The sequence below is a fragment of the Rhodovulum strictum genome (assembly GCF_009649175.1).
Lineage (GTDB): Bacteria > Pseudomonadota > Alphaproteobacteria > Rhodobacterales > Rhodobacteraceae > Rhodovulum > Rhodovulum strictum.
This window is the reverse complement of record NZ_WJPO01000002.1, coordinates 164,856-263,491: the sequence shown is the minus strand read 5'-3', so window position 1 is coordinate 263,491 and position 98,636 is coordinate 164,856. Positions and strand designations below refer to the sequence as shown.

Below are 98,636 nucleotides of genomic sequence, written 5' to 3'. Positions count from 1 at the left end.
AAGACCTTCCTTTCCGCCATCGCCCTCGCCGCAACCGTCCTGTTCTGGCTTTGACGATCAATGAGTCTGGAGCCTAGGCCCGGCGCATCCTCAGTTCAACTGGAATTGCAGCGGGTAATGGCCATCCTCGAACTCGCCGAACAGATCGGAGAGGTCGGGATGGTCCACCGGCTCGCCGGTGTCGTCGGGCACAAGGTTCTGTTCCGAGACATAGGCGACGTAATAGCTGTGATCGTTCTCGGCCAGCAGATGGTAGAACGGCTGGTCCTTGGCGGGGCGGCTGTCCTCGGGGATGGCGTCGTACCATTCCTGGGTGTTCGAGAACATCGCATCGACATCGAACACGACTCCTCGGAAGGGGTGCTTGCGATGCCGCACCACCTGGCCGAGACTGTATTTCGCGCGTGTCGTTCGCATACTCATGCAACCCTCATAAGGTCACAATACTGCCGCAGCCGGGCCAGAGTCCATGCGACAGCGCGCGGCGCGCGGAAACAGATTGTGAAGCCCGGCCCCACAGTGCCGCGCCGCCTCGCGCTTTTCTGATCCGGGCGCGACGCTTGGGCGTTTTCCCCCGCTGCGAATTGGCATATGGTGGCGCCAACAACAAAGATAACGAGGCCGGGGCAGATGAGCAGGGTCCTTCTCGTGGTGGTCATTCTTGCGCTTGCAGGCTGCGGGGGGAACTATTCCGCCCCGCGCGAGCTTGACAATGCCTGCGGGATTGCGCGCGAGCGTCCGAACTATGTCCGCGCGATGGAGCGGACCGAACGACGCTGGGGCGTTCCCGTCCATGTGCAGATGGCGGTGATGCACCAGGAAAGCAAGTTCGTGGGCGATGCCCGCACACCGCATCAATTCGTGTTGGGGATCATCCCGATGGGCCGGCAAAGCTCGGCCTATGGCTATGCCCAGGCGATCGATTCCACTTGGGAAGACTACACCCGCGCCACCGGAAAGCGCGGCGCGCGGCGCGACAACATCAATGACGCGACCGATTTCATGGGCTGGTACATGACGCGAACGCGCGACATGCTGGGCATCCCGCTTCATGACGCGCGCAACCAGTACCTTGCCTATCACGAGGGGCGGGCGGGTTTTGCGCGGCAAAGCTACATGGCCAAACCCTGGCTCATCAAGGTGTCGGACCGGGTGGCGGATCGCTCGGAGCTTTATCGCGGCCAGCTGGCGCGCTGCCGCCGCTAGGGGGCGGTCAGTCGAGCCGTCGCGCCTCGTCCACCAGCATGATCGGGATGCCGCCCCGGATCGGAAAGGCAAGCCCGGCCGCCCGCGACACCAGTTCCTGCCGCTCGGCGTCATAGGCCAGCGGCGCATGGGTCACGGGGCAGACCAGCGCCTCCAGCATCTTGCGGTCGGGGTGAAAGGTCTCGGTCATTGCATCGTCTCCTCGTCGGTGCCGCTGCGCAGCGCGAATTCGATCAGCGTGACCAGCGTTTCGCGCCGCGTGCTCAGCGAAGGCGCTTCAAGCAGCGCCTGCTTGTCCTCGGGCGCAAAGGGGCAGAGCATGGAAAGCGAGTTGATCAGCAACTCGTCCTCGGCCTCCTTCATGCTGTCCCAGTCGGTCGCAAGGCCCCGGCTGGCGAAGTAGCGGCGCAACAGGTCCATCAGCGTCTTGCGGTCGAACCGGTTGTCATTCTCGCCGGGTCCAAGATCGCGGGCAAAACCGTCCCAGGACACGTCCGCGCGCAGATAGGGGGTGAACCCCGCCTGCTCGCGCGTGATCCGGTAGCGCGAGATGCCCGACAGCGTTATCATGTAGCGTCCGTCCTCGGTTTCCGAGAAGGCGGTCACGCGGCCTGCGCAGCCGATGGCATGCAGCTTGCGCTCGGCCCCGCCGGGCACCTCGCGCGGCTGGATCATGCCGATCAGCCGGTGCGGCGTCTTGAGCGTGTCGTCGAGCATCGCCAGATAGCGCGGCTCGAAGATGTGCAGGGGCAGCCGCGCCCGGGGCAGCAGAAGCGCCCCGGGAAGCGGGAAGACGGGGATGGTGTCGGGAAGATCGGCCGCTGAAAACATACCGGGCAAGCTAGGCCGCGACACCGGTCAGGCAAATATCATCGACGAGAGTTTCCGCCGCCCCTTCAGCACGATGGGATCCTGCGGTTTCAGCGCGTCGAAGATGGTGAAAAGCTGGGTCTTGGCCGCGCCCTCGTTCCACTCGCGGTCGCGGCGGAACAGTTCCAGCAATTCGTCAACCGCGTCCTCGACCTGACCGGCGGCATGCAGCGCCTTGGCCAGATCGAACCGCGCCTGGTGGTCGTCGGGGTCATGCTCGACCGCGGCGCGCAACTCGGCCACGGGCCCCGCCTCGGCCGCCTGCCGGGCCAGCGCCAGTTGCGCGCGCGCCGCCTCTATCTCGGGGGCCTTTGCGATCTCGGCCGGGACCGCAGCCAGCAGGCTCTCGGCCTGGTCGATCTCCTTCAGCGCCAGATGCGCCCGGACCAGCCCGCCATAGGCGCCCGCATGCGTCGGTTCCTCGCCCAGAATGGCGGCAAAGGTCTGCGCGGCATCGACCACCGCGCCCTCGGCCAGCATCTGTTCGGCCGCCTCGATCGCCTCGGAAAGCCCGCCATCGCCCGCCACGGCGGCAACCCGCTGGACAAAGGCCCGGATCTCGGATTGCGGCAGCGCGCCCTGGAACCCGTCCAGCGGCTGGCCCTGGAAAAAGGCATAGACCGTCGGGATCGACTGGATACGCAACTGCGCGGCGATCTGCTGGTTCTCGTCGACATTCATCTTGACCATGCGCACCTTGCCGCCCGCCGCGGTCACGGCCGCCTCCAGCATCGGGCCCAGCGTCTTGCACGGCCCGCACCAGGGCGCCCAGAAATCGACGATCACGGGCACCTCGCGGGACGCCTCGATCACGTCCTGCATGAAGGTCGCTTCCGAGATTTCCTTGATCAGGTCGCCCTGCGGCGCGACACCGCGCGCATTGCCGCCAAATTCCAGCATGGTCATCGTCTCCGCATGTCGTCGGTTTTGCGCCTTATATGAGCTTCCCGGGGCAAAACCCAAGGGCGAACTCCTACAGATCGAAGCTTGCCAGCACCGGCGCGTGGTCCGAGGGCTGCTCCCAGCCGCGCACGGCCCGCAGGATGCGGCTGCCATGCGCAGCGCCCGCGATGTCGGACGAGGCCCAGATGTGATCCAGCCGCCGCCCCTTGTCGGCGGCATCCCAGTCGCGGGCGCGGTAGGACCACCAGGAATACAGCTTTCCTGCGGGAATATCGGCACGGGTGACATCGACCCAGCCGCCCGCCTCCTGCGCCTGGCCCAGATGGTCGACCTCGACCGGGGTGTGGCTGACCACGTTCAGAAGCTGCTTGTGGCTCCACACGTCATCCTCGCGCGGCGCGATGTTCAGATCGCCCACCAGGATCGCGCGGTCCGGCCGATTGTCGCTAAACCAGTCGCGCATCTCCGAGACGAAATCGAGCTTCTGGCCGAATTTCTCGTTCACCATGCGATCAGGCACATCGCCGCCCGCGGGAACATAGACATTGTGGATCGTGACCCCGTTTTCCAGCCGCGCGGCAACGTGGCGGGCATGGCCGAGCGCCGCGAAATCCATGTCGCCCGCGTCTTCCAGCGGCAGCTTCGACAGGATCGCGACGCCGTTATAGCCTTTTTGCCCGCGCGCGACGACATGGCCGTAGCCCAGCGCCCGAAAGGTCGCCAGCGGCATCTTCTCGACCGGGCTCTTGCATTCCTGAAGGCACAGGATGTCCGGCGCCTCCTCGGTCAGAAGCCGTTTCACCAGCCCCTCGCGCAGGCGGATCGAGTTGATGTTCCAGGTGGCCAGTGTGAAGGGCATGCGCGCGTTTCTCTGTTGCGGGTCAATCCGGCGCCACCCTAGGCCGCCGCCCGAACGGCCTCAAGCCCCGGCCCGGCAGACCGCGGCGCTAGTCCTCGGTCGGGATACGGCCGCGCAGGGCCTTGACCTCGCCGCGCTCCTTCTTGGCCTGCACGCGGCGCCGTTTCGAGCCCAGCGTGGGCCGCGTCGGCACCCGGCGTTTCGGCGGTTCCAGCGCCGTGCGGATCAGATCGGCCAGCCGTTCGCGGGCAATCTCGCGGTTGCGGGCCTGGCTGCGGGTATCCTCGACCCGGATCAGCACCGCGCCCTCCAGCGTCCAGCGCCGCCCGGCCAGCCGTTTCAGCCGCGCCTTGACCGGTTCCGACAGGTTCGGCGAGCGCGCGGCCTCGAAGCGCAGGTCGACCGCGGTCGAGACCTTGTTGACGTTCTGCCCGCCCGGCCCGGACGACCGGGAAAAGACCTCGGTCAGTTCCCAGTCCTCGATGATGATCGTATCGGTGATGCGCAGCATGGGAACCGGCGGGACAAAAGGGAAAGGGCCGCCCGATGAAGGCGGCCCCGAGAGCTACGGAGATGGGCCGGTTAGAGCAATAGGCCCAATCGGGGATGTTCGGCCTTCGGGGCTGCCCTCAGGCCACGGCCCCCCCGACTGTTCCAACACCTCTCTCCAATATCACTCTAGACACTGGACCACCTCCTTTCTGCTGTTGCCGTTGGGGTCAGCCTGCCACAGATTTGGTGTATGTCCAGTTAATTCACGCAACCTGTGCCGTGAGCCGCCCAACAATAAGGCGAAACGGGACCAGCGCGATCAAGGCGAGGGCAAGTTTGACAGCCCAATCCGCCACCGCAAGCGACACCCAGAGCGGAACGACCGGCCCAAGCCCCAGCAACGGCAGCGCCTCGTTCGCCCAAGACACGTCGTTTGCGGGCTCGATCACGCTCAGCCAGGCCGAGAAGGCGATGGTAAAGAACAGCGCCGTATCGACGGTCGAGCCGATCAGCGTCGAGGCCAGCGGCGCCCGCCACCAGCGCCCCTCGCGCAGCCGGTCGAACACCGCCACGTCCAGAAGCTGCGCGGTCAGGAAGGCCAGCCCCGAGCCCAGCGCGATTCGCAGCGTCACCAGCGGGCCGAACTCGCCCATGATCTGCGTGCCCACGAAAGAACAGGCCACCCCCACCACGAACCCCGCGAACACCACGCGCCGCGCCGCCGCGGTCCCGTAGACGCGGTTCATCACGTCGGTCACCAGAAAGGCCAGCGGATAGGTAAAGGCACCCCAGGTCAGCCATTGGCCGAACAGGAACTGCACAAGGATGTTCGAGGCCACCACGATGGCGGCCATGGCAAGGATGCCGGGAAGCAGGCGGGTCATGGGCATGTGTTCCGTTTTGGCAAGGTCGCGGAGACTTGGCCCGCCGATCTGCGGCGGACGCGGTTTCCTAGCCCTCTGCGGCCGAACTGACAACCCGATATTCGACAAGCTCGTTGCGTTGCAGGGCAAGGCCGTTGTCGTCGGCCACCATCGTCAGCCGGATCGCGCCCGCGTCATCCTGCCAGACTGATATCCCCTCCAGATTGCCGTGCCGCCCGACCGGGGTTTCCAGCAGCACCGTTTCATCGCGTGGCCCGTCCGGTCCGATCTCGAAGCGGCGCACCCGGCTGCGGAACCCGATGGGCGCCATGAAATCGCGTTCGAGCAGATAGAACCGGCCGTCCGGCCCGAAATCGGCACCGACCGGCCTGAACCGGCCCCGCGCGGGCAGGCTGAAGGCCCGGGACCACCGGGTAGAGGCATAATGATCGGCCGGGGTGCCATCGCTGCGAATCTGCGGCGGGGGCAGGGGGAACCGATAGACCGGCACGCCCGCCGCATCGACAAGCGCCTCGGGCAGGGCATAAAGCGCCCCGTCGGGACCAAGCGCCAGCGCCTCGATCCCGCTATTCGGGCGCAGACGGTCGATATCGGGCAGGTCGGGCATCCAGGTCGCAGGTTCATGGATGTCGCGCCAGGACCGGACCCTGTGAAACACCTCGAACGAGACAAAGACCCGCCCATCGGGCGCGACTGCCAGCCCCTCGGCATCGCGCTCATGGCTGCGCATCCGGTGTCCCTGCATGTTCAGCATGAAGACCCTCGGTCCGTCCGGCTGAAACGCGACCGGGCGGCCATCCTCGCGTTCGATGCGGCCGGTCAGGAACCAGCCCCTGTCCGAGATCGCGACGAAGCGCTCTCCGTCCGGCGAAAGGTCGATCCCCGACAGGCCGACGAAATCGGGGGCTTTCGGGATGCCCAGGGTGGCGACATGCACCGCCTCGTCCGCCAGTGCGGGCAGGGCAAGGATCAGGCCCGCAATAAACGCGATCAGTCGGCGGCCAGGACGTTTCGGCACTGGGCGGGCAGGTCGGCCAGGGTGAATTCGCGCGGATGCCGCTCTTTCGGCGCGGGGGGCGGTTTCGTGCCGGGACGCGCCTTGGGCGGGTCGAGATACTCTGTCACCCACCATGTCAGCGTCTCGTCGCAGCCGTTCCCGCCCTTGGACAGGTCCGCTACCGTAGGCCGCTGCGTTTCGCAATGCCGATCGCCCGCGGGGCATTTCAGGCGGACGTGGAAATGCGTGTCATGCCCGTAAAGCGGCCGGATCTTCTGAAGCCAGGGGGTATCGGCCCGGGTCGCGGACTTGCACAACTCGATCTTGACAGGGGGTGTCACGAAGATGCGGTCCACCGCCGGATCCATCGCCGCCGCCCGCAGGATCGCCGCATGGGCACGGGTGTAATTGCCGCTGACCCGACGCTGGTCCTGACTGCGCACCGAGATCGAGGATATCTTCTCGCGCTCGGCCCGGCTCAGGTTCAGTCGCTGGGGCGGCAGCATCCAGATGTCGATATCCAGCCCGATCTGATGCGAGGAATGGCCCGAGATCATCGGCCCCCCGCGCGGCTGGCTGATATCGCCGATATAGAGCCCCGGCCAGCCGTAGCGCGTGACCTCGGCGCTGAACCGGCGGACAAAGGCGATGGCGTCGGGATGGCCCCAGTTGCGGTTGCGCGACAGCCGCATCGCCTGCCATGTGGGCCCGGTCTCGGGCAGTTCGACCAGCCCTGCCGCACAGCCCCGCGCATAGCTGCCGATTGCGGCAGGCTGCTGGGCCGAAGGCGCACGCTTGGCACCGAACAGCGCGCTTGCATTGGTCTCGGCCGCGGCCGGGGCGGCCAGCGCCAGACCCAGCCCCAGGATCAGCCCGGTCAAGATGCGCGCCATCTCTCCTCCCGTTCGCCATCTGCCCGCACGAAGACTAGCAGACCAAGGCCGATCAGGAAAAGCACAACCAGGGGTGTAATGCCCGCCTGCTGGCTGCCGGTCAGATCCGTCGTGATCCCGATGGCCAGCGGCGCTACAAAAGCCGTCGCCTTGCCCGCCAGCGCATAAAGGCCGAAGGCTTCGGTCATCCGCGCGGGGTTGGCCTGTCGCACCATCATCGTGCGGCTGGCCGTCTGCAACGCCCCGCCCGCCGCGCCGATGGTCGCGCCCAGCACATAGAACGCGATATCGGGCAGGTTCGAGCCGGGCGGCACCGCCATGCCGAACACGCTGTCGCGCGAGATGAAGATCACCCCGACAGCGACCAGCGTCAGCAGGATGACGTTGAACGCGATCACGGGCTTCGGCCCGAAACGGTTGTCGGCCAGCCCCCCCACCCACGAGAACACCGCGCTGGCGATCACGGCCAGAATGCCGAAGATGCCGACATCCACGACCGACCAGCCCAGCACACCCGCCGCATAGATGCCGCCGAACACATACATCCCGTTCAGCGCATCGCGATAGAACATCGACGAGCCCAGATAGGCCAGAAGGCTGGGGGTGCGGGGCAGGCGCATCAGCGTTGCGCGCAACTCGGGCAGGCAGGTGGCAAGCGCGCCGCGGGTGGTGGCCACGGGCGGTATGCGCGGCACCCGCACCCACAGGAAGAAGGGCAGCATGAACAGCACATACCACAGTGCCACGAACGGCCCGACAAAGCGCGTCCCCTCGCGCGTGTCGGGGTCAAGCCCCAGCACGGGGGCCAGACCGATCAGCGTCCGGCCTTCGGCATTCTCGGCGAAAAGCGCCAGCATCGCCACCAGCGCGATCACCCCGCCGACATAGCCAAACGCCATGCCGGTGCCCGAGATGCGGCCAAGCTGACTGCGCGGCCCCAGATCGGGCAGCAGCGCGTTGGTGAAGATCGTCGCGAACTCCATCCCGACCAGGCCAAGGCCGAACAGGAACAGGATCAGCGGCAGGCTGAACGTCTCCGGATGGGCCAGCCAAAGCCCCCCCGCGCCCAGGACATAACAGGCCGAGAATAGCACGATCCATGCCATCCGGTGCCCGCTCTTGTCGGCGACCGCGCCCAGGATCGGGGCCAGAACCGCGATCACGATGCCCGCCGCGCCGACGCCATAGCCCCATGCGGCCTGTGCCGCGCTGCCGTCGCCCAGCAATTCCTTGACATAGGGTGCAAAGATGAAAGTAAGCAGCAGCGTCGCATAGGGCTGCGACGCCCAGTCGAAGAACCACCAGCCCCAGATCCGCCGCCTGCCTGCCCCCGTCCTGCGGTTTTACCCATAAGACAGGGGAATTGACGCGGGTGCAACTCTGCTGCGGGTTGCCTCAGCCAGCCATCGGCGGCCAGGGACGGTGCGCCTCGGCGGCGATCCACTCGGCCACCCAACCCGGCAGCGGCGGCGAGGCGGTCGTCCGCCGCATCGCCTCCATCACGCGCACGGGCGCCACGATGCCGTTCGCATCCGTCACGGCCGAGCGGTAAAGCGCGTGATTGCAACACTCCTCGCCGCGCCACATGCCCTGTTCGATATAGATGAACCGCGCATCCCAACCGACGCAGCGGCTGCGGATCTGGAAGCGGTCGAACATCCGGACACGCCGCCGGTAGCGCACCGTCACCCCCGCCATGGTCAGCCCCCAGCCCTGTTCGCGCAGCGCCCCGATCAGCCCGACCCGCTTCGCCAGCGGCAGCCGCCCCAAATCCAGCAGCGTCAGCGTGCGCCCGTTGTTCAACTCCATCCACAGGTCCAGATCCCAGGGCCAGCACATGTGATGCGAGACATGGGTTCCGGTCAGCGGCAGCGGCGCGGCGTTGCGGTGGACGTGGAATTCCTTGGCAAGACGCAGGAAAGGATACATCGGCAGGCTCCGGTCGGGCGGGAGTTGCCTCGCGCGACGGGCGCCGGGCGTCAAGGGAAAACGCGGCGTCATGGCGGTTGCACCGCGCCCCGGCCCGGATTACCTGTCGGAAAACCTGATCCGGAAGGCTGATGACATGATGATGGCGATCTTTGCGTTGTTGAAACTGATCCTGGACGTCGTGTTCTTCATCATGATCGTCCACATCATCCTGAGCTGGCTGATCTCGTTTCAGGTGCTCAACACCCGCCAGCCGCTGGTGATGCAGATCTGGGACGGGCTGTCGCGCCTGCTAGAGCCGGTCTATGGCCCGATCCGGCGCATCCTGCCCAATACCGGCGCGCTCGACCTGTCGCCGCTGGTGGTCTTCGTGATCGTGATCGCGCTGCGCGACATCCTGCTGCCCACGCTCGCCTCGGCCTTCTATTAAGGCCGCGCTACGCCCTTTGGCTTGTCCCGGCTGCCCCGCTATGGGATGGTCGGGCAAAACCGAGCGGTAATCCGGACATCCCAAGGGGACAATGGCCTCAGCCCACGACCTTCTGTCGTCCGTCTTCGGATTCGACGCCTTCCGGCCGGGCCAGCAAGAGATCGTGGCCGCCGTCGCGGCGGGGCGGAACACGCTGGCGATCATGCCCACGGGGGGCGGCAAGTCGCTGTGCTTCCAGTTGCCCGCGCTGATGCGCGCGGGCGTGACGGTGGTCATCTCGCCGCTGATCGCATTGATGCGCGACCAGGTGCGCGGGCTGGCCGAGGCGGGCGTGGCCGCGGGCGCGCTGACCTCCGGCAATACCGAAGACGAAACGCGCGAGGTATTTGCCGCGCTGGATGCGGGGGCGCTGAAGCTTCTTTACATGGCGCCCGAGCGGCTGGCCTCGGCCGGGACGCTGACCCTGTTGCGGCGGATCGGCGTGGGCCTGATCGCGGTGGACGAGGCGCATTGCGTCAGCCAGTGGGGCCATGATTTCCGCCCCGATTATCTGCGCATCGGCGAATTGCGCCGGGCGCTGAACGTGCCGCTGGCGGCCTTTACCGCGACGGCGGATGCCGAAACCCGCGACGAGATCGTGGCGCGGCTGTTCGACGGGGTTGCACCGCAAACCTTCCTGCGCGGGTTCGACCGGCCGAACATCCACCTTGCCTTTGCCCCCAAGGACCAGCCGCGCCGCCAGATCCTGGCCTTCGCCGCCGCGCGCAAGGGCCAGTCGGGCATCGTCTATTGCGCGACCCGCGCCAAGACCGAGAGCCTGGCCGCCGCGCTGGCCGAGGCGGGGCATGCCGCCTGCGCCTATCATGGCGGGATGGAGGCCGGGCCGCGCCGGGATGTCGAGGCGCGGTTCCAGACCGAGGACGGGTTGATCGTGGTCGCCACGGTGGCCTTTGGCATGGGCATCGACAAGCCCGATATCCGCTGGGTCGCCCATGCCGACCTGCCGAAATCCATCGAGTCCTATTATCAGGAAATCGGCCGGGCGGGCCGCGACGGCGCCCCGGCCGAGACGCTGACGCTCTATGGCGCCGACGACATCCGCCTGCGTCGTGCCCAGATCGACGAAAGCCCCGCGCCGCCCGAACGCCGCGCCGCCGATCATGCCCGGCTGAACGCGCTTCTGGGTCTGGCCGAGGCGCCGTGCTGCCGCCGCCAGACGCTGCTGCGCTATTTCGGCGAGACCGCGCCCGACCCCTGCGGCCATTGCGATCTGTGCGACAGCCCGCCCGAGCGGTTCGACGCCACCGAAGCGGTGCGCAAGGCGCTGTCGGCGATGCTGCGCACCGGCGAAAGCTTTGGCACCCAGCACCTGATCGACATCCTGACCGGCACCGCGACCGACAAGATCCGCGCCCGCGGCCATGACCGGCTGCCCACGTTCGGCGTGGGGCGCGAGTTCGACCGGCGCGGCTGGCAGGCCGTCTTTCGCCAGATGATGGGGCGCGATCTGGTCCGCCCCGATCCCGAACGCCACGGCGCGCTGCGCATGATGGACGCTGCCCGCCCGATCCTGAAGGGCGAGGCCGCAATCGAGTTGCGCCGCGACACCATCGCCGCCGAGAAATCGCGCCCCGTGGTCAAGGCGCTGGTCTCCGACGAGGATGCGCCGCTGCTGTCGGCCCTCAAGGCGAAGCGCCGCGCGCTGGCCGAGGCCGCGGGCGTGCCCGCCTATATCATCTTCACCGACCGCACCCTGATCGAGATGGCCGAAACGCGACCCGAAACGCTGGACCAGATGGCGCGGATCGGCGGCGTGGGGGCAACCAAGCTCGACCGCTACGGCGCGGCATTCCTTGAGGTGATCGCCGGGGCGGCCGAACGGCCCCATCCGGCACGGCTGCGGCTGGCGGGGCGCGAAGCGGGCGAAATCTTCGACCGGCTGATGGAGGTTCAGCGCGATCTGAGCCGCGGCGAGGACGGCACCGGGAAATTCCTGTCCTGCCCCCACACCACGCTGCGCCACATCGCCGAGCGCCGCCCCGCCAGCATCGAGGACATGGCCCGCCTGCCCGGCATGGGCCCGGCCAAGGCCGACCGCTTCGGCCCCGCCTTCCTTCAGGTGCTGGCCGGGGAGTAGGGCTGGACGGCCCGGGGCGGTCTGCTATCTGTGCCGCCGGTTTCGGAAAAGGCTTCTCATGATCGTCGTCATTTCGCCCGCGAAACGGCTGGACCCTGCCCCGGTCGGGGGCATCAAACCCACGGCGCCCGCCTTTCAGGAGGACGCGGTGCATCTGGCCGGTGTTGCATCTGCGCTGAGCCCGGCCGATCTGACGAAACTGATGCATATCAGCGACAAGCTCGCGCGCCTGAATGCCGAGCGGTTCCGCGATTTCGCCGCCGCGCCCGCGCCCGAAGCGGTCAAGCCCGCGGTCCTGCTGTTCGCGGGTGACACCTATGCCGGGTTCGAGGCCGCCTCGCTGGACGCGGACGATCTGCGCTTTGCCCAGGACCGGCTGCGTATCCTGTCGGGGCTTTACGGGCTGCTGCGCCCGCTTGATGCGATCCAGCCGCACCGGCTGGAAATGGGGTCCAGGCTGAAAACCGGGAAGGGCGACACCCTTTATGCCTATTGGGGCGACAGGCTGGCATGCGCGCTGAACGCGGCGGCCGAGGCGGCGGGCACCGATATCCTGGTGAACTGCGCCAGCCAGGAATATTTCGGCGCGGTCGATCCAGCGGCGCTGCGCCTGCGGGTCATCACGCCGGTCTTTCTCGAGGACCGGCCGGGCGGGCCCAGGATCGTCAGCTTCTACGCCAAGAAGGCCCGCGGCGCGATGGCCCGCTTCATCGTCGAGCGGCGGCTGACCGATCCCGATGCGCTGCTGGACTTCGACGCGGGCGGCTATGCCCATGTCCCCGAGATGTCCGAGCCGGATCGCCCCGTCTTTCTGCGCGGCGCGGCCGAGGACTGAGCCGGTCGCCGCTCAGATCGCGCGCAGCCGCGGCAGGGTCTCGGCCGTGTCACCCGCAACGGAAGCGGCGGGATCGAGCGGCGCGCAATCGGCGGGGTGATGCGCCTCGATGGCGGCCAGGATGTCGCTCTTGCGCAGGGGCTTGGTCAGGCAGGCATCCAGCCCCGCAGCCAGGATATCCTCGGCATCGCCTTGCAGCGCATGCGCGGTCAGCGCGACGATGGGCACCGGCAGCGCAGCGGTTTCGCGTTCGATCCGCCGGATCGCGCCGGTGGCCTCCTTGCCGTCGCATTCGGGCATCGAGATATCCATGAAGATCAGGTCGGGCCGCACCTCGCGAAAGGCGGCGACTGCCTCATTGCCGTTGTCGGCAAAGCGCATGTCGACATTCAGCCCCTCGACCATCTTGCCCAGCACCAGACGGTTCGTGCGGTTGTCCTCGGCGGCCAGAACGCGCATGGGCCGACGCGGCGATGCGGGCCCGGGACCGGCCGCGGCCACAGAACCGGCCTGCACCGAGGGCGCAAGGGTCGAAATCGCCTCGTAGAGCGCGCGGCGCAGCACGGGTTTCTGCAACACAAGGTCGATGCCCGATTCCGAGTTGCGCCCGGTCTTGCCCAGGCAGGCGGGGTTCGAGGTCAGCATCAGGATCGGACCGGAATAGCCAGACCGTCGCAGTTCGCGGGCAAAGGTGAACCCGTCCATGCCGGGCATCCGGTGGTCGGTAATGACCAGATCGGTACTGTCGGCGACGCCCAGCGCGGTCTCGGCGGTCACATGACAGGTGACTTCAAGGCCCAGCTGGGACAGCTGGCGTTCCAGGATCGTGCGGTTCACCTCCTGATCGTCCACGACCAGCACATGCCGCACCGAGGCGGTTTCCGGGGCAGGCAGCGGCTCGCGTTCCTCGGCAACCGGCAGGGTCAGGCTGAAACCGAAACAGGCGCCCTCGCCCTTTTCGGATTCCAGCCAGATCTCGCCGCCCATCATCCCGATCAGCCGCCTTGTGATCGCCAGGCCCAGCCCGGTCCCCTCGAACTTGCGGTTCTGCTGGTCCTCGACCTGGTTGAACTCGCCGAAGATGTGGTCCTGCATGTCGCGGGAAATGCCGATGCCGGTATCCTCGACGGTGACGTTGATCTGCTGAAGCGCCCCTTCCTCGGCCTCGAAGCCGACGACACGGACCAGCACATGACCGCGCTCGGTGAACTTGATCGCATTGCCGACGAGATTGGTGAAGATCTGCCGGATGCGGCCGCGATCGCCGACGAAGCGGGTGGGCAGGAACAGGTCGTAGTCGATCAGGACATCCAGGTTCTTGTCCCGCGCGGGGGCCTGCAACAGCATCACGATCTCGTAGATCGTGCGCTCCAGATCAAACGGCTCGGGGTGAAGTTGCAGCTTGTCGGCCTCGATCTTGGAATAGTCGAGCACGTCGTTCAGCAGGCTCAGCAGCGCCTCGCCCGATTCCCGGATCGTGTGGGCGTAAAGCCGCTGTTCCTCGGAAAGCTCGGTCTCGCACAACAGTTCGGCCATGCCGACCACGCCGTTCATCGGTGTGCGCAACTCGTGGCTCATGTTGGCGAGGAAGGCGGACTTGGCGCGGTTGGCTGCCTCGGCGGCAACGCGGGCGCGGTCCAGCGCCATCTGCTGGCGCTTCTGTTCGGTGATGTCGACACGCAGCCCGACAAGCCCGCCATCAGGGGTGCGTTCCTCTAGGATGCGCAGCCAGCGGCCATCGGGCAAACGCTGCTCGATCATGCCCTCGGGGCGCTGGTGGCGGTTCATCCGCTCGGTCAGCCAGTCCTCTTCACGGCCCAGCGCCTCGGGATACTGGCCATTGCCCAGGCCGTAGCGCAGAATCTCCTCGAAACTGTTGCCCGGCTTCATGATCGGGGCGCTGTCGGCGTAGAAATCGCGGTAGCGGTCGTTGCACATCACCAGCCGGTCGTCATGGTCATACAGCACGAAACCGTCGGGGATCGCCTCGACCGCGGCCCACATGCGCATCATGTCGGTGATGTTCATCGAAAGGCAGACCATGTCGCCCGAGGGCGTGCGCCGATCCACGAGCTTGATGTAATCGCCGCTCCACAGCCGGACCACGCGGGTCGGCACCGGGTTCTGGTGCCAGCGCGTCAGGAATTCCTCGATCCAGTCCGAAGCCGCGCGCGCGCCGATATCGACGATCCCTTCCTCGACGCTCAGGCGCACGATCTCGTCATAGCGGATGCCGGGAACGACCGCCTCCAGCCCGTCGAACACCGACAGATAGGCCCGGTTGGCGATCACCAGCCGGTTCTGCGCGTCGAACAGTGCAAAGCCGTCCTTGACGGTTTCCAGCGAATCCCACAGCCGCTGCTTGGCCACATCGGCCTCGAGCGAGACCTCGGCAAGCTCGGACAGCACCTGGGTATTCTGCCCGCGCAGATCCTCGGCGGTCTGGCGGGTCTCGATGATCTCGTCGGACAGGGTCAGGGCATGCTGCGACAGCCGGCGGTTCGCCTCGAACAGCTCGCGGCTTTTCTGGTCGAGCAGGCGTTCGGCGGCAAGGCGCTTGCGCCGCTCGGTCGCCAGTCTCTCGGTCATGTCCATGCGCGGGGTCTCCACGGGGTTTCCGCAGTCTGGTCGGATCAGGGTGAACAGCCGATTAACGCAAACGGAGGAATCGTTGCCATTCGCCGCCGGGCCGTGCCAGCATCCCGTCGCGAGGCGACGTGCAGAAGGAGACCGCGATGCGCCGGTTTGCCGCCCTTTTCTGTCTGATCTTCCTTGCCCTTCCCGCGCTGGCCCAGCCCATGCCCGGCCCGGTTCCCGACACGCGGCTGGCGATATCGCGCGATGTGGATTTCCCCGGCGGCGATCTGCGCAACCTGTTCGATTCGGATTTCGAGGCCTGCGCGCGCGCCTGCCTGACCGATCCCGCCTGCACCGCGCTGACCTTCAACACCCGCTCGAATGCCTGTTTCCCCAAGGCCGCCGCCACTGCCAGCCTGCCCTATCAGGGCGCCCTGTCGGCCCGCGTTCTGCGCACCGATCCGACGATTCTGGGCGGCGTGGCCGCGCGGGTGGCCGAACTGGATTTCCTGCGGCCCGAGGATCTGTCAGCCGCGCGAACCGCGGCCGAGGCCCTGTCGCGGCGCCATCATGTGAATGAACGACCGCTGGAAGACTGGCTTCAGGCCGCCGCCGAGGCCCGCGCCGCAGGCCAGATCGCCGAGACGCTGGGCCATACCGGCGCGGCGCTGGTGCTGGCCGATACCGGCGCGCTCTGGATCGAATATGCCAGCCTCACGCTGGCCCAGCCCACCCAGAACGCCGAGGCGCGGCGCAATGCGCAGAACCGTGCGCTGTCGGCCGCGATCAACGCCCATCTGCGCAGCCCCGCGCCTGCGACCCGCGCGCAGGCGCTGGTCGTGATGGCCGAGGCGCTGGAGGCCGTGGGCCGCGGGCGCGAAACGGTTCCGGCCCTGCGGCTGGCCCAGACGCTGGCCCCGCGCGACGACATCGCCGAACGGCTGGACGCAGCGATTGCGAAACACGGCTTCCGCGTGGTCGAGACCGACGTGGAAAGCGACGCCCCCAGCCCGCGCATCTGTACCCGCTTTTCCGAACCGCTTGCCCGTGGCGCGGATTTCGCGCCCTTCGTCCAGCTTCCCCAGCCCGGTCTTGCCGTCACGGCCGAGGATGACCGGCTCTGCGTCGCGGGCCTGCGTCATGGCGAAAGCTACCGACTGATGCTGCGCCCGGGCCTGCCCGCCCAAAGCGGCGAGGTTCTGGCCCACCCGGTGGAACTGACCCAGTATGTCCGCGACCGCAGCCCCGCCGTGCGCTTTCCCGGCCGGGCCTATGTACTGCCCCGCACGGGCGAGGCCGCGCTGCCGGTGGTCACCGTGAACACCGACCGGCTGGACTTGCGGCTGCACCGGATGTCCGACCGAAACCTGCTGCGCGCGATCCAGGACGGCTATTTCGGCCGCCCGCTTTCGCCCTGGCAGGAGGATGCGTTCTCGGCCGACATGGCCGAACAGGTCTGGACCGGCACCGGCGAGGTCGGGATGGAGCTGAACCGCGACGTCACCACGCGCCTGCCGCTGGACGAGGCGATCGCCGGGTTGCCTGCGGGGGTCTATGCGCTGCATGCGGCGATACCGGGGGCCGATCCCTATGATCGTCCGGCCGCGACGCAATGGTTCGTGCTGTCCGATCTGGGGCTGGCCACGATGGCGGGGACGGACGGGCTGCATGTCTTCGTCCGCTCGCTGGCCAGCGCCGAGGCCAAGGCGGGGGTCACGGTATCGCTGATGTCGCGGGCGAACCGGGTTCTGGGAACGGCGGTGACCGATGCGGCGGGCCATGCGACCTTTGCGGCGGGGCTGATGCGCGGACAGGCCGGGGCGGCCCCCGCGCTGGTGACGGCCGAGGAGGGAGAGGCCGATCTGGCCTTCCTGTCGCTGACCGAGCCCGAATTCGATCTGTCCGACCGCGGCGTAGAGGGGCGCCCGCCCGCGCCGCCCGTCGACATCTTCGTGACGACCGAGCGCGGCGCCTATCGCGCGGGCGAGATAGTGCGCGCCACCGCACTGGCCCGCGACGGGCGGGCCGAGGCGGTCGAGGGGCTGCCGCTGACCGCGATCCTGACCCGGCCCGACGGGGTGGAACACACCCGCGCGCTGTCGCCGGGCGGCGTGGCGGGCGGGCATGTCTTTGCCCTTGGTATCGCCGCAACCGCCCCGCGCGGCACCTGGACACTGGCCATCCATGCCGAACCCGATGCCCCGCCGCTGGCCACGCAAAAGCTGCTGGTCGAGGATTTCCTGCCCGAGCGGATCGACTTCGACCTGTCGCTGGCAGAGGGGCCGCTGCGCCTGTCGGACCGGCCGGTTCTGGGCATCGCGGCGCGCTATCTTTTCGGCGCGGCCGGGGCCGATCTGGCCATCGAGGGCGAGGTTCGGCTGGCGGCGGTGGACAGCCTGCCCGCCCATCCCGGTTTCCGCTTCGGCCGCCATGACAGCCGCATCGCGCCAGAGCTTGCGGTGATCGAGGGCGCACCCCGCACCGATGCCGAGGGCCGCGCCGCACTGCCGCTGGCCTTCCCCGGGATCGAGGCCGAGGGCAAGCCGCTGGAGACCGAGATCGTGGTGCGGCTGGCCGAGGGCTCGGCCCGCCCGGTCGAACGCCGGCTGACCCGCACGCTGGCGCCCGATGCGCCGCTGATCGGCATCAGGCCGCTTTTCGACGGCGTCGTGGGCGAGGGGACAGAGGCCGGGTTCGAATTGCTCGGACTAGGCCCGGACGGGACACCGCAGGAGATGCGCATCGACTGGGCGCTGAACCGGGTCGAGACGCGCTATCAATGGTACCAGATGCATGGCGACTGGGCGTGGGAGCCGGTGACCACCCGCAACCGCGTCACCAGCGGCGCGGCGGTGCTTGCGGGCGGGCGGCTGTCGCTGGACCTGCCGGTTCAGTGGGGCCACTACGAACTGGTCGTCACGCGCACGGACGGCCCCTTTGCCGAGGCATCGGCCGAATTCTTTGCGGGCTGGTATGCCCCCGCCGATACCAGCCGCACCCCCGACATGCTTGAGGTCGCGCTGGACAAGCCCGCCTATGCGCCGGGCGAGACCGCAACGCTCAGGATCGTGCCGCGGGCGCCGGGCAAGGGGCTGGTCACGGTCATGTCGAACCGGCTGATCGACATGGTGCCGGTCGATCTGGTCGCGGGCGAGAATACCGTTGCCCTGACCGTAACCGAGGAATGGGGCGCGGGCGCCTATGTCGCCGCGACGCTGATCCGGCCGATGGACGCCCCGGCGGGCCAGAACCCGGCCCGCGCGCTGGGGTTGGCCCATGCCACGGTCGATCCCGGCCCGCGCCGCCTGCGCGCAGATTTCGAGATGCCGGCCGAGGCCCGACCGCGCGCCCCGCTTGAGGTCGCGCTGAAGGTCGAGGGCCTCCAGCCGGGCGACACCGCCCATGCCACGATTGCCGCTGTCGATCTGGGCATCCTGAACCTGACGGGCTTTGCCAGCCCCGATCCCGATGGCCATTATTTCGGCCAGCGGCGGCTGGGGATGGGCCTGCGCGATGTCTATGGCCGCCTGATCGACGGGATGAGCGGCGAGATGGGCCGCGTCCGTTCGGGTGGCGATGCCGGGGCCGGGCTGCGGATGCAGGCACCGCCCCCGACCGAAGACCTTGTCGCGCTGTTCGCGGGGCCGGTTCAGGTGGGGCCGGACGGGTATGCCCGCGCCCGGTTCGACCTGCCCGCCTTCAACGGCACCCTGCGGCTGATGGCGGTCGCGTGGTCCAGGACCGGGCTGGGGCAGGCCGAGGCCGATATCCTTGTGCGCGATCCGGTCGTGGTGACCGCCAGCCTGCCGCGCTTTCTCGCCCCCGGCGACCGCAGCCGGTTGCTGCTGGAAATCGTGCATGCCACCGGTCCGGCGGGGCGGATGGGGCTGTCGGTGACGGGCTCGGGCGTGGCGCTTGATGCGGCGGCGATCCCGCCGGAGCTTGATCTGGCCGAGGGGGGCAAGGCCACGCTGTCGATCCCCGTGATGGCCGGCGACCCCGGACTTGCCGGGATCGACGTGACGCTGACCACCCCCGATGGCCAGGCACTGAGCCGGCGACTGGCGCTGCCGGTCGAGGTAACCGACCCCGAGGTGCTGCGAAGCTCGCGCTTCACGCTGGCCGATGGCGACCGTTTCACCGCCGATCAGGCGATATTCACCGGCTTCCAGCCCGGCACGGGGCGCGCGACGCTGGCCATCGGCCCCATCGCACGGCTGGATGCGCCGGGGCTTCTGGCCGCGCTTGACCGCTATCCCTATGGCTGCACGGAACAACTGGCCTCGGCCGCGCTGCCGCTTGTCTATCTGGATGAGATCGCGGTGGCGATGGGGCTGGGGGCACGCGACGACCTGCGCGCCCGCGTGGATCAGGCCATCGCGGCAGTGCTGGCCAATCAGGCGCCGAATGGCAGTTTCGGGCTCTGGCGGCCCGAGGCGGGGGATTTCTGGCTTGATGCCTATGTCACCGATTTCCTGAGCCGCGCCCGCGTGCAGGGCTTTGCGGTTCCCGCCCATGCCTTCCGCGCGGCGCTGGACAATCTGCGCAACCGGATCGCCTATGCCCCCGATTTCGACGAGGGCGGCGAGGATATCGCCTATGCGCTGATGGTGCTGGCGCGCGAGGGGGCCGCGGCGATGGCGGACCTGCGCTACTATGCCGATGTCAAGGGCCGCGCCTTTGCGACCCCGCTGGCGGCCGGGCAACTGGGCGCGGCGCTGGCGGCTTACGGCGATCCGGTGCGGGCCGAGGCGATGTTCACCCATGCCGCGGGCCGGATGGGCGCGCGGATGGGCGCCGACGAACCACCCCTCTGGCGCACCGATTACGGCACCGACCTGCGCGATGCCGCCGGACTTCTGGCACTGGCGGCCGAGGCTGGCAGCGCGGCGGTCAATCGCACGGTTCTGGCCGATTACGTCGCCGCGCCAGGCCGGACACGCTCGACCCAGGAGGCGGTCTGGACGCTTCTGGCCGCGCATGCGCTGATCGACCGGCCGGGGGCGGCGGGCTTTACCCTGAACGGTGCGCCGCTTGACGGGCCGCTGGTGCGGCTCTTGCGCGACAGCGATGCCCCGGCGGTGATCGGCAACGGCAGCGGCGCGGACGAGGTCCTGACGCTGACCACCTTCGGCGTGCCCGACACGCCCGAGCCCGCAGGCGGCAACGGTTTTGCCATCACGCGCCGACACTACACGCTGGATGGCACGCCCGCGACGCTGGACGCCGTCCCCGCGGGAACGCGGCTCGTCACGGTGATCGAGGTCACGCCCTTCACCCCGACCGAGGCGCGCCTGATGGTGGCCGACCCGCTGCCCGCAGGCTTCGAGATCGACAACCCGAACCTGATCCGCGCGGGCGATATCCGGGCGCTCGACTGGCTGGACGTGACCGAAGACGCCGCCCATACCGAGGCGCGGCAGGACCGGTTCCTGGCCGCGGTCGATCTGCGATCGGATGCGCCGATCCGGCTGGCCTATATCCTGCGCGCCACCGCGCCGGGCAGCTATCGTCACCCCGCCGCCAGCGTCGAGGACATGTATCGCCCCGACCGCCGCGCCTGGACCGATACGGGCCGCGCCTCGGTCAGCGAATGAGGCGGCTGCCGCTGGTCCTTGTCGCGGCGCTGTTCATCGGCGCGGCGGCGCGGGATGCAACGGATCGCTGGATCGCGGCAACCGATCTGCCGGTGCTGGTGGCCGAAAGCTCGGCCGAGGTGCTGGACCGCAACGGGGTGCTTCTGCGCGCCTATACGGCTGCGGATGGGCGCTGGCGGCTAGCGACCAGCCTTGATGCCGTGGATCCCGGCTATCTGGCGATGCTGATCGCGCGCGAGGATCGCCGCTTCTACCGCCATCCGGGCATCGACCCGCTGGCGCTGGCGCGCGCGGCGGGGCAGGCGCTGCGCCATGGCCGCGTCGTCTCGGGCGGCTCGACGCTGACGATGCAGGTCGCACGGCTGCTGGAGGACAGCGGCACCGGGCATTGGGGCGGCAAGCTGCGCCAGATGCGGGTGGCGCTGGCGCTGGAACGACGGCTGGACAAGGACGAGATCCTGACGCTGTACCTGAACCGCGCGCCGTTCGGGGGCAATCTCGAAGGGCTGCGCGCGGGCAGCCTGGCCTGGTTCGGCAAGCCGCCGCGGCGGCTGAGCCCCGCCGAGGCCGCCCTGCTGGTCGCCCTGCCCCAGGCGCCCGAGGACCGCCGCCCCGACCGCAATCCTGCCGCCGCGCGCGCCGGGCGCGACCGGGTGCTGGCGCGGATGGCACAGGCGGGCCTGCTGGGGGCCGGGGATCTGGCCGCCACCACCCGCGCCCCGGTGCCCGAGACCCGCCACCCCTTCCCCGCGCTGGCCCCGCATCTTGCCGACCGCGCCCGCGCCGCCGATCCGGGCGCGGCGCTGCACCACCTGACGCTGGAGGCCGGGTTGCAGGCGCGGCTGGAGCCGCTGTTGCGCCGCACGGTCGCCCCGCTTGGCCCCGGCCTGTCGGCGGCGCTGATCGTCGCCGACCACCGCACGGGCGAGATCCTCGCCCATCTCGGCAGCCCCGATTTCACCGACAGCGCGCGGGCGGGCTATGTCGACATGACCATCGCGCCCCGCTCGCCCGGTTCGACCCTGAAGCCGCTGGTCTATGGCCTTGCCTTCGCCGAGGGGCTGGCCCATCCCGAAACGCTGATCGAGGATCGCCCGGCCACTTTCGGCAGCTACCGGCCGTCCAATTTCGACGGCACCTTCCGCGGCACGATCACGGCGCGCGCGGCGCTGCAATCCTCGCGCAACATTCCCGTCGTGGCGCTGGCCGAGGCGCTGGGGCCTGCGCGGCTGGTCGCCGGGCTGGAACGCGCCGGAATCACGCCTGCGATTCCCGGCGGGGTGCCGGGTCTTGCCGTCGCGCTGGGGGGGCTGGGCGTGACACTCGAAGACCTTGCCCGTCTCTATGCGGGGATCGCGAATGGCGGGCGCGCGGTCGGGCTGCACTGGCAGACCGCAGACGCACAAACCACCCCCGGCCCCGCCATCCTGCCGTCCGAAGCCGCCTGGCAGGTGGCCGACATCCTGCGCGGCACGCCTGCGCCGCCTGCCGCGGCCCAGGGGCGGATCGCCTTCAAGACCGGCACCTCCTATGGCCACCGCGATGCCTGGGCGGTGGGCTTCGACGGCGCGCATGTGATCGCGGTCTGGATCGGCCGCCCGGACGGGACGCCTGTGCCGGGCGCCTTTGGTGCCGACAGTGCCGCGCCGCTGCTGTTCGAGGCTTTCGCGCGGCTGAAACCCGCCCCCCACCCGCTGCCGCCCCCGCCGCCCGGCACGCTGATCGCGGCCAATGCCGACCTGCCCCAGCCGCTGCGCCGCTTTGCCCCTGCGCAAGCCACCGGGCCGCGGCTGGCCTTTCCGCCGGATGGCGCCACGCTGGCGCCGGGGCTCGGCCTGCTGCCGGTGCGGCTGGACGGCGGCACGCCGCCCTTCACCCTGCTTCTGGACGGTGCCCCGGTCGTCACCGGATTACGGCTAAGGGAAACGCATCTGCCCGCTCCCGGCCCGGGCTTTGCAACCCTGTCGGTGATCGATGCCACCGGTCAGGGCGCACGCGCCAGCATCCAGTTCGCGCCCTGATCTTCTTCTTGGAAAAAATACCCATGTCGGTCGGCCCGCAAACCGCAATACGGTCGGGGTGACTCGTCATTCTCCGCTCAGGGCCGCTCCAGCGCCAGGGCAATCCCCTGTCCGCCGCCGATGCACATGGTGACAAGCGCCCGCCGGCCGCCGATGCGGGCAAGCTCGTGGATCGCCTTGACCGTGATGATCGCCCCCGTCGCGCCCACCGGATGGCCCAGCGCGATGGCGCCGCCATTTGGGTTGACCCGGGCCGGATCGAGCCCGAGCGCGCGGGTGACCGCGATGGCCTGCGCCGCAAAGGCCTCGTTGCTTTCGACCACGTCGAAATCCCCGGCGCGCAACCCCGTCCTGGCCAGCAGCGCCTCGACCGCCGGAACCGGCCCGATACCCATCACCTCGGGCGCGACCCCGGCATGGGCATAGCCGACCAGACGGGCAATCGGCTCCAGCCCCGCCGCCCGGGCGGCGTCTTCACGCGCCAGGACCAGTGCGGCCGCGCCGTCATTGATGCCGCTTGCATTGCCCGCGGTCACCGTGCCGTCGCGCTGAAACGCGGGGCGCAGCGCCGCCAGCGCCCCGGGCGTCGTCTGCTTGGGATGCTCGTCCACGGCAAAGCCGCGGGTCTCGCGCCGGATTGTGACCTCGACAGGCACGATCTCGGCCGTGAACCGCCCCTCGGCGATGGCGCAGGCGGCGCGGGTCTGGCTTTCCAGCGCAAAGGCGTCCTGATCGGCGCGCGACACGCCATGCGCGGCGGCCACGTTCTCGGCCGTCACGCCCATATGGCCGGTGCCGAACGGGCAATTCAGCGCGCCCAGCATCATGTCCACCGCGCCCGCATCGCCCATCTTCTGACCCCAGCGCGCGGCGGGCAGAAGATAGGGCGCACGGCTCATGCTTTCGGCGCCGCCAGCCAGCCCGAAATCGGCCTCGCCCAGCATCAGCGCCTGCGCGACCGAGACGATGGCCTGCGCCCCCGAGCCGCACAGCCGGTTGACGTTCATCGCCGGGGTCGTGTCGGGGATACCGGCCTCCAGCGCCGCGACGCGCGACAGATACATGTCCCGCGGCTCGGTATTGATGACATGGCCAAAGGCGACATGGCCGATGCGCGCGCCCTCGATCCCCGCCCGGTCCAGCGCGGCGCGGGCGACATGGGCGCCCAGCGCGGTCGGCGGCACGGCGGCAAGGCTGCCGCCAAAGGCGCCGATGGCGGTGCGCGCGCCGCTCAGGATGACGATGCCGGTCATGTGTTCTTCCTCCCCACTGATCCGGCATCCTTGATAGCGCAGCCCGCCGCGCGACGCGCAGCGTGACGTAGCGTCGGGGCGTCCTTGACCCTTTGGCACATGCGGCAGGCCGCCGCTCTGGCGGACACAATCCGGCCGCCAGACCGGGATTCGACGACGATCCCGATACCGGGATGCTTCCCGGCCCGCCTGCTCTGCGCTGCCTATAAAAAAAGCGGTTGCAGAGGGCCGCAGGGTGGCAGAGGTTAACGGCCGGGTGGCGGGCCGGATCGACGACCCCTGTGGGAGAGTGCCATGGGCAACAACCCCCGCCCTTGGCCCTGCCAGCACGGCGACCTGCCGCGCGCGCGCAGGCCAGGCCGGGCAACAGCGGACCGGCGCGGCGGGAGGCGGCGCAATGGCCTATGACTACAAACGCTTTGCCTATGTCCCCCCGCCGGGCCTGAGCATGTCCGAACCGCGGCACAAGGCGATCATCGTCGGGGCGGGGCCGGTCGGGCTGGCGATGGCGCTGGAACTGGCGAACCGGGGGGTGGCCTCGGTCCTGCTGGATGACAGTGACGTGGTCTCGACCGGTTCGCGCGCGATGTGCTGGTCCAAGCGCAGCCTCGAACTGTTCGACCGGCTGGGCATCGCCGACAAGGTTCTGCAAATGGGCATGAGCTGGAGCGTCGGCCGCGTCTGCCATGGCGATGACGAGATCTTCAGCTTCGATCTTGCGGCCGAGCCCGGCCACCGGATGCCGCCTTTCGTGAACCTCCAGCAATATCATGTCGAACAATTGCTGGCCGAACGCGCGCTGGCCGAGCCGCAGATCGACCTGCGGTTCCGCAACCGGGTTACCGGGCTCGATCAGGACGATGCGGGCGCGCATGTCACGGTCAGGACGCCGGACGGAACCTATGGGCTGAGCGCCGATTACCTGATCGCCTGCGACGGCGCGCGCTCGACGATCCGGGCGATGCTGGATCTCGATTTCGAGGGCGATCTGTTCGAGGAACGCTTCCTGATCGCCGATATCGAGATGGAGGCCGATTTCCCGCCGGAACGCTGGTTCTGGTTCCAGCCCAGCTTCCATGACGGGCAATCGGCACTGCTGCACCGGCAGGCAGACAACATCTACCGGATCGACCTGCAATTGGGCCCCCATGCCGATCCCGGGCACGAGTGCAAGCCCGAGACGGTGATCCCCCGGATCGAAAAGGTCGTCGGCCCCGATTTCGAACTGGATTGGGTCAGCATCTTCAGCTTTCAGTGCCGGCGGCTGCGCGACTTCGTTCATGGCCGGGTGATCTTTGCCGGCGACAGCGCCCATGTCGTCGCGCCCTTCGGTGCACGGGGCGGGAATAGCGGGTTGCAGGATGTCGACAATCTGGGCTGGAAGCTGGCGGCGGTGCTGCATGGCGATGCGCCCGCCAGCCTGATCGACAGCTACAATCGCGAGCGGGTGCAGGCCGCGGACGAGAACCTGCTGCACTCCAGCCGCGCGACCCGGTTCATAACCCCGGCAAACGGCGCAGAACGGCTGTTCCGCGATCAGGTTCTGGCGCTGGCGCGCAAGGCGCCCTTTGCCCGGGGCTGGGTCAATGCCGGGCGGCTGTCGACGCCCTGCATCTATGCCACCAGCGCCCCCGACGACGCGCGCCTGCCCGAAATCTCGTGCCCCGGTGCGGTGGCGCCCGATGCGCCGCAGGGCGAGGGCTGGCTGCTGACTGCGCTTGGCCGCGGGGTTGTGCTGCTGGCGGTCAATTGCGAGCCGCCGACCGGACTGGACCTGCCGGTTCTGGTGGCCGAGGTGAATGATCTGGTGGCAGAGCGGTATCTGGGGCGGGCGGGGCGGGCGCTGTACCTTGTCCGGCCGGATCAGGTGATCGCCGCGCGCTGGGTCGAGGCCGATGCACGGCAGATCAGAAAGGCACTGGCGGCGCTGTGGGAGGGACGGCCGTGACGCTGATCGACACCCCCAATCTGGACGATCCCGACGGCTTTCTTGCCGAACTTCTGGCCGCCCATCGCGGCCTGACCGAGTCGCAAAGCCACGCGCTGAACGCCCAGCTGATCCTGATCCTGGCCAACCATATCGGCGACCGCGCCGTGCTGCGCGCGGCGCTGGATCTGGCGCGCAAGGTGTGACGCGCCAGACCTTGGTTCGACGCTAGGCGCCGCGGGCGCCCGACGGGCCGCCGACAAGCAGGGGCAGCATGTCGGTTGCGCCGGGCAGCGCGATCTGCGGGGCGGGGGCGCGTTTCCAGCCCAGCGTGTCGAAGCCGTGGCAGCGGGTGCAGACCGGCACCCAGGTTTCATGCGCGGCACCGCAACTGTCACAGACCCATTGCGAGCCCCGCGGCGCGCTGAGCGCGCGGGCCAGATAGCCGCGCACCAGGCTGTCATCGGCCCCCATGCCGCGCTCGATTGCGGCCATCAGCGTCAGGCCGCGCGCGGTCGGATCGGTCTCGACCAGATCACCCAGCGCCTTGCGGGCGGCGGGGAAATCCTCGGCGGCGATGTGCAACTCGGCCATCAGCATCCGGGTCTCGGGATCGTCGGGCTTGCCCGCGACAAGGGTCTCGAACCGCGCGATCCGCTCGGCCGGGGTTTCGTCGGGCGCAAGCTCGGCAAAGGCGGCGGCGAGGTCGGGATGGGGCTGGACGTCCCAGGCGCGTTTCAGAACCTTGACCGCCTGTTTCGGCTTGTCCTGTTCGTTCAGCGCGCGGGCCGCCAGCGCCGCGGCGGGGATCAGGTCGGGCGACAGCCGGTTCGCGTCGATCGCCATGTCGCGCGCCCGCGGACCTTCGCCATCGACCATCAGATCGCGCGCCTCGCACAGGGCAAGGATCGCGTCGCGCCGCTTGTGCACGTCACGCGGCAGCGAACCATGGCGCAGCTTGGCGTTCAGGGTCTGGCGCGCGCCCTTCCAGTCCTCGGCCCGGGCCTGCAACTGCAACAGCGTGTCCTGCGTTTCCTCGTGCCGGGGCTTCAGCGCAAAGGCCTTTTCGGCAAGCTGCATCGCGGTGTCGGTATCGCCATCGGAAAGCTTCTGCTTCATCAGCCCGCGGATGCCGACAAAGCGGGTGCGGTCATCCTGAAGCAGTTTCTTGTAGATCTCGGTCGCGCGGGCGCGGTCGCCGGTCATCTCGGCGGCCTGCGCGCTCAGCAGGTTGGTCAGTTCGGGGCGGCGCAGGTAGCGTTCGGCCTTGGCGGCGTTCGACATTGCCAGCCGTGCCTCGCCCGAGGCCAGCGCCAGCATCCCGTCGGCCAGCGCCTGAAAGCCGCGCCGTTCCCGCGAGCGGCTGAAATAGCGCGAGATCGCGGTTTCGTCGCCATTCAGAAAGCGCAGGAGAGCAACCAGAAAACCCGCCAGCTTGAGCACCAGCCAGACCACGGCCACCAAGAGCAGCGCAAGGATCACGGCCTGAAGCGGGCCAAGGGCAAATTCGACATCGGCCACCGCGATATGCAGGCCCGGCGCGTTTTCCATCAGGATGCCTGCGCCATAGGTCAGACCCGCGACGATCGCGACGAAAATGAGGATCTTGAGAAGGGACCAGAGCATGTGTCGCGCGTCCTTACTGGTTCAGGCTTCGCTCGAGCGCCCGGGTGGCCTCGACGGCATCGGCGCGGTTGGTGGCGGCCGCGATCCAGCCTGCCATCTGGGCCATGGCGGGCTCGGGCAGGGCGTCCAGCTCGGCCAGCGTGGCGCGCAGGTCGCCGTCACGCAGCGCCGCCTCGGCGCGCGACAGGACGGCATCGGCATCGCCCCCCGCGCGCGGCGCGAGCGAGCGCAGGCCAAGCTGGCTGCGCAGGAAGGCATTGAAGCGGTCGCCAGCGCTGGCCCCGGCCTCGACCGGCAGCGCGGCATCCAGCGCGGCGCGCGCGGCATGCGGGAAATCGCGTTGCAGCGCGGCAAGCGTGGGCACGCCGCGGTCGGCGACCCGGGTCAGTCCCTCGGGCAGGTCGATCCCGCCGAACTGGCCCAGCGCGGTGTCGAAGGGCGCACCATTGGCCAGCGCCGCGTCGATCCGCATCAGCGCGGCGCGCGCCTCGATCTGGACAGCACGGCCGATTGCGGCGTCGATCTCGGCCTCGGCCTGATTGGCGACGGCGGCAACGGACTCGGCCAACCTTGCGTTCTGGTCGCGCTGGCTGAAAAGTTCGTCGCGCATCGCCGCGATTTCCCGCTCATAGGCGGACAGGGCGGCGGCGGCCTCTTCGGTCACGACAGCCAGTTGCGCCTTGGCCAGTTCCTCGACCCGGGTATCGAGCGCGGCGAGCCGGTCGCCGAGATCCGCAGCCTGACCCGACAGCGCAGCCATGTCCGCACTCAGCGCGGCGATCTGCGGGGAAAAGTCCTGGGCCGGGGCGTTGTCGGTTTCGGCCAGCGCGGCGATCCGGACCTGAAGTTCGGCAACCTGCGCCTGCGTCTCGGCCAGCCGCGCATCGGACGCAGCAAGCGCCGAGCGGACCTCTGGCCCGACACCCGCGACCGCGCCGGGGAAGGGCCAGCCCTCGGGCTTGATGACATTGGCGGCGGCATAGCCAAGCCCCGCGGCCAGCACGCCGCCGAACAGCGGGACCAGGAAGCCGCCCCTGGCCTGGGGCGCGGGGGCCGGCTTGGCGGGTTTCGGCGGGGCGGCCGCAGGCTTGGGTTCCTCCCAGGCTGCGGTTGCCTCGTCGATGGTGTCGGCCAGATCTCGCGGCTCGGGCGGCGTGTCGTCCTGCGCGGCGGGGGTCGGCTCGGCGTCGGGCCCGGGCTGCGCGAGCTTGCCGGGGTCCACGGGTTCCTTGTCGTCTTGGGTATTGGCCACGGAAAACCGCCTTTCGATTCGCTTCGCCTTGGGCCGCGCTGCGCGACGGGGCGACCTTACTGGCTCGCCCGAACCGCCTCAAGGCGCGGGGAATGCGTCAATCAACCGGGAAAGCGCATCAAGCATCGCATCGGCATCGGGCCGCTCGGCCTGGGCCTGCGCAAGCGGCGCGGGCCCGGTCCAGGCGGCAGCGACCGCCGGGCTCATCGGCACCAGTGCAAACCGGCCGGGGCTGTCGTGCAATTCGGCCCCCACCAACCGGGCAGAGCGCGGCGAGAAAAGCGGCAGCAAGGTCAGCGGTGCCTGCGCCACGCGGGCCAGAACATCCGTGCCGAAGGGCAGCGCGGCCTGCCGATAGACCACCCGCTTCTCGATCTCAAAGCCAAGCGCGGCCAGATCACCCTTTACATCGCCTGCGGCATGTTCGCCCCTGAGATGCAGCAGCTTGCCCTTCGGCCCCGCCGCCGCAAGATCGCGCACAAGGGTTTCAGCGGTGCCTTCGGACGCGGTGGCGGTGAAACCGGCCGCGCGCGCCGCATCGGCAGTTCGCTCGCCCACGCACCAGGCATGAAGCGAGCGGTCGGGCTGAACGGCTGCAAAGGCGGCGACCCCGTTTTCCGAGGTGAAGATCAGCGCCGAAACCCCGTCCAGCGGGATCGGATCACGCTCGGGCAGGATTTCCATCGCGGGCGCGGTCAGGATGTCGAAGCCGGTGCCGAAGCGCGCGACGAAATCCGCGGCAAAGCGGGCCGATTGCGCGCGGGGGCGGGTCAGCAGCAGAAGGGGGCGTTCATGGGGCAAGGCGGGCCTCGCGGGATTGTGCCGGTCGTCGGGCTGGTGTTACCTGCCCCGGTCAGACGAGGCAACGGCAGAGCCATGGGCGACACCCTTACGGTGCTGGGACTGGAAAGCAGCTGCGACGATACCGCCGCAGCCGTGGTGCGCCAGCGTGCGGGCGGACCGCCCGAAATCCTGTCCTCGGTCGTGCGGGGGCAGACGGCGCTGCATGCACCCTTTGGCGGTGTGGTGCCCGAGATCGCGGCCCGCGCGCATGCCGAAAAGATCGACCTGTGCGTGGACGACGCGCTGGCCGCGGCCGGTCTGGGTCTGGGCGATCTGGACGCGGTGGCGGTGACGGCGGGGCCGGGGCTGATCGGCGGCGTGCTGGCGGGTGTGATGTGCGCCAAGGGGATCGCGGCGGCGACCGGGCTGCCGCTGGTGGGCGTCAACCACCTTGCGGGTCACGCGCTGACGCCGCGGCTGACGGATGGGCTGGACTTTCCCTATCTGATGCTGCTGGCCTCGGGCGGGCATTGCCAGTTCCTGTCGGTCGAGGGGGTCGAGGATTTTACCCGGCTGGGGGGCACGATCGACGATGCGCCGGGCGAGGCCTTCGACAAGACGGCAAAGCTGTTGGGGCTGCCCCAGCCGGGCGGACCCGAGGTCGAACGCGCGGCGATGGCGGGCGATCCGGCGCGCTTCGCCTTTCCCCGCCCGCTGATGGACCGGCCGGGCTGCGACATGTCGTTTTCCGGGCTGAAGACGGCGCTGCTGCGGGCGCGGGACGCGCTGATCGCGGAAAAGGGCGGGATCACGCTGCAGGATCGCGCCGATCTGTGCGCGGCGTTTCAGGCTGCCGTGCGCGACGTGCTGGCGGGCAAGGCGGCGCGGGCGATTGCCGCGGCCCCCGGCGCAACCGCGCTGGCCGTGGCGGGGGGCGTGGCGGCGAACCGCACGATCCGCGCGGCGCTGGAACAGGTGGCCGCCGATGCGGGGCTGCGCTTTGTCGCGCCGCCGCTTGCATTATGCACCGACAATGCGGCGATGATCGCCTGGGCGGGGCTGGAGCGGTTCCGGCTGGGCGGGCGCGACGGGATGGACCTGGTCGCCCGGCCGCGCTGGCCGCTGGACGAGACACAACCCGCCCTGATCGGCGCGGGCAAGAAAGGAGCCAAGGCATGAGCGTGATCGGGATTGCAGGCGCAGGCGCCTTCGGCACGGCAATGGGCGTCGTGCTGGCCGAGGCCGGGCGCGATGTGGCGATCTGGGCGCATGAAGAACCGTTTGCCGAGGAAATCCGGCAGCGTAACGAAAACCCGCGCCTGCCCGGCGTACAACTGCCGCCGAATGTGGCGATCACGTCCGATATCGACGCGATCGGCGGTTCGGAACTGGTTCTGCTGGCAACGCCCATGCAGGTGCTGGCAAGCGTTCTGGAAACCTATGGTCCGCGGCTGCGGGCCCGGGCGATGGTGGCCTGCTGCAAGGGGGTCGATCTGGCGACGGGGCGGGGGCCGGTGGCGATCATCGCCGAGAATTGCCCCGAGACGGTGCCCGCGGTGCTGACCGGACCCAGCTTTGCCGCCGACATCGCGCGCGGGCTACCGACCGCGCTGACGCTGGCCTGCGCCGATCCCGCAATGGGCGTCTCGTTGCAGGAACGACTGTCCACACCGACGCTGCGGCTTTATCGCACCACCGACACGGTGGGGGCGGAACTGGGTGGCGCGCTGAAGAACGTGATGGCGATTGCCGCGGGCATCGTGATCGGCACCGGGCTCGGCGAAAGCGCGCGGGCCGCGCTGATCACCCGCGGCTTTGCCGAGATGCAGCGCTTTGCGCGGGCCTATGGCGCTGACCCCGAAACGCTGGCGGGGCTGTCGGGCTTTGGCGATCTGGTGCTGACCTGCACCTCGGCGCAGTCGCGCAATTTCAGCTTTGGTGTGGCGCTGGGCAAGGGCCAGTATTTCGACCCCGAGGTGACGGTCGAGGGTGCGGCCACCGCCCGCGCCGTTGCCGCCATCGCCACCGCGCGCGGCATCGACATGCCCGTGACCCATAGCGTCGCCCATGTGATCGACGGCCGGCGCAGCATATCCGAGGCGGTCAAGATCCTCTTGAGCCGCCCCCTGAAGGAGGAATGAGCATGCCGCTTTTCGCGCTGATCTGCCGGGACAGGCCCGGCCATCTGCAAACCCGCCTGGACAACCGCGCCGCCCATCTGGGCTATATCGAGCAATCCGGCGCAGTGGCGCAGGCCGGACCGTTTCTGGACGGTGCCGGGCAGATGTGCGGCTCGCTGGTGATCCTGGACGTCGCCAACCGCGCGGCGGCCGAGGCTTGGGCGGCGGGCGACCCCTATGCGCAGGCGGGGCTGTTCGACAGCGTCACGATCGAGGAATGGAAACGGGTGATCGGCTGATGGCGTACTGGCTGTTCAAGTCCGAGCCCAACACCTGGAGCTGGGACCAGCAGGTGGCCCGCGGCGCCGCGGGCGAGGAATGGGACGGCGTGCGCAATTATCAGGCGCGCAACAACATGCGGGCGATGAAGCCGGGGGATCGAGGGTTCTTCTACCACTCGCTCAGCGAAAAGGCGGTCGTGGGCATCGTCGAGGTGATCGCCGAAGCCCATCCCGACAGCAAGGCCGACGATCCGCGCTGGGAATGTGTGGACATCAAGGCGGTTCAGCCGCTGCCCCGTCCCGTGACGCTGGAGATGTGCAAGGCCGATCCGCGGCTGGCGGACATGGTGCTGGTCAACAACTCGCGGCTGTCGGTGCAGCCCGTGACGGACGAGGAATGGCGGATCATCTGCGAGATGGGCGGGCTGTAACGGCCCGGCGCCTGCGTCCCGGCAGGGCATGGGACGGATCCCCAGCCGCGAATAAAGGATGGGGGGCCCTGCCAGATGCAGAACCCCCCATCACCACGTGCACCCGGTCGCACCACACGTGAACTGAATCTGGAGGGCCATGCCTTACTGGCGGCCATAAGGAAACAGTACCCCGGCGGGCGGATCGGCGCAAAGACCAAGTACCGATCATTTGAGACGATTGTTTCCGAACGCGAAAGGGCGCCCGTCGGGGGCGCCCCCGGTCCGCGGCTGCAAGGATCAGCCGTAGATCTGTTCCTTGCCGAAATGCTTGGTCAGCATGTAGTAGACCACCGCGCGATACTTGTTGCGCTCGGACTTGCCGTAGGTCTCGATCACCGCATGGATCGCCTCGGTCAGTTCGGGTCCATCGGGCAGGCCCAGCTTCTTGATCAGGAAGTTGGTCCGGACCGTCTCGATCTCGCCGGGTTGGGTGGCGGCGACCGTCGACGCATCGGCGTCATAGATCGCAGGACCGCAGCCGATGGTGACCTTGGTCAGCAAATCCATGTCCGGCTCGATCCCGCATTTGGTGCGCAGATCCTCGGCATATCTGGCGATCAGGTCTTCGCGCTTTCCCATGTCAACTCCTCCCGCTTGAAGAATGGGTCCTCACCATGAGCAAACCCTAGGCACAAAGGCTGACCGGACAAAATGAAAAGAGCCCCAAGCCTGCGCGCGGCCCTGCGATGTGGCGCTTTCACGCCTTGAGGCCGCTGCCTGCGCGCTGTCATATCGGCGCCAGTCACGTCCAGGAGGAAACGAGATGGCGTCCTATCTTAAGACCACGCCGACGCGGGATGGATGGTTCGGGGACTATGGCGGCGCGATGCTGCCGCCGCCGCTGGAGCCGCATTTCAAGGAGATCCGCGACGCCTATGACCGGATATCCAAGTCGGCCGAGTTCATCCGCGAACTGCGCTACATCCGCAAGCATTTCCAGGGTCGGCCGACACCGGTTTCGCATCTGAAGAACCTGTCGGCCATGTGCGGCGGCGCGCAGATCTATGCCAAGCGCGAGGACCTGAACCATACCGGCGCGCACAAGCTGAACCACTGCATGGCCGAGGGTCTGCTGGCGCGTTTCATGGGCAAGACCAAGCTGATGGCCGAAACCGGCGCGGGCCAGCATGGCGTGGCGCTGGCCACGGCGGCGGCCTATTTCGGCATGAAGTGCGAAATCCACATGGGCGAGATCGACATCGCCAAGGAGGCGCCGAACGTCACCCGCATGAAACTGCTGGGCGCGACGGTGGTGCCGGTGGGCTTTGGCGGGCGGTCGCTGAAAGAGGCGGTAGACAGTTGCTTCCAGAGCTATCTGGGACAGGCCGACACGGCGCTGTTCGCCATCGGATCCGTGGTGGGGCCGCATCCCTTTCCGATGATGGTGCGGAACTTCCAGCATGTGGTGGGCGTCGAGGCGCGCGAGCAGTTTCTGGAACTGACGGGCGAGCTGCCCGACATGGTGGCGGCCTGTGTCGGTGGGGGATCGAACGCGATGGGCCTGTTCTCGGGGTTCATTGACGATGACGTGGCGCTTTTCGGGGTCGAGCCGCTGGGCACCTCGTCCAGGCTGGGCGATCACGCGGCGACGATCACCTATGGCGAGGATGGCGATATCCACGGCTTCCGCACGATGGTCCTGAAGGATGCAGACGGCAACCCGGCGCCGGTGCATACGGTGGCCTCGGGGCTCGACTATCCGGGCGTGGGGCCGGAACATGCGCATCTGCATCGCACCGGGCGGGTCACCTACACGGCGGCCGACGACAAGGAGGCGCTGGCGGCCTTCTTTGCACTGTCGCGCCACGAGGGGATCATCCCGGCGCTGGAAAGCGCGCATGCGGTGGCCTTTGCCATGCGCGAGGCGCAGAACCATCCGGGCAAGTCGATCCTGATCAACCTGTCGGGGCGGGGCGACAAGGATATCGACTATGTCACCCAGACCTATGGGTTCGGCGAAACGCCCTGAACGGAAGGGCTCCGCCCCGGGCTCGTTCCGGGGCTTCCTGCCGGTCGGCGCCAATGATGGACGGGCGTATCGATTCCGTCCGTCTCTGCCCTGACCGGCAAGCGGAGTGCGCCGCCCAAGACCGTTTGGGGAATCTGCCTTTCCGATGTATCGTCATCGCAGGCAGTGGACGGCGTCCGTCCCTGTCGGCAACTGGGGGTATAAAAATGAGTGATTTTTCCGTTCGCGCCGGACTGGCAGCGCTGGCTCTTGCAGTGCTTCCGTCCCTTGGGTCGGCTGCCACGGTGATCGTGAATGCCGACGAATGGGCGACCACGGATACGGGGTTCGCACAGGCAGGCGCGGCAAATGTCGATCGGTTCGTGGCGAACCTCGTGAGCGAGTTCGGCACCAAGATCCACGCCTACTCCACGAACTTCGCCTACACGGGCGCTTCTCTCGCCGCGTCGATGGCGGCGGCTGGGGCAACCTACACGACCGGGCTGGGAATCACCTTCGACTTGCCCACGCTCAGCACCTTTGACGCGATCCTGTTGGGCGGCAACTATCTGGACGGCACACAGCTGGCAACGCTGTCGAGCTATGTCACCGGCGGCGGCAATGTCTATATCTCGGCCGGGACGGGCGTTGGCGGCGCGGCAGCCGAAGCGGCGGCCTGGAACCCGTTCCTGAGCGCCTACAACCTGCAACTTGTGGGTAACTATGTCGGGCCGACCGGCAATGTGGCGATGTCCGGCGACACGATCTTCGACGGGGTGTCGCAGCTTTACTTCAACAACGCCAACGGGATGACCGTCACGGGCAACGTGGTCTGCTGTGCGGACCAGGCGCTGTTCGGCGTCAGCCGCACGGACATATCCGCCGTACCGCTGCCGGCAAGCGGCCTGCTGCTTGGCGCCGCATTGGCCGGGGCGGGACTCGCCGCACGTCGGCGCCGGGACCGCTGAAAGGCCGCTTGACCTGAAAACGGACGGGGGCTGCGGCACAATCGCCGCAGCCCCCGATGCAAAAGGTTACCGCGTCAGTAGCGGTAGTGTTCCGGCTTGAACGGGCCTTCGGGCGTGACGCCGATATAGGCGGCCTGTTCGGGCGAAAGCTGGGTCAGCTTGACGCCGATCCTGTCCAGATGCAGGCGGGCGACCTTTTCATCCAGATGCTTGGGCAGGATGTAGACGCCCGGCTGATACTGGTCGCCCTTGGTCCACAGCTCGATCTGCGCCAGCACCTGGTTGGTGAAGCTGGCCGACATCACGAAGGACGGATGGCCGGTGGCATTGCCGAGGTTCAGCAGGCGACCTTCGGACAGCAGGATGATGCGGGCGCCCGAGGGCATCTCGATCATGTCCACCTGGTCCTTGATGTTGGTCCATTTGTGGTTCTTCAGCGCGGCGACCTGAATCTCGTTGTCGAAATGGCCGATATTGCCGACGATCGCCATGTCCTTCATCTCGCGCATATGCTCGATGCGGATCACGTCCTTGTTGCCGGTGGTGGTGATGAAGATGTCGGCGGTCGAAACCACATCCTCCAGCAGAACGACCTCGAACCCGTCCATCGCGGCCTGAAGCGCGCAGATCGGATCGACCTCGGTCACCTTGACGCGCGCCCCGGCACCGCGCAGCGAAGCGGCAGAGCCCTTGCCGACATCGCCATAGCCGCAGACCACGGCGACCTTGCCCGCCATCATCGTGTCAGTGGCGCGGCGGATGCCGTCGACCAGCGATTCCTTGCAGCCATACTTGTTGTCGAATTTCGACTTGGTGACGCTGTCATTCACGTTGATCGCCGGGAAGGGCAACAGGCCCTTGGCGTGCAGTTCGTAAAGCCGGTGAACGCCGGTGGTGGTTTCCTCGGACACGCCGCGGATCGCCTCGCGCTGGCGGGTGAACCAGCCGGGCGTTTCGGCCATGCGCTTGCGGATCTGGGCAAACAGCGCCTCTTCCTCTTCGGAATGGGGCACGGCGATCAGGTCGGCCTCGCCATTCTCGACGCGGGCGCCGAGCAGGACGTAAAGCGTGGCATCCCCGCCATCGTCGAGGATCATGTTGGCGGTGCCGTCCGCGAACTGGAAGATCTTGTCGGTATAGGCCCAGTAGTCGACCAGCGTTTCGCCCTTGATGGCGAAGACGGGCACGCCCGCCTGGGCGATGGCGGCGGCGGCGTGATCCTGGGTCGAGAAAATGTTGCACGACGCCCAGCGCACATCGGCGCCAAGGGCCACAAGCGTCTCGATCAGCACGGCGGTCTGGATCGTCATGTGCAGGCTGCCCGCGATCCGCGCGCCCGCAAGCGGTTTCGCTTCGCCGAATTCCGCGCGCAGCGCCATCAGGCCCGGCATCTCGGTTTCGGCAATGTCCAGTTCCTTGCGGCCGAACGCGGCCAGAGAAATATCCTTGACGATATAGTCCTGCGCCATCGCGCGTTCTCCTCGTGTATCAAAGGTTGCGCCGCACATAGCACCACAGGCCCCTGTCGACAATGCGCGCGGGGCGTGGCAATCGGACGGAAAAAAGAGGAATGCCGATGAAGCAACCGCGCGCATGGCAACGGATGCTGTCGGGGCGGCGGCTGGACCTGCTGGACCCGACGCCCGTGGATATCGAGATCGAGGACATCGCCCACGGCCTGGCCTTCGTTGCACGCTGGAACGGTCAGACGCATGGCGACTGGCCCTATTCGGTGGCCGAACACTCGCTGCTGGTCGAGGCGATCTTTGCCCGGCTGGTGCCCGAGGCGGCGGTGAAATGGCGGCTGGCGGCATTGCTGCACGACGCGCCGGAATATGTGATCGGGGACATGATCTCGCCGGTCAAGGCGGCGGTGGGGCCGGCCTATGGCGAGCTTGACAAGCGGCTGGCGGCGGCGATCCATATCCGCTTCGGCCTGCCGGTCGAGGTGCCCAAATCGATCAAGGCGCAGATCAAGAAGGCCGATCAGGTCTCGGCCTGGCTGGAGGCGACGCAGCTTGCCGGGTTCTCGGCGACGGAAGCCGACCGCTTCTTCGGGGCGCCGAAACCAGAGGTAATTGCCGGGCTTTGCCTGCATCTGCGCCCGCCGGTCGAGGTGCGCGCGGCCTACAAGGCGCGGCATGCGGAATTGCTGGCGCAGCTTTAGGCGCAGGTCTGCCCCGCTGCCGCCCCGGCCTGCCGCCAGCCGACGAACTGTTCGCGGGTGAAACTCAGGACAAGATCGTCCCAGGCCAGTTGCCGCACAATCCCCGGCGGGCAGGCGGTCAGCGGCACGGCGCGGGGTGGCCCCAATTCGCGCGTGAGCGGCGCGATCACGCCGTCGGGCGCGCGGCCGAAATCGACGCGCAGGGGGCTGCCGGAAACGGCAAGACCCCCGGCATCGGGCAGGAACAGGGTCGAAACCCGGTCCTGCGGCGGGGCCGCGACGCAGCCAGCCGCCACAAGGGCAAGCGCAACTGCGCCCGCCCTCACCTCGGGCTGCGCTTGGCGAGGATGCGTTGCAGCGTCCGGCGGTGCATGTTCAACCGCCGCGCGGTTTCCGACACGTTGCGGTCGCATTGCTCATAGACGCGCTGGATATGCTCCCACCGCACGCGATCGGCCGACATCGGGTTTTCGGGCGGGGGCGGCAGCGCCTCGCCATCCGACAGCAGCGCGGCGGTGACATCGTTGGCGTCGGCCGGTTTCGACAGGTAATCTGTCGCACCGATCTTGACCGCGGCAACGGCGGTCGCGATGGCGCCATAGCCGGTCAGCACCACGATCTTGGCGTCGGGGCGCTTTTCGCGCAGCACCTCGACCACGTCGAGCCCATTGCCATCCTCAAGCCGCAGGTCGACCACCGCATAGGCCGGGGGCCGGGCAGTGGCGATGGCCTTTCCGGCCGCGACGGAATCCGCGGTCTCGGTCAGGAAGCCCCGCTTTTCCATGGCCTTGGCGAGACGCCGCAGGAACGGTTCGTCGTCATCCACGATAAGCAGGGTCGGATCCGGGCCGAGATCCTTCAGTTCGCCGTCGGCCATAGGGCAACCTCCTGATGGGGCCAGACATTTTCGCCTTTGTAAGACGTTAACGCGGGTGGGTCAATTTCACTCAGACCGAATCGACGAAACAGGCAACCCGATCCGCCATTTCCTCGGGCGTCATGTCCCGCCCGAACACCTCGACCACGCCAAGCCCCGGAAAGGCGAGGTAGGTGAAGGTGGAATGGTCGATCAGGTAATAGGGATCGCCCGTATCCTGCACGCTGTAGAAGGTGCGATAGGCGCGGCTGGCGGCACGCACCTGTTCGGGCGTTCCGGTCAGGCCCAGCATGCGGGGATGCATGTAGCCGGTGAACTCGGCCAGCAATTCGGGCGTGTCGCGTTCGGGATCGACCGAGATGAAGACCGGCAGCACCTGATAGCCCCTCTCGTCCAGCAGATACACCGCCTCCGCGTTGCGGGCGTTGTCCAGCGGGCAGACATCTGGGCAGAAGGTGTAGCCGAAATAGATCAGCGTCGGCCCGGTGATGACGTCCCCATCGGTCACGGTGGCGCCAGTCTGGTCGATCAGGGTGAACGGCCCGCCCAAGTGCGCCGGATCGCCGCCGATGCGACCGCTGCGGCACTGGGCGAACCGGTCGTCGCCCGGCCCTTTCTGTATCACGTAAAGCCCGCCGCCGACAAAGCCTGCAAGGGCAAGCGCGGCGATTGTGGCAAGGGCAATGCGGTTCATGGCGGTCCTCCCGATGCGGCCCGTTGAACATTGATCGGCCTTCCGGCGCGGATTAACAAGGGCCAAGCCCGCAACAGGACAGACCATGCCCGAGCCCGTTTCCGCCCCCGGCCTCATGCCGCCCGCCGAGCGCAGCAACTGGATCCGCCTCAGGACGCTGATCCTGTTGCGCTGGGCCGCGATTGCCGGACAGGCGATCGCGATTGCCGTTGCCGAGGTCTATTTCCAGATCCAGCTTGATCTGGGGCTCTGCCTGCTTGTGGTCGGCACCGCGGTTCTGGCCAATATCATTGCGGTTTCCGTCTTCCCCGAGAACAGGCGCCTGTCTGAAACCGAGACGATGCTGACGCTGCTGTTCGACATCGTGCAGCTTGCCGCGCTGCTCTATCTGACCGGGGGGCTGAATAACCCGTTTGCGCTGCTGATCCTGACGCCGGTCACGATCTCGGCCACGGCACTCAGCCAGCGTTCGACCCTGTTCCTGGCCCATGTGGCCTTTGCGCTGATCACGGTTCTGGCCTTCTACCACATGCCGCTGGTAACGGCGGATGGCAGCATGCAGAGCCTGCCGCCGATCTTCCTGTTCGGGTTCTGGGCGGCGCTGGTGATCGGGATCTCGTTCCTGGGGCTTTATGCCGAGCGGGTGATTTCAGAGATGAACAAGATGTCGGATGCGCTTCTGGCGACACAGATGGCGCTGGCGCGCGAACAGAAGCTGACCGATCTGGGGGGCGTGGTGGCGGCGGCGGCGCATGAGCTGGGCACGCCGCTGGCCACGATCAAGCTGGTCAGTTCCGAGATGATCGACGAGCTTTCCGACCGCCCCGAACTGCGCGAGGACATGGAGCTGATCCGCGATCAGGCCGACCGCTGCCGCGACATCATGCGGTCAATGGGCCGGGCCGGGAAGGATGACCTGCACATGCGCACCGCGCCGCTGGAGGCGATCGTCGAAGAAGCCGCAGAGCCGCATGTGAACCGCGGCAAGGAACTGATCTTCCGGTCCGAGCCGATCCATGGCGGCGCGCCGCGCATGCCCATGGTCCATCGCCGGCCCGAGATCATCCACGGGCTGCGCAACCTGATCCAGAACGCCGTCGATTTCGCCGATGCGCGGGTCTGGGTGCTGGCGCAATGGACGCCCGCCGAGATCACCATACGCATCATGGATGACGGGCCGGGCTATCCGCCGCACCTTCTGGGCCGGATCGGCGATCCGTTCCTGCGCCAGCGCAAGAACCCGCTGCATCAGAAGAAGCGGCCGGAATACGAAGGGATGGGGCTTGGCCTGTTCATCGCCAAGACGCTTCTGGAACGCTCGGGCGCGCAGGTGATCTTTGCCAACGGGTCCGATCCGTTCCTGACCGATGCCGACAGGTCGGACCCGCGCGGCGCGGTGGTCGAGGTGAAATGGCCGATCTCGGCCATCGGTGTCAGCGCGGAATCCCAACTGGCGGCGCTGGGCGAGAACATGCCCATCGAGGCCTGACGTCGCGCGCACACGACGCATTAACCTGACATTAACATTAATGTCAAAAACATGATCCGCAGGCGACGGGTTGCGGGACAGAACATGACGTTCGACTGGGTTTTTGCGCTGATCCTCGGGGTGACGTCGGTGGCAACGGCGGCGCTGTCGCTGGCTCTTTTGCCGCTTGTTCCCCGGCTGGGCCGCGCGGCAAAGGCGGCGCGCAGCGATATCGACATGGTCTTTCTGTTCGACGGGGAACAACTTGTCGATGCCACGCCCGAGGCGCGGCGCTTTCTTGCGGGCGGTCCTTCGGGGCTTTCGGACTGGCATCGGCTCTGCGCGCTGGTCGGACCCCGGTTTCCGGAATTCCGTGACAGGATTGCACGGCTCGACCGCGACGGCAGCACCTTGATGACCGAGGCGGGCGGGCGGGCGCAGATCTTTGCGAAATGGCTTGACGGCGTAGTGCGCCTGTCGCTGCACCTGCCCGAAGAAGAACGCGCGCTGGACGCGCCCGATCCGCAAAGCCTGGCGGCGATGGCGGCGGAACTGACCACCCTGCGCGATGTTGTCGAGGCGATGCCCACCCCCGCCTGGCAAGAGGACGAGGAGGGGGCCGTTGCCTGGGCGAACAGCGCCTATCTTGGGCTTGTCCGTCAATGTCAGGGCGAGGGCACGCAACTGAACTGGCCGCTGCCCGCGCTGTTCTCGCCCCCCGACGAGGGCGGGCACGCGCCCCATCGCGACGTGATCCAGACACGCGACGGGGCCGAGCGCTGGTTCGATTGCGTTTCGGTCATGGCCGATGGCGCGCGGCTGCGGTTCGCCCTGCCCGCCGATGCCGCCGTGCGCGCCGAAACCGCGCTGCGCAACTTCGTCCAGACCCTGACCAAGACCTTTGCCGAACTGCCCATCGGCCTGGCGGTGTTCAACCGGGCGCGCGAACTGGTGCTGTTCAACCCGGCCATGCTGGATCTGTTCAACCTGGAACCCGAATTCCTGACCGCCCGGCCCACGCTGGTTGCCGTGCTCGACCGGCTGCGCGAAACGCGGATGATGCCCGAGCCAAAGGATTACCGCACCTGGCGGGAACAGATCGTGCGGCTGGAGCGCGACGCCCAGAACGGGGTCTATGCCGATACCTGGACGCTGCCCTCCGGCCATGTCTACCGCGTGACCGGGCGACCCCACCCCGATGGCGCGGTCGCGTTCCTGTTCGAGGATATCAGCGCCGAGATGTCCCTGACCCGCCGCTTCCGGGGCGAGATCGAGACCGGGCAGGCGGTGATCGACAGTCTGGACGAGGCCATTGCCGTATTCTCGGGCGCCGGGCTGCTGACCATGTCCAACGCCGCCTATGCCGAGCTTTGGGGCGAGGATCCGATGCTGGTGATGGGCACCACCGACATCGCCGGGGCGACCGCGATCTGGCAACAGAACTGCATGCCCGAGGAAACCGGCACCGCGGTCGAGCTTTCCCGCCTGATCCGGCAAAGGAAGCCCTGGGCGGGCAGCATGGTGCATCGCGACGGGCGCAGGCTGGCCTGCCGTCTTCGGCCGGTCGGCGGCGGGGCCGTTCTGGTCGGCTTTCGGCCCGACTGCCTGGCCCCCAGCATCGAGTCCCCGGTTTCGCGCGCGGCGGGCTGATCCGCCCTTGCGGGCAGCGGCGGTGGGCGTAAGACTGCGCCCATGCCGCAACCGCCCGACCCCTTTGCCATTCACCTGAGCCTTGGCTCCGAGGCCGAGACCCGCGCCCTTGCCGACCGCATGGCCGGGCTGCTGGGTACGGGCGACACGATCCTGCTGGACGGTCCGATCGGGGCGGGCAAGACCGCCTTTGCCCGGGCACTGATCGGGGCGATGCGGTCGCGCGCCGGGTTGCCGCCCGAGGATGTGCCCTCGCCGACATTCACGCTGGTTCAGGTCTATCAGGCCGGGCCGGTCGAGATCTGGCACGCCGATCTGTACCGGCTGTCCCATCCTGACGAGGTGATCGAGCTTGGCCTTGACGAGGCTTTCGGCACCGCGCTCTGCCTGATCGAATGGCCCGACCGGCTGGGCGATCTGGCACCCCAGGGCGCGTTGCGGCTGGCCCTTGCGCCCGGCGCGGCCGACGATAGCCGCGAGGCCGTGCTGTCCTTTGCCGATCCGGCCTGGTCGGCCCGCCTGACGACGGCCCTTGCCGAAATGGCCGCCGATGCCTGAGCGTGCCGAGGTGATCGCCGCCTTCCTGTCGGGTGCTGGCTGGGGCGATGCAACGCGCCGTCCGCTGGCGGGCGATGCCTCGAACCGCCGCTATGAACGGCTGACCGACGGGCTGCGATCCGCCGTGCTGATGGACGCGCCCGCCGAGCGGGGCGAGGATGTGCGCCCCTTCCTCGCCATCGCGCGGCACCTGTCGGGACTGGGCCTGTCGGCGCCCGCGATCCTGGCCGAGGATCCCGGGACGGGCCTGTTGCTGCTGGAGGATCTGGGCGACGATCTGTTCGCCCGCGTTGCCGCCCGCGATCCGGCGCAGGAAGAAACGCTTTACGCCGCTGCGGTCGATCTGCTGGCCGACCTGCACCGCGCGCCGCCCCCTTCGGGACTTGGCGCCTATGACGCGCCGATCATGGCCCGGCTCGCCCGCCTGCCCTTCGACTGGTATCTGCCCGGCATCGACGCCCCCGCGCCCGATGGCGCGGCAGCGGCGTTTCGGGCCGGAATAGAGACTGTTCTGGCCGAACACGCGCCGCCCTCTGTGCTGATCCTGCGTGACTATCATGCCGAGAACCTGATCTGGCTGCCCGACCGCCAGGGCGCCGCGCGCGTGGGTCTTCTGGACTTTCAGGACGCGCTGTGCGGGCACCCGGCCTATGATCTGGTATCCCTGCTGGAAGACGCGCGGCGCGATGTGGACGAGGGGCTGCAAGCGCGGATGCGCACGCGCTATGTGGCGGCGACCGGCACGGCACCAGACAGCTTTGATCGCGCCTATGCGCTGCTGGGCGCACAGCGAAACCTGCGCATCCTGGGCGTCTTTGCCCGACTCTGCCTGCGCGACGGCAAGCCCGGTTATCTGCCGCTGCTGCCACGGGTCTGGGGCCACCTGATGCGCGACCTGTCCCATCCCGACCTTGCCCCCCTTCGGGCGCAGGTGCTGGACCTGATCCCGCCGCCCGAGCCCGACCACCTTGACCGGATCGCCCGAAAATGCCCGGCGCGCTGATGCTGTTCGCCGCCGGGTTCGGCACGCGGATGGGCGCGCTGACCGCTGACCGGCCGAAACCCCTGATCGAAATCGCAGGCCGCGCGCTGATCGACCATGCGCTGGACCTGGCAACGGATGCCGGGATCGCCCGGATCGTCGTCAACACCCATTACCGGGCCGAGCAGCTTCACGCGCATCTGTCGGGCCGCGGCGTCGCGATCTCGCACGAGGCGGGCGCGATCCTCGACACCGGCGGGGGGCTGCGCAAGGCGCTGCCGCTCTTGGGCTCGGACACCGTTTTCACGCTGAACAGTGACGCAATCTGGACCGGCCCGAACCCGCTGGCCCGCCTGGCCGAGGCATGGGATCCGGGCCGCATGGACGCGCTGTTGCTGCTGGTCGCGGCCGACGCGGCGCGCGGCTATCGCGGCACGGGCGATTTTGCGCTGGACGCCGAAGGCCGGATCAGCCGCGCGGGACCATCGGTCTATACCGGGGCGCAGATCGTCAGGACGCATCTGCTGGACGGCATCGCCGAAGACGCATTCTCGCTCAACCGCGTCTGGGACCGCGCGATTGCCGCGGGGCGGCTGTTCGGCGTCCTGCATGCGGGCGGCTGGTGCGATGTCGGCCATCCGGGCGGCATCGCCGAAGCAGAAGCAATGCTGGCCGGGGCGCACGATGGCTGACAGCGGACCCCGCCTGTTCGGCCTGCCGCCGGGCGCCGATTTCCCGGCCGCCTTTCTGGCCGGCCTTGGGAACCGGATGGCCGACGCCCCGCCCGATGCCTGGGCGCGGATGGAAATCTGGGTGAACACCCAGCGCATGCGGCGGCGGTTGCAGGATCTGCTGGCCGCCGGGCCGCCGCGGCTTTGGCCCCGCATCCGGCTGGTGGCCGAACTGGGCAGCCATCCGGTGCTGGCCGACCTGCCCACGCCCCCCTCGCCGCTGCGCCGCAGGCTGGAACTTGCGACGCTTGTGGGCAAACTGCTTGAGATCGAACCGGATCTCGCGCCGCGCAGTTCGATCTTCGACCTTGCCGACAGCCTGGCGCGGCTGATGGACGAGATGCTGGCCGAGGGCGTGGATCCGCAGGCGCTGGACCGTCTCGACATGGGCGATCTGTCGGCGCATTGGGCGCGGTCGCGGCGGTTTCTGGGTCTGGTCGATGCCTATCTCGGCCCCGATCCGACCGCGCGCGGCAATGACGGCGCGCGCCAGCGGATGGCGGCGGAACGGCTGGCCGCGCGGTGGCGGACCGATCCGCCCGAACATCCGGTGATCGTTGCGGGCAGCACCGGGTCGCGGGGCGCGACGGCGCTGTTCATGGCAGCGGTGGCGCGGCTGCCCCGGGGCGCGGTGGTGCTGCCCGGCTTCGATTTCGACATGCCCGGCGCGACCTGGGCCAGCCTGGACGATGCGCTGGCGGCCGAGGATCATCCGCAATACCGCTTTCGCCGACTGCTGGACGCGCTGGAGATGGACGCGGCGGCGGTGCAGCCCTGGGATGCCGATGCCCAGCCGCCAAGCCCGGCGCGCAACCGGCTTGTCTCGCTCGCGCTGCGGCCTGCGCCGGTGACGGATCAATGGATGGACGAAGGCCCGCGCCTGACCGATCTGGAGGAGGCCACCGCCTGCATGTCGCTGATCGAGGCGCCCTCGCCGCGGGCCGAGGCGCTGGTGGTTGCGCTGCGATTGCGCGCGGCGGCCGAGGCGGGGCGCACGGCGGCGCTTATCACCCCGGATCGGACGCTGACCCGGCAGGTCGCCGCCGCGCTCGACCGCTGGGGCATCCTGCCCGACGATAGCGGGGGCATGCCGCTGCCACTGTCGCCGCCGGGCCGGTTCCTGCGGCAGGTGGCGGCGCTGTTCGGCCAGCGGCTGACGGTGGCGGGGCTGCTGGCGCTGCTCAAGCATCCGCTGACCGCCTCAGGCCTGGGGCAGCGGGCGCAGCATCTGCTTTGGACGCGCGAGCTTGAGTTGCATCTGCGCCGCAACGGCCCGGCCTTTCCCGATGGCACCGCGCTGGGCGACTGGGCGGGCAAGGGACGCGCGGATGGGCGGGTGGCCTGGGCCGCATGGCTTGGCGCGGCGCTTGACGGGCTGGATCGGGCCGGAACAGAGCCTTTATCGCCCCATGTCGCGCGCCATCTGGCTTTGGCCGAGGCACTGGCCGGCGGACATGACGGCACCAACAGCGGCGCGCTTTGGGCCGAGGCTGCGGGCGAGGTTGCGCTTGCCGCGTGCGACACCCTGCGGGCCGAGGCCGACGCCGGGGGCGAGATGTCGCCCGCCGATTACGCTGCCCTGTTCGACGCCATCTTGCGCGAGCACGAGGTCCGTTCGGCCCCCGAACCGCATCCCGGCATCATGATCTGGGGCACGCTCGAAGCGCGGGTTCAGGGGGCCGATCTGGTGATCCTGGCCGGTCTGAACGAGGGATCCTGGCCAGAGGCGCCCGCGCCCGATCCATGGCTCAACCGGCAGATGCGGGCGCAGCTTGGCCTGTTGCTGCCCGAACGCCGGATCGGGTTGGCCGCGCATGATTTCCAGCAGGCGATCTGTGCCCCCGAAGTCGTGCTGAGCCGCGCGGTTCGCGATGCCGAGGCGCAAACGGTCCCCGCACGCTGGCTGAACCGGCTGACCAACCTGCTGGAGGGACTAAAGGCCAATGGCGGCCAGGTGGCGCTGAAGGCGATGCAGGACCGCGGCGCAAATTGGCTGCGCCTTGCCGACGCGCTGGAACGGCCCGATGCGCCGGCGCCTGCCGCCCCGCGCCCCTCGCCCCGACCGCCTGTCGCGGACCGGCCCAGGCAATTGTCGGTGACCGCGGTCGAGCGGCTGATCCGCGATCCCTATGCCGTCTATGCCCGCCACATCCTGCGCCTGAAAGCGCTTGATCCGCTGATCCATCGCGCGGATGCGCCATTGCGCGGCACGGTTCTGCACAGGGTTCTGGAACGCTTCCTGGCCGAACCTCTCGACCCCGATCCGACGCAGGCCGAGGCGCACCTGATGGCGCTGGCCGATGCCGTGCTGGCCGAGGACGCGCCCTGGCCCGCGGCGCGCGCATTGTGGCGGGCGCGGCTGGGCCGGGTGGCGCCTGTATTCGTGCGGGACGAGGCCCTGCGGCGGGCCGCGGCGCACTGCATCGCCCGCGAACGCGCGGGGGCGGTCACGCTGGCAGACGGGTTCCGCCTGACCGCGAATGCCGACCGGATCGACCTGCGCGATGACGGGCGGCTGGTGATCTACGACTACAAGACCGGCACGCCGCCCAGCCAGAAGGCGATGGAGGTGTTCGACAAGCAATTGCTGCTGGAAGCCTGTATCGCCGAGCGCGGCGGGTTCGAGGGCATCGCCGCCGCCCCCGTGCATGAGGTCAGTTATCTGGGCCTGGGCAATCCGCCGAAAACCGTGACGAACCCGCTTGAAAACGGGCTTGTGGATCGCACCTGGGCCGAGCTTGGCCGGTTGATCGCACATTACGCGCGGGCCGGGCAGGGCTATACGGCGCGCAGCCGATTGCAGAAGCGCACGGATCGCAGCGATTACGACCTGCTGTCGCGCTTCGGCGAGTGGGACGAGACCAGCCCGCCCGTCGCGATGGAGGTGGGCGAATGACGCGCCATGATGCGACCGAGCGGCAGGTTCAGGCGGCGGATCCGGCGAACTCGACCTGGCTGGGGGCGAATGCCGGGTCGGGCAAGACGCGGGTGCTGACCGACCGGGTGGCGCGGCTGTTGCTGAACCGGGTTCCGCCGCAGCGCATCCTGTGCCTGACCTATACCAAGGCCGCCGCCAGCGAGATGCAGAACCGCCTGTTCGACCGGCTGGGCGGCTGGGCGATGCTGGGCGATGCCGATCTGCGGCACGCGCTGCGCGAGTTGGGCGTGGACGGCCCGATCGAGACGGCGCTGCTGCGCGAGGCGCGGCGGCTTTTCGCACGCGCAATCGAGACGCCCGGCGGGCTGAAGATCCAGACGATCCATTCGTTCTGCGCGTCCTTGTTGCGCCGCTTCCCGCTTGAGGCCGGTGTCTCGCCGCAATTCACCGAGATGGACGACCGCGCGGCGCGGCGTCTGCGGGCCGAGATTGTCGAGGAACTGGCCGACGGCCCCGAGTCCGCTGTCTTTGCCGGGCTCGCGCGCTTCCATACGGACGAAGACCTTGACGCGCTGACCGCCGAGATCGCGGGGCAGCGCGACCGCTTTTCCGGGGCAGGGGATGCGGATGCGATCTGGCGGCAGTTCGGTCTGGCGCCGGGCTTTGATGCTGCGGCGTTGATGGCGCAGGTTCTGACGGGGACCGAGGGCGATCTGATGGCGAGGCTGCTGCCCGCCCTGCGGGCGGGAAGCTCGAACGATCAGAAGGATGCGGTGCGCCTTGGCGCGCTGGACCTGACCCGGCGCGATCCGGCGCTTCTGGCGGGGCTTGAGGCTGTTTTTCTGAACGGTTCAGGCGCCAAGCAGCCCTTTGCGGCAAAGATCGGCGCCTTTCCCACCAAGGCGACGCAGGCCGCCCTTGGCCCTGCGCTGGACGATCTGCACGCGCTGATGGCCAGGGTAGAGGCCGCGCGCCCGCACCGCGTCGCGCTGGCCGCGGCCGAACGGACGCTGGCGCTGCATCGGTTTGCCGCCGCGTTCCTGCCGCGCTATGCGCAGCGCAAACAGGCCCATGGCTGGCTCGATTTCGACGACCTGATCCTGAAGGCGCGCGCACTGCTGACCGATCCGGGCGTCGCGCAATGGGTGCTGTTCCGGCTGGATGGCGGGCTGGACCACATCCTGGTGGACGAGGCGCAGGACACCAGCCCCGCGCAATGGGCGGTGATCGAGTTGCTGGCGCAGGAGTTCACCGCCGGGCGCGGCGCGCGCGAAGGGGTCGAGCGGACGATCTTTGTCGTCGGCGACAAGAAACAGTCGATCTATTCCTTCCAAGGCGCCGATCCGGGCGGGTTCGACCGGATGAAGGCCGCCTTTGGCGAGCGGTTGCGCGGGATCGACCGCGCGCTGGTCGATCTGACGCTGGACTATTCGTTCCGGTCCTCGCCCGCGATCCTGAACGTGGTCGATCTGACCTTTCCCGAAGGCGCGCGGCAGGGGCTGGACCGCGACATGCTGCACCGGGCGTTCCATGCCGATCTGCCCGGGCGCGTGGATCTGTGGCCCGTGGTCGAGGACAGCGAGAAACCCGAGACAGGCGATTGGGCCGACCCTGTCGATGCGCTGGCCGAGGAACATCACACTGTCCGGCTGGCCCGGCAGGTGGCCGCGTCGATCCGCGCGATGATCGACCGGGGCGAGACGATTGCGGTCAAGACGCAGGGCGGCTTTACCCGGCGCAAGCTGCGCGAGGGCGATGTCCTGATCCTGGTGCAGCGGCGGTCGGATCTGTTTCACGAGATCATTCGCGCCTGCAAGGCCGAGGGGCTGGAGGTCGCGGGCGCCGACCGGCTGAAGATCGGCGGCGAACTGGCGGTGCGCGATCTGACCGCGCTTCTGTCCTTCCTCGCGCTGCCAGAGGACGACCTGTCGCTGGCCTGCGCGCTGCGCTCGCCTCTGTTCGGCTGGGACGAGGCGGCGCTTTACCGGCTGGCGGCCTATCGCGGCCATGCCTGGCTGTGGGAGGCGCTTAGATCCGCGGATTGGGCCGGGACAGAGACGAAACTGACGCTGACCGCCCTGCGCGACGAGGCCGATTTCCTGCGGCCCTACGAATTGCTCGAACGCATCCTGACCCGCCATGACGGCCGCCGCCGCCTGATTGCCCGGCTTGGCGACGAGGCCGAAGACGGCATCGACGCGCTGCTGGCCCAGGCGCTGGCCTATGAGCGGACCGAGGTGCCCTCGCTGACCGGGTTCCTTGGCTGGCTTGAAAGCGACGAGGTCGAGATCAAGCGCCAGCTCGATTCCGCGGGAAACCGGCTGCGGGTGATGACGGTGCATGGCGCCAAGGGGCTGGAGGCGCCAGTGGTGATCCTGCCCGACACGGCCGCGCGACAGGTGCGCATCCACGACCAGCTTTATCCGCTGGAAAACGGCATCATCGCCTGGAAAACCCCGGCCGAGGACCGCCCGCCCGCGCTGGCGGCAGCGCATGAGGCGCGGGTCCGGCGCGAGGAGGAGGAGCGCGCAAGGCTGCTTTATGTTGCGATGACGCGGGCCGAGCAATGGCTGATCGTCGCGGCGGCGGGCAAGCTGACCAGGGATGGCAGCGACTGGTACAGCCGGATCGCGGCGGGGCTGGACCGCGCGGGGCCAGTGGCCTGCGATTTCGGCTTCGCAACCGGGCTGCGCTACGAATTGGGCAATTGGGGCGGTGCAGCGGCCGACGCGCGCCCGGCGCCGGCGCCGACCCTGGCGCTGCCCGATTGGGCAAAGCGCGAGGCCCAGCGCCCGGCCCGCCCGCCGCAGCCGCTGTCGCCGTCCGATCTGGGCGGGGCCAAGGTGATGCCGGGCGAGGCAGGGGGGATGGCGGCCGAGGCGGCGATGGCGCGGGGCACCTGGCTGCATCTGCTGCTGGAACATCTGCCCGACGCCCCGCCCGCCAACCGCCCGGCGCTGGCCCGCGCGCTGCTGTCCCGCTGCGATCCGCCCACCCCCGAGGCCGAGATCGACAGCCTGCGCGCCGAGGCCGAGGCGCTGCTGGCCGATCCACGGCTTGCCCCCGTCTTTGCCCCCGGCACGCTGGCCGAGGTGCCGTTTTCCGCCGACCTGAACGGCCGCCCCCTGCGCGGCACCATCGACCGGCTGATCGTCACCGCCGATCACGTTTGCGCGGTCGATTTCAAGACCAACGCGCTGATCCCCGACCGGCCCGAGGATGTGCCCGAGGGGCTTTTGCGGCAGATGGGCGCCTATGGTCATGCTTTGGCAGCGATCCATCCCGGGAAACGGATCGAAACCGCGATCCTCTGGACGCGGACGGGGCGGCTGATGGACATCCCCGCCACCCTCAGCAAAGCGGCGCTGGCCCGCGCGCCCCTGCCTTGACGCCCCAAGGCCCGCTTCTTACTGTCCGGCAACGATCGCAGGTTCCAAGGAGAGACCCGATGCCGACCCATTCCGTCACCGACGACACCTTCGACGCCGAGGTGCGCCAGTCCGACATTCCCGTGGTGGTGGATTTCTGGGCCGAGTGGTGCGGACCCTGCAAGCAGATCGGCCCCGCGCTGGAAGAACTGGCGGACGAGTACGAGGGCAAGGTCAAGATCGTCAAGGTCAACGTGGACGACAACCCCAACACCCCCGCCCAGATGGGCGTGCGCGGCATCCCGGCGCTGTTCCTGTTCAAGGACGGGCAAGTGGTGTCCAACAAGATCGGCGCCGCCCCCAAGGCCGCGCTGAAAGGCTGGATCGAAGAGTCGGTCTGATTTCGACCGCCCGGGGCTGAGACAAAGGGGCGCTGCGGCGCCCCTTTCTGTTGCGCGCCTTGTGGGGCAGCATCGGGCACATATATGCGCCGAAGCGCGAGGCACGGAGGGCGCCCATGGCAAGAGACGAGTTTCCCGGCTGGCACGGCACGACGATCATCGGCGTCAAGCGTGGCGGGCAGGTGGTGATTGCGGGCGACGGGCAGGTGAGCCTGGGCCAGACCGTCATCAAGGGCACCGCGCGCAAGGTGCGCCGCCTGTCGCCCGGCGGCTTTGACGTGGTGGCGGGGTTCGCGGGCTCGACCGCGGATGCCTTTACCCTGCTCGAACGGCTGGAGGCCAAGCTGGAAGCAACCCCCGGCCAGTTGCAGCGCGCGGCGGTCGAACTGGCCAAGGACTGGCGCACCGACAAGTATCTGCAAAAGCTCGAAGCCATGCTGATCGTCAGCGACGGCACCGAGATCTATGTCGTGACCGGTGCGGGCGATGTCCTGTCACCCGAACATGACGTGGCGGCCATCGGCTCGGGCGGGAATTACGCGCTGGCCGCCGCCCGCGGGCTGATCGAGAACACCCAGCTTTCGGCCGAGGAGATCGCCCGCAGGGCCATGGCGATCGCCGCGGATATCTGCGTCTACACGAATGGCAACCTGACGGTGGAGACGATTTCGAAATGACCGACCTGACCCCCCGCGAGATCGTCTCGGAACTGGATCGCTTCATCATCGGGCAGAACGACGCCAAGCGCGCCGTGGCGGTCGCGCTGCGCAATCGCTGGCGGCGCAAGCAATTGTCCGACGACCTGCGCGAAGAGGTGTATCCCAAGAACATCCTGATGATCGGCCCCACCGGCGTCGGCAAGACCGAGATCTCGCGCCGCCTTGCGCGGCTGGCACGTGCGCCCTTCATCAAGGTCGAGGCGACCAAGTTTACCGAAGTCGGCTATGTCGGGCGCGACGTGGAACAGATCATCCGCGATCTGGTGGACAGCGCCATTGCCCAGACCCGGGACTGGATGCGCGACGAGGTCAAGGCCGCGGCGCATCAGGCCGCCGAGGAACGGGTGATCGAGGCCATCGCCGGGACCGATGCCCGCCAGCAGACGCGCGAGATGTTCCGCGGCAAGCTGAAGCGCGGCGAACTTGACGAGACGATGATCGAGCTTGAGGTGGCCGATACCTCGAACCCGCTGCCGATGATGGAGATCCCCGGCATGCCGCCCGGCCAGGGCGGGGGGATGATGTCGCTGGGCGATCTGTTCGGCAAGGCATTCGGCGGGCGGCGGGTCCGGCGCCGGATGACGGTGCGCGACAGCTACGAGATCCTGATCTCGGAAGAGGCCGACAAGCTTCTGGATGACGAGGCGGTGACGCGCACCGCGCTGGAGGCGGTGCAGGAAAACGGCATCGTGTTCCTGGACGAGATCGACAAGGTCTGTGCCCGGTCCGACACGCGCGGCGCCGATGTCAGCCGCGAGGGCGTGCAGCGCGACCTGCTGCCGCTGATCGAGGGCACGACGGTTTCCACCAAGCACGGCCCGGTCAAGACCGACCATATCCTGTTCATCGCCTCGGGCGCCTTCCACATCGCCAAACCGTCCGACCTTTTGCCTGAATTGCAGGGGCGGTTGCCGATCCGGGTGGAATTGCGCGCGCTGACCGAGGCCGATTTCGTGCGCATCCTGACCGAGACCGAAAACGCGCTGACCCGGCAATATGCCGCGCTGATGGAAACCGAGAAGGTCAACGTCACCTTCACCGAGGATGGCATCGCGGCGCTGGCGCGGATCGCGGCCGAGGTGAATGAAAGCGTCGAGAATATCGGCGCGCGGCGGCTTTACACGGTGATGGAGCGGGTGTTCGAGGAGCTGAGCTTCACCGCCCCGGATCGCGGCGGCGACGCGGTCGTGGTGGATGCCGCCTTCGTCGAGAAGAACCTGGGTGCGCTGACACGTTCGATGGATGTGACCCGCTACATTCTGTAGGAATTGCCGCAGGGGCCGCCCGTGCTGCGACAGATCGCGTTCCTTCTGTGCCTTGTCGCGCTGGCGGGTTGTGCGGCGCGGGGCACGTTGGCCGTCATGCGCGAACCGGCGACGGGTGCGGTCGAACGTCAGGTCTTTGTCGGAACGACGCGCGAGCGGACCCCGGGCGGATTGTTCGGCAATACGCGCTCGGAAACGGTCGGTTTCGGGGCGTTCACGGTGGCAGTTCCGCCCGACCGCGCGCCCGGGGAAATCGCCTATCCCAAGGGGCAGCCCGATCCCGGGCGCCAGTTCGTGATGACCTCGGCCCGGCTGTTCGACCGCGCGCCGACCTTTACCGCTGCACTGGCGCGCGATCTTGCTGCGCGGCCCCGCGGCAAGCGGGCGGCGGTCATCTTTGTCCACGGCTTCAACACCAATTTCACCGAAGGTCTGTACCGATCCGCCCAGCTTGCCCATGATTTCGGGATCGAGGGCGTCGCGCTGCATTATTCCTGGCCCAGCGCGGCCAGCCCCTTTGGCTATGCCCATGACCGCGACAGCGCGCTGTTCGCCCGCAAGGGATTTACCGAATTGCTGGACGCGGTCATCGCGGCCCGGCCCGACGAGGTGCTGATCGTGGCCCATTCGATGGGCGCACTGCTCAGCATGGAAGCCCTGCGCCAGATGGCGCTGACCAGCCCCGGCCGCGTTGCGCGCGAGATTGACGGGCTGATCCTGTTGTCGCCCGATATCGACGTCGATGTGTTCCGCGCGCAGGTGCGCGATATCGGTGCGATGCCGCCGAATGTGGTTGTCTTCACCTCGCAACGCGACCGGGCGCTGCTGCTGTCGGCGCGGCTGTCGGGCCAGCGCGAGCGGCTGGGCAATATCCAGAGCGTCGGCGAACTGGCCGATCTCAGGGTCACGGTGCTGGATGTGACGGGGTTTTCGACGGGCATGGGCCATTTCACCGCCGGAAGCTCGCCCGACCTGATCCGGCTGTTGCGCAACGTGCCGACCCTGCAACAATCCTTTGACGAGGGTGCGGCCGGGCGGCCGGGGCTTTTGCCGGGCACGGTCATCACCGTGCAGAACGCAACCGGCATCATCCTGTCGCCGCTGACGGCGCTGGCGGGGCAATGACCGCTCAGCGCGGGCGGCGCAGATAGATGTAAAGCGCGCCTTCGCCGCCATGCCGGCGATGCGCCTGGGCAACCTGCAACACGGCAGCGGCCAGCGGCGGCTGGTGCAGCCAGTGCGGCACCTGGCGTTTCAGGACGCCGCGCCGTTCCGGGATCGGCCCGTCGCCATCCGGCCCCGCGCCCTTGCCGGTGATGACCAGCACCAGCCGCCGCCCCTCGGACTGGGCGCGCAGGACAAAGCGGATCAGCGCGGGATGCGCCTCGGCCAGGGTCATGCCGTGCAGGTCGATGCGCGCCTCGGGTGACAGCTTGCCGCCCTTGAGCCGGGTATGGGCCTTGCGGTCCATGCGGATCTCGGCGCCGGGGTCGGGGGCAGGGATGGCGGCGCCGTTGGCGCGCGATCCGATGCGGAAGGGGGCGATGGGCGTGGTGGGCGGCGGCGCGATCTGGGGCGGGGTGGGCGGCGGTTCCGGTTCCGGCTGGGGCAAGGGCCGCTTGCCCGGCAGGGGCCGGATGCGCCGGGCAACGTTATCCCAGAGCGCGCGGTCTTCGCCCGTCAACTGGCCGGAACGGCGACGGGGCATCGGCCTAGCCCTCGGGCAGCATGGCAAGCGCGGTTTCGATCGGCAGAAGCACGACCATGCGCCCGCGGTCACGGATGCGCCCGGCCTTTTCGCCCGCCGCCTTGCCCGTTCCATAAAAGATGTCGGCCCGCTGCGCCCCCTTGATCGCAGAACCGGTGTCCTGCGCCACCATCAGCCTGTGCAGCGGCGCGCGGCCGCCCTTTTCGATCCAGACCGGCGCGCCCAGCGGCACAAAGGCGGGATCGACGGCAATGGTGCGCATCGCCGTGATCGAGCGGTTCATCGCCCCCAGCGGCCCCTTGTCGGCGGGCAGGTCGTCCAGTTCGCGGAAGAACACGAAGGAGGGGTTGTGATGCAGCAGCGCGCGCCCTTCCTCGGGGTTGCGGCGCACCCAGGACCGGATCACCTGGGCCGATACCTGATGCGGTTCATAGACGCCGCGGCGCACCAGTTCCTGCCCGATCGAGCGGTACTGATGGCCGTTCTTGCCGCCATAGCCGATCCGCAGCGTCGCCCCATCGTTCAGCCGGATGCGGCCCGAGCCCTGCACCTGAAGGAAGAACACATCCACCGGATCGTCGAGCCAGGCGATTTCAAGCCCGCGACCGCGCAGGATGCCGTCTTCCTCGATCTCGCGGCGGGAATGCCACGGCTCGCCGGACACCAGATCGGGCGGGGTGCGGTAGACCGGAAAGCGGAAACGCCCGTCGGGGCGGCGCGCGCCGTCCAGTTCAGGCTCGAAATAGCCGGTGAACAGCGCCGGGTTGTTGCCGCCGATCAGGACAGGGCGGAAGAACAGCTCGAAAAAGCGGCGCGCATCCTGCTGGTGCATGGCCACCGCACAAAGCGAGGACCAGACCGGATCGGGCAGATCGGTGCAGGTTTCGCGAAAGACGGCCAGCGCGGTGGCGTGGTCGTCCTTGTCCCAGCCCTTGAGGTCGGAAAAGCGCAGGATTTCGACAGTCGTATCGGGCTGCGCCTGTCCGGCGCCCATCACCAGCGCCAGGCAGGCCGCAGCGCCGAGCCCACGGATCATTCGCCCGTGGCGACGAGCTGCCAGTTCGGATCGTCGACCCCCATCCGGCGGGCAAAGGTCCAGACATCGCGCTGGCGCTTGATCTCGTTCGGGCTGCCCTCGACCACATCACCCTCGGCATTGCGCACCACAGAGGTCAGTTCGCCGACAAATTTCACCGTCAGCTCGGCCTCGCCGGTATCGCGGTCGAAGGTCGCGTCCTTCAGCGCCAGTTCGCGCACGCCGACGAAATTGGCCTCGACCGTCAGGCCCTGATCGTCGCGCAGCGCGACCACCTCGGCAAAGCTGTCCTGCACCTCGGGCGCAAGGAAGTCCTCGACTTCCTCAAGCTCGCCGCGCTCGAACGCCATCAGGATCATCTCATAGGCACCGCGGGCGCCATGCAGGAACTCGCCCACCGAAAAGCCCGGCTCGGCCATCTTCATGGCGGCAAGCGCCTTGGCCGCGGGGCTGCCATCGGGGACATGGTCGGTGATGTCGCTGTCAACACCGCCCTGGATCACCTCGAATTCGCGGCGGGCGTCGGACCGGCGCGATGCCGGGTCGGGCATCGACAAGGGCGGCTTCTCGAAACCCTCGCGCGTGCCGAGCACCGATCGCAGGCGCAGGATCAGGAACACGGCAATTCCCGCGAGAACCAGAAGTTGGATTATGGCAGAGCCCATGTAGACCTCGCAGCGTGCCGTCAGGCTTTGTATCGTATCGTTTCCGGACATATGTAAGGCACGTGCCGGGTCAAGTCCACCTGCCCGGTCCGGCTGTTCGAGGTTTCGCCATGTGGCTCTTTCTGATCTTTCTTGCCGTCCCGCTGATCGAGATCGCCCTGTTCATTCAGGTCGGCGGCCTGATCGGGCTGTGGCCGACGCTGGGAATCGTGCTTCTGACCGCGGCCATCGGCACCTGGCTGATCCGGCTGCAAGGCGCACTGGCGCTGTCGCAGCTCAGGAATTCGTTCAGGGAATTGCGCGATCCGGCCGAACCGCTGGCCCATGGCGCGATGATTCTCTTTGCCGGGGCGCTGCTGCTGACACCCGGATTCTTTACCGATGCGGTGGGTTTCGCGCTGCTGATGCCGCCGGTGCGCGCCACGGCTTACCGCTGGCTTGCGAAACGGATTGTCGTTCAGGGCATGAGCTATGGACCCGACCCTTACGCCCGGACGCGCAGGAACACAGATGCGCAATCCGAGGTGATCGAAGGCGATTTCGAGGAGATCGCGCCACAGGGCAACCCGCGCCCCGGCAGCTCCGGCTGGACGCGCCATTGAGCCCGAGCGCCCAAGCTGATAAGTCGCTTTTCAACACAACATTCGCCAGGAGCACAGCATGAGCGAGACCGAAGGCAACGGCGCGGGTGCGCAGCAACCGCCGCAGGTGCGGATGCAGATCCTCGGCCAGTACATCCGGGACCTGTCGTTCGAGAACATCCTTGTCCAGAAGGGCGTTCAGGGAGAGGTGACGCCCGATATCAGCGTTCAGGTCGGGCTGGACGCGCGCAAGCGTGCCGTCGAACATCAGTACGAGATCATCTGCAAGTTCACGATCAACTCGAAGAACAAGAATGACGGCGCGTCGATGTTCCTGCTGGAACTCGATTACGGCGGGGTGTTCCATGTCGAGAACGTGCCCGAAGACCAGCTTCACCCGTTCCTTCTGATCGAATGCCCGCGGATGCTGTTCCCCTTCATCCGCCGCATCGTATCCGACATGACCCGCGATGGCGGTTTCCCGCCGCTGAACCTAGAGCCGGTCGATTTCGTGGCGCTTTACCGTCAGGAAATCGCGCGCCGCGCCCAGGAAGGTGCGCTGAAACAGCCCGGCAACGGCGGAACCGCCTGAGATTTCAGGTGAAGCGGTTCCAAAGGGCCGCTTCGCCCAACCCCGCGACGAAGGCGGCATGCGCCGCCGCCTCGTCTTCGGTCAGGCGGGGGGGCAGCGGATTGGCCCGGGGGCGGGGGCGCCACGGCTCATCTGCCCCGCCAGCGGCGGACCCGGCGCCCGCCGGATGCGCGGACAGAACCAGATCCGGTTGCCGCCCGCCGATCAGTTCCAGATAAACCTCTGCCAGGATCTCGGAGTCCAGCAGCGCCCCGTGCTTTTCGCGCGCCGAGTTGTCGACCCCGAACCGGCGGCACAGCGCGTCAAGCGAGGCGGGCGAGCCGGGAAACTTCTTCCGGGCCATAGCCAGCGTGTCGATGGCGCGTTCCCACGGGATCAGTGGCAGGCCGATCCAGCCCAGTTCGGCATTGAGAAACTTCATGTCGAAGGCGGCATTGTGGATCACCAGCCGCGCATCGGCGACAAATTCGACGAATTCGGCAGCCACCAGCCGGAACACCGGCTTGTCGCGCAGGAAGTCGTCGCCCAACCCGTGTACCTCGAACGCCTCGGGCGGCATGGGGCGTTCGGGGTTGATGTATTGGTGATAGGTCCGGCCCGTGGGCAGGTGGTTCCACAGTTCGACCGCACCGATCTCGACGATCCGATGGCCTTCGGTCGGCTCGAAGCCGGTGGTCTCGGTATCCAGAACGATCTCACGCATGGGCGGCCCTCAGCTTGTCGACCAAGGCTTGCACCGCGGCCCGGGTCTGTTCAAGGCTGCATGTCTCGATGACATGATCGGCGCGGGCGCGCTTTTCGGCGTCGGGCATCTGCTTGGCCAGAAGCATCTGGAACTGCGCTTCGGTCATACCCGGGCGGGACAGGACGCGGGTGCGCTGCGCCTCGGGCGGGGCGGTGACGACAAGCACGGCGTCAAGCCACGCCTCGGCGCCGGTCTCGAACAGAAGCGGGATGTCCAGCAGCAGAAGCGGGGCGTCAGGTTGCGCGGCGATGAACTCCGCCCGGTCGGCGGCAACCAGCGGATGAACCGCGGCCTCGATACGGGCCAGCGCCGTCGGATCACGCGCGATCCAGGCTTTCAGCGCGGCGCGGTCCACGCCATCCACCCCAACCGCCTCGGGGCAGAGCGCGGCAATCGCAGGCATGGCGGCACCGCCGGGCGCATAAAGCCGGTGAACCGCCGCATCGGCATCCCAGACCGGCACGCCCAGCGCGCGAAACATCTCGGCGGTTGTCGATTTGCCCATCCCGATCGAGCCGGTCAGGCCCAGCAGAAACGGCTGCCCGGTCATCCGGCCAGCAACACGGCGCGCGCGGCATGGTCCACTTCGGGGCGGCGGCCGAACCAGCGTTCGAAACCGGGCGCTGCCTGATGCAGCAGCATCCCCAACCCGTCGACCGCGATGCAGCCCCGCGCGCGCGCCTCGGCCAGAAAGGCGGTTTCAAGCGGCGTATAGACCAGATCGGACACCACCATGCCGGGGCGCAGGGCATCAAGCGGCACGCGAAATTCGGACTTGCCCACCATGCCCAGCGACGTTGTGTTCACCACGGTCGCCGCGCCCTCGATCATGCCGCCCGCCTGTACCCAGTCATGTACGACGATCTTGGGCCCGAACTCGGCCCGCAGCGCCTCGGCACGCGAACGGGTGCGGTTGCTGACCCGGATCTCGCGCACACCCTGTTCGGACAGCGCCGCGATCACCGCCCGCGCCGCGCCACCGGCCCCCAGAACCGCCGCAGGCCCCGCCGCCGGATCCCAGCCCGGCGCACCCTGGCGCAGGTTCTCGATGAAGCCGATGCCGTCTGTATTGTCGGCATGCACCTTGCCATCGGCTCGGAAGATCAGCGTATTCGCCGCCCCGATCAGCGCCGCCCGGTCGGAAACCAGATCGGCAAGGCCAAGGATCGTCTCCTTGTGCGGGATGGTCACGTTCACGCCGACGAACCCCATGCGCGGCAGCGCGGCCAGCACCGATTTCAGATCGACCTGCGCGACATCCATCGGGACATAATAGCCACGGATGCCGTAACGCTCCAGCCAGTGCCGGTGCAGCAGCGGCGACTTGGAATGTGCGACCGGCGAGCCGATCACCCCGGCCAGCGGTATCTTTTCACTCATGCCATCAACGCTCCGCGGGTGGTCAGAAAGGTCAGAAGCGGCAGAAGGGGCAGCCCCAGGATATCGAAATAGTCCCCCTCGATGCCCGAGAACAGGCGGATCCCCTCGTCCTCGATCTTGTAGGCGCCGACGGCATCGCGCACGCTCTCCCAGTTCCGGTCAAGATAATCGTCCAGAAAGGCATCGGAAAAAGAGCGCATGGTCAGCGTCACCTTGCCGACATGGCGCCAGAGCGGCTTGAGATCGTCATAGACGACGACGGCCGACAACAGCTCGTGCGGCCCCCCACGCAAGGCCCGCAACTGCGCGCGCGCCTCGTCCGGCGAGCCGGGTTTGCCCAGCACCCGGCCGCGATGCGCCAGAACCTGATCGCAGCCGATCACCAGCGCATCGGGCGCCTTGGCCGCCGCGCGCTCGGCCTTGAAGGCGGCCAGTGTCTCGGCAATCTCGTCTGGCGGGGCGCGCTCGGCCTCCAGCCCGGCCCGGATCGCGGCCTCGTCCACGGCGACCGGCATCACCTCGAAGACCAGACCGGCCCGTTCGAGCAGCTCTCGCCGGATCGGCGAGCCGGAAGCAAGGATCACACGTTCATTCATACGGGCAGAACCCTGTGGAAAAGCGGGGGTACAGCTTTCGCATGTGGTGGAACAAGCCGCGCCAGAGCCCCCGGGGTGCCGGTCAGTGGGGAAAAAGTCAAGTCAGGGCACATCCCCCTCCACGGTGGATCGTCGCATCCCGGGGCTGTGCGGGACTCGGCTCTGGCGAAATCATCCCCGGCCATCCACAGGCCGCAACCCGGCGACGCCCGGACAAGACACTGAAAGCAAATGCGTTTCTGACGGCCTGCCGGATATTCGAAGGATTCCAACACAATTATCAACATCGGCCGCCCTGTGGAGAAAACCGGGGACGGACCGATAATCCCCATGATCCACAGCCCCCACAAACAACATCATCTTTTCTTTTCTTTCCTTAATCTCTTAGAAGGAGCCCAAGATCGATCCTGCGCTGGAGTGGAAAGAATGGGTGAGTTCCTCGCGTCCTACTATTTCTGGACGAAGTCGCTGCACATCATCGCGGTGCTGACCTGGATGGCTGGCATCTTCTACCTCCCGCGGATCTTCGTCTATCATGCCGAGCGCGCGGCGGTGGGCAGCGAGACGGACGAGATCTTCAAGGTCATGGAGATGAAGCTTTACCGCTACATAATGAACCCCTCGATCATCCTGGTCTGGGTGTTCGGCCTTGCGCTGGTCTTCACGCCCGGGATCGTGGACTGGGGTCTGGTCTGGCCCTATGCCAAGGCCGCCGCGGTGATCGCGATGACCTGGTTTCACATGTGGCTTGGCCTGCGTCGAAAGGAATTTCTGGCGGGGCTCAATACCCGGTCCGGGCGCAGCTACCGGATGATGAACGAAGTCCCCACGCTTCTGATGCTTGTCATCGTCTTCGCGGTCGTCCTGAAATTCTGAACGATTGACTCACGCGGTCCGTGGGCTTATGAGCCGCGCTAGCGGGCCGTCCGGCCATGCGCGCTCCCCCTTTTTGCAGGCCGCACCCGCCGGGTGCCATTTATGCGATATTCCCCATGACCCAGGAAAGCCTCAACCTCGCCGATCTCAAGGCCAAGAGCCCCAAGGATCTTCTCGCCATGGCCGAGGAGCTGGAGATCGAGAACGCCTCGACCATGCGCAAGGGCGAGATGATGTTCTCGATCCTGAAGGAGCGGGCCGAGGAAGGGTGGGAGATCGCGGGCCAGGGCGTGCTGGAGGTGTTGCAGGACGGGTTCGGTTTCCTCCGCTCGCCCGAGGCAAACTATCTGCCCGGCCCGGACGACATCTATGTGTCGCCCGACATGATCCGGATGCATTCCTTGCGCACCGGCGACACGGTCGACGGGGTGATGGTCGCCCCGCGCGAGAACGAACGCTACTTTGCGATCACCAAGGTCACGCGGATCAATTTCGAGGATCCCGACCGGGCGCGGCACAAGATCAACTTCGACAACCTGACGCCGCTTTATCCTGACGAGCGGCTGAAGATGGAAATCGAGGATCCGACGATCAAGGACCGTTCGGCCCGGATCATCGATCTGGTGGCGCCCATTGGCAAGGGCCAGCGCGCGCTGATCGTCGCGCCGCCGCGAACCGGCAAGACGGTCCTGTTGCAGAACATCGCCCATTCGATCGAGACCAACCATCCCGAATGCTACCTGATCGTGCTGCTGATCGACGAGCGCCCCGAAGAGGTGACCGACATGCAGCGCAGCGTGAAGGGCGAGGTGATTTCCTCGACCTTCGACGAACCGGCAACCCGGCACGTCGCGGTGGCCGAGATGGTAATCGAAAAGGCCAAGCGGCTGGTCGAGCACAAGCGAGATGTTGTGATCCTTCTTGACTCGATCACAAGACTTGGGCGAGCATACAATACCGTGGTGCCGTCCTCGGGCAAGGTGCTGACCGGTGGTGTCGATGCCAACGCCCTGCAACGGCCCAAGCGGTTCTTCGGCGCCGCCCGGAACATCGAGGAAGGGGGGTCGCTGACCATCATCGCGACCGCCCTGATCGACACCGGCAGCCGGATGGACGAGGTGATCTTCGAAGAATTCAAGGGCACGGGTAACTCGGAACTCGTGCTCGACCGCAAGGTGGCGGACAAGCGGGTCTTCCCGGCCATGGACATCCTGAAATCCGGCACGCGGAAAGAGGATCTGCTGGTCGATCAGAAGGATCTGCAAAAGACCTTTGTCCTGCGCCGCATCCTGAACCCGATGGGCACCACCGATGCCATCGAGTTCCTGATTTCCAAGCTCAAGCAGACCAAGACCAATTCCGAATTCTTCGATTCGATGAACACCTGAGGGCCGCGCCCGGAGGTGAGCCGTGGACACGATCTTCGCCCTCGCGACGGCGCGCGGAAAAGCGGGCGTTGCTGTCGTCCGCATCTCCGGCCCGAAAGCCGTTGAAGCAGGGGCTGCGCTGACGGGCGTTCTGCCGCCGCCGCGTCGCGCCGGGTTGCGTCGGCTGAAAGAAAGCGGCGGCGAGGTGCTGGACGAGGCGCTGGTTCTGCGCTTCGAAAAGGGCGCCAGCTTCACCGGCGAAGACGTGGTCGAACTGCATTGCCATGGCAGCCCCGCGACGGTGACCGCACTGCTGCGAACGCTCGGCGACATCGACGGTTTGCGCCTGGCCGAGCCCGGCGAATTCACCCGCCGCGCGCTGGAAAACGGGGTGCTGGATCTTGCGCAGGTCGAAGGTCTGGGCGACCTGCTGGAGGCCGAGACCGAAGCCCAGCGGCGGCAGGCCCTGCGCGTTCTGTCCGGTGCGCTGGGTGCTAGGGCCGAAGAATGGCGATCCGCCCTGATCCGCGCCGCGGCGCTGCTGGAGGCGGTGATCGACTTCGCCGACGAGGATGTGCCGGTCGATGTGACGCCCGAGGTCGCCGATCTGTTGCAGGGGGTCGCCCGGTCGCTGGAGGCGGAAATCGCCGGGGTCGCGGCGGCCGAACGTATCCGCGAGGGCTTCGAGGTTGCCATCGTCGGCCCGCCGAATGCAGGGAAATCGACGCTTCTCAACCACTTGGCGGGGCGCGAGGCCGCGATCACCTCGGAACACGCGGGAACCACGCGCGACGTGATCGAGGTCCGGATGGACCTGCACGGCCTGCCCGTGACCATCCTCGACACCGCCGGGCTGCGCGAAAGCGGGGACGCGGTCGAGACCATCGGCATCGAACGCGCGATTGCGCGGGCGCGGTCGGCCGATCTGCGGGTGTTCCTGCTGGACGCGACCGGGCAGACCCTGGGGCTGGAACCGGCGCCAGAGGATATCGTCGTTCGGGGCAAGGCGGATATCGGCGGGAAAGCGGAATTCGCCGTTTCGGGCAAGACCGGGGAAGGGGTGGCCGAGCTGGTGGCGCGGATCACCGCGCGTCTTGAAACCAGGGCCGCGCGGGCCGAAACCGCCACGCGCGAGCGGCACCGGCTGGCGATGATCCGGGCGCAGGCGGCTATCGCCGAGGCGCAGAATCGGCTATCGCTGGGCCTAGAGGCGGCGGAACTGGCTGCCGAGGAGCTGCGCAGCGCGATCCGGGCCCTTGATTCCCTTGTCGGCCGTGTCGATGTGGAGCATGTGCTGGACGAAATCTTTGCGCGGTTCTGCCTGGGCAAGTGAGGAGTGTTTCACGTGAAACATCGCGACTTTGATGTTGTCGTGGTGGGCGGCGGCCATGCAGGGGCCGAGGCCGCGCACGCCGCCGCGCGCCTTGGCGTCCGCGTCGCGCTGATCACGTTGCGGCGGGATGCAATCGGCGTGATGTCCTGCAACCCGGCCATCGGCGGGCTGGGCAAGGGCCATCTGGTGCGCGAGGTCGATGCGCTGGATGGCGTCATGGGGCAGGCGACGGATCGGGCGGGCATCCAGTTTCGGCTGTTGAACCGGCGCAAGGGCCCCGCCGTGCAGGGGCCGCGCGCCCAGGCCGACCGCCGCGCCTATCGCGAAGCGGTTCAGGCGGCGCTGGCGACGGTTCCCAATCTGACGATCATCGAGGCCGAAGTGGCCGACCTGATCGAGACCGCCGGGCAGATCACCGGCCTGCGGCTCTCCGATGGAGCCGAGATTGCCGCCGGTGCCGTGGTGCTGACCGCCGGTACCTTCCTGCGCGGGGTGATCCATATCGGCGACCGGCAATTCCCCGGGGGCCGGATGGGCGACCGGCCGTCCGTGGCGCTGGCCGAGCGGATCGACGGATTCGGCCTTCCGCTGGGTCGGCTCAAGACCGGCACGCCGCCGCGCCTGGATGGCCGCACCATCGACTGGGACCGGCTGGAGCGTCAGCCCGGCGACGACGACCCCGTTCTTTTCTCGTTTCTTTCCAATGGCCTGCACCTTCCGCAGATCGCCTGCGGGATCACCCACACCAATCCCGCGACGCACGAGATCATCCGCCAGAACCTGTCGCGCTCGGCGATGTATGGCGGGCATATCGAAGGCGTCGGGCCGCGCTATTGCCCCTCGATCGAGGACAAGATCGTGCGATTCGCCGACAAGGACTCGCACCAGATCTTCCTCGAACCCGAGGGGCTGGATGATCCGACCGTGTATCCCAACGGCATCTCGACCTCGTTGCCCGAGGAGGTGCAGCATGCCTATGTGCGGTCGATCACCGGCCTTGAGAATGTCGCGATCCTGCAACCCGGCTACGCGATCGAATATGATTACGTCGATCCCCGCGCGCTGCGCAGCACGCTGGAATTGCGCGATGTGCCGGGCCTGTTCCTTGCCGGGCAGATCAACGGCACCACGGGCTATGAAGAGGCTGCCGCGCAGGGGCTGGTTGCCGGGCTGAACGCGGCGCTTCAGGTGCGCGGCGAGGGGCCTGCGCAATTCACCCGCACGAGCAGCTATATCGGCGTGATGATCGACGATCTTGTAACTCGGGGCGTCAGCGAACCCTACAGGATGTTCACCTCGCGCGCCGAGTTCCGCCTGTCGCTGCGGGCCGACAACGCGGATCAGCGCCTGACCTCGATGGGGCTGGACCTTGGCTGCGTCGGGACAGAGCGCGCGCGGGTGTTCGCCGACAAGATGGACCGGATGGCCCGGGCCCGGGCGCGGCTGGACGCCATGTCCCTGACTCCGCGCGAGATTTCGGCAGCCGGGATCAGGGTGAACGCCGATGGCACCCGGCGCAGCGGCTTTGACCTGCTGGCCTTTCCCGACGTGACTTTCCCCGATCTTGTGCCGCTTGACCCTCATCTGGCCGAGGTCGACCCGGAGGTTTCCGCCCAGCTCGAACGCGACGCGCTTTATGCGAATTACATTCGTCGGCAGGAACAGGATGTGCAGGCGATGCGCCGGGACGAGGCGCAGGCTTTGCCGGCGGATTTCCCCTATGCGCGAATCGAGGGGTTGTCGAACGAGTTGAAAGCCAAGCTCGCCGCCGCGCGCCCGGAAACGTTGGCGCAGGCCGCGCGAATCGAGGGCATGACGCCCGCGGCCCTGACGCTGATCCTTGCCCGGCTGCGGCAGGCCGAGCGGCGCCTGGCATGACGTCTTCGACCGGGGTATTTGCGGATGTTTCACGTGAAACATCCGAGCGTCTTGCGGGCTTCGCGGCGCTGCTGCGAAAGTGGAATCCCGTGATCAATCTGGTTGCGCGCTCGACTCTCGACGCGCTTGAGGAGCGACATCTCGTTGATTCCGCGCAACTTTTCCAGCATTTGCCGCCGTCCGCCCGGCGCTGGGCCGATCTGGGCAGCGGCGGCGGTTTTCCGGGTCTGGTCATCGCCATTCTGGCCGCCGAACAAGCGCCGGATCTGACGGTCGAGCTGATCGAAAGCGACCAGCGCAAGGCCACCTTCCTGCGCACGGCCGCACGGGAGCTTGGTCTCGGCAATGTCACCGTGCTTGCCGAGCGAATCGAATCGCTGCCGCCGCGGCACGCCGATGTGATCTCGGCCCGCGCGCTCGCGCCGCTGACCGAGCTTCTGGACCATGCGGAACGCCATCTTGCCGAAGACGGCATCGCACTTTTCCCCAAGGGCGCCCGGCATGGCGAAGAACTGGACGCGGCGCTTGCATCCTGGCGGTTCGACGTTCAGAAGATTCCCAGCACGACCGACCCCCAGGCCGTCATCCTGAAAATCGGAGGCATCGCCCGTGTCTGACCCCACGCGACCCAAAGGCCCGAAGATCATCGCCGTGGCCAACCAGAAGGGCGGCGTCGGCAAGACCACGACCGCGATCAACCTGGCCGCCGCCCTGGTCGAGGAGGGGCGCAAGGTTCTGATCGTCGATATCGACCCCCAGGGCAATGCCTCGACCGGGCTGGGGATCGAGGCCGAACGGCGGACGCGCACCACCTATGACCTGCTGCTGGAAGAAGCGCCGCTGAACGAGATCGTGCTTGAGACCAGCATCGACGGGCTGCTGATCGCCCCCGGAACGACCGATCTCAGCTCGGCCGATATCGAGATGGTCTCGAACGAAAAGCGCAGTTTCCTGCTGCATGACGCGCTGCGCCAGCCCGCGATCGACGCGTTCGGGTTGGATTTCGTGCTGATCGACTGCCCGCCCTCGCTGAACCTGCTGACCGTCAACGCGATGGTCGCGGCTCATTCGGTGCTGGTGCCGCTGCAAAGCGAGTTCTTTGCGCTTGAGGGGTTGTCGCAACTGATGCTGACGATTCGCGAGCTTCGCCAGACCGCCAACCCCGCGCTGCGAATCGAGGGCGTGGTGTTGACGATGACCGACCGGCGCAACAACCTGTCCCAGCAGGTCGAGAATGATGCGCGTGCCTATCTGGGCGAGCTGGTGTTCCAGACCGTCATTCCGCGCAACGTTCGGGTCAGCGAGGCACCGTCCTATGCGATGCCGGTGCTGGACTACGATCCGATGTCGAAAGGCGCCCAGGCGTATCGGGCCTTGGCACGCGAGATGTTGGGATCTAAACCTGCCATGACCGCATGATGTTGGGAGGATGCCGATGACCCTGAAGAACACGGGCAAGCGTGGCCTCGGCCGGGGGCTATCGGCGCTGATGGCGGATGTGCAGATCGAATCGGTCCCCGAGCGGGGGGAGGCGCCGCGCGGAAAGCCCGACCAGATCGTGACGCTCGACCTGCTGGAGCCGAATCCCGATCAGCCGCGGCGGCAATTCTCGGACGAGGCGTTGCAGGAACTGGCGGCCTCGATTCGCGAAAAGGGCGTGATTCAGCCGCTTATCGTCCGGCCCAGCAAGCGGACCGAGGGGCGATTCGAGATCGTGGCGGGCGAACGGCGCTGGCGGGCCTGCCAGATGGCGCAGACCCACGAGGTTCCGGTGATCGTGCGCGATCTCGACGATATCGAGGTGCTGGAAATCGCGATCATCGAGAACATCCAGCGCGCGGATCTGAACGCCGTCGAAGAGGCGATGGGCTATCGGCAGTTGATGGATCGGTTCGGCCACACCCAGGACAAGGTGGCCGAGGCATTGGGCAAGAGCCGCAGCCATATCGCCAACCTGTTGCGGCTGCTGCAACTGCCCGACGAGGTTCTGGACCATGTGCGGCAGGGGCGGTTGAGCGCGGGTCATGCGCGGGCGCTGATCACGACCGAGGATCCGGCGCGGATGGCGCGCGAGGTGATCGCCGGCGCGATGTCGGTACGCGAGACCGAGAAGCTGGCGAAACGCGCGACCGAACCGCGCGCTGCGCCGCGCAAGGCGGGCGGCGCGGCGGAAAAGGATGCCGATACTCGCGCGCTGGAACAGGATCTGTCGGCCAATCTGGGGATGAAGGTGTCCATCGAGCATTCCGCCGACGGATCGGGGCGGCTGGTGATCGGCTATCGCAATCTCGACGATCTGGACCGGCTTTGCGGGGCGCTGAGTTCGGCGCGCGGAAGCGATTTCGAATAGGGCAGGTCAGTCGGGCAGAAGATCGCGGATCACCGCGTTCAGCACCGCTCGCCCGGCATCGGTGGCGCGCAGAATGTCACCGTCGCGGCGGATCAGCCCAAGCCCTTCCATCTCCGCAATCGCCCCGCGATCCAGGTGCCGCCCGGCAAGGTGCTGATAGCGCACAAGGGATAGCCCCTCTGTCAGCCGCAACCCCATCATGAGGTATTCGGTTGCCTGTTCCTGCGGCGAAAGCGCGGTCCGCGCCGCCTCGCCATTTCCGTCGCGGGCAACCCGCGCCAGCCAGTCCGTGGGGGATAACGGCGTTTCTGTCGCAAGGCGCCGCCCGCCCAGCGTCAGCCGCCCATGCGCGCCGGGGCCGATCCCGGCATAATCGCCATAGCGCCAATAGATCAGGTTGTGCCGCGATTCCGCGCCGGGGCGGGCGTGGTTCGACACCTCATAGGCGGGCATCCCGGCGGCGGCGCAGATCTCCTGCGTTGCCAGATACATGTCGGCGGCGCGGTCGTCATCCGGCAGGCCGCGCAATCCGCCCCGTGCATGGCGGTCGCCAAAGGCAGTGCCGGGCTCGATGGTCAGTTGATAAAGCGACAGGTGATCGACTGCCATCGCCAGCGCCTGACCAAGTTCGGCCTGCCAATCGGCCAGCGACTGGTCCTGCCTTGCATAGATCAGGTCGAAACTGACCCGCTCGAAGGTATTGCGCGCGATGTCGAATGCGGCGCGCGCCTCGGCGGCGGAATGCAGGCGGCCCAGGCGGCGCAGGTCGGCATCGTTCAGCGCCTGAACGCCCAGCGAAACCCGTGTCACGCCCGCATCGCGATAGCCGGCGAAGCGGCCCGCCTCGACCGAACCTGGATTGGCCTCCAGCGTCACTTCCATGTCGTTCGCGCAGGGCCATGTCGCGCGCACGGTTTCCAGGATCGCGGCCACCAGATCCGGCGCCATCAGGCTGGGCGTGCCGCCGCCGAAAAAGACACTGTTCAGGCTGCGCGGGCCTGTTTCTGCGCCGATGCGGCGGATTTCGGACAGGTAGGCGCGCTGCCATGCGCCCATGTCGATGCTGGCCGCGACATGGGAATTGAAGTCGCAATAGGGGCATTTCGACAGGCAGAACGGCCAGTGGACGTAAAGCCCGAAACCGCCTGCCTGCCAGTCCTCAATCGCCAATGGCCTGCACCAGCTTTTCAAAGGCGCGGCCGCGATGGCTGATCCGGTTCTTTTCCCAGCGGTCCATCTGGGCAAACGTCACGTCGAACCCGTCCGGCTGAAAGATCGGGTCATAGCCGTGGCCCTGATCGCCGCGGCCCGGCCAGACGATGCGGCCGGGGACTTCGCCCACGAATACCTCGTCATGCCCGTCGGGCCAGGCGAGGACGAAGGTACAGGAAAACCGCGCGGAGTAGGGCGCTGGCGTCCCGGTTGCCTGAAGCTCGCGCCAGACCCGTTCCATCGCCATCCCGAAGTCGCGACCAGACCCTGTTTCGGCCCAATCCGCCGTATGCACCCCCGGCGCACCGCCCAGCGCATCGACCGACAGCCCGCTGTCGTCGGCCAGGGCGGGCAGGGCGGTTGCCCTGGCGGCGGCATGGGCCTTGATCCGGGCATTGCCGACGAAACTGTCCTCGGTCTCGTCGGGTTCGGGCAGGGACATCTCGGCCGCGCCGACCACGGAAATGCCGTGCGGCGCCAGCAGATGCGCGATTTCGTCCAGCTTGCCCCGGTTATGGGTCGCCACCAGAAGCCGGTCGCCCGTGAAGCGGCGCATCGCTCAGCCCCCGATCGCGGCCCTTTGCGCCGCCACCAGATCGGCAACGCCGCGTTCGGCCAGACCCAGCAGTTTTTCCATCTGCTCGCGCGAGAAGGTGGCACCCTCGGCCGACATCTGCACCTCGATCAGCCGGCCCGAGCCGGTCATCACGAAATTCCCGTCAACGCCCGCCTCGCTGTCCTCGGGATAGTCCAGATCCAGCACCGGTTGCCCGGCATAGATCCCGCAGGACACCGCCGCGACCGGATCGGTCATCGGGTCCGAGATGACCTCGCCGGTCTTCATCAGCTTGTTCACCGCCAGCCGCAGCGCGACCCAGCCGCCGGTGATCGCCGCGCAGCGGGTGCCGCCATCGGCCTGGATCACATCGCAATCGACGGTGATCTGCCGCTCGCCCAGCGCCACGCGGTCTACGCCCGCCCGCAGGCTGCGCCCGATCAGCCGCTGGATTTCGACGGTGCGCCCGCCTTGCTTGCCCGCCGATGCCTCGCGCCGCATCCGGGTCGTGGTCGCGCGCGGCAGCATCCCGTATTCCGCCGTCACCCAGCCAAGGCCCGAATTCTTCAGAAACGGCGGCACACGCTCTTCCAGCGAGGCGGTGCACAGGACATGGGTATCGCCGATCCGGATCAGGCACGAGCCTTCGGCATGTTTCGTCACCCCGGTCTCGATTGAAACGGGGCGCATTTCGCTTACATCACGGCCAGACGGGCGCATGGGATGTCCTTTCATCGGTTTGGCGCCTAGCTCACATGAGAGGGGCCTTGATGCAAGCCCGATTGACGCCGAGCCGACCTGTCCTGTAATTGCTCCGCCCCGCAGGAGATCTGCCGAATTGACCCAAACCCAGAGCCTGTTCGACGAGATGAACGACCGCTCGCGCGAGGTGTTCCGCCGGGTGGTCGAGGGCTATCTGGAAACCGGCGATCCGGTCGGCTCGCGCACGCTGACCCGAACCATGACCGAAAAGGTCAGCGCGGCCACCATCCGCAACGTGATGCAGGATCTGGAATTCCTGGGCCTGCTGGACAGCCCGCATGTCTCGGCCGGGCGGGTGCCGACGCAGCTTGGCCTGCGCATGTTCGTCGATGGCCTGCTGGAAATGCGCGAGCTCGAGACCGAGGACCGAGAAAAGATCGACGCGACGCTGGGCAGCAATGAACGCGATGTCGGCGTGATGCTGGACCGGATCGGGGCGGCGCTGTCGGGTGTGACGCGGGGGGCCTCGCTTGTTCTGGCGCCCAAGCACGAGGCGCCGATCAAGCATATCGAGTTCGTCAGCCTTGCCCCGGACCGCGCCCTGACGGTTCTGGTCTTTGCCGATGGCCATGTCGAGAACCGCATCTTCCAGCCCGCGCCGGGTCAGACGCCCTCCTCCATGCGCGAGGCGGCGAATTTCCTGAACGCCCTGGCTGCGGGCAAGACGCTCAGCGAATTGCGCGAGGTGATGCAGGTCGAGATCGCGCGTCGCCGCCGCGAGCTGAACGAACTGGCCCGCACCATGGTCGAGGCCGGGCTGGCCGTCTGGGAGAATGCGGGCGAGCCGCATGAGCGGCTGATCGTGCGCGGCCGGGCGAACCTGCTGGCCGACAGCGCCGAGGCCGAGGAACTGGACCGCATCCGCACGCTGTTCGACGATCTGGAACGCAAGCGCGACATCATCGAGTTCCTGCACCTCGCCGAAGAAGGCGAGGGCGTGCGCATCTTCATCGGATCCGAAAACAAGCTTTTTTCACTTTCGGGTTCCTCTCTGGTTGTCTCTCCATATATGAACGCTGACCGGAAGATCATCGGCGCCGTTGGCGTGATCGGGCCGACCCGGCTGAACTACGGGCGGATCGTGCCCATCGTGGATTATACGGCACAGCTGGTCGGAAAGCTGATTTCCGATCGGGGCAAGGGATAAGGCATGGCTGAAGCAGAGAAGACCGAAATCGAGATCGACGAGACCCCCGAGAGCGGCGCGGCCGGGACGCTGTCGCCCGAGGCCGAGATCGAGGCCCTGCGCGCCGAGCGCGACGAGTTGCGCGACCGCTTCATGCGCGCCTTGGCGGATGCCGAGAATTCGCGCAAGCGTGCCGACCGCGACCGGCGCGAGGCCGAGAATTACGGGGGCGCCAAGTTCGCCCGCGACATCCTGCCGGTCTATGACCACCTGTCGCGCGCGCTGGATATCGTGACCGAGGAACAGCGCGAGGCGCAGAAGGCTTTCCTTGAAGGGGTCGAACTGACGCTGCGCGAGCTTTCGAACGTGTTTTCCAAGCACGGGATCGAGCGTATCGCGCCCGAACCCGGCGACATGTTCGACCCGCAGCAGCATCAGGCCATGTTCGAGGCGCCGGTGCCGGGCACAAAGGCGGGCGAGATCATTCAGGTGATGACCGTCGGCTTCATGCTGCATGACCGGCTGTTGCGTCCGGCGCAGGTCGGCGTGTCCTCTACGCCCGCGTCCTAATCGCCGCGGGCCAGCGCCTTCAGTTCGTAGATCAGCTCCAGCGCCTGTTTCGGTGTCAGCTCGTCGGGATGTACCCCGGCGAGCTTTTCTTCGAGGGGCGAGGGGCCTTTCGGGGCAGCAGCGGGTGGCGCGCTGCGCATGGCCGAGAACAGCGGCAGATCGTCGATCAGCGCCTTCTGCGGCCGCCCGCCCTCCCGCTCGCCGCGTTCCAGCGTGTCCAGCACGGTGCGGGCGCGCTCGATCACGGCTTCGGGCAGCCCGGCCAGGCGCGCGACCTGCACGCCATAGGACCGGTCCGCCGCGCCCTTGCGGACCTCGTGCAGGAAGATCACATCCCCCTGCCATTCCTTGACCGCCACGGTCGCATTCTCGACCCCGGCCAGCCGATGCGCCAGCGCGGTCAGTTCATGGTAATGCGTCGCGAAAAGCGCGCGGCAGCGGTTCGCGTCATGCAGATGTTCCAGCGTGGCCCAGGCGATCGACAGCCCGTCCCAGGTCGCGGTGCCGCGGCCGATCTCGTCCAGGATCACCAGCGCGCGGTCATCGGCCTGGTTCAGGATCGCCGCGGTTTCCACCATCTCGACCATGAAGGTCGACCGCCCCCGCGCCAGATCGTCCGAGGCGCCCACCCGGCTGAACAGTTGCGAGACAAGCCCGATATGGGCGCGCACGGCAGGGACGAAACTGCCCGCCTGCGCCAACAGGGCGATCAGTGCGTTCTGGCGCAGGAAGGTCGATTTCCCCGCCATGTTCGGCCCGGTCAGCAGCCAGATCGCCGCGCCCCCCGCGCCGTCCGAAAGCGCGCAATCATTGGCCACGAAGGGCGCACCGCCCTGACGGCGCAGGGCACGTTCCACGACCGGATGGCGCCCGCCCGCGATCTCGAAGGCGCGGCTGTCGTCCACCTTGGGCTCGCACCAGTCCTCGCCCCGGGCAAGATCGGCCAGCGCCGCCGCAAGGTCGATCTCGGCCAGCGCTGCGGCGGCCTGACCGACGGGCCCGGCCTTGGCCAGAATGGCGGCTTTCAGGCCGTCATAGAGCCTTTTCTCGATCTCCAGCGCCCGGTTGCCCGAATTCAGGATCCGCGTTTCCAGTTCGGACAGCGCGACCGTCGTGAAACGCACCGCGTTCGCCGTGGTCTGGCGGTGGATGAAACGGTCCGACAGGGGCGGCGACAGCATCCGCTCGGCATGGGTGGCGGTCACCTCGATGAAATAGCCCAGCACATTGTTGTGCCGGACCTTCAGCGATCCGATGCCGGTTTCGCGTACGAAATCGGCCTGCATCGCCGCGATCACCCCGCGTCCCTCGTCGCGCAGCCGGCGCGCGTCGTCCAGTTCGGCATCATGGCCGGGCGCGATGAAGCCCCCATCGCGGGCCAGCAGCGGCGGTTCGGCGACAAGCGCTGCGTCCAGCAGATCGTGCAGCGCGTCATGGCCCAGAAGCGCCGCCCGCGCCCCGGCCAGCAACCCCGGCAGCTCCCCTGACAGGTGCCCGGCCACCGCCCCGGCCTGGGCCAACCCGTTGCGGATCGCCGCCAGATCGCGCGGGCCGCCCCGGTCCAGCGCAAGGCGCGACAGCGCGCGGTCCATGTCGGGACATTTCCGCAGCGCATCGCGCAGCGCATTGCAAAGCCCCGCATCATCGACCAGCGCCCGCAGCGCCGCCAGCCGGGCGTGGATCGTCGTCAGATCGCGCGAGGGGCTGGAAATGCGGCGTTCCAGCAGCCGCGCGCCGGGGGCGGTCACGGTGCGGTCGATGGCGTGCAGCAGGCTGCCGTCGCGCCCGCCCGACAGGCTGGCCGTCAGTTCCAGGTTGCGCCGCGTCGCCGCGTCGATCTGGACGCTGCCGCCCGCGGTTTCACGCACCGGCGGGCGCAGCAGGGGCAGCTTGCCCTTTTGCGTGATCTCCAGATAGTCGACCAGCGCCCCCATCGCCGACAATTCGGCCCGGCCAAAGCTGCCAAAGCCGTCCAGCGTATCCACCCCGAACAGCGCCGCCAGCCGCTTTTCGGCCGACATGCTGTCAAAGCTCGCGCGTGAGAGCGGCGTCAGCGCGGCGCCGGATTCAGTCACTATCTCGGCCCAACCCGGCTCGAACGGATCGCTCAACAGCACCTCGCGGGGGGCCAGCCGGGCCAGTTCCGGACCCAACCGGACAGGGGGGCAGTCCGTCACCCGGAAGGCGCCGGTCGAGATGTCCACCCAAGCCAGCGCGCCCGCATCGCGCACCCCGGCAAAGGCGGCAAGAAAGTTGTGCCGCCGCGCTTCCAGCAGCGACTCTTCGGTCAGCGTGCCGGGCGTGACCAGCCGCACCACGTCGCGTTTCACGACGGCCTTGGACCCTCGCTTCTTCGCCTCGGCCGGATCCTCCAGTTGCTCGCAGACCGCCACGCGAAACCCCTTGCGGATCAGTGTCAGCAGGTAGTTTTCCGACGAATGGACCGGCACCCCGCACATCGGGATATCCTGTCCCTGATGCTTGCCGCGTTTGGTCAGCGCGATATCCAGCGCCTCGGCCGCGGCCACGGCATCGTCAAAGAACATCTCGTAGAAATCGCCCATCCGGTAGAACAGCAGCGCCCCGGGATGGGCGGCCTTGATTTCCAGATATTGCGCCATCATCGGCGTGACGGTTTCGGCCTCTGCGCTCACCTTGTCCCCCGGTCTGTCGAACCCGGACCTTACAAACCCCGCCCCCGCCACGAAAGCCGGAAAACCTCGTCTATTGAGACGCGGCCCGCAGAGGGATAAGAGGCAGAACCAGCAGGAGGAGACGCCCGGAATGGCCGAGAAGTCGAAGATCACCCCCGAAGAGGCGCTGAGCTACCATATCGAGCCCGTTCCGGGAAAATACGAGATCGTGGCCACCAAGCCGATGACCACGCAGCGCGATCTGAGCCTGGCCTATTCCCCCGGCGTCGCGGTGCCGGTGCAGGCGATCGCGGACGCGCCCGGAACCGCCTATGACTACACCACCAAGGGCAACATGGTGGCGGTGATCTCGAACGGGACGGCGATCCTTGGCATGGGCAATCTGGGCGCGCTGGCCGCCAAGCCCGTGATGGAGGGCAAGGCGGTCCTGTTCAAGCGGTTCGCCGACGTGAACGCCATCGACATCGAACTGGACAGCGAAGACCCCGAGGAACTGATCCGCGCCATCAAGCTGATGGGGCCGACCTTTGGCGGGATCAACCTCGAGGATATCAAGGCGCCGGAATGCTTCATCATCGAGCAGCGGCTCAAGGAAGAGATGGATATCCCCGTCTTCCATGACGACCAGCATGGAACGGCGGTGATCTGTGCGGCGGGGCTGATCAACGCGCTGCACCTGACCGGCAAGAAGCTGGAAGACTGCAAGATCGTGCTGAACGGGGCAGGTGCGGCCGGGATCGCCTGTCTGGAACTGATCAAGGCGATGGGGGCCAGGCACGACAACTGCATCGCCTGCGACACCAAGGGCGTGATCTGGCAGGGCCGCACCGAGGGCATGAACCAGTGGAAATCGGCCCATGCCGCCCGCACCGAGGCCCGCACGCTGGAAGAGGCGATGGTGGGCGCCGATGTCTTCCTGGGCGTCAGCGTCAAGGGTGCGGTCACGCCCGAGATGCTGGCCGCGATGGCCGACAACCCGGTGATCTTCGCCATGGCGAACCCCGATCCCGAGATCACGCCCGAAGAGGCGCACGCGATCCGGCCCGATGCCATCGTGGCCACAGGGCGGTCCGACTATCCCAACCAGGTGAACAACGTCCTGGGCTTTCCCTATCTTTTCCGCGGTGCGCTGGACATCCATGCCCGCGCCATCAATGACGAGATGAAGATCGCCTGCGCCGAGGCGCTGGCAGAACTCGCCCGCGAGGATGTGCCCGACGAGGTTGCCATGGCCTATGGCAAGAAGCTCAGCTTTGGCCGCGACTACATCATCCCGACGCCTTTCGATCCGCGGCTGATCTACACCATCCCGCCTGCGGTGGCCCGTGCGGGTATGGATACCGGCGCCGCGCGGCGGCCGATCGTGGACATGGACGCCTATCGCCACAACCTCAAGGCGCGGATGGATCCGACCGCGTCGGTGCTGTCGGGCATCGCAGCACGGGCCAAGGCGGCGCAGGCGCGGATGATCTTTGCCGAGGGCGATGACGAGCGCGTGCTGCGCGCCGCCGTCAGCTATCAGCGCGCGGGCTATGGCAAGGCGCTGGTCGTGGGCCGCGAAAGCGATGTGAAGGAAAAGCTGGAACAGGCCGGGCTGGGTGACGCCTATCGCGAGCTTGAGATCGTGAACGCCGCCAATACCCGCCACCTGGAGGCCTATCGTTCGTTCCTGTACCAGCGGCTGCAACGCAAGGGTTTCGACGTTCACGACATCAACAGGCTGGCCCAGCGCGACCGGCACGTGTTCTCGGCGCTGATGCTGGCGCATGGCCATGGCGATGCGCTGGTCACGGGCGCGACGCGGAAATCGGCCCATGTGCTGAACCTCATCAACCATGTCTTCGACGCAAGGGCCGAGGATGGTGCGGTCGGCGTGACCGCGCTGTTGAACAAGGGCAAGATCGTCTTCGTCGCCGATACGCTGGTGCATGAATGGCCCGAGGAAGAGGAACTGGCCACCATCGCCGAACGCGCCGTCGGGGTCGCTCGCAGCCTGGGGCTGGAGCCGCGCGTGGCCTTCCTGTCCTTCTCGACCTTTGGCTATCCGGTGTCGGAACGGGCGACCAAGATGCACCTTGCGGCGCGGGTTCTGGACCGGCGCGGGGTGGATTTCGAGTATGATGGCGAGATGACCGTGGATGTCGCGCTGAACCCGGCGGCGATGGCGAAATACCCGTTCTGCCGTCTTTCCGGCCCGGCCAATATCCTGGTCGTGCCCGCGCGGCATTCGGCCTCGATCTCGGTCAAGCTGATGCAGGAAATGGCGGGGGCCACGGTGATCGGCCCGATCCTTGCGGGTGTCGACAAGCCGATCCAGATCTGTTCGACCGGCTCGACGGTGAACGACATCCTGAACATGGCGCTGCTGGCGGCCTGCGAGGTCGGCTAGTGACACTCTATTGCCTGGGCTCGATCAATGCGGACCATGTCTATGCGGTCCCGCATCTGCCCGCGCCCGGCGAAACCCTTGCCGCCACCGGCCTGACGCGCGGGCTGGGCGGCAAGGGCGCGAACCAGTCCGTCGCCGCAGCACGGGCGGGCGCTCGGGTGGTCCATATCGGCGCGGTCGGCGCGGATGGCGGCTGGGCGGTGCAGCGGCTGGCGGGCTTCGGGGTCGAAACGGATCACATCGCGACCTGCGATGCGCCGACGGGCCATGCGATCATCAATGTTGCACCCGATGGCGAGAATGCCATCGTGATCCTGCCCGGCGCGAACATCTGTCAGGATCCGGACCGGATCGCCGCCGCGCTGGCAGGCGCGGGGCCGGGCGACACGCTGTTGCTTCAGAACGAGACCTCGCATCAGGCCGAGGCGGCGGCGCTTGCGTCAGCACGCGGGTTGCGCGTGATCTACTCGGCCGCGCCCTTCGCGCTTGATGCGCTGCGTGCCGTGCTGCCGCATGTCTCGCTTGTCGCCCTGAACGCGGTCGAGGCCGCGCAGATGCGCGCCGCGCTGGGCAGCGTCGGGGGGGCCGAACTGGTCGTGACCGATGGCGCCCGGGGCGCGGTCTGGCATCACGGCGGGCAAAGCCTGTCGGTTGCCGCCTTTCCGGTGGTCCCGGTCGATACCACCGGCGCGGGCGATTGTTTCATCGGGTCGCTTGCGGCAGCGCTTGACCGCGGGCTTTCGCGCCAGGACGCGCTGCGCTATGCCGCCGCCGCTGCCGCGTTGCAGGTCACCCGGCCCGGCACTGCCGATGCAATGCCCTCCCGCGCGCAGGTCGAGGCGCTGCTTGCCGGGTCGCTGCCCTAGATGCGCATCGCCATGTGGTCCGGGCCGCGCAACCTGTCGACGGCGATGATGTATGCCTTTGCCGCACGGGGCGATTGCGCGATCCGGGACGAGCCCTTTTACGCCGCCTATCTGGCGCGGACCGGGCTGGATCATCCGATGCGCGAGGCGATCATTGCGAGCGGCGAAACCGATCCTGCCCGCATCGCTGCGCGGCTGACCGGACCAGCGCCCGGGGGCAAGGCGCATTTCTACCAGAAGCACATGTGCCAGCACATGATCGAGGGGATCCCGCGCGGCTGGATGACGGGCGTCACCAATGTCTTCCTGATCCGCCACCCGGCGCGCGTTCTGGCAAGTTTTGCCGACAAGTACCGGAGCCCGACCCTTGCCGATCTGGGCTTCGTCCAGCAGGCCGAGCTGTTCGATCAGGTTGCCGCGGCGACAGGTGCCGCCCCGCTGGTGATCGACAGCGCTGATATCCGCACCAACCCCGAGGCCATGCTGCACCGGCTTTGCGCGGCGCTGGGCCTTGCCTTCACGCCCGCGATGCTGCGCTGGCCGCCGGGCGGGCATCCCGACGATGGCCCCTGGGCGCCGGTCTGGTATGGCGCGGTGCATCGCAGCACCGGGTTCGCCGGTCCAGAGGGGCCGCTGCCGGTGCTGCCTGACAGTCTGTCTGCCATCGCGGATGCCGCGCTGCCCCATTACCAGCGGCTGGCAAGCCATCGGCTGCTGCCCGATCCGGACATGCCCCGGCGCGGCTGAGCGGGCATCAGTCTTAACCGATGCTTAAGCCAACGCCGCTATCGCTGCAGAACCCCTTGCGGACAAAGGTGAGCAGCGCCGTGGAATTGTCCTTCGTGATCTATCGCAGCACGGCCCGCAAGGCGCTGGTCGAAACGACCGCCCTGGAAATCCTGGCCGAAAGCTTGCGCAACAATCCCAAAGAGGGGCTGACCGGCTTTCTGCATGTCGAGCGGGACTGCTTCCTGCAATATCTGGAAGGACCGCCCGGCCCGTTGCGGCGAACGCTCGTGCGTATCCAGAAGGATCGGCGCCACAAGGAATTCCTGATCCTTGCCGAAGGGTCGATCGACGAGCGGTTCTTTCCCGACTGGGACATGGGACAGATCCCGTGTGCGAATTTTCCGACCGACGGCATTCTGGCCGACAAGTCCTGGCTTCGGCCTGACCCCGATATCGACCCCTTGCCCCTGATCCGGGCATTCGCGGCCCATGCCCGGCAACAGGGCGGTTTCGATATCTCGGAAATCTGATAGGCTTTGGCTGATTGCGGCAGGTGTGCGTTCGCCCCGATGCCGCCCGTCCCGTGAACCCGCCCATTCGCAAAAGCGCAGAAAAGCCGGATGGACATGCGCCCTGCTATCCCCTAGACCGCCCGCTTTGGTGCGCCATGCCGGCGTGCCCGCCGATGGAAGTTTCCCGCATGATCCCGACCCTTTCCGAAGCCCTCGCCGAACGCGGGTTCGACACGCTGACCGAGGTCCAGCAGGCCGTGACGGCGCCAGAACTGGTTCAGGCCGATCTGCTGGTTTCGGCCCAGACCGGATCGGGCAAGACCGTGGGGTTCGGCCTTGCCATCGCGCCGACCCTGATGGGGTCCGAGGCGGCGCTGGGTCTGCCCGGTGCGCCGCTTGCGCTGGTCGTGGCGCCGACGCGGGAACTGGCCTTGCAGGTGCAGCGGGAACTGGCCTGGCTTTATGCACGGGCGGGCGCGCAGGTGGTGTCCTGCATCGGCGGCATGGATGCGCGCGATGAACGCCGGGCGCTGGAGCGCGGTGCGCATATCGTCGTGGGCACGCCGGGGCGGCTGCGCGATCACATCACCCGCGGCAGCCTGGACCTGACCGCCATCCGCGCCATCGTGCTGGACGAGGCCGACGAGATGCTGGATCTGGGCTTTCGCGAGGATCTGGAATTCATGCTGGGCGAGGCTCCGTCCGAACGGCGAACGCTGCTGTTCTCGGCCACTGTGCCGCCCGCCATCGCGGATCTGGCCAAGCAGTATCAGCGCGATGCGGTGCGCGTGACCACGCTGGGGCGCGGCACGCAGCATGCGGATATCGCCTATCAGGTGGTGCAGGTCGCCGCCGCCGATGCTGATCACGCCATCATCAACCTGTTGCGCTTTCACGATGCGCCCCGCGCCATCGTCTTTGCCAATACCCGCGCCGCGGTCGCGCGTCTGGCCGCGCGTCTGGCGAACCGCAGCCTGCCGGTGGTCAGCCTGTCGGGCGAGCTTAGCCAGGACGAACGCAGCCATGCGCTTCAGGCGATGCGCGACGGCCGGGCGCGGGTCTGCGTGGCGACCGATGTTGCGGCGCGCGGCATCGACCTGCCCAGTCTCGATCTCGTGATCCATGCCGATCTGCCCACCAATACCGAAACGCTCCTGCACCGTTCGGGCCGGACGGGGCGGGCCGGGCGCAAGGGGATCTCGGCGCTGATCGTGCCCGACAGGATCATGGCCAAGGCGTCGCGCCTGTTGAAATGGGCCAAGATCGAGGCCGAGTGGACCTTTGCCCCGACGCCGGAGGAGATCCTTGCGCTTGACGAAACCCGCCTGCTGGCCGATCCGGTCTGGCAGGCCGATCCGACCGAGGCCGAGGCCGGGTTCGTTGCGCGGCTGATCGCCGAGCATTCGCCCGAACGGATCGCGGCGGCCTGCCTGCGGCTTTACCGCTCGCGCCTGTCCGCCCCCGAGGAGGTGAACGCGCCCCAGGCCCGCACGCCCCGGGCGGAACGGGCGCCCTTTGGCCCCTCGGCCTGGGTCGAGCTGTCGATCGGACAGGACCGCCGGGCCGAGGCGCGCTGGCTCTTGCCGCTTCTGTGCCGCGCGGGGAACCTCGACAAGTCGCAGATCGGTCGGATACGGGTGCAGGCCGGAAAGACCTTTGTGGAAATCGCCGAGCCCGCGATGCCGGGTCTGCTGGCCCGTCTTGGCCCCGATGGCGTGCTGGAAGATGACATCACAGCGCGCAAGCTGGATGCAGAGCCCGAGGATCTGCGCCCGCCCCGCCCGCCGCGGCCCGAACGGCCCGAGCGTCCGCGTCTGGCGGCGAAACCGGCGGATAGCCCCAGACCGCCCCGCAAGCCGTCTGGCGATGGGCCCCGGCCCGCCCGGCCGCGCCCGGAGCGGGACAATGCGCCCGCCGCGCGCCCCCAGCGCCCGCCGAAACCCGCGCCCAAGCCTGTGGAACCCGCGCCGAAACCGGCAGCGTTCCAGCCCGCAGCAGCACCAAGGCCGAAGGATCCGGAGCAGAAATTCCCGCGCAAGCCGCGTCACGGCAAGGACAAGGCGGCATGGGCCCGGCCCAAGGACAAACCGCGTCCCGCCGGGGGCCCTGACAAGGTGGAAAGAGCGGAAAAGCCCGTCAGCAAGGGCCGTCCGGGCGCGAGCGATCCGTCCAGGCGCATGGACCGCCCGGGTGGCAAGCCGCAGCGCGGCCGCCCCTCCGGCGCCCCTCACAAGGGCGGCACCACGCCGCCCCGCCGCAAGGGTTAGGCACGACCGACACGCCCGACAGGCCGCCAAAGGCCCGTCGGGCGAGGTTTCTAGCTGCCCAGCCGCCGCTTGCGCATCGCGATCAGCCGCAGCCGCAGCGCGTTCAGCTTGATGAAGCCCTGCGCGTCCTTCTGGTCATAGGCGCCCGCGTCTTCCTCGAACGTGACGTGGCTTTCGGAATAGAGCGAGTGGTCCGACCAGCGGCCCACGGTCCGCACCGAACCCTTGTAAAGCTTCAGCCGCACGGTGCCGGTGACGTGTTCCTGCGACTTGTCGATCAGCGCCTGTAGCATCTCGCGTTCGGGGCTGAACCAGAAGCCGTTATAGATCAGCTCGGAATAACGCGGCATCAGCTCGTCCTTCAGATGCGCCGCGCCGCGATCCAGCGTGATCTGCTCGATGCCGCGATGCGCCTCCAGCAGGATCGTGCCGCCCGGCGTTTCATAGATGCCGCGCGATTTCATGCCGACAAAGCGCCCCTCGACCAGATCGAGACGGCCCACGCCATGCCGCCCGCCGATCTCGTTCAGCCGGGTCAGCAGGGCGGCGGGCGACAGCGCCTCGCCGTTGATCGCCACCGCATCGCCGCGCTCGAAGCTTACCTCGACATATTCCGGCGTATCGGGTGCCTTTTCGGGGTCGACGGTGCGCTGATAGACATAGTCGGGCGCCTCGACGGCCGGATCCTCCAGCACCTTGCCCTCGGACGAGGTGTGCAACAGGTTCGCATCGACCGAGAACGGCGCCTCGCCGCGCTTGTCCTTGGCGATCGGGATCTGGTTCTTTTCGGCGAAGTCGATCAGTTTCGTCCGGCTGGTCAGATCCCATTCCCGCCAGGGCGCGATCACCTTGATCTCGGGGTTCAGCGCATAGGCCGAAAGTTCGAACCGCACCTGGTCGTTGCCCTTGCCGGTCGCGCCATGGGCCACCGCGTCTGCCCCGGTCTCGGCTGCGATCTCGATCAGCCGCTTGGAGATCAGCGGCCGCGCGATGGACGTGCCCAGCAGGTAGAGCCCTTCGTAAAGCGCGTTCGCCCGGAACATCGGGAAGACGAAGTCGCGGACGAATTCCTCGCGCAGATCCTCGATATAGATGGCGGAGGCGCCCATCATCTCGGCCTTGGCGCGCGCCGGTTCCAGTTCCTCGCCCTGGCCCAGATCGGCGGTAAAGGTCACCACCTCGCAGCCATATTCGGTCTGGAGCCATTTCAGGATGATCGAGGTGTCGAGGCCGCCGGAATAGGCCAGGACGACTTTCTTGGGCGCGGACATGCGGAGAACTCCGTTGAGGGAAGTCCCGGCGGCGTTTATTGCGTTTCAGCCAAAGGGGCAAGGGCGGCCCGGGGCTTGCATCCGGCGGCCCTGTCGCGCCAGAGAAGGGCATGAGCGATTTCTTCACACGGGCCCGCGCTGCCGAATCGGCGCTTCGCGAGCTGTTCCCGCCGACGCCCTTGCAGGGCAATGTCCACCTGTCGGAACGCTATGGTGCCGAGATCCTGCTGAAACGCGAGGATCTGACGCCGGTGCGATCCTACAAGCTGCGGGGCGCATTCAACGCGATGCGCAAGGTTCTGGCCGCGCGGCCCGATCAGCGCGTCTTCGTCTGTGCCAGCGCGGGCAACCATGCCCAGGGCGTCGCCTTTGCCTGCCGTCATTTCGGGGTGCAGGGGGTCGTGTTCATGCCGGTCACGACGCCGCGGCAAAAGATCGACAAGACCCGCACCTTCGGCGGCGAGAATATCGAGATCCGGCTGACCGGCGATTATTTCGACGACACGCTGGCCGCCGCCCAGGCCTGGTGCGCCGAGGCGGGCGGGCATTTCCTGGCGCCCTTCGACGACGAAGACGTGATCGAGGGGCAGGCATCCGTCGCGGTGGAAATCCTGGATGCGCTGGAACGCGCGCCCGATCTGGTGATCCTGCCGGTGGGCGGTGGCGGGCTGGCCGCCGGTGTCGTCTCTGTCCTGCGCGAGGTGGCGCCTGAAACGCGCGTGAAATTCGTGGAACCGGCAGGCGGCATGTCGCTGGCCGCGGCCATGGCGGCGGGGGCGCCCGTGACGCTGCCCCGGGTCGATACCTTCGTCGATGGCGCCGCGGTTGCGCGGATCGGGACCACGACCTTCGGGGTGCTTGGGGGGATCGACGCGGCTGACGTTCTGGCCGCGCCCGAGGACCGGATCTGCACCACCATGCTCGAGATGCTGAATGTCGAGGGCATCGTTCTGGAACCCGCGGGCGCGCTGGCGGTCGATGTGCTGCCGGTGCTGGCCGATCAGATTGCGGGCAAGCGGGTGGTCTGCGTCACGTCGGGTGGGAATTTCGATTTCGAGCGGTTGCCCGAGGTCAAGGAACGCGCCCAGCGCTATTCGGGCGTGAAGAAGTATTTCATCCTGCGCCTGCCGCAGCGGCCCGGTGCGCTGCGCGATTTTCTCGACCTGCTGGGGCCGGATGACGACATCGCGCGGTTCGAATATCTCAAGAAATCGGCGCGGAACTTCGGCACGGTCCTGATCGGGATCGAGACATCGCGCGCCGAGAACTTCCCCGTGCTGTTCGCCCGGATGGGCGAGCGGGGCCTGGTGCATCGCGACATCACCGACGATGTGGTGCTGTCGGAATTCCTGATCTAGGCGACGCGCGAGCGGACCGTGGCGGACTGCATCAGCAACACGCGCGATTCGGCATAGCTGTCGAGCAGTGCGGACAGATCGACCGGCTCGCCCTGCGCCAGCCGGTGTTCCAGCCCGCGGCAGATCGCGCAGAATTCCTTGAGACCCAGATTCAGCGCCGAGCCCCGCACGAAATGCAGGTCCGCAGGCAGACAGGCGCGATCCGGCGCCTCGCGCAGCCGGTCCATGACCTCGTCCACTTCTTCGAGAAACAGATCCAGCACCTCGTCGAAGGCATCTTCGCCGACTTCGCCGCGCAGTTCCTCCACCCTGTTCCAGTCGATCATCGCACACGCCACCTCTGACAGACCCCCGCCTGCTCGGGAAAAGCTAGGGGAACGGGCTTAACGGTGGATGAGCCTCAAGGCGAAAAAAAGGTCGAAAACGATCTTTCACGGCCCGTTAAGGCGCAGGGGGCTATCCGGGTGCCAGAAAACCGCAAGGATGCCCGTGACCATCGCGATCGAACAGCCAGATACCCTGCCGGATCCGCCCTCGCGGGTGCGGCTTGTCCTGCTGGTCGATGACAGCCGCTTGCAGCGCCGTATCCTGCGCGCCTCGCTGGAACGCTGGGGCTATGCGGTCGAGGAATGCGGATCGGCCGAAGAGGCGCTGGGGATATGCGGTGACCGGCCTGTGGATCTGATCATCAGCGACTGGATGATGCCGGGCATGAACGGGCCGGAATTCTGCCGCGCCTTTCGTGCCCTGCCGCGCGACAGCTACGGCTATTTCATCCTGCTGACCTCGAAATCCGAAACCGGCGAGATGGTGCACGGGCTCGATGTCGGCGCCGACGAGTTCCTGACCAAGCCGGTCAATGCCAACGAGTTGCGCGCCCGAATCGCCTCGGGCGAACGCATCCTGCGCATGGAACACCAGTTGCGCGAACGGAACCGGCTGCTCAGTTCGACACTGGCCGAGCTGCGCGGTCTTTATGACGCCATCGACCGCGACCTGGTCGAGGCGCGCAAGTTGCAGCAATCGCTGGTGCGCGAACGCTCGCGCCGCTTTGGCGATTCGGCGGTTTCGCTGCTTCTGCGCCCCTGCGGTCATGTGGGCGGCGATCTGGTCGGGTTCTTCCCCGCGGGCGAGGGGCAGGTCGGCCTTTATTCGGTCGATGTCTCGGGCCACGGGATCAGTTCGGCGATGATCACCGCGCGCCTTGCCGGTTTGCTGTCATCGACTTCGGCCGAACAGAACCTGGCGCTGGACGAGGATGCCGACGGCACCATTCGCGTTCGCCCGCCCGAGGAGGTGGTGGAACACCTGAACCGGCTGTTCCACGAGGAACTGGAAACCGAGCATTACTTCACCATCCTGCTGGCCGTGGTCTCGCTGGACAGCGGTCTGGTGCGATTCGTGCAGGCGGGGCATCCCTATCCGGTGATCCAGCGCGCCGATGGCCGGGTCGAGCTGGTCGGTGCGGGCGGCTTGCCCGTGGGCCTGATCCCCGGCGCCAGCTTCGAGGCGGGCGAGGTGCGTCTTGCCCCCGGCGACCGCATCCTTCTGGCTTCGGACGGGATCACGGAATGTCCGTCCCCCTCGGGCGCGCAGCTTGACGACGCGGGGCTCTGCGCCCTCATGGAACGCAATGCCGCCGTGCGGGGCGAAGCCTTCCTCGAGGCGGTGATGGACGGGCTGATCGGCTTTGCCGGGCGCCCAGACCTGCCCGACGATATCTCGGCCGTGCTGTTCGAGTTCGGCTAGGCTGCGGCCGGGGCTACCGCGCAGCCCCCAGAAACCGCGCCACGAAATGCCGGTCGCCCGCATTGCCCAGCCGTTTCAGCGCCAGTTCGGGTTCCATCCAGATCGCGCTGTGCCCCGGTTCGCTGGGCTGGCCATGGGCGCGAACCGGTCGGGCCAGATAGATTGTGCAGAGCTTTTCCGCCCAGAGATCGTATTCCGGCATGTAGGTGAACCGCCGGAACGCCCCCAGCCGCCGCGTTATGTCGATGCGCCAGCCGGTTTCCTCGAACACTTCGCGATGCAGCGCCGGGATCGGCGATTCGCCCGGGTCGATGCCGCCGCCGGGCAACTGGTATTCGGGGATCGGTTCCTGCTGATGGGTGACCAGCAACGCCCCGTCGCGCACAAGCAGGGCATAGGCCCCCGGGCGCCGCCGGTAGCGTTGGCTTGCCTGTACCGCCTCGCCGAATCGCCGGATCATGCTCTCCCCCTTTGTGCTTGGGCCGCAGGCTCTATATAACGCCCCCGGGCCAAGGCCCAGAACCAGGGAAACGCCCATGTCCATCGGATCGCAGATTGCCTGGGACGATACCGTCCTGCCCTTCCAGCTTGACCGCAGCGATATTCGCGGGCGGGTCGCGCGGCTGGACGGTGTGCTGGATCAGGTTCTGGCCCAGCATCGCTATCCGCCCGAGATCGACGCGCTGGTGACCGAGGCCGTCTTGCTGACCGCCCTGATCGGCCAGACCATCAAGCTGCGCTGGAAGCTGTCCTTGCAGGTGCGCGGCGATGGCCCGGCCCGGCTGATCGCAACCGATTACTACGCCCCCACCGAGCCCGGCGCACCGGCCCGGATCCGCGCCTATGCCAGTTTCGACGCCGCGCGGCTGACCCCGGGCGTCGTGCCCTTCAGCCTGATCGGGCAGGGCTATTTCGCCATGCTGATCGACCAGGGCCGCGACATGCAGCCCTATCAGGGGATCACGCCGATTGCCGGCGGCTCGCTTTCGGCCTGTGCCGAGACCTATTTCGCCCAGTCCGAGCAATTGCCCACCCGGTTCGCGCTGGGCTTCGGCCGGGCGCGGCTGCCCGGCCAGCCCGAACGCTGGCGCGCGGGTGGCGTGATGCTGCAACTGATGCCCGCGGCCTCGATCACTGCACCGGCCGAGGGCGGCAGCGGGACGGACGGGCTGTTGCAGGCAGGCGACATCCTTGGCGGCGACGAGGCCGAGGCCTGGACCCGTGCCAACCTGCTGCTCGACACGGTCGAGGACATGGAACTGATCGGCCCCGCGGTGCAGCCGACCGAAATGCTGGTGCGGCTCTTTCACGAGGAAAGCCCCCGCGTCTTTGACGCCCAGCCGGTGCAGTTCGGCTGTACCTGTTCCGAAGACAAGGTGCGGCAAAGCCTGTCGATCTATTCGGCCAAGGATATCGGCCACATGACCACCGACGAGGGGATCGTCACCGCCGATTGCCAGTTCTGCGGCGCCCATTACGAGCTTGACCCGGCGACCCTGGGATTCGAGGCGGAACAGGGGCGCGATGCCGGGGCGTGATCCGCTTGGCACGCTGCGGGGGGCGCTGTCCCGGCCGGGCGGCGAAACCTCGGATCACGACCTGAACCCCGATTTCATAATGCCCGAGGGCCGCGTGCTGCGCCCCGCCGCCGTGCTGGTGCCGATCCTGTCCGGCCCGGCGGGGTTGCGGGTGATCCTGACCAAGCGATCTTCGCGGCTGGCGCATCACCCCGGCCAGATCGCCTTTCCCGGCGGCAAGCTCGATGCCTGCGACGATGGCCCCATCGCCGCCGCGCTTCGGGAATCGCATGAGGAAATCGGCCTGCCCCCCGATCTGGTCGAGGTGCTGGGCACGCTGCCGCCGCATGAAACCGTCACGGGGTTCACCGTGACCCCCGTTCTGGGCCATGTCAGAGACTGTTTCGACCCGCGCCCCGAGGCCGGAGAGGTGGACGAGGTGTTCAACGCGCCATTTGCCCAGGTGATGGATCCCGCGCGGTTCGTCATCCAGTCGCGGTTCTGGCACGGCCAGCGGCGGTATTATTACACCGTCCCCTACGGCCCCTATTACATCTGGGGCGCGACCGCGCGCATACTGCGGGCGCTGGCCGACCGGGTGGCGCGATGATCCGGGTGCGCGGTGAATGGTTCTTTGCCGACCATACCCAGGCGGTCTGCCACATGCTGACCGCGGCGGGCCATCAGGCGCTGTTCGTCGGGGGCTGCGTGCGCAACGCGCTGCTGGGCGTGCCGGTTTCCGATATCGACATCGCCACCGATGCGCGCCCCGAGCGGGTGATCGCCCTGGCCGAGGCGGCGGGGCTAAGGCCCGTGCCGACCGGGCTGGATCACGGCACGATCACCGTGGTCGCGGGGCATCTGCCGCATGAGGTCACGACCTTCCGCCGCGACGTGGAAACCTTCGGGCGGCATGCCGTGGTGGCCTTTGCCGATACCGCCGACGAGGATGCGCATCGCCGCGATTTCACGATGAACGCGCTTTACGCCACGCCCGCGGGCGAGGTGATCGACCCGCTGGGCGGCCTGCCCGACCTGATCGCGCGGCGGGTGCGGTTCATCGACGATGCCGATGCCCGCATCCGCGAGGATTACCTGCGCATTCTGCGCTTCTTCCGCTTTCATGCCTGGTATGGCGATGCCGATGGCGGGCTGGATGCCGACGGGCTTGCGGCCTGTGCCGCGCATGTCGACGGGCTTGCCCGCCTCTCGCGCGAACGGGTGGGGGCCGAGATCGCCAAGCTGCTTTCGGCCGCCGATCCCTGTCAAAGCGTGGCGGCCATGGCGCAGGCGGGTGTGCTGGCGCAGGTGCTGCCGGGTGCCGCGGCAAGCCTGCTGCCGGTGCTGGTGCATCACGAGGCGGCGCAGGGGCTGGCGCCCGACCCGATCCGGCGGCTTGCCGTGCTGGGCGGCGCAGATCATGCCGAGCGGTTGCGCCTGAGCAAGGCCGACGCGCGCAGGCTGGCCCGGTTACGCACCGCCATGGCCAGCCCCGACACGCCCGGCGCGCTGGCCTATCGGCTGGGCGCGGCAGAGGCGCGCGATGCGGTCCTGCTGCGCGCCGCCGCGACCGGGATGCCCCTTCCGGCCGATCTGGCGGACCGGATCGCCGAGGGTGCCGCCGCCTGCTTTCCGGTCACGGCGCGCGATCTGATGCCCGCGCTGACCGGGCCTGCGCTGGGCGCGCAGCTCGATGCGCTGGAGGCGCGCTGGATCGCGTCGGGCTTTTCGCTGAGCCGGGCAGAGCTTTTGCACCCGGAAAACGACGTTTCGGGCCGGAACAGAGACGCATAAGGCCGATTTTCGCGCCATGGTGGCCCTTGGCATCGCGCCGGTCTATAGTTCAGGTCCAACCCGCGCGAAGGCCCCGAATTGTTCCGCTTCTTCGAAAACCTGGTCGATCCCTATACGGCCTACCGCCAGACCGACACCCCGCCGCAACGGCTGGCCCCGTTCCTGTGGGATTATGCCCGGCCCTTTCGCAAGGTCTTTGTCGCGGCCATCGTTCTGGCCATCATCGTGGCCGCGGTCGAGGTCTGGCTGATCCATGCGATGGGGCAGGTCGTCGATATCCTGTCCTCGGGCACGCCCGAACAGGTCTGGGACGATTACGGTCTGACCCTGATCGTGCTGGCCCTGTTCATCCTGATCCTGCGTCCCGTGATGCAGGGGCTGGACGTGGCGATCCTGAACAATGCGATCATGCCGAATTTCGGCGCGCTGATCCGCTGGCGGGCGCATGCGCAGGTGCTGCGCCAGTCGGTCGGCTGGTTCGAGAATGATTTCGCGGGCCGGATCGCAAACCGCATCATGCAGACACCCCCCGCGGCGGGCGAGGCGGTTTTCCAGATCTTCGACGCCATCGCCTTTGCCGCGGCCTATACGGTGGGTGCGCTGATCCTGCTGGGACAGGCCGATCCGCGGCTGGCGGTGCCGCTGGTGATCTGGCTTGTGTTCTATGCCGCGCTGGTGCGCTGGACGATGAAGCGGGTCGGCCCGGCGTCCAAGGCGGCGTCGGATGCGCGCAGCGCGGTGACGGGGCGGGTGGTCGATGCCTATACCAACATCCATGCGGTCAAGCTGTTCGCCCATCACGACCGTGAACTGGCCTATGCGAAAGAGGCGATCGACCGCTCGCGCGAGACCTTTGCCGCCGAAATGCGCATCTTTACCAAGATGGACATCGCGCTGACCGCGCTGAACGGGTTTCTCATCGTGGGCGTAGTGGGCTGGGCGATCCTGCTGTGGATGCAGGGCACGGCCAGCGTGGGCGTGGTTGCGGCGGCGACGGCACTGACCTTGCGGCTGAACGCGATGACCGGCTGGATCATGTGGGCGGTGTCCAGTTTCTTCCGTTCGCTCGGCGTGGTGGCCGAGGGGATGGAGACCATTGCCCAGCCGATCACCCTGACCGATGCGAAGGACGCGAAGCCGCTGGACCTGCGCGCCGGGGAAATCGCGATTCAGTCCCTGACTCACCACTATGGGCGCGGATCGGGTGGGCTGGACCGCGTCGATCTGACGATCCGGCCGGGCGAAAAGGTCGGGCTGGTGGGGCGCTCGGGGGCGGGCAAGTCGACCCTGGTCAAGCTCTTGCTGCGGTTCTACGATGCCGAGGGCGGGCGCATCCTGATCGACGGGCAGGACATCGCACAGGTCACGCAGGAATCCCTGCGCCGCCAGATCGGCATGGTCAGCCAGGACGCCAGCCTGATGCACCGTTCGGTGCGCGACAACATCCTTTACGGCCGCCCCGAGGCCAGCGAAGCCGAGATGATCGAGGCGGCAAGCCGGGCCGAGGCGCATGGCTTCATCCTGGACCTGGCCGATCCCGAGGGGCGCGCGGGCTATGATGCGCAGGTGGGCGAGCGGGGCGTGAAACTGTCGGGCGGACAGCGCCAGCGCGTGGCGCTTGCCCGCGCGATCCTAAAGGACGCGCCGATCCTCGTGCTGGACGAGGCGACTTCGGCCCTAGATTCCGAGGTCGAGGCGGCGATCCAGGACACGCTTTACAACGTGATGGAGGGCAAGACCGTGATCGCCATCGCGCACAGGCTGTCGACCATCGCGCATATGGACAGGATCGTGGTGCTGGATCAGGGCCGCATCGTCGAACAGGGCAGTCACCGCGAATTGCTGGCCCAGAACGGCCTTTATGCCCGGTTCTGGGCACGCCAGTCGGGCGGCTTCATCGGTACCGAGGCGGCGGAATGAGCCTGGTGATCGACCGGCTGTCCCTGCGTGGCGAAGGGGTCACGGCCGAAGGTGTGACCGTCGCGCTGGCGTTGCCCGGTGAGGTAGTCGAGGGCGAGATTGCCGAAGGCCGCATCGCCCGGCCGCGCATCCTGACGCCCGTTGCCGACCGCGTGCGCCCGCCCTGTCCGCATTTCGCCAATTGCGGGGGCTGCGCGCTGCAACATGCCAGCGACGATTTCGTGGCGTGCTGGAAGACGGACGTGGTCGAAACCGCGCTGGGGGGCCAAGGGCTGAAAGCGGTGCTGGACCCGATCCACAGCTCGCCCCCGGCCAGCCGCAGGCGCGCGACGCTGGCGGGCCGGCGCACGAAGAAGGGCGTTCTGATCGGCTTTCACGGGCGGGCCAGCGATCAGATCGTCGCGATCCCCGATTGCCGGTTGCTGCATCCCGACCTGATGGCCGCCCTGCCCGGATGCGAGGCGCTGGTGGCGCTGGGCGCCTCGCGCAGCGGCGAGGTGGCGCTGACCCTGACCCGATCGGAGGATGGGGTGGATCTGGCCGTCGCGGGCGTCAAACAGGCGGCTGCCGCCGGGCTTGCCGCACTTGCCGAACGCCACGATCTGGCCCGGCTGACCTGGAATGGCGAGGTGATCGCCACCCGTCGCCCACCGCGCCAGCGGCTGGGCCGTGCCCATGTCGTCCCGCCGCCCGGGGCGTTTCTTCAGGCGACCGAAGACGGGCAGGCGGCGCTGACCGATGCGGTGCGTCGTGCGCTGGACGGGGCGCAGCGGGTGGCCGACCTGTTCGCGGGCTGCGGCACCTTTGCCCTGCCGCTGGCCGAGGCGGCCGAGGTGCATGCGGTCGAGGGCGACGGCGCGATGCTGGCCGCGCTGGATCGGGGCTGGCGCGGGGCGCCGGGGCTGAAACGGGTGACGCATGAGGCGCGCGACCTGTTTCGCCGTCCGCTGCGCCCGGACGAACTGGCCCGGTTCGATGCCGCCGTGATCGACCCCCCGCGCGCGGGCGCCGAGGCGCAGGTGGACCAGATCGCGGCCTCGCCCTTGGCCCGACTCGCCTATGTCTCGTGCAACCCCGTCACCTTTGCGCGGGATGCGAAAAGGCTCTGTTCCGCCGGATTCCGGCTGGAGCGGGTGCAGGTTGTCGACCAGTTCCGCTGGTCGGCCCATGTTGAGCTTGTCGCCACATTCACGCGGTCCCATATCGCCTGACAAAGCGGAATCCCGATTCGAGTGGAGCAATGAGGGACAGACTGGCCCAGGCGCTGGAGCGCCCCGTCACACGCAACGCCATCATGGGCGTGATCCTGTTCAATGCCGTGCTGCTGGGGATGGAGACGTCCGACAGCATCATGGCCGAGGCAGGCCCACTGATCCTTCTGCTGGACCAGCTGTGCCTTGCGATCTTCGTCGCGGAAATCGCGGCCAAGCTGATCGCCTATCGCCTGTCCTTTTTCCGCGCGGGCTGGAACATCTTCGATTTCGTGATCGTCGGCATCTCGCTGGTGCCCGGTGCGCAGACGCTCAGCGTGCTGCGGGCGCTGCGCATCCTGCGTCTGTTGCGCGTGATCTCGGTCGCGCCCAGCCTGCGCCGGGTGGTCGAGGGGTTCATCAACGCGCTGCCGGGCATGGGCTCGGTCTTTCTGCTGATGGGGATGATCTTCTATATCGGCGCGGTGATGGCGACCAAGCTTTTCGGCGACGCCTTTCCCGACTGGTTCGGCACGCTGGGCCTGTCAGCCTATTCGCTGTTCCAGGTGATGACGCTGGAAAGCTGGTCCATGGGCATCGTCCGCCCGGTGATGGAGGTTTTCCCCTATGCCTGGGCGTTCTTCGTGCCGTTCATCATGGTCACGACCTTTGCGGTGGTGAACCTTCTGGTCGGTCTCATCGTGAACTCGATGCAGGACGCCCATCACGAGGAGGACACGCAGAAGACTGATGCCTATCGCGACGAGGTGCTGTCGCGGCTGGCGGCGATCGAGGCCCGGCTGCCGGTGCCGGATACCGGCAGCGATGCGCGTTTGCGGGATGAATCCGCCCGAAAGATCGCGTATGATCGCCCCTAGGCAAGAACCCGGAACGAGCGGACAAGGCGGGAATGATCGGACGACGTGCTTTCTTGGCGGCGGGGGCGTGTCTTGCGCTGTCCGCCTGCGGATCGAAATTCAGAACCTATAACGGCCCCGAGGTCACCCGGGTCGTGGTGTTCAAGGACAAGCGGCGGATGTATCTGCTGCACCATGACAAGGTGCTCAAGGGGTTCGATGTCGGGCTGGGGTTCCAGCCGAGCGGGCACAAGCTGCACGAGGGCGACGGGCGCACGCCCGAAGGGCGCTACCTGATCGACCGGCGCAATCCGAACAGCAATTTCCACCTGTCGATCGGCATTTCCTACCCGAACGAACGCGATGTCGAGGTGGCGCGCGCGCTGGGCCTCAGCCCGGGCGGGGATATCTTCATCCATGGCCGCGCGGGCAAGCACAAGGGCAAGCGTCGCGACTGGACGGCGGGCTGCATCGCGGTTTCAGACCGCGAGATCGAGCAAATCTATGCCATGGTGCGCGACGGCACCGTGATCGACATCCTGCCCTGAGGCCGGTCAGAGCGCCGAGGCCATCCGTGTGGACCGCGAGCCGGTGATCAGCGTCCACCAGATCTTGCCGTTCGGTTCCTGGTAATAGGCAAAGCCGAGATCGGTGAGGTTCGGCACCAGCAACGCCTCGCGCTTTTCGGGATCCTCCAGCCACGCGGCCAGAATCTCGAGTTCGGTCTCGTAGGTCTCGGCGATCAGCTCGACACCGACACCCCCCTGGTAGCCCGCGCGCGCCACCCGGTCGAGGGTCGAGGATCCGTCCGAGCCGAAATTCCAGGGCCTGTTCTGCACCGACATGTCGCGCGAATGGGTGGCGGCGGCGGCGGTCAGGCGCGCGTCAAGTTCAAGCAACTGCACGCCGCGGGCCTGGCGCAGGGCGTTCACCGCGTCCAGCATCCGGTACTGGATGCGCGCCCGGTCCGCCTGCGAGATGCGGTAGACCTGCGGCAGGGGCCGGCCGTCGGGCCCAAGCTGGACGGGGGTGGTAGGGGTGCATGCCGAGACGGCAAGGGCGATCGCAAGTACCGGGACCAGAGCTTTCATCGGGGCGTCCTGTTCGATTTCGCCGATGTCTAGCCGCTCTGCGCGGCAGGTTCAAATCCCCAAAGCGCTGACGGGTCTTTGAATTGCTGGACCCGCCCTGCGCGCTTATATAAAGGCGATATGTTGAACCAATCCAGGAACGGAGCGAAAGGTGAGCAGCAAGTCCCCCTTTACCCCATGTAGCGTGACGCGCCGGCGATTCGTGGGCGGATCGGCCGTGCTGCTGGGCGGGCTGGCCGCGCCCGCTGTCCTCGCCGAAACCACCGAGATGGAACAGCCGGTCGCGCAGGCCCGTCGCAACACGTCGATGTTCCGCGCGCTGGACTGGCAGCCCTATTTCTCGGACCTGCGCAACGGCGCCGTTCTGGTCGATATCTCGTCGCGCGCACTGCATTTCTGGTCCGAGGATCGGTCGGTCTACAAGGTCTATCCGACCTCGGTGCCGATGTCCGACGACCTGACCCGCCGCGGGCGAACCTCGATCATCCGCAAGGTCGAAGGCCCCGACTGGCGCCCCACCCCGGCGATGAAGCAGCGCAATCCCGAATGGCCGGACTATGTTCCGCCGGGGCCCGACAACCCGCTGGGCACCCACGCGCTTCACCTGAGCTGGACCTATTACCGGATCCACGGCACCCACGACACGCGCAAGATCGGCCGGCGGTCGTCGAATGGCTGCGTCGGCCTTTACAACGAGCATATCGCCGAACTGTTCGATCTGGCCAAGGTCGGGACGCAGGTGTTGCTTATTTGACGACAATTCGCGGAGTTAAGGGGCAAGATCCTCTCTCCGATTGAAAAAATCGCGAGTCGTGGACTAGACAAGGTCTACATGCCTTGGATGCATGCGAGGGGCGGAGCGATCCGTCTCGAGCTGTTGTAGGAGAGACCCATGAAGAAGATTGCCCTTGCCGCCGCTGTTTCGGTCGCCGCCACTGCCGGTTTCGCCGGCAACATGGCGCCGCCCGTGATGGAACCCGAAGTCATCGTTCAGGACACCTCGTCCTCGGCCGGTGGCATCATCGTTCCGATCCTGGCCCTGATCCTGCTCGCGGCCGTGATCGCGGACTGATCCCCGGACAGTGAAACGAAAGAAGGCGGTGGTTTCCCACCGCCTTTTTCTTTGCCGTCCGGAAATCCGGCAGGCGCGGTTTCAGTCCACCCAGCCGCGCAGATGGGTGCGGATCACCTCGCACAGAGCGCGGATATGCGCCTCGTCGTCGTTCAGGCAGGGGATATAGGTGAATTCCTCGCCGCCCGCCTCTTCGAAGCTTTCGCGGATTTCCTCGTTGATCTCTTCCAGCGTCTCGATGCAATCGGCCGAGAAGGCGGGCGCGATCACCGCGATCCGCTTCTTGCCGTGCTCGGCCAGCCGGGCGACTTCCTCGACGGTATAGGGTTGCAGCCATTCCTCGGGGCCGAATCGCGACTGGAAGGTGGTCGTGATCCGGTCATCGGCCCAGCCCAGCCGTTCCTTCAGCAGGCGCGTCGTTTTCAGGCACTGGCAATGATAGGGGTCGCCCTCGGTCAGGTAGCGCGTCGGTACCCCGTGATAGGAACAGACCAGCACATCGGGCTTGTGCTCCAGCGCCGCATAGGCCCGCTCGACCGAGGAGGCCAGCGCGTCGACATAAACCGGATTGTCGAAATAGGCGGGAACGGTGCGGACCTGCGGCTGCCATTTCTCCTCCATCAGGGCGCGGAAGAAATGGTCGTTCGCGGTGGCCGAGGTGGTGCCCGAATATTGCGGGTAAAGCGGGAAGAACAGGATCTTGCGGCAGCCCTTGTCGACCATCTCGCGCACCTTGGACTTGGTCGAGGGGCTGCCATAGCGCATGCAGAAATCGACCACGACCTCGTTGCCGAAGCTGGCTTCCAGCGCCTCGCGGACCTTGATCGTCTGCGACCGGGTGATGGTCATCAGCGGGCTTTCCCCCGCCTCGTGATTCCAGATCGATTTGTACGCCTCGCCCGAGGCGAAGGGGCGCTTGGTCAGCACCACAAGTTGCAGGATCGGCTGCCAGACCCAGGCGGAATAGTCGATCACGCGCTTGTCCGACAGGAACTCGTTCAGATAGCGCCGCATCGACCAGTAGTCGTAATTGTCCGGCGTGCCCAGATTCGCCAGCAGGATGCCCACCTTTTCGGGCGGGATCCGCGGGTGGTCGGCGGGGGCGTGGGCCGGGCGTTCGGCTGTCGCAACGGACAGGCCGACCTTGCTCCGGTCTTGCTTGGAGTCGAACATCACATGTTTTCCGGGGTCTTTGTCGGACTTCAACTTGGAATACCTCAAGCACATAAACGTATTTCGGCGGGGGTCAATCTGATCCCCGGTCCCCCGGACCGAAGACCCCGCGCTCGATCGTCCCCAGCGCATCGGCCAGCCGGGTACTGGCAGACCCGGGGGGCAAGGGCCTGGGTTGCGTGTCGGCCGGTGCCCACCCTGCAAGGTAGATCATCTCGGCGGTCGCGGGGATGCGGCCATCCGGCCCGGCATGGGCCTGGGCATAGCGCCGGGCGGCCTCGGCAAACAGCGCGCGGGAGGGGATGCAGCGGTGGCGCGCGGCCAGGGCGTTGGTCTCGCCCATCGCGCGCAAGTCGCGCATCAGGTGGACGGGGGTTTCGTAACTGACGGTATGGCGGGCGGAATCGGCCACCGGCAGGGCATATCCGGCGCGCTGCAACAGCGCCCCCAGATCGCGGATCTCGCCCATCGGCAGCACCCGGGGCGACAGGCCCCCGGTCAGCGCCACCTCGGCCTCGGCCAGCGCGGATCGCAATTCATGCAGGCTGCGCCCGCCGAACAGCACCGCCAGGAACAGCCCGTCGGGGCGCAGCGCACGGCGGCACTGCACCAATTGCCCCACGGGATCGTTCGCCCAATGCAGGCACAGCGCATGGATCACAAGATCGTGTGTGCCGGGCTCCAGCTCCAGCGTTTCGCAATCTTCAACAACACGCGCCCGGGGAAAGCATTGGCGCCACATCTCGGGAAAACCCGTGACGATGGCCGGGGCCGTAAAGCTTCTGTTAACCTCGGTGAGCCTTTCCTGAATCTCGTCAGCCGCCAGCCCGTGCAGGAACAGCGCGGGCGCGCGGCGGGCGCGGGCGCGGTGGCGGATCAGCGCCGCGCGGTCGGTCAGGTCGGGTGGGCTCTGCATCGGGTCTCCGCCAATCGAAGGGCGAATGTAGGGGCGGGGCCGGATGTTTCAAAGCGCATTGCGACTGATCTATCCACCCCGCTGCGTCTCTTGCGGCGAGATGGTGGACCGCGACTTCGCCCTGTGCGCCGCCTGCTGGGGCCAGATGGATTTCATCGCCGGGCTGGTCTGCGATTGCTGCGGCACGCCGCTGCCGGGCGAGGATAGCGGTACGCCCGAATATTGCGACGATTGTCTTGCCCGGCCGCGGCCCTGGTCGCACGGGCGCGCGGCGCTGCTGTATCGCGACAAGGCGCGCAAGATGGTTCTGTCCTTCAAGCATGCCGACCGGACCGAACTGGCGCGTCCCGCCGCCGAATGGATGCTGCGTGCTGGCCGGCCGATCCTGACACCCGGGATGGTGGTCGCGCCGGTGCCGCTGCATCGCTGGCGGCTTTTGCGGCGGCGCTACAACCAGGCCGCGCTGTTGTCGGCAGGCGTGGCCGAGGGGGCGGGCTTTGTGCATTGGCCCGACCTTCTGATCCGGCCGCGCAAGACCCGCGTGCAGGAGGGCATGGGCGCGGAGGAACGCTTTGCCAACCTGTCGGGCGCGATTGCCGTCCACCCGCGCTATCGCGAACGGCTGCGCGGCCGCACGGTGCTGCTGGTCGACGATGTGATGACCTCTGGCGCGACGCTGTCGGTGGCGGCCGAAGCCTGTCTGGCCGCCGGGGCCGAAGACGTGCGCGTGCTGGTTCTGGCCCGCGTTGCGAAAGCGCCGTGATCGCCTATAGTGCGGCCGAGACAAGGAAAACGGACCATGCAACCGGTTGAAATCTACACAGCGCCGCTATGCGGCTATTGCCACGCCGCCAAGCGGCTGTTGCAGCAAAAGGGCGTCAGCTATTCGGAAATCGACGTCGGCGCCGAACCCGCGCTGCGCCAGCAGATGATGGCCCGCGCACAGGGCAGGCATACGG

Annotated in this window: 93 protein-coding genes (1 of these 93 only partly in view); 55 read left to right on the top strand and 38 right to left on the bottom strand. The window is 67.6% G+C overall.

The window, feature by feature from the left end:
* Positions 1-90: 90 nt before the first annotated feature.
* Complete coding sequence (gene hspQ, locus GH815_RS02940) at positions 91-417, bottom strand: heat shock protein HspQ (RefSeq protein WP_153747261.1); 327 nt, start codon at positions 415-417, stop codon at positions 91-93.
* A 213-nt stretch (positions 418-630) separates the two neighbouring features.
* On the opposite strand from hspQ, the gene GH815_RS02935 reads away from it, so the two are divergent.
* Positions 631-1,206: a transglycosylase SLT domain-containing protein gene (locus tag GH815_RS02935; protein ID WP_153747236.1), complete on the top strand. Its 576-nt coding sequence runs from the start codon at positions 631-633 to the stop codon at positions 1,204-1,206.
* Between the two features lie 7 nt (positions 1,207-1,213).
* Here GH815_RS02935 and GH815_RS02930 read toward each other — a convergent pair whose 3' ends face one another.
* The 10 genes from GH815_RS02930 to GH815_RS02885 form a co-directional block, all read right to left on the bottom strand.
* Positions 1,214-1,396, bottom strand: coding sequence for a Trm112 family protein (locus tag GH815_RS02930; RefSeq protein WP_153747235.1), 183 nt, complete (start codon positions 1,394-1,396; stop codon positions 1,214-1,216).
* Entirely contained in the window at positions 1,393-2,037 is a 645-nt protein-coding gene (locus GH815_RS02925) for an LON peptidase substrate-binding domain-containing protein (protein WP_153747234.1), read from the bottom strand. Before GH815_RS02925 ends, GH815_RS02930 begins: the two co-directional genes overlap by 4 nt.
* Before the next feature lie 27 nt (positions 2,038-2,064).
* The gene (gene trxA / locus GH815_RS02920; RefSeq protein WP_153747233.1) at positions 2,065-2,976 is read right to left on the bottom strand and encodes a thioredoxin; all 912 of its coding nucleotides are present in this window, start codon (positions 2,974-2,976) and stop codon (positions 2,065-2,067) included.
* A 73-nt stretch (positions 2,977-3,049) separates the two neighbouring features.
* Positions 3,050-3,838, bottom strand: a complete 789-nt coding sequence (locus tag GH815_RS02915; RefSeq protein ID WP_153747232.1) for an exodeoxyribonuclease III — start codon at positions 3,836-3,838, stop codon at positions 3,050-3,052.
* An 88-nt stretch (positions 3,839-3,926) separates the two neighbouring features.
* Positions 3,927-4,349, bottom strand: coding sequence for an alternative ribosome rescue aminoacyl-tRNA hydrolase ArfB (arfB, locus tag GH815_RS02910; protein WP_153747231.1), 423 nt, complete (start codon positions 4,347-4,349; stop codon positions 3,927-3,929).
* Between the two features lie 244 nt (positions 4,350-4,593).
* A complete protein-coding gene (locus tag GH815_RS02905) occupies positions 4,594-5,214 on the bottom strand; it encodes a queuosine precursor transporter (protein ID WP_153747230.1) in 621 nt (206 codons plus the stop codon).
* Between the two features lie 67 nt (positions 5,215-5,281).
* The gene (locus tag GH815_RS02900) at positions 5,282-6,232 is read right to left on the bottom strand and encodes an esterase-like activity of phytase family protein (protein ID WP_153747229.1); all 951 of its coding nucleotides are present in this window, start codon (positions 6,230-6,232) and stop codon (positions 5,282-5,284) included.
* Positions 6,205-7,104 (bottom strand): penicillin-insensitive murein endopeptidase, encoded by a 900-nt coding sequence (mepA, locus tag GH815_RS02895; protein WP_153747228.1) that lies wholly within the window; start codon positions 7,102-7,104, stop codon positions 6,205-6,207. Before mepA ends, GH815_RS02900 begins: the two co-directional genes overlap by 28 nt.
* The gene (locus GH815_RS02890; protein WP_343030629.1) at positions 7,089-8,417 is read right to left on the bottom strand and encodes an MFS transporter; all 1,329 of its coding nucleotides are present in this window, start codon (positions 8,415-8,417) and stop codon (positions 7,089-7,091) included. Before GH815_RS02890 ends, mepA begins: the two co-directional genes overlap by 16 nt.
* 82 nt (positions 8,418-8,499) lie before the next feature.
* Positions 8,500-9,033, bottom strand: a complete 534-nt coding sequence (locus GH815_RS02885) for an acyl-CoA thioesterase (RefSeq protein ID WP_153747226.1) — start codon at positions 9,031-9,033, stop codon at positions 8,500-8,502.
* A gap of 139 nt (positions 9,034-9,172) precedes the next feature.
* On the opposite strand from GH815_RS02885, the gene GH815_RS02880 reads away from it, so the two are divergent.
* The 3 genes from GH815_RS02880 (at position 9,173) to yaaA (ending at position 12,435) form a co-directional block, all read left to right on the top strand.
* Positions 9,173-9,463, top strand: a complete 291-nt coding sequence (locus tag GH815_RS02880; protein ID WP_153747260.1) for a YggT family protein — start codon at positions 9,173-9,175, stop codon at positions 9,461-9,463.
* 91 nt (positions 9,464-9,554) lie between these two features.
* Positions 9,555-11,600: a DNA helicase RecQ gene (gene recQ / locus GH815_RS02875; RefSeq protein WP_153747225.1), complete on the top strand. Its 2,046-nt coding sequence runs from the start codon at positions 9,555-9,557 to the stop codon at positions 11,598-11,600.
* A gap of 58 nt (positions 11,601-11,658) precedes the next feature.
* Positions 11,659-12,435 (top strand): peroxide stress protein YaaA, encoded by a 777-nt coding sequence (gene yaaA / locus GH815_RS02870; RefSeq protein ID WP_153747224.1) that lies wholly within the window; start codon positions 11,659-11,661, stop codon positions 12,433-12,435.
* 12 nt (positions 12,436-12,447) lie between these two features.
* Here the strand turns inward: yaaA and GH815_RS02865 are convergent, their stop codons facing one another.
* Positions 12,448-15,030, bottom strand: a complete 2,583-nt coding sequence (locus tag GH815_RS02865) for a hybrid sensor histidine kinase/response regulator (protein WP_153747223.1) — start codon at positions 15,028-15,030, stop codon at positions 12,448-12,450.
* Between the two features lie 140 nt (positions 15,031-15,170).
* On the opposite strand from GH815_RS02865, the gene GH815_RS02860 reads away from it, so the two are divergent.
* Entirely contained in the window at positions 15,171-20,609 is a 5,439-nt protein-coding gene (locus GH815_RS02860; RefSeq protein WP_153747222.1) for an alpha-2-macroglobulin family protein, read from the top strand.
* Entirely contained in the window at positions 20,606-22,630 is a 2,025-nt protein-coding gene (pbpC, locus tag GH815_RS02855; RefSeq protein ID WP_153747221.1) for a penicillin-binding protein 1C, read from the top strand. Before GH815_RS02860 ends, pbpC begins: the two co-directional genes overlap by 4 nt.
* A 77-nt stretch (positions 22,631-22,707) precedes the next feature.
* Here pbpC and bktB read toward each other — a convergent pair whose 3' ends face one another.
* Positions 22,708-23,883, bottom strand: a complete 1,176-nt coding sequence (bktB, locus tag GH815_RS02850; RefSeq protein ID WP_153747220.1) for a beta-ketothiolase BktB — start codon at positions 23,881-23,883, stop codon at positions 22,708-22,710.
* Between the two features lie 397 nt (positions 23,884-24,280).
* On the opposite strand from bktB, the gene GH815_RS02845 reads away from it, so the two are divergent.
* Entirely contained in the window at positions 24,281-25,831 is a 1,551-nt protein-coding gene (locus GH815_RS02845; protein WP_153747219.1) for an FAD-dependent oxidoreductase, read from the top strand.
* Positions 25,828-26,016 (top strand): DUF2783 domain-containing protein, encoded by a 189-nt coding sequence (locus tag GH815_RS02840; protein ID WP_343030623.1) that lies wholly within the window; start codon positions 25,828-25,830, stop codon positions 26,014-26,016. The genes GH815_RS02845 and GH815_RS02840 overlap by 4 nt, the downstream gene beginning before the upstream one ends.
* Positions 26,017-26,038: 22 nt before the next feature.
* Here the strand turns inward: GH815_RS02840 and GH815_RS02835 are convergent, their stop codons facing one another.
* From GH815_RS02835 to GH815_RS02825, 3 genes are all read right to left on the bottom strand, one after another.
* Complete coding sequence (locus GH815_RS02835; RefSeq protein ID WP_153747218.1) at positions 26,039-27,436, bottom strand: heme biosynthesis protein HemY; 1,398 nt, start codon at positions 27,434-27,436, stop codon at positions 26,039-26,041.
* 13 nt (positions 27,437-27,449) lie between these two features.
* A complete protein-coding gene (locus GH815_RS02830) occupies positions 27,450-28,688 on the bottom strand; it encodes a COG4223 family protein (protein ID WP_153747217.1) in 1,239 nt (412 codons plus the stop codon).
* Positions 28,689-28,766: 78 nt separating this feature from the next.
* Positions 28,767-29,489, bottom strand: a complete 723-nt coding sequence (locus GH815_RS02825; protein ID WP_153747216.1) for a uroporphyrinogen-III synthase — start codon at positions 29,487-29,489, stop codon at positions 28,767-28,769.
* Positions 29,490-29,564: 75 nt separating this feature from the next.
* Here GH815_RS02825 and tsaD point away from each other — a divergent pair, with 75 nt between their 5' ends.
* Genes tsaD through GH815_RS02805 form a run of 4 tightly spaced genes read left to right on the top strand, consistent with a single transcriptional unit; the run spans position 29,565 to position 32,303 of the window.
* A complete protein-coding gene (gene tsaD, locus GH815_RS02820) occupies positions 29,565-30,650 on the top strand; it encodes a tRNA (adenosine(37)-N6)-threonylcarbamoyltransferase complex transferase subunit TsaD (RefSeq protein WP_153747215.1) in 1,086 nt (361 codons plus the stop codon).
* Positions 30,651-30,652: 2 nt separating this feature from the next.
* Positions 30,653-31,612: an NAD(P)H-dependent glycerol-3-phosphate dehydrogenase gene (locus GH815_RS02815; RefSeq protein ID WP_343030628.1), complete on the top strand. Its 960-nt coding sequence runs from the start codon at positions 30,653-30,655 to the stop codon at positions 31,610-31,612.
* A gap of 2 nt (positions 31,613-31,614) precedes the next feature.
* The gene (locus GH815_RS02810; protein WP_407072155.1) at positions 31,615-31,890 is read left to right on the top strand and encodes a YciI family protein; all 276 of its coding nucleotides are present in this window, start codon (positions 31,615-31,617) and stop codon (positions 31,888-31,890) included.
* Positions 31,890-32,303 carry an EVE domain-containing protein gene (locus GH815_RS02805; protein ID WP_153747212.1) on the top strand — a complete coding sequence of 138 codons (414 nt, stop codon included), beginning with the start codon at positions 31,890-31,892 and terminating at the stop codon, positions 32,301-32,303. Before GH815_RS02810 ends, GH815_RS02805 begins: the two co-directional genes overlap by 1 nt.
* Positions 32,304-32,582: 279 nt before the next feature.
* Here the strand turns inward: GH815_RS02805 and GH815_RS02800 are convergent, their stop codons facing one another.
* Positions 32,583-32,924, bottom strand: coding sequence for a DUF2853 family protein (locus tag GH815_RS02800; RefSeq protein ID WP_153747211.1), 342 nt, complete (start codon positions 32,922-32,924; stop codon positions 32,583-32,585).
* Positions 32,925-33,108: 184 nt separating this feature from the next.
* On the opposite strand from GH815_RS02800, the gene trpB reads away from it, so the two are divergent.
* Positions 33,109-34,314: a tryptophan synthase subunit beta gene (gene trpB, locus GH815_RS02795; RefSeq protein WP_153747210.1), complete on the top strand. Its 1,206-nt coding sequence runs from the start codon at positions 33,109-33,111 to the stop codon at positions 34,312-34,314.
* Positions 34,315-34,520: 206 nt separating this feature from the next.
* On the top strand, positions 34,521-35,261 hold the full coding sequence (locus tag GH815_RS02790; RefSeq protein WP_170290279.1) for a VPLPA-CTERM sorting domain-containing protein: 741 nt from the start codon (positions 34,521-34,523) through the stop codon (positions 35,259-35,261).
* Positions 35,262-35,335: 74 nt separating this feature from the next.
* Here GH815_RS02790 and ahcY read toward each other — a convergent pair whose 3' ends face one another.
* Positions 35,336-36,730 carry an adenosylhomocysteinase gene (gene ahcY / locus GH815_RS02785; RefSeq protein WP_153747208.1) on the bottom strand — a complete coding sequence of 465 codons (1,395 nt, stop codon included), beginning with the start codon at positions 36,728-36,730 and terminating at the stop codon, positions 35,336-35,338.
* A 101-nt stretch (positions 36,731-36,831) separates the two neighbouring features.
* On the opposite strand from ahcY, the gene GH815_RS02780 reads away from it, so the two are divergent.
* Positions 36,832-37,428, top strand: a complete 597-nt coding sequence (locus tag GH815_RS02780) for an HD domain-containing protein (RefSeq protein WP_153747207.1) — start codon at positions 36,832-36,834, stop codon at positions 37,426-37,428.
* Here GH815_RS02780 and GH815_RS02775 read toward each other — a convergent pair.
* The 3 genes from GH815_RS02775 to GH815_RS02765 form a co-directional block, all read right to left on the bottom strand.
* The gene (locus GH815_RS02775) at positions 37,425-37,754 is read right to left on the bottom strand and encodes a hypothetical protein (protein WP_153747206.1); all 330 of its coding nucleotides are present in this window, start codon (positions 37,752-37,754) and stop codon (positions 37,425-37,427) included. The genes GH815_RS02780 and GH815_RS02775 overlap by 4 nt on opposite strands.
* Positions 37,751-38,305 (bottom strand): ActR/PrrA/RegA family redox response regulator transcription factor, encoded by a 555-nt coding sequence (locus GH815_RS02770; RefSeq protein ID WP_153747205.1) that lies wholly within the window; start codon positions 38,303-38,305, stop codon positions 37,751-37,753. The genes GH815_RS02775 and GH815_RS02770 overlap by 4 nt, the downstream gene beginning before the upstream one ends.
* A gap of 70 nt (positions 38,306-38,375) precedes the next feature.
* Positions 38,376-38,999, bottom strand: coding sequence for an SCO family protein (locus GH815_RS02765; protein ID WP_153747204.1), 624 nt, complete (start codon positions 38,997-38,999; stop codon positions 38,376-38,378).
* Positions 39,000-39,084: 85 nt separating this feature from the next.
* Between GH815_RS02765 and regB the strand changes: the two genes are divergently transcribed.
* From regB to GH815_RS02710, 11 genes are all read left to right on the top strand, one after another.
* Entirely contained in the window at positions 39,085-40,488 is a 1,404-nt protein-coding gene (gene regB, locus GH815_RS02760; protein ID WP_153747203.1) for a sensor histidine kinase RegB, read from the top strand.
* Between the two features lie 51 nt (positions 40,489-40,539).
* On the top strand, positions 40,540-42,117 hold the full coding sequence (locus GH815_RS02755) for a PAS-domain containing protein (protein ID WP_153747202.1): 1,578 nt from the start codon (positions 40,540-40,542) through the stop codon (positions 42,115-42,117).
* 42 nt (positions 42,118-42,159) lie between these two features.
* Positions 42,160-42,675: a tRNA (adenosine(37)-N6)-threonylcarbamoyltransferase complex ATPase subunit type 1 TsaE gene (gene tsaE, locus GH815_RS02750; RefSeq protein ID WP_153747201.1), complete on the top strand. Its 516-nt coding sequence runs from the start codon at positions 42,160-42,162 to the stop codon at positions 42,673-42,675.
* On the top strand, positions 42,668-43,678 hold the full coding sequence (locus GH815_RS02745; protein ID WP_153747200.1) for an aminoglycoside phosphotransferase family protein: 1,011 nt from the start codon (positions 42,668-42,670) through the stop codon (positions 43,676-43,678). Before tsaE ends, GH815_RS02745 begins: the two co-directional genes overlap by 8 nt.
* Positions 43,678-44,349, top strand: coding sequence for a nucleotidyltransferase family protein (locus GH815_RS02740; RefSeq protein ID WP_407072154.1), 672 nt, complete (start codon positions 43,678-43,680; stop codon positions 44,347-44,349). The genes GH815_RS02745 and GH815_RS02740 overlap by 1 nt, the downstream gene beginning before the upstream one ends.
* Positions 44,342-47,284, top strand: coding sequence for a double-strand break repair protein AddB (gene addB / locus GH815_RS02735; RefSeq protein WP_153747198.1), 2,943 nt, complete (start codon positions 44,342-44,344; stop codon positions 47,282-47,284). The genes GH815_RS02740 and addB overlap by 8 nt, the downstream gene beginning before the upstream one ends.
* Complete coding sequence (gene addA / locus GH815_RS02730) at positions 47,281-50,655, top strand: double-strand break repair helicase AddA (RefSeq protein ID WP_153747197.1); 3,375 nt, start codon at positions 47,281-47,283, stop codon at positions 50,653-50,655. The genes addB and addA overlap by 4 nt, the downstream gene beginning before the upstream one ends.
* 59 nt (positions 50,656-50,714) lie before the next feature.
* Entirely contained in the window at positions 50,715-51,035 is a 321-nt protein-coding gene (gene trxA / locus GH815_RS02725; protein WP_153747196.1) for a thioredoxin, read from the top strand.
* Between the two features lie 116 nt (positions 51,036-51,151).
* Positions 51,152-51,712: an ATP-dependent protease subunit HslV gene (gene hslV / locus GH815_RS02720; protein WP_153747195.1), complete on the top strand. Its 561-nt coding sequence runs from the start codon at positions 51,152-51,154 to the stop codon at positions 51,710-51,712.
* A complete protein-coding gene (gene hslU / locus GH815_RS02715; RefSeq protein ID WP_153747194.1) occupies positions 51,709-53,019 on the top strand; it encodes an ATP-dependent protease ATPase subunit HslU in 1,311 nt (436 codons plus the stop codon). The genes hslV and hslU overlap by 4 nt, the downstream gene beginning before the upstream one ends.
* Positions 53,020-53,040: 21 nt before the next feature.
* Positions 53,041-54,144 (top strand): alpha/beta fold hydrolase, encoded by a 1,104-nt coding sequence (locus GH815_RS02710; RefSeq protein ID WP_153747193.1) that lies wholly within the window; start codon positions 53,041-53,043, stop codon positions 54,142-54,144.
* A 4-nt stretch (positions 54,145-54,148) separates the two neighbouring features.
* Here GH815_RS02710 and GH815_RS02705 read toward each other — a convergent pair whose 3' ends face one another.
* Genes GH815_RS02705 through GH815_RS02695 form a run of 3 tightly spaced genes read right to left on the bottom strand, consistent with a single transcriptional unit; the run spans position 54,149 to position 56,428 of the window.
* Positions 54,149-54,727 (bottom strand): Smr/MutS family protein, encoded by a 579-nt coding sequence (locus GH815_RS02705; RefSeq protein WP_153747192.1) that lies wholly within the window; start codon positions 54,725-54,727, stop codon positions 54,149-54,151.
* Between the two features lie 4 nt (positions 54,728-54,731).
* On the bottom strand, positions 54,732-55,763 hold the full coding sequence (gene mltA / locus GH815_RS02700) for a murein transglycosylase A (RefSeq protein WP_153747191.1): 1,032 nt from the start codon (positions 55,761-55,763) through the stop codon (positions 54,732-54,734).
* Entirely contained in the window at positions 55,760-56,428 is a 669-nt protein-coding gene (locus GH815_RS02695) for a Tim44/TimA family putative adaptor protein (RefSeq protein WP_153747258.1), read from the bottom strand. The genes mltA and GH815_RS02695 overlap by 4 nt, the downstream gene beginning before the upstream one ends.
* Positions 56,429-56,538: 110 nt before the next feature.
* On the opposite strand from GH815_RS02695, the gene GH815_RS02690 reads away from it, so the two are divergent.
* Positions 56,539-57,030 carry an FxsA family protein gene (locus tag GH815_RS02690; RefSeq protein ID WP_153747190.1) on the top strand — a complete coding sequence of 164 codons (492 nt, stop codon included), beginning with the start codon at positions 56,539-56,541 and terminating at the stop codon, positions 57,028-57,030.
* A gap of 58 nt (positions 57,031-57,088) precedes the next feature.
* Entirely contained in the window at positions 57,089-57,601 is a 513-nt protein-coding gene (gene secB, locus GH815_RS02685; RefSeq protein ID WP_153747189.1) for a protein-export chaperone SecB, read from the top strand.
* A gap of 4 nt (positions 57,602-57,605) precedes the next feature.
* On the opposite strand, the gene dnaQ is transcribed toward secB, so the two are convergent.
* Genes dnaQ through GH815_RS02665 form a run of 4 tightly spaced genes read right to left on the bottom strand, consistent with a single transcriptional unit; the run spans position 57,606 to position 60,322 of the window.
* Positions 57,606-58,304: a DNA polymerase III subunit epsilon gene (gene dnaQ / locus GH815_RS02680; RefSeq protein WP_153747188.1), complete on the bottom strand. Its 699-nt coding sequence runs from the start codon at positions 58,302-58,304 to the stop codon at positions 57,606-57,608.
* Complete coding sequence (gene coaE, locus GH815_RS02675) at positions 58,297-58,896, bottom strand: dephospho-CoA kinase (RefSeq protein WP_153747187.1); 600 nt, start codon at positions 58,894-58,896, stop codon at positions 58,297-58,299. Before coaE ends, dnaQ begins: the two co-directional genes overlap by 8 nt.
* The gene (locus tag GH815_RS02670; protein ID WP_153747186.1) at positions 58,893-59,726 is read right to left on the bottom strand and encodes a shikimate dehydrogenase; all 834 of its coding nucleotides are present in this window, start codon (positions 59,724-59,726) and stop codon (positions 58,893-58,895) included. Before GH815_RS02670 ends, coaE begins: the two co-directional genes overlap by 4 nt.
* Positions 59,723-60,322: a Maf family protein gene (locus tag GH815_RS02665; RefSeq protein WP_153747185.1), complete on the bottom strand. Its 600-nt coding sequence runs from the start codon at positions 60,320-60,322 to the stop codon at positions 59,723-59,725. Before GH815_RS02665 ends, GH815_RS02670 begins: the two co-directional genes overlap by 4 nt.
* 426 nt (positions 60,323-60,748) lie before the next feature.
* On the opposite strand from GH815_RS02665, the gene GH815_RS02660 reads away from it, so the two are divergent.
* The 7 genes from GH815_RS02660 to GH815_RS02630 all read left to right on the top strand — a co-directional run bounded on the left by GH815_RS02660 (position 60,749) and on the right by GH815_RS02630 (position 68,126).
* Positions 60,749-61,198 carry a CopD family protein gene (locus GH815_RS02660; protein WP_153747184.1) on the top strand — a complete coding sequence of 150 codons (450 nt, stop codon included), beginning with the start codon at positions 60,749-60,751 and terminating at the stop codon, positions 61,196-61,198.
* Positions 61,199-61,314: 116 nt separating this feature from the next.
* On the top strand, positions 61,315-62,586 hold the full coding sequence (rho, locus tag GH815_RS02655) for a transcription termination factor Rho (protein WP_153747183.1): 1,272 nt from the start codon (positions 61,315-61,317) through the stop codon (positions 62,584-62,586).
* A 22-nt stretch (positions 62,587-62,608) separates the two neighbouring features.
* Positions 62,609-63,898, top strand: coding sequence for a tRNA uridine-5-carboxymethylaminomethyl(34) synthesis GTPase MnmE (gene mnmE, locus GH815_RS02650; RefSeq protein ID WP_343030621.1), 1,290 nt, complete (start codon positions 62,609-62,611; stop codon positions 63,896-63,898).
* Between the two features lie 12 nt (positions 63,899-63,910).
* Positions 63,911-65,776: a tRNA uridine-5-carboxymethylaminomethyl(34) synthesis enzyme MnmG gene (mnmG, locus tag GH815_RS02645; RefSeq protein ID WP_343030620.1), complete on the top strand. Its 1,866-nt coding sequence runs from the start codon at positions 63,911-63,913 to the stop codon at positions 65,774-65,776.
* Positions 65,773-66,393, top strand: a complete 621-nt coding sequence (gene rsmG, locus GH815_RS02640) for a 16S rRNA (guanine(527)-N(7))-methyltransferase RsmG (RefSeq protein WP_153747182.1) — start codon at positions 65,773-65,775, stop codon at positions 66,391-66,393. Before mnmG ends, rsmG begins: the two co-directional genes overlap by 4 nt.
* Positions 66,386-67,195, top strand: a complete 810-nt coding sequence (locus GH815_RS02635; protein ID WP_343030619.1) for a ParA family protein — start codon at positions 66,386-66,388, stop codon at positions 67,193-67,195. Before rsmG ends, GH815_RS02635 begins: the two co-directional genes overlap by 8 nt.
* Positions 67,196-67,211: 16 nt before the next feature.
* Complete coding sequence (locus tag GH815_RS02630; protein WP_153747181.1) at positions 67,212-68,126, top strand: ParB/RepB/Spo0J family partition protein; 915 nt, start codon at positions 67,212-67,214, stop codon at positions 68,124-68,126.
* Between the two features lie 6 nt (positions 68,127-68,132).
* Here the strand turns inward: GH815_RS02630 and hemW are convergent, their stop codons facing one another.
* Genes hemW through rph form a run of 3 tightly spaced genes read right to left on the bottom strand, consistent with a single transcriptional unit; the run spans position 68,133 to position 70,614 of the window.
* Positions 68,133-69,290 carry a radical SAM family heme chaperone HemW gene (hemW, locus tag GH815_RS02625; protein ID WP_343030627.1) on the bottom strand — a complete coding sequence of 386 codons (1,158 nt, stop codon included), beginning with the start codon at positions 69,288-69,290 and terminating at the stop codon, positions 68,133-68,135.
* Positions 69,286-69,894: an RdgB/HAM1 family non-canonical purine NTP pyrophosphatase gene (rdgB, locus tag GH815_RS02620; protein ID WP_153747179.1), complete on the bottom strand. Its 609-nt coding sequence runs from the start codon at positions 69,892-69,894 to the stop codon at positions 69,286-69,288. The genes hemW and rdgB overlap by 5 nt, the downstream gene beginning before the upstream one ends.
* Positions 69,895-69,897: 3 nt before the next feature.
* On the bottom strand, positions 69,898-70,614 hold the full coding sequence (gene rph / locus GH815_RS02615) for a ribonuclease PH (RefSeq protein WP_153747178.1): 717 nt from the start codon (positions 70,612-70,614) through the stop codon (positions 69,898-69,900).
* A gap of 148 nt (positions 70,615-70,762) precedes the next feature.
* On the opposite strand from rph, the gene hrcA reads away from it, so the two are divergent.
* Positions 70,763-71,803 (top strand): heat-inducible transcriptional repressor HrcA, encoded by a 1,041-nt coding sequence (hrcA, locus tag GH815_RS02610; RefSeq protein ID WP_407072161.1) that lies wholly within the window; start codon positions 70,763-70,765, stop codon positions 71,801-71,803.
* Positions 71,804-71,806: 3 nt separating this feature from the next.
* Positions 71,807-72,352 carry a nucleotide exchange factor GrpE gene (locus GH815_RS02605; protein WP_153747176.1) on the top strand — a complete coding sequence of 182 codons (546 nt, stop codon included), beginning with the start codon at positions 71,807-71,809 and terminating at the stop codon, positions 72,350-72,352.
* Here the strand turns inward: GH815_RS02605 and mutS are convergent.
* Complete coding sequence (mutS, locus tag GH815_RS02600; RefSeq protein WP_153747257.1) at positions 72,349-74,976, bottom strand: DNA mismatch repair protein MutS; 2,628 nt, start codon at positions 74,974-74,976, stop codon at positions 72,349-72,351. The genes GH815_RS02605 and mutS overlap by 4 nt on opposite strands.
* 160 nt (positions 74,977-75,136) lie before the next feature.
* Between mutS and GH815_RS02595 the strand changes: the two genes are divergently transcribed.
* The 5 genes from GH815_RS02595 to GH815_RS02575 all read left to right on the top strand — a co-directional run bounded on the left by GH815_RS02595 (position 75,137) and on the right by GH815_RS02575 (position 81,769).
* Positions 75,137-77,395 (top strand): NADP-dependent malic enzyme, encoded by a 2,259-nt coding sequence (locus GH815_RS02595; protein WP_153747175.1) that lies wholly within the window; start codon positions 75,137-75,139, stop codon positions 77,393-77,395.
* Positions 77,395-78,261: a ribokinase gene (locus tag GH815_RS02590; protein WP_343030618.1), complete on the top strand. Its 867-nt coding sequence runs from the start codon at positions 77,395-77,397 to the stop codon at positions 78,259-78,261. The genes GH815_RS02595 and GH815_RS02590 overlap by 1 nt, the downstream gene beginning before the upstream one ends.
* Positions 78,262-79,008, top strand: a complete 747-nt coding sequence (locus GH815_RS02585) for a sulfotransferase-like domain-containing protein (protein ID WP_153747173.1) — start codon at positions 78,262-78,264, stop codon at positions 79,006-79,008. It begins immediately after the preceding gene.
* Positions 79,009-79,076: 68 nt separating this feature from the next.
* Positions 79,077-79,520, top strand: coding sequence for a BLUF domain-containing protein (locus GH815_RS02580; RefSeq protein ID WP_170290278.1), 444 nt, complete (start codon positions 79,077-79,079; stop codon positions 79,518-79,520).
* Positions 79,521-79,690: 170 nt separating this feature from the next.
* A complete protein-coding gene (locus GH815_RS02575; RefSeq protein ID WP_153747171.1) occupies positions 79,691-81,769 on the top strand; it encodes a DEAD/DEAH box helicase in 2,079 nt (692 codons plus the stop codon).
* A 50-nt stretch (positions 81,770-81,819) separates the two neighbouring features.
* Here GH815_RS02575 and GH815_RS02570 read toward each other — a convergent pair whose 3' ends face one another.
* Positions 81,820-83,040 carry an argininosuccinate synthase gene (locus tag GH815_RS02570; RefSeq protein ID WP_153747170.1) on the bottom strand — a complete coding sequence of 407 codons (1,221 nt, stop codon included), beginning with the start codon at positions 83,038-83,040 and terminating at the stop codon, positions 81,820-81,822.
* A 110-nt stretch (positions 83,041-83,150) separates the two neighbouring features.
* Here GH815_RS02570 and ilvA point away from each other — a divergent pair, with 110 nt between their 5' ends.
* Complete coding sequence (gene ilvA, locus GH815_RS02565) at positions 83,151-84,398, top strand: threonine ammonia-lyase IlvA (RefSeq protein ID WP_153747169.1); 1,248 nt, start codon at positions 83,151-83,153, stop codon at positions 84,396-84,398.
* Here ilvA and GH815_RS02560 read toward each other — a convergent pair.
* Positions 84,395-84,724: an Hpt domain-containing protein gene (locus GH815_RS02560; protein ID WP_153747168.1), complete on the bottom strand. Its 330-nt coding sequence runs from the start codon at positions 84,722-84,724 to the stop codon at positions 84,395-84,397. The genes ilvA and GH815_RS02560 overlap by 4 nt on opposite strands.
* Positions 84,725-84,887: 163 nt before the next feature.
* Between GH815_RS02560 and GH815_RS02555 the strand changes: the two genes are divergently transcribed.
* Positions 84,888-86,147 carry a PP2C family protein-serine/threonine phosphatase gene (locus GH815_RS02555; RefSeq protein ID WP_407072153.1) on the top strand — a complete coding sequence of 420 codons (1,260 nt, stop codon included), beginning with the start codon at positions 84,888-84,890 and terminating at the stop codon, positions 86,145-86,147.
* A 13-nt stretch (positions 86,148-86,160) separates the two neighbouring features.
* Here the strand turns inward: GH815_RS02555 and GH815_RS02550 are convergent, their stop codons facing one another.
* Positions 86,161-86,607 (bottom strand): NUDIX hydrolase, encoded by a 447-nt coding sequence (locus GH815_RS02550; RefSeq protein ID WP_153747166.1) that lies wholly within the window; start codon positions 86,605-86,607, stop codon positions 86,161-86,163.
* Positions 86,608-86,683: 76 nt separating this feature from the next.
* On the opposite strand from GH815_RS02550, the gene hslO reads away from it, so the two are divergent.
* From hslO to GH815_RS02515, 7 genes are all read left to right on the top strand, one after another.
* Positions 86,684-87,685, top strand: coding sequence for an Hsp33 family molecular chaperone HslO (gene hslO / locus GH815_RS02545; RefSeq protein ID WP_153747165.1), 1,002 nt, complete (start codon positions 86,684-86,686; stop codon positions 87,683-87,685).
* Positions 87,672-88,274, top strand: coding sequence for a CoA pyrophosphatase (locus GH815_RS02540; protein WP_153747164.1), 603 nt, complete (start codon positions 87,672-87,674; stop codon positions 88,272-88,274). The genes hslO and GH815_RS02540 overlap by 14 nt, the downstream gene beginning before the upstream one ends.
* Positions 88,274-89,458, top strand: a complete 1,185-nt coding sequence (locus tag GH815_RS02535; protein WP_343030626.1) for a CCA tRNA nucleotidyltransferase — start codon at positions 88,274-88,276, stop codon at positions 89,456-89,458. Before GH815_RS02540 ends, GH815_RS02535 begins: the two co-directional genes overlap by 1 nt.
* A 78-nt stretch (positions 89,459-89,536) precedes the next feature.
* The gene (locus tag GH815_RS02530; RefSeq protein WP_153747162.1) at positions 89,537-91,378 is read left to right on the top strand and encodes an ABC transporter ATP-binding protein; all 1,842 of its coding nucleotides are present in this window, start codon (positions 89,537-89,539) and stop codon (positions 91,376-91,378) included.
* Positions 91,375-92,589, top strand: coding sequence for a class I SAM-dependent RNA methyltransferase (locus GH815_RS02525; protein ID WP_153747161.1), 1,215 nt, complete (start codon positions 91,375-91,377; stop codon positions 92,587-92,589). The genes GH815_RS02530 and GH815_RS02525 overlap by 4 nt, the downstream gene beginning before the upstream one ends.
* Before the next feature lie 29 nt (positions 92,590-92,618).
* Positions 92,619-93,446, top strand: coding sequence for an ion transporter (locus GH815_RS02520; protein ID WP_153747160.1), 828 nt, complete (start codon positions 92,619-92,621; stop codon positions 93,444-93,446).
* Positions 93,447-93,478: 32 nt separating this feature from the next.
* Positions 93,479-93,973, top strand: a complete 495-nt coding sequence (locus tag GH815_RS02515) for a L,D-transpeptidase family protein (protein WP_153747159.1) — start codon at positions 93,479-93,481, stop codon at positions 93,971-93,973.
* 6 nt (positions 93,974-93,979) lie between these two features.
* On the opposite strand, the gene GH815_RS02510 is transcribed toward GH815_RS02515, so the two are convergent.
* Positions 93,980-94,516, bottom strand: coding sequence for a CAP domain-containing protein (locus tag GH815_RS02510; RefSeq protein WP_153747158.1), 537 nt, complete (start codon positions 94,514-94,516; stop codon positions 93,980-93,982).
* A gap of 184 nt (positions 94,517-94,700) precedes the next feature.
* Between GH815_RS02510 and GH815_RS02505 the strand changes: the two genes are divergently transcribed.
* The gene (locus GH815_RS02505; RefSeq protein WP_407072160.1) at positions 94,701-95,270 is read left to right on the top strand and encodes a L,D-transpeptidase; all 570 of its coding nucleotides are present in this window, start codon (positions 94,701-94,703) and stop codon (positions 95,268-95,270) included.
* Positions 95,271-95,408: 138 nt separating this feature from the next.
* Complete coding sequence (locus GH815_RS02500) at positions 95,409-95,588, top strand: hypothetical protein (protein WP_153747157.1); 180 nt, start codon at positions 95,409-95,411, stop codon at positions 95,586-95,588.
* An 81-nt stretch (positions 95,589-95,669) separates the two neighbouring features.
* On the opposite strand, the gene hemH is transcribed toward GH815_RS02500, so the two are convergent.
* Both hemH and GH815_RS02490 read right to left on the bottom strand, forming a co-directional pair.
* Positions 95,670-96,761: a ferrochelatase gene (gene hemH / locus GH815_RS02495; protein WP_153747156.1), complete on the bottom strand. Its 1,092-nt coding sequence runs from the start codon at positions 96,759-96,761 to the stop codon at positions 95,670-95,672.
* A 73-nt stretch (positions 96,762-96,834) separates the two neighbouring features.
* Positions 96,835-97,677, bottom strand: coding sequence for a methyltransferase domain-containing protein (locus GH815_RS02490; protein WP_153747155.1), 843 nt, complete (start codon positions 97,675-97,677; stop codon positions 96,835-96,837).
* Positions 97,678-97,720: 43 nt separating this feature from the next.
* On the opposite strand from GH815_RS02490, the gene GH815_RS02485 reads away from it, so the two are divergent.
* Together GH815_RS02485 and grxC are read left to right on the top strand one after the other, a co-directional pair.
* Entirely contained in the window at positions 97,721-98,440 is a 720-nt protein-coding gene (locus GH815_RS02485; RefSeq protein WP_153747154.1) for a ComF family protein, read from the top strand.
* A 36-nt stretch (positions 98,441-98,476) separates the two neighbouring features.
* Positions 98,477-98,636, top strand: the 5' portion of a protein-coding gene (grxC, locus tag GH815_RS02480) for a glutaredoxin 3 (protein WP_153747153.1). Its footprint extends 98 nt past the window's final position; only the first 160 of its 258 coding nucleotides appear in the window; it begins with the start codon at positions 98,477-98,479; the stop codon falls past the right edge of the window.

Excerpts from the sequence above, each read along its gene's own strand:
- hspQ (WP_153747261.1), bottom strand. The coding sequence starts at position 417 with ATGCGAACGACACGCGCGAAATACAGTCTCGGCCAGGTGGTGCGGCAT.
- GH815_RS02935 (WP_153747236.1), top strand. The coding sequence starts at position 631 with ATGAGCAGGGTCCTTCTCGTGGTGGTCATTCTTGCGCTTGCAGGCTGC.
- GH815_RS02930 (WP_153747235.1), bottom strand. The coding sequence starts at position 1,396 with ATGACCGAGACCTTTCACCCCGACCGCAAGATGCTGGAGGCGCTGGTC.
- GH815_RS02925 (WP_153747234.1), bottom strand. The coding sequence starts at position 2,037 with ATGTTTTCAGCGGCCGATCTTCCCGACACCATCCCCGTCTTCCCGCTT.
- trxA (WP_153747233.1), bottom strand. The coding sequence starts at position 2,976 with ATGCTGGAATTTGGCGGCAATGCGCGCGGTGTCGCGCCGCAGGGCGAC.
- GH815_RS02915 (WP_153747232.1), bottom strand. The coding sequence starts at position 3,838 with ATGCCCTTCACACTGGCCACCTGGAACATCAACTCGATCCGCCTGCGC.
- arfB (WP_153747231.1), bottom strand. The coding sequence starts at position 4,349 with ATGCTGCGCATCACCGATACGATCATCATCGAGGACTGGGAACTGACC.
- GH815_RS02905 (WP_153747230.1), bottom strand. The coding sequence starts at position 5,214 with ATGACCCGCCTGCTTCCCGGCATCCTTGCCATGGCCGCCATCGTGGTG.
- mepA (WP_153747228.1), bottom strand. The coding sequence starts at position 7,104 with ATGGCGCGCATCTTGACCGGGCTGATCCTGGGGCTGGGTCTGGCGCTG.
- GH815_RS02885 (WP_153747226.1), bottom strand. The coding sequence starts at position 9,033 with ATGTATCCTTTCCTGCGTCTTGCCAAGGAATTCCACGTCCACCGCAAC.
- GH815_RS02880 (WP_153747260.1), top strand. The coding sequence starts at position 9,173 with ATGATGGCGATCTTTGCGTTGTTGAAACTGATCCTGGACGTCGTGTTC.
- recQ (WP_153747225.1), top strand. The coding sequence starts at position 9,555 with ATGGCCTCAGCCCACGACCTTCTGTCGTCCGTCTTCGGATTCGACGCC.
- yaaA (WP_153747224.1), top strand. The coding sequence starts at position 11,659 with ATGATCGTCGTCATTTCGCCCGCGAAACGGCTGGACCCTGCCCCGGTC.
- GH815_RS02865 (WP_153747223.1), bottom strand. The coding sequence starts at position 15,030 with ATGGACATGACCGAGAGACTGGCGACCGAGCGGCGCAAGCGCCTTGCC.
- GH815_RS02860 (WP_153747222.1), top strand. The coding sequence starts at position 15,171 with ATGCGCCGGTTTGCCGCCCTTTTCTGTCTGATCTTCCTTGCCCTTCCC.
- pbpC (WP_153747221.1), top strand. The coding sequence starts at position 20,606 with ATGAGGCGGCTGCCGCTGGTCCTTGTCGCGGCGCTGTTCATCGGCGCG.
- bktB (WP_153747220.1), bottom strand. The coding sequence starts at position 23,883 with ATGACCGGCATCGTCATCCTGAGCGGCGCGCGCACCGCCATCGGCGCC.
- GH815_RS02845 (WP_153747219.1), top strand. The coding sequence starts at position 24,281 with ATGGCCTATGACTACAAACGCTTTGCCTATGTCCCCCCGCCGGGCCTG.
- GH815_RS02835 (WP_153747218.1), bottom strand. The coding sequence starts at position 27,436 with ATGCTCTGGTCCCTTCTCAAGATCCTCATTTTCGTCGCGATCGTCGCG.
- tsaD (WP_153747215.1), top strand. The coding sequence starts at position 29,565 with ATGGGCGACACCCTTACGGTGCTGGGACTGGAAAGCAGCTGCGACGAT.
- GH815_RS02810 (WP_407072155.1), top strand. The coding sequence starts at position 31,615 with ATGCCGCTTTTCGCGCTGATCTGCCGGGACAGGCCCGGCCATCTGCAA.
- GH815_RS02805 (WP_153747212.1), top strand. The coding sequence starts at position 31,890 with ATGGCGTACTGGCTGTTCAAGTCCGAGCCCAACACCTGGAGCTGGGAC.
- GH815_RS02800 (WP_153747211.1), bottom strand. The coding sequence starts at position 32,924 with ATGGGAAAGCGCGAAGACCTGATCGCCAGATATGCCGAGGATCTGCGC.
- trpB (WP_153747210.1), top strand. The coding sequence starts at position 33,109 with ATGGCGTCCTATCTTAAGACCACGCCGACGCGGGATGGATGGTTCGGG.
- GH815_RS02790 (WP_170290279.1), top strand. The coding sequence starts at position 34,521 with ATGAGTGATTTTTCCGTTCGCGCCGGACTGGCAGCGCTGGCTCTTGCA.
- ahcY (WP_153747208.1), bottom strand. The coding sequence starts at position 36,730 with ATGGCGCAGGACTATATCGTCAAGGATATTTCTCTGGCCGCGTTCGGC.
- GH815_RS02780 (WP_153747207.1), top strand. The coding sequence starts at position 36,832 with ATGCCGATGAAGCAACCGCGCGCATGGCAACGGATGCTGTCGGGGCGG.
- GH815_RS02770 (WP_153747205.1), bottom strand. The coding sequence starts at position 38,305 with ATGGCCGACGGCGAACTGAAGGATCTCGGCCCGGATCCGACCCTGCTT.
- GH815_RS02765 (WP_153747204.1), bottom strand. The coding sequence starts at position 38,999 with ATGAACCGCATTGCCCTTGCCACAATCGCCGCGCTTGCCCTTGCAGGC.
- regB (WP_153747203.1), top strand. The coding sequence starts at position 39,085 with ATGCCCGAGCCCGTTTCCGCCCCCGGCCTCATGCCGCCCGCCGAGCGC.
- GH815_RS02755 (WP_153747202.1), top strand. The coding sequence starts at position 40,540 with ATGATCCGCAGGCGACGGGTTGCGGGACAGAACATGACGTTCGACTGG.
- tsaE (WP_153747201.1), top strand. The coding sequence starts at position 42,160 with ATGCCGCAACCGCCCGACCCCTTTGCCATTCACCTGAGCCTTGGCTCC.
- GH815_RS02745 (WP_153747200.1), top strand. The coding sequence starts at position 42,668 with ATGCCTGAGCGTGCCGAGGTGATCGCCGCCTTCCTGTCGGGTGCTGGC.
- GH815_RS02740 (WP_407072154.1), top strand. The coding sequence starts at position 43,678 with ATGCTGTTCGCCGCCGGGTTCGGCACGCGGATGGGCGCGCTGACCGCT.
- addB (WP_153747198.1), top strand. The coding sequence starts at position 44,342 with ATGGCTGACAGCGGACCCCGCCTGTTCGGCCTGCCGCCGGGCGCCGAT.
- addA (WP_153747197.1), top strand. The coding sequence starts at position 47,281 with ATGACGCGCCATGATGCGACCGAGCGGCAGGTTCAGGCGGCGGATCCG.
- trxA (WP_153747196.1), top strand. The coding sequence starts at position 50,715 with ATGCCGACCCATTCCGTCACCGACGACACCTTCGACGCCGAGGTGCGC.
- hslV (WP_153747195.1), top strand. The coding sequence starts at position 51,152 with ATGGCAAGAGACGAGTTTCCCGGCTGGCACGGCACGACGATCATCGGC.
- hslU (WP_153747194.1), top strand. The coding sequence starts at position 51,709 with ATGACCGACCTGACCCCCCGCGAGATCGTCTCGGAACTGGATCGCTTC.
- GH815_RS02705 (WP_153747192.1), bottom strand. The coding sequence starts at position 54,727 with ATGCCCCGTCGCCGTTCCGGCCAGTTGACGGGCGAAGACCGCGCGCTC.
- mltA (WP_153747191.1), bottom strand. The coding sequence starts at position 55,763 with ATGATCCGTGGGCTCGGCGCTGCGGCCTGCCTGGCGCTGGTGATGGGC.
- GH815_RS02695 (WP_153747258.1), bottom strand. The coding sequence starts at position 56,428 with ATGGGCTCTGCCATAATCCAACTTCTGGTTCTCGCGGGAATTGCCGTG.
- GH815_RS02690 (WP_153747190.1), top strand. The coding sequence starts at position 56,539 with ATGTGGCTCTTTCTGATCTTTCTTGCCGTCCCGCTGATCGAGATCGCC.
- secB (WP_153747189.1), top strand. The coding sequence starts at position 57,089 with ATGAGCGAGACCGAAGGCAACGGCGCGGGTGCGCAGCAACCGCCGCAG.
- dnaQ (WP_153747188.1), bottom strand. The coding sequence starts at position 58,304 with ATGCGTGAGATCGTTCTGGATACCGAGACCACCGGCTTCGAGCCGACC.
- coaE (WP_153747187.1), bottom strand. The coding sequence starts at position 58,896 with ATGACCGGGCAGCCGTTTCTGCTGGGCCTGACCGGCTCGATCGGGATG.
- GH815_RS02670 (WP_153747186.1), bottom strand. The coding sequence starts at position 59,726 with ATGAGTGAAAAGATACCGCTGGCCGGGGTGATCGGCTCGCCGGTCGCA.
- GH815_RS02665 (WP_153747185.1), bottom strand. The coding sequence starts at position 60,322 with ATGAATGAACGTGTGATCCTTGCTTCCGGCTCGCCGATCCGGCGAGAG.
- GH815_RS02660 (WP_153747184.1), top strand. The coding sequence starts at position 60,749 with ATGGGTGAGTTCCTCGCGTCCTACTATTTCTGGACGAAGTCGCTGCAC.
- rho (WP_153747183.1), top strand. The coding sequence starts at position 61,315 with ATGACCCAGGAAAGCCTCAACCTCGCCGATCTCAAGGCCAAGAGCCCC.
- rsmG (WP_153747182.1), top strand. The coding sequence starts at position 65,773 with ATGACGTCTTCGACCGGGGTATTTGCGGATGTTTCACGTGAAACATCC.
- GH815_RS02630 (WP_153747181.1), top strand. The coding sequence starts at position 67,212 with ATGACCCTGAAGAACACGGGCAAGCGTGGCCTCGGCCGGGGGCTATCG.
- rdgB (WP_153747179.1), bottom strand. The coding sequence starts at position 69,894 with ATGCGCCGCTTCACGGGCGACCGGCTTCTGGTGGCGACCCATAACCGG.
- rph (WP_153747178.1), bottom strand. The coding sequence starts at position 70,614 with ATGCGCCCGTCTGGCCGTGATGTAAGCGAAATGCGCCCCGTTTCAATC.
- hrcA (WP_407072161.1), top strand. The coding sequence starts at position 70,763 with ATGAACGACCGCTCGCGCGAGGTGTTCCGCCGGGTGGTCGAGGGCTAT.
- GH815_RS02605 (WP_153747176.1), top strand. The coding sequence starts at position 71,807 with ATGGCTGAAGCAGAGAAGACCGAAATCGAGATCGACGAGACCCCCGAG.
- mutS (WP_153747257.1), bottom strand. The coding sequence starts at position 74,976 with ATGATGGCGCAATATCTGGAAATCAAGGCCGCCCATCCCGGGGCGCTG.
- GH815_RS02595 (WP_153747175.1), top strand. The coding sequence starts at position 75,137 with ATGGCCGAGAAGTCGAAGATCACCCCCGAAGAGGCGCTGAGCTACCAT.
- GH815_RS02585 (WP_153747173.1), top strand. The coding sequence starts at position 78,262 with ATGCGCATCGCCATGTGGTCCGGGCCGCGCAACCTGTCGACGGCGATG.
- GH815_RS02575 (WP_153747171.1), top strand. The coding sequence starts at position 79,691 with ATGATCCCGACCCTTTCCGAAGCCCTCGCCGAACGCGGGTTCGACACG.
- GH815_RS02570 (WP_153747170.1), bottom strand. The coding sequence starts at position 83,040 with ATGTCCGCGCCCAAGAAAGTCGTCCTGGCCTATTCCGGCGGCCTCGAC.
- ilvA (WP_153747169.1), top strand. The coding sequence starts at position 83,151 with ATGAGCGATTTCTTCACACGGGCCCGCGCTGCCGAATCGGCGCTTCGC.
- GH815_RS02560 (WP_153747168.1), bottom strand. The coding sequence starts at position 84,724 with ATGATCGACTGGAACAGGGTGGAGGAACTGCGCGGCGAAGTCGGCGAA.
- GH815_RS02550 (WP_153747166.1), bottom strand. The coding sequence starts at position 86,607 with ATGATCCGGCGATTCGGCGAGGCGGTACAGGCAAGCCAACGCTACCGG.
- hslO (WP_153747165.1), top strand. The coding sequence starts at position 86,684 with ATGTCCATCGGATCGCAGATTGCCTGGGACGATACCGTCCTGCCCTTC.
- GH815_RS02540 (WP_153747164.1), top strand. The coding sequence starts at position 87,672 with ATGCCGGGGCGTGATCCGCTTGGCACGCTGCGGGGGGCGCTGTCCCGG.
- GH815_RS02525 (WP_153747161.1), top strand. The coding sequence starts at position 91,375 with ATGAGCCTGGTGATCGACCGGCTGTCCCTGCGTGGCGAAGGGGTCACG.
- GH815_RS02520 (WP_153747160.1), top strand. The coding sequence starts at position 92,619 with ATGAGGGACAGACTGGCCCAGGCGCTGGAGCGCCCCGTCACACGCAAC.
- GH815_RS02515 (WP_153747159.1), top strand. The coding sequence starts at position 93,479 with ATGATCGGACGACGTGCTTTCTTGGCGGCGGGGGCGTGTCTTGCGCTG.
- GH815_RS02510 (WP_153747158.1), bottom strand. The coding sequence starts at position 94,516 with ATGAAAGCTCTGGTCCCGGTACTTGCGATCGCCCTTGCCGTCTCGGCA.
- GH815_RS02500 (WP_153747157.1), top strand. The coding sequence starts at position 95,409 with ATGAAGAAGATTGCCCTTGCCGCCGCTGTTTCGGTCGCCGCCACTGCC.
- hemH (WP_153747156.1), bottom strand. The coding sequence starts at position 96,761 with ATGTTCGACTCCAAGCAAGACCGGAGCAAGGTCGGCCTGTCCGTTGCG.
- GH815_RS02490 (WP_153747155.1), bottom strand. The coding sequence starts at position 97,677 with ATGCAGAGCCCACCCGACCTGACCGACCGCGCGGCGCTGATCCGCCAC.
- GH815_RS02485 (WP_153747154.1), top strand. The coding sequence starts at position 97,721 with ATGTTTCAAAGCGCATTGCGACTGATCTATCCACCCCGCTGCGTCTCT.